Here is a 113,767-nt window from a genome sequence, read left to right as displayed (position 1 = left end):
CGCGAAGAGCCGGCGGCCGGTCGCCTCGCCGTAGGTGCCGCGCAGCATCGGCTCGGCCTCGTGTTCCAGGTAGCGCACCAGGGCCTGCCGGGCGTGGCCGCCGCCGTAGGCGTGGTCCAGCGCCCGGAACAGCTCGCCGACAGAGCGCAGCGCGGCGATGTCGCCGGAGGTGACCCGGGCGCCCGGGGTGCGGTCGACGCGGTCGGTGCGCCGCTGGCGGGGCACGGCCGCGCGGCCGCCCTGGAGCGGGACGCGGCCGCTGCCGTCGGCGCCGGGCTCGCCGCGGGCGACCCGTTCGTCGGCGCGGCCGATCAGCCAGTCCCGGCTGGGCACCACGAGCCCGGCCGGGGTGAAGGCGATCTTGCGGAGTTCGGCGTGGCTGCCGGAGTCCTTGCGCCACAGGCCGCTGACGATGTCCACCGCCTCGCTGGGGCTGGCGGCGAATTCGAGCCCGGCGTACACCGGCGCACAGGCGTCCAGGCCGAGGTCCTGCGCCGAGAGCCGGCGCCCCAGCCGGCGGGTGAACACCTCCGCGATCAGCGCGGGGGTGGTGCCTCTGGGCTGCTGGCCGCGCAGCCAGCGCGTCACCGAGGTCTTGTCGTAGCGCAGGTCGAGGCCGTGCTCGATGCCGAGCTGATCGACCCTTCTGGCCAGCCCTGCGTTGGAGAATCCCGCCTCGGCGATGAGCGCGGCGAGCTGGCGGTTGGGCGTGTGTTGCGGGGGTCGTTCCGTCATCGGCTTTACCGGTCTCCTGCCTTCCGAGCCTGGCCGCCGGGCTCGGCTCACCCTGTCCGGCAACGCTCCTTCGCCCTTGTGGGACGGCGTGAATGTAACGGCCTTCGGCGCCTTTCTGACGGCCTGTGCCCCGCGTTCATCCGATCGTGTGAGCAGGAGACGTCCGGTCCGGCGGGACGGGCGCCGGCGGCCCGGAAACCGGCCGCCTGCAGCCTGTGGGAGCGGCGGTCGTACAGTGGCATGGGCGCGATATGGCTCTCCTGGTGCAGCACCGTGCAACGGGAGACGGAAGTGCGAAGAGGAGCTGCCGTGACTGCGATCTCTCGGGGGGAGACCCCCGTACCCGAGGGGCTGCGCTTTGTGCATATGGGCTTCGGTGCCGATGCCGTGGACTACGAGACCGCGTGGCAGGAGCAGCGCCGGGTGCACGCCGCCCGGTTCGCCGACGAAGTTCCGGACACCTGCCTGCTGCTGGAGCACCCGCCCGTATACACCGCCGGACGGCGCACGTCCGACGACGAGCGGCCCCTGGACGGCACCCCGGTCATCGACGTGGACCGCGGCGGCAAGATCACCTGGCACGGCCCCGGCCAGCTGGTCGGCTACCCCATCCAGAAGCTGCCGCGCCCGGTCGATGTCGTCGCCCATGTCCGCCGCCTCGAGGACGCCCTGATCCGGGTCTGCGCCGAGTTCGGCGTGGAGAGCAGCCGGGTCGAGGGGCGCAGCGGCGTGTGGGTGCTGGGTGACCCGGTGCAGCAGCGGGCGGCGCTGGGCGGGCTGAACCTGGACTTCGACCCGCGGGTGGCGGACGAGCTGTTCGACCCGCGGCTCAACGGCCCCGAGTACGCCCCCTCCAACGCCGGCCAGCGCCGCGAGGACCGCAAGCTCGCCGCGATCGGCATCCGCGTCGCCAAGGGCGTCACGATGCACGGCTTTTCGCTGAACGTGAATCCGGACAACACCTCGTTCGACAAGATCGTCCCGTGCGGTATCCGTGACGCCGGCGTCGCTTCGCTCGCCAACGAGCTGGGCCGCGACATCACGATCGCCGAGGTGCTGCCCGTGGCCGAGAAGCATCTGCGCGACGTGCTGGAAGGCGCCGAGCTCCTGCCTCGCGCGGTCTGACGCGAAGTCGCCGGGAATGCGACCCCGCCGTACGGGGTTGCCCTGCACGTAACGCCATGACGTCCAGCGGTAACGCAAGGGCATGACGTAAAAACGTGCGAATTTACGGGCGTACCCTGGTGGACGCCGAAGAATCGAAGTCGTAGGGAGCCGGACGTGTCCGCAGTCGCACCCGACGGACGCAAGATGCTGCGCCTGGAGGTCCGGAACAGCCAGACCCCCATCGAGCGCAAGCCCGAGTGGATCAAGACCCGGGCGAAAATGGGTCCCGAGTACAACCACCTGCAGGGCCTGGTCAAGAGCGAGGGCCTGCACACGGTCTGCCAGGAGGCGGGCTGTCCCAACATCTATGAATGCTGGGAGGACCGCGAGGCGACGTTCCTCATCGGTGGCGACCAGTGCACCCGTCGCTGTGACTTCTGCCAGATCGACACCGGCAAGCCGCAGGAGCTGGACCGCGACGAGCCCCGCCGGGTGGCCGAATCCGTCCAGACGATGGGCCTGAAGTACGCCACGATCACCGGCGTCGCACGCGATGACCTGGAGGACGGCGGCGCCTGGCTCTACGCGGAGACGGTCCGCCAGATCCACGCCGCGATGCCGGACACCGGCGTCGAGCTGCTGATCCCCGACTTCAACGCGGTCCCCGAGCAGCTGGCCGAGGTCTTCTCCTCACGCCCCGAGGTCCTGGCCCACAACGTCGAGACCGTCCCGCGGATCTTCAAGCGCATCCGCCCCGGCTTCCGCTACGAGCGGTCGCTGGAGGTCATCACCAAGGCCCGCGAAGCCGGCCTGGTCACCAAGTCCAACCTGATCCTGGGCATGGGCGAGGAGCGCGAGGAGATCAGCCAGGCGCTCCAGGACCTGTACGACGCGGGCTGCGAGCTGATCACGATCACCCAGTACCTGCGCCCCTCCGTGCGCCACCACCCGATCGAGCGCTGGGTCAAGCCCGCCGAGTTCGTGGAGCTCAAGGAGGAGGCCGAGGAGATCGGCTACGCGGGTGTCATGTCCGGCCCGCTGGTCCGCTCCTCCTACCGTGCCGGCCGCCTTTACCAGCAGGCGATCGAGCGGCGCGAGGTCGAGGCGTCCAGTCAGGCGGTCTGAGCCGCCCGGCGTGCCGTCTTGTGAATCGTGGCACATGCTGTGAGGACGCGGCCCGCACTCCCCCAGGCGGGGGAGGTGCGGGCCGCGTCAACGTTTCATTGGTGTTTGACCAGCAGGTCATCCGTTGGTAACACCGTTCCGTGACGATGGATGCACGCACCGCTCCCGCAGCCATCGCTCCTCCGACCTCCCCGAGGGAGTCCACACCATGCAGGCCGCGCCGCTCCGCGCCACCCCCCGTCCCCTCCCCTCCGTCACCGGCGCCCTGCGTGCCGTCGAGGCGGTCCTGATGCGCGGCGGCCAGCGCACCGCTCGCCGCAACGCGTGGACATCGGTCCTGGAGGACCGCCGCCGCGCCAAGGACCGGCACGAGGCCGAGTACGTACTGGAGGCCGCGGCGACCCGCCGTCCCCAGGCCACGTAAACTTCGCTATATGGCGAAGGCAAACTCAGACGGCGCTGCCGGCGCTGAGAACACCGGGCGGCTGAAGCAGATCGCCCTGACCTACAAGATGACCCGTCGGGTCGACTCCAAGGTCGGTCTAGTCGTCGCTGGTGTAGGCATCGTCGTATTCGGCGTTCTCCTTGCCATCGGCTTCGCGATCGGCCACCCCATCTACGCGGGCATTCTGGGCTTCGTACTGGCCTTCCTCGCGATGGCGATCGTCTTCGGACGGCGCGCCGAGCGGGCTGCCTTCGGGCAGATGGAAGGCCAGCCGGGAGCGGCTGCCGCGGTGCTGGACAACGTCGGGCGCGGCTGGACGACCACCCCCGCGGTGGCGATGAACCGCAGCCAGGACGTGGTCCACCGTGCCGTCGGCAAGGCCGGCATCGTACTGGTGGGCGAGGGCAACCCGAACCGGCTGCGCGGCCTGCTGGCCGCGGAGAAGAAGCGGATGGCGCGCACGGTCGCCGACGCCCCCGTCCACGACATCATCGTGGGCGACGGCGAGGGCCAGGTGCCGCTGAAGAAGCTCCGTACGACCCTCCTGAAGCTGCCGCGCGTCCTGCCCGGAGCCCAGGTGACGGCCGTCAACGACCGGCTGCGCGCCCTCGGCGACCTGATGAGCAACATGCCGGTCCCGAAGGGCCCGATGCCCAAGGGCATGCGCATGCCGAAGGGCGGCGGCAAGGGCCGCTGACCCGACCAGGACCTATCACGACGCCCCGGAGCTCTGGCTCCGGGGCGTTTTGTGTGGCGCGATAGGCGGGTCGTGCGGGCGGTATGCGGGGCGGCCTGTATACGAGTGCGGGCGGGGCCGCTCGGGGCCCGGGCGCGAGCCGTCGACCCAGTGGCGCGGGCCCCGCCCGCGGACCCGACGGGCCGCAGCGGGCCGTGCCGTCAGATCCGCGCCCCTCAGATCCGCACCTCGACCGACCGGGCGAGCCGGTCGTGCAGCCCGCGGCCGTCCCGGTCCCAGATCACCGCCGGGATGACCACCACCAGCAGTACGGTCCGCAGCACCACCCGCGGCAGCGAAAGGGGACCGCCGCCCTCGGCGACCACCCGCAGGCCCAGCATCCGCTTGCCCGGCGTGAAGCCGACCGTGCCGACCGTCAGCAGGCTGAGCACGGCGAAGACCAGCAGCGCCCAGTTGCTCGCCGACTGTGCCTTGCCGCCGCTGAGCAGCCCGTAGGCGATGAGCATGCACAGCGCCCAGTCGATGCACAGGGCGCCCAGCCGGCGCCCGAACCGCGCGATCGAGCCGGGCCCCTGCTCCGGAAGTCCGAGCCGTTCGCCGCGGTATCCGAAGTCGACGCCCATGTCCTCGGCGGTCGAGCGGGGCCCGGAGATCCACGAACCGATTGCTTGCCTGTTGTCCACCCGACCACGGTACTGCGACGGCATTCGTTCCTTTCGCGGAGGTCCGGTACGGGACCGGGCCGGGGGCCGGGTGCCGCCCGGAATGCGGCTCTTTGGCGCACACTGGGGGACAAAGGCGACCGCGCGGCGGTTAACCTCGGCGAAACAAATGGGTCATGCTTGGGAAATCCCGCCTGCCTAAGGTCGGGCGAGCGCGCCACCGCACTTGGACGCGCTCCGAGTAGCAACCCCGGCAACCCCGCGTCCGCCGACCGGTGACCGGGCTAGGAGGAGTGGGATGTTCCAGAACGCCGACGAGGCCAAGAAGTTCATCGCGGACGAGGACGTCAAATTCGTCGACGTCCGATTCTGCGACCTGCCCGGTGTGATGCAGCACTTCACGATCCCGGCGAAGGCGTTCGACCCGACCGAGGAGCTCGCCTTCGACGGCTCCTCGATCCGCGGCTTCCAGGCCATCCACGAGTCCGACATGGCGCTGCGCGCCGACCTGTCGACGGCCCGCGTGGACCCCTTCCGCCGCGACAAGACGGTCAACATCAACTTCTTCATCCACGACCCGATCACCGGCGAGCAGTACAGCCGTGACCCGCGCAACATCGCCAAGAAGGCCGAGGCCTACCTCGCCTCCACCGGCATCGCGGACACCGCGTACTTCGGTCCCGAGGCCGAGTTCTACGTCTTCGACAGCGTGCGTTTCGAGACCAAGTCGAACGAGTCCTTCTACCACATCGACTCCGAGGCCGGCGCCTGGAACACCGGTGCGGTCGAGGACAACCGCGGCTACAAGGTCCGTTACAAGGGCGGCTACTTCCCGGCCCCGCCGGTCGACCACTTCGCCGACCTGCGCGCGGAGATCTCCCTCGAGCTCGAGGCCTCCGGCCTCCAGGTCGAGCGCCAGCACCACGAGGTCGGCACGGCCGGCCAGGCGGAGATCAACTACAAGTTCAACACCCTCCTCGCCGCCGCCGACGACCTGATGCTGTTCAAGTACATCGTCAAGAACGTCGCCTGGCGCAACGGCAAGACCGCGACCTTCATGCCCAAGCCGATCTTCGGTGACAACGGCTCCGGCATGCACGTCCACCAGTCCCTGTGGCAGGGCGGCGCGCCCCTCTTCTACGACGAGCAGGGCTACGCGGGCCTCTCGGACACCGCCCGCTACTACATCGGCGGCATCCTCAAGCACGCCCCCTCGCTGCTGGCCTTCACCAACCCGACGGTGAACTCCTACCACCGCCTGGTCCCCGGCTTCGAGGCCCCGGTCAACCTGGTCTACTCCCAGCGCAACCGCTCCGCGGCCATGCGCATCCCGATCACGGGTTCCAACCCGAAGGCCAAGCGCGTCGAGTTCCGCGCCCCGGACCCGTCCTCGAACCCCTACCTCGCCTTCTCCGCCCTCCTCCTCGCGGGCCTCGACGGCGTCAAGAACAAGATCGAGCCCGCCGAGCCGATCGACAAGGACCTCTACGAGCTCGCCCCCGAGGAGCACGCGGGCGTCCCCCAGGTCCCGACCTCCCTCCCGGCCGTCCTCGACGCCCTCGAGGCCGACAACGAGTACCTCCAGCAGGGCGGCGTCTTCACCTCCGACCTGATCGAGACCTGGATCGACTACAAGCGCACCAACGAAATCGCGCCGATCCAGCTGCGGCCGCACCCGCACGAGTTCGAGCTGTACTTCGACATCTAAGATCGCCGCAGGTCAGCGCGGCTTTCCGCGCACCTGGGCCGTCTGTGGGCCGTCGGCCGTGTTCTTCCCTCAGCGGGAGGCGCGGCCGGCGGCCTTTTGTGTGGGCGCCGTTCGTGCCGCGGCCGGCGCTGGTCCATCGTCGGCGTGCGCTTCCGGGTCCGTGGCTGACGCGGCGTCGATGGCCCGACGCGCAAGGTCCTGGCCGTTCGGCATCGGGTGCGGGTACGTCCGCAGGGTGGGAGCGGGGACCGGGTGCCGGCGGTGGTCTGCAGGCGGCGTGATGTTCTCCCCCGCGTCGCTGCGCCACCCGGCGGGCCGCGGTCCCGGGCCCGGTGAGTGGCGCAGCGACGGAGGGTCAGCGGGTGTCCCCCGCGCCCTGGGCCGGGAGGGTCGGCCCGGTGGGCTGAGGGGGCGTCGGGGTGGTGGACCTGACCAGCAGGGTCGCGGTCAGGCCTGCGAGGAGCGTGATGCCGACGGACCACCACAGGGCGGTGGCGTAGCCGCTCAGGGTTGCCTTGGTCATCGCTTGCGCCACTAGCGGGGGAAGCCCGCGCGGGTTGATGGCCTGGGCGTTCCCGGCAGCGTTGGCGGAGGTGGAGCCGAGCCCGCGTACCGCCCGCATCCCGGTGAGGATGGCCGAGGAGAGGATGCTGCTGAACAGCGCCGCGCCGAGCGTTCCGCCCAACTGCTGGGCCGCGCCGGTCGCTGCCGCGCCGCCGCCGCAGTCCGGTGCGGCGATGCCGGCCGTGGCGAGGGAGAACAGGGGCATCAGGGCCATGCCGAGGCCGAGGCCGGCGAGGAGCATGCCGGGCAGGACCAGGGTCGCGTACTGGCTGTCGGGGGTGAGGAGGGCCAGCAGCGCCAGGCCGAGCGCGGTGAGCAGCAGGCCCGGCAGGATGAGGTTGCGTGGCGCTACGCGGTGCAGCAGGCGGGCGGAGACCTGGGTGGAGCCGATGACGACCGCGACGGCCGTGGGCAGGATCGCCATGGCCGCGTCGAGCGGCGAGTAGCCCTGGACGATCTGCAGGTACGCGGTCAGGGTCGGGAAGAGGGCGAAGGTGCCGGCGCCGGCCAGGGACAGTGTGAGGAAGGCGCCGAGGCGGTTGCGGTCCCTGGTGAGGTAGGGCGGCAGGAGCGGGTCGGCTGCCTTGCGCTGCCACGCCGCGAAGGCCACGAGCAGGGCGATGCCGGCCGCGAACAGGGCCAGCACCAGGAGGTCGTTCCAGCCGCCCGAGGCCGTCTCGTGGAGGCCGTGGACGAGGGCGAGGATGCCGCCGGAGCCGAGCAGCAGGCCCGGCGCGTCGAGGCGGCGGCCGGTGCGGACCGGACGGTCGTGCACCAGGGTGGCGGCACCGATCACGGCGATCACGGCGAGGGGGACCATGCCGTACAGGCACATGCGCCAGCTCGCGGTCTCGAGCAGCCATCCGCCGGCGAGCAGGCCAACCGTCGAGCCGCCGACGGCGACCGCGGCGTAGATCCCGAAGGCCTTGCCGCGTTCCTTCGGGTCGGTGAAGTTGGCCGCCACCAGCCCCAGTGCGGCCGGCGACAGCAGTGCGGCGCAGACGCCCTGCAGGGCGCGGGCGGCGACCAGTACGCCGGAAGTGGGGGCGAGGCCGCCGATCGCCCCGGCCAGCGCGAAGCCGGCCAGCCCGATGATCAGCATCCGTTTGCGGCCCACCAGGTCCGCGAGATGCCCGCCGAGCAGCAGCAGCCCGCCGAAGGCCAGTTCGTACGCGGTGAACAGCGGGCTCAGGGCGTCGCTGGGCAGGTTCAGGTCGGCCATGACGGCCGGCATCGCCAGGTGCAGGGACGCCGCGTCGAGCAGCACGAACAGCTGCACCAGGGCGACCACCGCCAGGCCCCACCAGCGCCTGGGGTGCGGGAGCGAAGGGTCCTGGAGGTGCGGCGGGACGGGGGCGGCGGGCCAGGCGTGCGGAACCGCACCCGGGGGTGGTCCGAACCCCGGCGGGGGGACGAAGCGTTCCGGGGTCGTGGGCGAGTACCCGGGCATCGCGGGTGACGGCGGCTGCGGCGAACCGGACGGGACGCGCGGGTCCGCAGGGGACAGCACCGCATCGGCGGGGGCGGCACCGGGCGCACCTACGGCCGTTTCGGGGGCGTAGTCCAGCAACTGGGCGGCATGGCGGCCGAGTTGGGCCAGTACCGCGCCCGGCAGCCACTCCCCCTCCGCGTCCGCTTCCGTGCGGGCCGCGACCTGCTGGAGGGTGGGCCGCTTGGCCGGGTCCTTGTCGAGACACTCGCGTACGAGATCGAGCAGCGGCTCCGGTACGCCGGCCAGATCCGCCTCCTCCTCGGCGATCCGGAAGAGGTGGGCGTTCAGCCCGGTCTCCGTGGCGCCGAAGAGCAGCCGTCCGGTGGCGGCGAAGACGAGGACGGCGCCCAGGCAGAACACATCGCTGGCGGGGGTGAGTTCGAGGCCGCGTACCTGCTCGGGCGACATGAAGCCGGGGGAACCGATCAGCATGCCGGTGCGGGTGTGCAGGCTGTCCCCGGCGAGGCTGTCCATGGCGCGGGCGATGCCGAAGTCGATGACGCGCGGGCCGTCCACCGTCACCAGGACGTTGGACGGCTTGAGGTCCCGGTGGATCAGGCCCGCCTCGTGCACCGCCTGGAGCGCGAGGGCGAGGCGGTTGGCCAGCACCCGCACGGAGTTCTCGGGCAGCGGCCCGAAGTCGTTGGCCACCACGGTGGTCAGGTCGGGCCCCGGGATGTACTGCGTCGCCACCCAGGGCACCGCGGCCTCGGTGTCGGCGTCGAGCACGTCCGCCGTCCAGGTGCCGCCCACCCGCCGGGCGGCCGCCACCTCCCGGGCGAAGCGCCTGCGGAACTCCGGGTGCTGGGCGTGCTCGTCCTGGACGACCTTGACCGCAACGGTCCGCCCGGCCTCGGAACGGCCCAGATAGACCAGGCCCATACCGCCGGCGCCCAGGCGGGCGATCAGGCGGTACGGACCTATGTGCGTCGGGTCTGAGGGGATCAACTGGTCCACGGGGGCAAGGTAATCCACGGTGCGGGCCCCGGTAGGGGATTCCGCACTTCCCCCTCACTTCCTTTCCTCGGCGGCCGCCCGTTGTACGTCCCTTTGCGTGGGTCGCGCCCGGGGAGGCGGCTGCCCGGGCACGCCGTGTCCGCGCGTACGGCGCCGCGGAGCTGACCCCCGTACAGCTGCCGCGGCGCCGCGTCTTTCGCTACTGCGTTGCCGGGATGTGCTGTGTCACGCAGTGCACGCCGCCACCGCCCCAGGCCAGGGTGCGGGCGAGCTTGCCGACGACCTGCTTGTTCGGGAACAGCGTCTGGAACTGGGCGAGGGCGAGGGCGTCCGTCGACTCACCGGCCGTGGGGACGACCACGTTGCCGCTGGTCTCGTAGTAATTGGTGTAGCTGAACGTCTTCACCTGCAGCCCGTGGTGGGTGAACTGCGGCTGGTGGTGCATCTCCACGATCTGGAAGCTGCGGCCTGCGGCGTCGGTGCTGTTCTGGAGAACGGTGCGGTTGGCTTCCATCCGGTCGTGGTTCGGGTTGGCGGTGTCGGGCTGGGTGTGGAGCAGGAGCTTGGCGGGGCCGAGGTAGGCGGCGACCAGATCGACGTGCCCGTTGGTGATGTCGTCGAAGGCGAGGCCGTAGGGCAGCCAGATGACCTTGGTGGCGCCGTAGGCCGCGAGCAGGGTGCTCTCGATCTGGGCCTTGGTCATGTTGGGGTTGCGGTTGGGGTTGAGCAGGCATTCCTCGGTGGTGATGAGCGTGCCCTGCCCGTCGGTGATGACGGATCCGCCCTCGAGGATCATCGAGACGTCCTGGCGGGGGACGTTCAGGTACTGGCAGACGCCGACCGGCAGGAAGTCGTCCTTGTCGAAGGGGTACTTGTTGCCCCATCCGTTGAAGCCGAAGTCGAGGCCGAGCTTGGCGTTCTTCGGCTGGTTGAGGGCGAAGATCGGTCCGGTGTCGCGGGCCCAGCAGTCGTTGACCGGGTACTCGACGACGGTGACGGTGCTGCCGCACTGCGTGCGTGCCGCGGCGGCCTGGTCCGGTTCGGCGAACATGATGACCGGCTCGAACTGCGCGATGGCCTGGGCGATGCCGGCGATCTCGGCCTGGACGTCGTTCAGCAGCGCTCCCCAGCCGTCGGTGCGGTCCCAGGGCCAGGCCATGACGCAGCCGGAGTGCGCCTCCCACTCGGCGGGCGCGGTGTAGTTCTCGCCGTTGTAGGTGGCGGCGAAGGCGCGGCCGCTGAACACGGTGGCCGCGGCAGCCGTCATGGCTGCGGCGCCGAGAAAACCGCGGCGGGACATTCGTGGCACGTTCATGACATCACTCCTGGACAAAGGGCAGACCGTCTCGTCTGCACGGATGAGGGGAGGACTCGAGAGCCGCCCGGCAGGACCGGCTGACGGAGCGGCTCTCGAGGTTCGGGGGCGCGCTACCGGGCGCGCGGGATGTGCTGGGTGACGCAGTGGACGCCGCCACCGCCCCAGGCCAGCGTGGCCGCGGGCACACCGATCACTTCCCGGCCGGGGAAGACCGGGCGGAGGCGGGCCAGGGCGAGCTCGTCCTCGGCGGTGCCGGAGGTGGGAACGATCACGGCGGCTTCGGTGAGGTAGTAGTTCGTGTAGCTGAACGTGACCACGTCGTCGCCGTCGAGGGTGTAGTGGGGCTGCTGGTGCAGCTCGACCAGTTCGAAGGACCGGCCGCGGGCGTCCGTGGCGCCTTGGAGGACGGCCTTGTTGGCCTCCATACGGGCGTGGTTGCGCCGGCTGGTGTCGGGCTGGGTGTGCAGCAGGACCTCGGCCGGGGCGAGGTAGGCGGCGACGAGGTCGACATGCCCGTTGGTGGTGTCGTCGCCGTCGAGGCCGTACGGGAGCCAGATGAGCTTCTCGGCGCCGTACGCGGCGAGCAGGGTGCTCTCGATCTCGGCGCGGGTCATGTGGGGGTTGCGGTTGGGGTGGAGCAGGCACTCCTCGGTGGTGATGAGCGTGCCCTCGCCGTCGGTGAGGACGGCGCCGCCTTCCAGCACCATGTCGACGGGCTTGCGGGGAACTTCGAGGTACTCGCAGGCACGCGCGGGCAGGAGGTTGTCCTTGTCGTGCGGGAACTGGCCGCCCCAGCCGTTGAAGGTGAAGTCCAGCCCGGTCACCTTGGTGCCCGTCGGGTCGAGGGCGAAGACCGGCGCGGTGTCGCGGGTCCAGCAGTCGTCGACCGGGTGCTCGATGACCGTCACCGCGTCTCCGCAGGCGCGGCGGGCGTCGTCGGCGGTGCCCGGCTCGGCCACCATGATGACCGGCTCGAAACGGGCGATGGTCCGCGCGATGGTGGCGATCTCGGCCTGCGCCGCGGGCAGTTTGCCGCCCCAGCCGCCGTCCTCGTTGTGCGGCCAGGCCATCAGAGCGCCGGCGTGCGGCTCCCACTCGGCGGGCGCACGGAGCTCCGCCCGGCTGGTCGTGGGCATGTTCATGAATTACTCCTTGGGGCGAGCGGGCTCGCCCGCTGTACTTTTCGGGTGGTGCGTGGGGGTGAGGGGCCTCGAGGGCCTCCCGTACGGGCCGGTTCGCGAACCCGGGGGTGGACGGCCTTCGAGGAGTCAGGGCGCCTCGGTGGCGAGTGCGCCGGTGTCCTCGGCGCCGGGCTCACCGGCGGTGGGCACGGGGGTGGCGCCGGCGTCGCGGATCTTGTCCTGCGGCCGCTTGACGACCAGGTAGAGCAGGCCGATGACGATGATCACGGCGGTGCCGAGGAGACCGGCCCAGACCTGGTACCAGGGGGCGCCGGGCGGGGCGAGGATCTCCCGCGGCCAGCAGACGTTCACGACCTCGAAGCCGGTCCACAGGACCGCCAGCACGTTGAGGAAGGTGCCCTTCGCGCCCTGCCGGATATGACCGGCCGGGACCCAGGTACCGCGCACCCGGGCGATCAGCGCGGCCAGCGCGGTGAGGAAGAAGGGCAGGAAGGTGGCCGCGGTGCCGAAGGCGATCAGGCTGCCGATGGCGGTGGCGTTCAGGCCCAGCAGCAGGGCGGCGCCGCTCACCAGGGTGGAGGCGATGAGACCGCCGATCGGGGCCTGGCGCTTGTTGACCTTCTTGACCTGCGCGGAGCACGGGAAGACGCCGTCCCGGGCGAGGGAGTACAGACCGCGGGCGGCGCCGCCCTGGGACGCCATCGCGCAGGCCAGGAAGCCGACGAGGACGACGGCGACGAAGGGCTTGTCCGACCACGAGCCGAATGCGGTGGTCACGGCGGTGGTCACCGGGTCGAGGTCCTGGCCCGCCACGACCTTCTCGGGGTGGGGGTGGGCGAGGGCGACGGCCATCGCGTTGAGGATCACCACCGCGCCGACGCTGAGCAGCGACCACCACATGGCACGCGGCACCTGACGGCCGGCGTCCTTGGTCTCCTCGGAGGTGGAGACGCAGGCGTCGAAGCCGATGAAGGCCCAGCCGGCGACGGCGACGGCGGCCAGGAAGGCCATGACGGTGGAGCCGCCGGACAGCGCCTCGGCCCCCATGGTCTCGGTGAACAGGGCGAAGCCGTGCTCGCGGAAGAACAGCAGCAGCGTCAGGCCGACCAGCACCGAGGCGATCGCCTCGGCGGCGATGCCCAGGGAGACGACCAGGCTGAGGATCTTGATGCCGTAGGCGTTGACCAGCATGCAGCCGATGAGGATGGCCATCGACACGGCCACCATCTGCCCCGGTGAGGGGGTGACGCCGATCAGGGCGAAGACCCAGGGTGCGGCCAGGTAGGCCACGGTGGTGTTGCCGAACATCACGGCGAACTGCCACACCCAGCCGCCCATCCAGCCGAAGGACGGCCCCAGGAGACGACGGCCCCACTGGTACGGGCCGCCGGCGACGGGCCACTGGGAGGTGAGCTCGGAGTAGACGTTGACCACCAGACACTGGCCGAGCAGGACGAGCGGCAGCGCCCAGATCCAGGCGGGTCCGGCGACCGTCGTGCCGACCATGGCCACCGCGTACAGCGCCACGACCGGGGAGACGACGGCGAAGCCCATGGAGATGTTGCCCAGTACGCCGAGGCTGCGGCGCAGCTCCTGCTTGTAGCCCAGGTCCTGGAGGCGGGCGGCGTCGCTGTCCGGCGGGGATCCGTCGGCGGGAGCTACGGGAGTGGGTTCAGTCATGAGCACCTTCGGGGGAAGGGGGGACGGTCGCTGCGCGCCCCGGAGCCTAAATCTAACGTTGTTAGATATTGGGTTGCGGGGACCATAGCCCGGCCCCGCCCGCCTGTGAAGCCCCTACCGCCGGATAACCTGGCGGCAGGCGGCAGGAAGTAGGGGGAGCACCACATGGGCCGACCGAGCCGGGCACTGCTGAGCCGCGAGATCATCGCTCGCGCCGCCCTCGACCTCCTCGACCAGGAGGGTCCCCAGGCGCTCAAGATGCGGACGCTCGCGGAGCGCCTCGGGGTGCGCGGAGCGTCGCTCTACCATCACGTCGCGTCCAAGGAGGACGCGCTGGACGCGGCCTCGCAGCTGATCAACGAAGAGATCGATCTGACGCCGCTCGACGACCCGGACTGGCGGCGGGGCATCGCCACCTACGCCCGTGGCTACCGCCGGGTGTATCTGCGCCACCCGAACATGATCGCCCTGGTCGCGCGGCGCAGGGTGGAGGCCGACAAGGCGTTGCGCGGATACGACACCCTGCTCGCCGCCCTGGGCCGCGCCGGCTGCACTCCGGAGCGGGCCGCCGAGGCCGCCGCGGCCCTCGACTATCTGGTGCTCGGTTCCGCCCTGGAGACGTTCACCGCGGGCTTCGCGCGCTCGCCGGACGGCTACCGGCCGGCGTATCCGGCCCTCGCCGACTCCCTGGAGGCCGCGGCCGGTGCCGACGCGGGACTGGCGGCGCTGGACGACCGAGGGTTCGAGCTGGGGCTGGGGCTGGTGCTCGACGGGCTTGCGGCGCAGCAGGGGCGGCAGGGGACCGAGGGGCCGTAGCGGATCCGGCGCCGCGGGGCGCCGGCGTCGCGCGCGTCACTCTTTATGCAACTTGTTGCACAACGACGTCCGGGTGGACTAGAACGTCCCTGACGACCGCTGTCCAAGGAGGCGCCCGATGAGCCCGTACCCCCACCTGATGAGCCCCCTCGACCTCGGCTTCACCACGCTCCCCAACCGGGTGCTGATGGGGTCGATGCACATCGGACTGGAGGAGGCGGAGAACGGGTTCGAGCGGATGGCCGCCTTCTACGCCGCCCGGGCACGGGGCGGCGTCGGCCTGATGGTGACCGGCGGCATCGCGCCGAACGAGGCCGGCCGGCCGTACGACGGCGGGGCCAAGCTCACCACCGAGGCGGAGGCGGCGCAGCACCGGACCGTGACCGACGCGGTGCATGCGGCGGGCGGGCGGATCGCGATGCAGATACTGCACTTCGGGCGGTACGCGTACCACGACCAGCTGGTGGCCCCCAGCGCGATCCAGGCGCCGATCAGCCCCTTCACCCCGCATGCGCTGACCGACGACGAGGTCGAGGAGACCATCGAGGACTATGTGCGGGCGGCCGGGCTGGCCAGGTCCGCCGGGTACGACGGCGTGGAGATCATGGGCTCCGAGGGATACCTGATCAATGAGTTCATCGCCGGGGCGACCAATCACCGTACGGACCGGTGGGGCGGCTCGTACGAGAACCGGGTGCGCTTCCCGCTGGAGATCGTGCGGCGGATCCGCGAGCGCGTCGGCGCGGACTTCATCCTGATCTACCGGCTGTCGATGCTGGATCTGGTGCCGGGCGGCTCCACGCTGGCGGAGGTGATCGCGCTCGCCAAGGAGATCGAGGCGGCGGGCGCGACGATCATCAACACCGGCATCGGGTGGCACGAGGCCCGGATTCCGACCATCGCGACGTCGGTGCCGCGCGGGGCGTACACCTGGGTGACGAAGCGGCTGATGGGGTCGGTCTCCGTGCCCCTGGTGACCAGCAACCGGATCAACACCCCCGAGGTGGCGGAGGAGTTGCTCGCCGACGGGCGGGCGGACATGGTGTCGCTGGCCCGGCCGTTCCTCGCCGATCCGGACTTCGTCGGCAAGGCGCAGCAGGGGCGGGCCGACGAGATCAACACCTGCATCGGGTGCAACCAGGCCTGCCTCGACCACACCTTCAGCGGGAAGATCACGTCGTGTCTGGTCAACCCCCGGGCCTGCCACGAGACCGAGCTGGTGCTCTCCCCGACGCGGCGCCGCAAGCGCATCGGGGTGGTCGGGGCCGGTCCCGCCGGGCTGGCGTGTGCCGTTTCGGCCGCCGAGCGGGGGCATGAGGTGACGCTGTTCGATGCGGCCGACGAGATCGGCGGGCAGCTGAACATCGCCAAGCGGGTGCCGGGCAAGGAGGAGTTCGAGGAGACCTTGCGGTATTTCCGCACGCAGCTCGCGGTGCGGAAGGTCGAGGTGCGGCTCGGTACCGCCGTCACGGCCGCCGATCTCGAGGCGTACGACGAGATCGTCGTCGCGACGGGCGTGCTGCCGCGCATACCGGAGATCGAGGGCATCGACCATCCGAGCGTGGTCAGTTATCTCGATGTGCTGCGCGACGGCGCGCAGGTGGGCGAGCGGGTCGCGATCATCGGGGCGGGCGGGATCGGCTTCGATGTCGCGGAGTTCCTGACCGATGCCGGGGACGGGGCGAGCCGGGATGCGGGGACGTACTTCCGCGCCTGGGGCGTGGACATGACGTACGGCGAGCGCGGCGGACTGCGGGCGCCCGAGCGGCCCCAGGTCCCGCGCCAGGTGCATCTGCTCCAGCGCAAGGCGTCGAAGGTCGGCGCCGGGCTGGGCAAGACGACCGGCTGGATCCACCGTACGGAACTCCGGCACCGGGGCGTGACGATGGTCGCGGGGGCGGCGTACGAGCGGATCGACGACGAGGGGCTGCACCTCACGGTCGACGGCACGGCCACCACGCTCCCCGTGGACACCGTCGTGCTGTGCACGGGGCAGGAGCCGCGGCGGGATCTGTACGAGGAGCTGCGGGCCGAGGGGCGGGCGGTGCATCTGATCGGCGGGGCGGACGTCGCGGCCGAGCTGGATGCGAAGCGGGCCATCGCGCAGGGGACGGAGCTGGCGGCGGCGCTGTGACCTGGCCGCCGGGGTGAGCGCGGTGCCTAGGATCTCCTCATGTCCCTTCCGCATGCGATTCTCACCGCGCTGCTCGAAAAGCCTTCCTCGGGGCTGGAGCTGACGCGCAGGTTCGACCGGTCGATCGGCTACTTCTGGTCGGCGACGCATCAGCAGATCTATCGCGAGCTGGGGAAGCTGGAACAGGCCGGGTTCATTCGCGCACTGCCGTCCGAGCGGACGGCCCGCGGGCAGAAGAAGGAGTTCGAGGTGCTGCCCGCGGGCCGCGCGGAGCTGACCGACTGGGCGTCCGGTGAGCAGGAGTCCAAGCCCATCCGGGATGCGCTGCTGCTGCGGCTGCGGGCGGCGGCGGTGGTCGGGCGCGCGGGGCTCGATGAGGAACTGCGTCGCCATCTGACCCTGCACCGGCGGCAGTTGGCGGAGTACGAAGAGATCGAGAGCCGCGATTTCGGGGCCGCGGGCGACCCTGAGGACCGGTTGCGACGGCTCGTGCTGCGCGCCGGGATCGGGCTGGAGACCTTCTGGGTGGCGTGGCTGGACGAGGCGCTGGCGGAGGTCGAGGACATGGCGGCGGGCGGGCGGCCCGGGGAGTAGCCCCGGACCGACCGCCCGACCGCCCGCACCGTCGGCGGGTGCCGTCGGCGGCGGTTGACGTCAGCGGTTGACGTCAGCGTTTGTCGTCGGCAGTGGCTGTCAGCAGTTGTCGTAGATGAGGGACCGGACCAGGCGGCAGGTCGCGTCGGAGGGCGCGTGCACGCCGATGGCGGCCGCGGTGGTGCGGATCCTGTGGTTGTGGGCCTGCTCGGGGCGATAGACGCCGGTGTCGAGCAGGGCTATGGCCAGACGCATGGCCTTCAGGCGGCGGTTGTGGGACTCGTACCGTTCGCGCGGCCATCCGGCCGGCAGCGGCTTCTTGGGCAGCGGGTGGCTCGGGAGAGGCTTCGTCATGAGTGCGGCAGCGGCCATCGGCGACCTCCTGGAGTGCTGGGTGAACCCTCACTGACTGGTTCCCATTCTACCGGCCACCACTGACAAAAGCCCCTGGCCAGGGGGGATTTGGACCCCCTGGCCAGTACTCCGGACGGCACTCCCGACGGCGCTCCGGACGGCGCTCCGGACGGTCACCTTTCGGTGCGCCGCGGGCGTCCTCGATCAGGGCCTCGCGGCCGTCGTGGTCGTCGCCCGGAGGAGGTTTTTGTCGGGCTTGCCGACGGGGGTGAGAGGGATCTCGTCCACCACATGGACGGCGGCGGGGGCGTAGAGGGCGCCCTTGTGCTCGGTGACGAACGCGCGGAGCGCCTCCGGGTCCACGGCGTGGTCCGGCGCGGGCACGACCGCGGCATGCACCTCCTCCGCCTCATCGGCCGTACGCACCCCGAAGACCGCGCAGTGGGCGACCGCCGGGTGGGTGTGCAGCAGGTCCTCGACCTCCGCCGGGTGGACATGGCCGCCCACGACGATGATCAGGTCCTTGACCCGGTCGACGAGATAGAGCCGGCCCTCGTCGTCCAGAACGCCGACGTCACCGGTGCGCAGCCAGCCGTCGCCGGGCAGCACCTGCGCGCTCAGCTCCGGCTGCTTCCAGTAGCCGGTCGTCACGCCGGCGGAGCGTACGTGGACCTCCCCCTGCTCCCCCGTCGGCAGGTCGCGCCCCGCCGCGTCGCGGATGGCCAGCTCCACGCCGGGCATCGCACGGCCGACGGTGATCCGGCCGCCGGGGCCGGTCACGGTGTGGTCCTCCGGGAGGGCCGTGGTGATCAGCATCGCCTCGGACATGCCGTACATCCCGTACAGCACCGGGCCGAAGACCTCGGCGGCCTCCCGCAGCCGGGAGGGGGAGGCCGGGCAGCCGCCGTAGGTGATGCTGGTGAGCGAGCCGAGGTCGGTGCCGGGGAGGGTCGGGTCGTCCAGGAGGCGGTAGAGGAGCGGGGGCAGCAGCCAGAGGTGGGTGATCCGCTCGCGGGCGATGGTGGCGAGCACGGCGGCGGGGTCGAAGACGCGGTGCAGGACGACCGTGCCGCCGGCCGCGAGGGAGGTGTCGGTGAGGATGCCCGCCAGGTGGGCGAGTGAGGTGCAGGCGAGGAAGCGGGGCGCGGCGCCGTCGCCGCTCGGCAGCCACCGGGCGATCATCCGGGCGTACGGGGCGTTCGCCATCCGGACGCCCTTGGGGATGCCGGTCGTTCCGCCGGTGTGGCGGATGCACCAGTCGTCCTCGGGGTGGGCGGCGCACGGGACGTCGGGAGTGGCCGGAAGGGCGGCGCAGGCGGCCAGGAGGTCGGGGCCCAGGTCGGCGGTGTCCGCGGGGGCGTCCGGTGCCGGGGCGGGCACCGGACCGAGGGTCATGACCTCGGCGGCCGCGGCGGGGAGGTGGCCGAGCAGCGCCCGTGCGGTGTCGTGGAGTTCGGGGTCGACGAGCAGCAGGGCGGTCTCCACGCTGTCCGCGATGCGGGCCAGGATTTCGGGGGCCATGCCGACGTAGAGGAAGACCACCCGGGCGCCGAGGAGGTTGGCGGCGTAACGGGCGGCGAGCACCTCGGGGCGGTTGCCGCTGAGGAGGGAGACGGTCCGGCCCCGGCCGATGCCGCGTTCGGCGAGTACGGCCGCCATGCGGTGCACGGTGGCATGTAACGCGCCGGCGGTGGTCACGGTGCCGTCCTCGGAGGTCACCGCGGGGCGGGCGGGGTCGCGGGCGAGGGCGGCCAGGAGGGGCTCCACGTAGCAGGCGGGGCCGGTGGTGTCGGCGGGGTTGGGCTCGGTGGCGTGCGTCATCTGGTGCCGTTCCTCGGGTCGGTGGGGCGGATGATTGCCGGTCGTCCCGTCCTCGCCCGTTGCCCATGGCCGTAGCGCCGTAGGGCGGGTGGGGAGGTGAGACCGCAGGGCAATTCGATCCTTTCCGTCATGACAAGGATCCTCATGTGGCGAGCCGGTGAGCCATCGGGGGGCGTCGAGCGGGCGCGTGTTGGCGCTCTTTCGGCCATGTGGTCGGGAGAGCCCGAGCCCCAAAGGCCCGCCACCTCTCCTCCCCGTGCCGCTCATCCCAGCGCCTCCTCCGCCGCTGCCAGGATCTCGGTCACCCGTACCCCGAAGCGGAGGTCGCAGGGATGCGGCCGACCCGTGCGGGCGGCGTCCAGCAGGGCGTCGACGGCCCGGTGGAAGGCTGGTTCCGGGCCGGCCTGGCGGCGGGGCAGCGCGGTGGTGCCTGTGGTGCCGCGCAGGGTGACCTCGACGCCGGACGCGGGCCCGGGGGCGGTCAGGCTGAGGGTCGCCGAGCTTGCCGCGCCGCCGGTGTGGCGGATCGTCAGCAGCACCGTGTCGGCCGGGCCGCGGGCGGCGGTGACGGTCTCCGCGTCGCCCAGGACGGGGAGCAGTACGGACAGGGCGTGCGGGCCGACGTCCCACAGTGCGCCTTTTTCCCGGCGCCAGGGCGAGTCGGCGTACGGACTGCTTCCCCCACGCTCGGCTTCGCTCGCGCGGGCGGGGCCCCCATCCTCGGCGAAGACGGACCCCAGCCAGTCGGCGTGTGCGGTGAACCAGCCGCCGGCCGCCGCCTGGGCGTCGATCCACGCGCCCTCACGCTCCCCGAAGCGCGCGGTGAAGAACACGACCGAGGCGGAGCCCGCCCGGTCGGCGGCGTCGGCCACGGCGCGGGCCTCGGCCACCGTGATCGCGACCGGCTTGTCCAGGAGGAGGTGGCGGCCGGCCTCGGCGGCCCGTACCGCCAACGGGGCCTGGACGGAGGGCGGAAGGGCGAGGGAGACGGCGTCGCAGTCGGCGAACATCTCGTCCGGGGTGGCGTATGCGCGGGTGCCGTGGGCCTGCGCCAGCTCGGCCGCGGCCGCGGGTCTGCGTCCCCAGATTCCCGTGAGGGCGACGCCGGGGTGGGCGGCGAGCACGGGGGCGTGCACGCGCCGCGCCCAGGGGCCGGTGCCGAGGAGTCCGATGCGCAGAGCCGGGGCCGAAGTGGTCATGGAGCCAGTCTCCCCCGCGCCACTGACAACGGCCTGCGGGCCGTTCCCCGCGGCCCCGTGCCCGTAATCCCCATGCCCGCCGCGCACCGCGGATGTTACGTTTCCCGGGCCGGCCGCGGGACTCCGGTGCGACTTCCGGACCTGCTCTGCTAAGCAACGATTCGCTGTTCGTGCCCCCATTCCCCGGCCGGCTTCCAACTCTGGGGGAGGACGGAATGGCGACGCGCGCCGAGCCGGCAACGACGCACGCGGATCTGGTGGCGGCCGAGGACGTGCTGCTGTTCGTGAATGCCGCGATCACCTCCACCGGGCAGCGCGAGTTCCATTCCGACGAGGCCGCGCAGCACATGTCGCTGGACTTTCTCCATGAGTACGTACGGGTCAACTACCGCCCCCTGTATGCCGCTTCGCTGGCGCTCGACATCAATGACCACAACGCCGCGCTGATCGTGCGGCGGCTGCTGGAGTCGGCGGGCGAGGCGAGTGCCGGAGAGCGGCGGGTGGAGGGGCGGCTGATCGCGGCCCGGCTGGCGCGGCTGCCGGCGCCCCGGGTGTACCGGCTGTTCCGCGCGCTGCGCGCCGCCAAGGTGAACAACCGCCGCACCCGCGCGATCATGCGCGACTGGCTCGCCGCGCGCCCCGACCCGGCCCTGGACGCCGTGAAGTACCGCTCCGGCCTCAAGTGCGCGGCGCGGCATGCCCATCTGCCCCTCGGTAGCACGGGCGACCACGGCGAGCTGGGCGACTTCCTCTTCGCGCCGGGCCGTCGCAGGCATTACGTCACCCCGCTGCTCAGCGCCTGGCAGCGGGCGCACTACGAGCAGGGCGCCCTGTACGACCTGCCGTTCACGGTCGCGGAGGGCTTCGCGGCGAAGCGCGGCATCGACCGCCGCACCTTCCTGGAGCGGATCGCGCCCAGGATGACGCGGCTGGAGCGGCTGCGCCTGCAGGAGTCGGCCCGTACGCACCGCGCGGACGTGGGCTCGGACCTCACCGGAATGCCGCTGACCCGGCTCGCCGGTTACGTCCTGGGGCTGTCCCTCGACGACCGGGCGGCGCGCCGCGCGGAGCTGACCGGCGCCCTGCGGGCCGCGGCGCGGCGCACGGCGGGCGCGCGGGCCGGGACGTGGGGCCGGGTGGCGGCCGTCCTGGACGACAGCTTCTCCGCCTCCGGATCGCGGCAGAAGCGGCAGCGCCCGCTGGCGGTCGCGCTGGCCTGCCATTTCCTGATGGAGGCGCTGGCCGGGAGCTATCTGCCCCTGTGGACGTCGGGGCGGCGGGATGCGCTGCTGGTCCACCCCTACGGGCCGACGCCGCTCGGCATGCGGCTGCTGGACGCGCTGGAGTCCGCACCGGAGCGGCTGGTGATCGTCTCGGACGGGTGGGACAACGCGCCGCCTGGGCTGGCCGGTGAGGTGCTGCGCGCATGGCGGACCGCTCTGGACCCCGAGGGCCGCACGACCGTCGTCCATCTGAACCCGGTGTACGACGCGGAGGACTTCGACGTACGGCGGCTGTCGGCCTCGGTGCCGACGGCGGGGGTGCGCAACGCCGAGGATCTGCCTGCGCTGGTCCAGCTCGCGCGGTTCGCGGAGGGCCGTACGGGGGTGGCGGAGCTGCGCGCCCATATGGACGAGCGGGTGCGGCGGTTCCTGGGTGAGGGCACGGGCCGGCAGGAGGACGCGGCATGAGCAGGCTGGATCTGGACGGGCTGCGCACCGGCCCGGCGCAGGTGTGGGGTGCCGTCCGGCTGGTCCCGCTGCTGCGCGCGGAGCCGATCGCCGATCTGCGGCTGCATCGCGAGATCTACGACGGGGGCGTGGCCACGGTGGCGGCCGACCGGCGCACCTCGTACACCTCGTACATTCCACATGGTTTCGTGGCGAACTGGACGGGCGACGGCACGCCCGCCGCCGCGTACGGCTCGCAGTTCGGCGACCGGCGCGACCCGGTGGAGTGCGCGCCGCTGCATCTGCCGCGCAAGCTGGTCCAGCGGCAGCCCCGGTCCCGGGCGGCGGGCGGCGATCGGGTGGGGCTGCGCTTTCTGCCGCTCCACCTGGCGCTCGACGGCTATCTGGCGCTGCATTTCGGCGGCCCGTCCGTCGTGTGGGAGGAGTGGACGCGGCGTGCGGTGCGCGACGGGCTGTCGCCGCGTGCGGAGACGGCGTACCGGGGCGGGCAGGTGCGCGGGCTCGGCGATGCGCTGCGGATCTTCGAGATCCATCCGGGGCAGTGCGGGGTGATGGTGTACGTCGCCGATGCGCTGGCGGCCGCGTTCGTGGTGCCGCATCCGGACGACTACCGGGCGCTGCATCCCTCGCTGGTGCACGACCTGTACGGCGAGCTGATGTACCAGTACGGCCGGTACGGCCCCAGGTCGGTGCCGGATTTCACGGTACGGATCGCACCGGAGTACATCGCGTCGGTGGCGGATCTGCGCGCGGCCGCGGCGCGGCGGCAGCGGGAGTGGGCGGAGCAGCATCACGATCTGATGGCGGGCGATCTGCTGGACGAGTCGTATGCCGTCCGCCAGGTGTACCGGATGGGGCGGTTCCGGCTGTCCCGTTTCCTGCCGCCGTTCGCGCTGCACCGCGCCCAGCACATCGGTGAGATGATCACGGACGGGAAGGGCCGGGTCGCCTATCTCAAGACGTTCCGGCTCTCCGACAAGCAGGTGCGGCGCGGGTACGTACTGGACCGGCTCGCCGCGCACGACTGGCACCTCGGGGAGACCGCGGCGGCGATGGGCATCGGCGTCGAGGAGCTGGCGCGGCGGATCCGTCATCTGGGATTCGAGGACCTACTCAAGGACGATGTATAGGATCTCCGGGCAATACGATCGGGCAAAGCAAGGTAATTCCGGGCAATCAGTCGCGGAATCGAAGGATGTCCGATTGAGTAACCTGTGGTTCACATACGAGCAACGGACGGGAAACGGCTGCTTGCCAGAGTGCAGGGGTACGCCCGCACGCGTACCCGCACCTACCCGTATATGAGGACCCCGTGACCATCAAGGCCGAGTACATCTGGATCGACGGCACCCAGCCGACCGCCAAGCTCCGTTCCAAGACCAGGATCCTGGCGGACGGCGCCAAGCTGCCGCGGTGGGGCTTCGACGGGTCCAGCACCAACCAGGCCGAAGGCCACTCCTCCGACCTCGTCCTGGAGCCCGTGTTCAGCTGCCCGGACCCGATCCGCGGCGGCGACCACCTCCTGGTCCTGTGTGAGGTCCTGCACACCGACCTCACGCCGCACTCCTCCAACACCCGGGCCCTGCTGCGCCCGGTCGCGGAGAAGTTCGCCGCCCAGGAGCCGATCTTCGGCATCGAGCAGGAGTACACCTTCCTCAAGGGCGACCGCCCGCTCGGCTTCCCCGAGGGCGGCGGCTTCCCGGCTCCTCAGGCCGACTACTACTGCGGTGTGGGCGCCGACGCGATCTTCGGCCGCGAGATCGTCGAGAAGCACCTCGACCTGTGCCTGGCCGCCGGGCTCGGCCTGTCCGGCATCAACGCCGAGGTCATGCCCGGCCAGTGGGAGTTCCAGGTCGGCGCGCTGGCGCCGCTGGAGGTCTCGGACCACATGTGGGTGGCGCGCTGGCTGCTGCACCGGGTGTCCGAGGAGTACGGCGTCACCGCTTCGCTCGACGCCAAGCCGGCCAAGGGCGACTGGAACGGCGCGGGCGCGCACTGCAACTTCTCCACGCGGGCGATGCGCGAGGGCTACGACGCGATCATCACCGCCTGCGAGGCACTGGGCCAGGACGGCAAGCCGCTGGAGCACGTGCGCCAGTACGGCACCGGCATCGAGGACCGTCTGACCGGCGCGCACGAGACCGCCCCGTGGGACGAGTACTCCTACGGAGCCTCGGACCGCGGTGCCTCGGTGCGCATCCCCTGGCAGGTCGAGGTCGAGAAGAAGGGCTACATCGAGGACCGGCGGCCCAACGCCAACGTCGACCCGTATGTGGTCACCCGCCTGATGGTGGACACCTGCTGCACGGAGCTGGCGCGGCGCGAGCAGGTCTGAGACCGGCGGCACACCGCCGACGAACGCGAATAGGGGCCGGGCCGCTGGGGTCCGGCCCCTTCGCGTGCCCGGAGGCGGGCCGTACGGCGGCCCGTCCGGGCCGGTTGTCAGTGGCGGGTGGCACGCTGTGGGCATGCTTGAGATCACCGTCAAGGCCGAGACCGGGCCGGACCTTTCACGCCCCACCGAGACCGAGCTCGCCGCCCTGCTACGGCGGATCGGCGGCGCGGGCGACCAGTTCGCGGTCGCCCTGCGGATCCCCGACGAGCCCGAGGAGTTCGTCCAGACCCTGCGCGAGGGCGACGGTCCGTTCGTGGTGGAGTACCGCGACGGCGGCCCGGAACAGCACTTCCGCGCCGAATGCGCCGATGCCGACCACCTCATACAGGTGTTCCTGGACTGGGCCCGGGGAGGGGAGTTCTGGCGGACGGCGCTGGAGTGGCGCCCGGCCGATCTGGTGTCCACACCTGACGTGCCGCCGGAGCTCCGGGCCGACGCCGAGGAGCAGGCACGCAAAAGCATCCGGTCCGGTTTCCGGACCTTCCGTCAGGTCGCCCAGGACCTCTGTGACGTCTTCGACGACCCCGGGGTCTCGTCGCTCTCGCTGGACGAGGCGGCACGAATCGCCAGCGGCCCGTGGCAGGAGCGGCTCGCCGAGCAGGCCGCATGGCCCGAGGTGACCGATGCGGACCGGGTGGCGGGGGCGTTCGCGGCGCTGGAGCGGCAGGGGCTGACGGCGCGGATGAACTTCACCTGCTGCAGCGGCTGCGGACTGGCCGAGATAGGCGCCGAGCGCGCCGAGGGCGACCACGGCTTCGTCTTCTTCCACTACCAGGACACCGCAATGCTCGCGGACGGCGGCGGCCTCTCGGTCCGCTACGGCGCCTACGCGGATTCCGGGCGGGAGCGGGCCGAGGTCGGGCGGACGGTGCTGGCCACACTGACCGAGGCGGGTCTGCCGGCGGAGTGGGACGGCAATCCGGACAAGGTCATCGCGGTCGCCCCGCTGGACTGGCGCAAGCGACTGCCGACGGGAGACTGAAATGGCCGGGTTCCGGAGGCGGTTGGCCCTCCCCTGGGCGGCGCCGCTGTATGTCGGTGCCGTCCAGCTCGGCGCGTACGCCACCGCGCGGCTGCCCCGGGAGCGGCGGGCCGAGGTACTGCGCGCCCAGTCCACCAATGTCGCCAATCTGCGGGCCGGGCGCCGGCAGACGCTGGTCACCAGCGCGGCGTTCGTCGAGGAGCCGCTGCCGGCGGCGTACGGTGCCGCGCTGCTGGCCACCCTCGCTACGGCCGAGGCGAGTTGGGGCACCGTACGCGCGGCCGGGGTGTTCGCGGGCGGGCACATAGGCGCGAGCCTGCTCGTGTACGCGGGCCTGCGCGGCCTGGGGCACGGCGCCGTGCGGGGCAAGGGGGACGAGCCGTCCGACGGGACCGCGCGGGCCATCGACGTCGGCGCGAGCTACGGCTTCCACGCCACGCTCGGCGCCCTCGCCGCCGCCGTCCCGCACCGCGGCGCCCGGACCGCGGCGACGGCCGGGCTGCTGGCGCTGGGGATACGGCCCGTGCTGCGCCGGCAGCGCACGTTCACCGACGCCGGGCATCTGACGGCGCTGGCGCTGGGGGTGGCGATGGGCACGGGGATACGGACCGGCGGAGTACGGACGGGCGGGATACCGAAGGCCGGGTGGCGGACGGCCGGGAAGCGGGCTGCCGGGATACGGACCGGCGGGATACCGAGGGCGTGACGCGGCCGGTGCCGCCGGTGAAGTCCGCGATGCGGACAGCGCCGTGACGTCGGTCAACTCCGTTCCCCATCCCCTCGGCCGTCTGGTTCAATAGGGCCATGGCCAGCCTTCCTCACACCGCGACGGGTCGCAGCGACCTCGAGCCTTTCTGGCCGTCCCGGCAGGCGCACGCATTCGACCGTCTGTGTTGCCGCGCGCACTGAGCGCGGGCCCGCACACGCCTCACCGACGCCGCTGACCGGCGTCCCCAGCCCTGCCCGCGCGCACGACGTCCCCGACGCCCTCCTGCGCGAAAGAGCTGATCCCGATGACGAACGTCCGTACCCTCCCTGCCACTTCCGCGACGGCCCCCCTGTCCGCCCAGTCCACCGCGCTGCACCGGCACCGCCTGCGCGCCGTGGCACCCGACGAAGCCCTCCCGTCACCCACCGCCCCGGGCGGCTACCGGCCGGGCGGCCCCCCGGCGCGCCCCGGCATCCAGTCGGTCGCCGAGCTGCTGGACGCCGGCGCGACCTGGCTTCCGGCGCCCCAGGCGAGTCTGCCCGTCCTGCCCGGACAGCCGCCGATGGTCGGCTACCTCGTCCTCGTCCCCGCCGAACACGCCCCCCAGACCCCCCAGGCCGCCCAGAACCCCCAGGTCCCCGCCCCGCATCCCGCAGCCGGGCCAACGGCTCCGGCCGGCACGACGGCCACCCCATGGGCGGGCGACGCGATCGTGCGGATCGACCCCGAGCGGCGCACCGTACGGGTCCACGACCGGCAGCTGGACCTGACCTACCTGGAGTTCGAGCTGCTGGCGCACCTGGTGGCGCATCCGCACCGGGTGCACACCCGCGACCAGCTGGTGACCACGGTGTGGGGCTACGGCCATGTCGGCGACGGCCGCACCGTCGATGTCCATGTCGCCCGGCTGCGCCGCAAGTTGGGTGTCGCGCACCGGTCGTCGATCGTGACGGTCCGCCGGGTCGGCTACAAGTACGTGCCCAGCACGTAGGGATGCCGCGACGGGACGGGGGTCAGGCCCCGTCCCGCACTCCCCGGCACGGGCCCGGCCGGACGGAAGCGGCCCCGCCACCCACATCCACCGGACCGCCGGGGCCGCCCCGACGGCGCAGATACGCCACACACCCCGCCACCACCAGCCCCGCCCCCGAGGCCAGCAGCAGGCCCTTCACCGGGGAGTCGGTGAGCGCCGCGCCGCCGAGCCCCCCTAGGGCCGTACTGAACAGCGCCCAGAGGGCGGCGCCCAGCGCGTCCAGCAGGACGAAGCGGCGCAGCGGAAAGCGGACGCTGCCCGTGGACAGCGCGGCGACCACCCGCCCGCCGGGCAGGAAGCGGCCGGCGATGACGAGCGTGGCGGCGTGGCGCTCGACCGCCGTACGGGCCCGGGTGCGGCCGTTGTGCCGCGTCCGGGCCCGGCCGGGTGCGCCGCGCAGCAGCCAGGCGGTGGCGCGGGGCCCGGCGTAGCGGCCGACGGCGTAGCCGAGGCAGTCGCCCGCCAGCGCCCCGGCCGCCGCGACGGCGGCCAGCAGCGCGAGCAGCGGCGGATGCGGACCGATCAGCACGGCGACGAGCACGACGGTGGTTTCGCTCGGCATGAACGGCAGCAGCGCGTCGAGGCCGGACACCAGCAGGACGATCAGCCACAGCCAGGGCGAGTCCAGCATGCCCCGGAGCGGCTCGGTGAGCTGGTCCAGCTGGTCAAACATGGTGGCGGGCCGCCGGCTGGGGAACCGGTGGCGCGATGGGCACCCCGGGCGCGGCCTCCGCGGGCCCGGCCGGCGCCCGCCCGCCCAGGACGGCGCGCTCCGCCAGAGCGGCCAGCTCGCGCCGGTCGCGCCCCTGCCCCTCCAGCGCCGGATGCGCCGTGACCCGTATGGCCAGCGCGCGGGCCGCGAGGACCCGCCGCAGCGAGGCGACGAAGGTGTCCTCGCCGCAGAACGCGGCCACCGTGCTGGGACGGCCGCCCTGGGCGTAGTCGACCGTCACGGGGCGGACCGGGGCGCCCGCGTCGAGGGCGGCCTGGAAGGTGGCCCGCCGGAAGGCGCCCTGGCCCGCGGTGCACCAGGTGGTGGCCTGCGGGAAGACGGCGACCGAGCGGCCGGCGGCGAGGATGTCGGCCAATTCACCGACCGTGCACGTGAGTTGACGGGGGTTGGAGCGGTCGATGAAGTACGTACCGGCTCGGCGGGCGAGGCCGCCGACGACCGGCCAGGTGCCGACCTCGCGCTTGGCGAGCAGGGTGACCGGTTCGACGGCGAGCAGTGCGGGGATGTCGAGCCAGGAGATGTGGTTGACGACGACGAGGGTGCCGGGGCCGCCGGCGGGCACCGTGAAGCCGTCCGCCGCGCCCTCCCGCCGTATCCCGAGCGCCGCGATCAGCGCGCGGGCATGGGTGCGCAGCCGTACCGGATCGGCCGTCCGTCCGCCGTCCGTCAGCGCGCGCCGCACCGCCCGCGCGAACGCCGCGCTCCGCCGGGCGGCGTGGGTCACCGGGACCCTCGGCAGGGCGTGCGTGGCGCAGTCCGGGGTGCAGTCGGACCACACGTCCCAGGGGCCGGGCGCCGCGCCCTTGGTCACGGCATCGCCGGTCACCGCTCCCCCAGGAAGAAGCGGCGGTAGCGGTCGCCGAGGCGCTCCATGTCCAGGACGACGAAGAAGTCGGCGACGTCGAACTCGGGGTCGTGGGCGGGCGCGCCGCAGATGACGGCGCCGATGCGGAGATAGCCGCGGAGCAGCGGCGGGAGCTGGGCGACGCTGGGGCGGGCGGGGGCGGGGAGGGTGGTGTGCCAGGGGTGGTGGGGGGTGACCTGGAGCTCGGGCGGGGCGGCGTAGCGGGTGCGGCCCAGTTCCCGGGCGTGGGCGGCGGCGGTGCCCCCGTCGGTGAGCGGGACGGAGGCGCAGCCGGCGAGATAGCGGTGGCCGGAGAGCAGGGTGTAGCGGGCGAGGGCCGCCCACATCTGGTTGATCACCGCGCCGCCCCGATGGTCCGGGTGGACGCAGGAGCGGCCCGCCTCGATGAGGGAGGGGCGCAGCGGGGCCAGGGCGGTGAGGTCGAACTCGCCGTCGGAGTAGAGGCGCGGGCTGCGGCCGGGCGGCAGCAGCCGGTAGGTGCCGACCACTTCGCCGGTGGCGGTGTGGGTGACGACGAGGTGGTCGGCGAGGTCGTCGACGGCGTCGATGTCGTGACCGGCCAGCGGGGAGTGCAGGGTGGCGCCCATCTCCTCGGCGAAGACCTGGTGGCGCAGGCGCTGTGCGGCGCGGATCTGCTCCTGGGTGTCGGCGATCGCGGCGGTGTAGCCGGGGGCGGCGGCCGGGTCGGTGACGGGAGCGGCGCCCGGGGTGGGGCTCGGGGCGGGGCTCGAGGCGGGAGAGACGGGGGTGGTGGGTGTGGGGATGGCGGCGGACGCGGTCGATGCCGTGCGCATGGGAGCCCTCCTTGGGTGGTGGTGTGTGCACCACCGAAAAGGTGGTGCTTACCCCAATGACCTGGCCTTCTCTACGCGGCAAACTGTCCCCGTGCCCGACGGCCGGGCGCGTGAAGCCCAGGGAGCGTACGGATGAGGGTCCGCAGAACACTGGTCGCAGCGGCCCGGGGGCTGGGGCTGGCCCTGGTCGCCGAGGTGGGCTCGATCGTGCTGTTCGTGCTGACCGTGCTGTCCATGGCGCTGATGGTGATCGGGGTGGGGGTGCTGACGACCCCGGCCGCGGTGGCGTCGGCCCGGAGTTTCGCGCAGTGGCGCCGGGTGTGGGGGCATGAGGTCGCCGGGCTGGACATACCCGCGGCGTACCGCCCGTTTCCGCCGGGGCGGGCCCGGGGCCCGGTCGGCCGGGCGCGGCGCTGCGCGGTGCTGCTGCGGGACCCGGCGACCTGGCGCGAGCTGCTGTGGCTGCCGGTGGATGCGACGGCGGGGTTCGCGCTGGCGCTGCTGCCGCCGTCGTTGGTCGCGTACGGGGTGGCTTTCGTCCTGCTGCCGCTCTTCCAGTGGGTGACGGGGCTGGGCACCCAGGCGCTCGGGTTCGGTCCGCTGACCACCGACCACCCGGTGGTGCTGCTGGCGGCGCCGCCGCTCGGCATCGCCCTCCTGGCGCTCGCCGCATGGGGAAGTCCGGTGCTGCTACGGGCCCATTTCCGGCTGGCCGAGGTGTTCCTGACGCCGCCCCGGGCCGAGCTGGCGGCGCGGGTGGCGCGGCTGGCCGAGACCCGGCAGGAGGCGGTGAACGCCTCGGCGGCCGAGCTGCGGCGGATCGAGCGCGATCTGCACGACGGGGCGCAGGCCCGGCTGGTGGCGATGGGCATGAACCTGGGCGCGATCGAGGCGCTGGTGGAGAAGGACCCGGCGCGGGCCAAGGAGATGCTGGGCCGGGCCCGTCAGTCGTCGGCCGAGGCGCTGACCGAGCTGCGGGATCTGGTGCGCGGCATCCATCCTCCGGTGCTGGCCGAGCGCGGCCTGGGCGATGCCGTACGGGCGCTGGCGCTGCGGATGGAGCTGCCGGTCGAGGTGGCGGTGGCGCTGGAGCGGCGGGTCGGGGCGCCGCTGGAGTCGGCCGCGTACTTCGCGGTCAGCGAGGTGCTGACGAATGCCGTCAAGCACTCGGGCGCGGACCGCATACGGGTGGACATCGGCCACGCCGGCGGACGGCTGCGCATCGCGGTCGCCGACAACGGCCGGGGCGGCGCGGCACCGGCCTCGGGTGACGGTGCGTCGCAAGGATCCGGGCTGCGCGGGGTCGAACGCCGGCTCGCTACCTTCGACGGCGTCCTCACCGTCAGCTCCCCGGCCGGCGGCCCGACCCTGGTGACAATGGAGATTCCGTGCGAGATGCCGGGCGCGATACCGAGCGAGACCCCGTGCGCGTAGTGCTGGCCGAAGACCTCTTCCTGCTGCGCGACGGGCTGACCCGGATGCTGGAGGCGTACGGCTTCGACATCGTCGCCGCGGTGGAGAGCGGACCCGAGCTGGCGCGGGCGCTGGCGGAGCGGGAGCCGGATGTGGCGGTCGTCGATGTCCGGCTGCCGCCCTCGTTCACGGACGAGGGGCTGCAGTGCGCGCTGGCGGCCCGGCGTGCCCGGCCCGGTCTGCCCGTGCTGGTGCTCTCGCAGCATGTGGAGCAGCTCTACGCCCGGGAGCTGCTGGCCGACGGCAGCGGCGGGGTGGGCTATCTGCTCAAGGACCGGGTCTTCGACGCCGAGCAGTTCATCGACGCGGTGCGCCGGGTGGCGGCCGGCGGTACGGCGATGGATCCGCAGGTCATCGCGCAGCTGCTGGCGCGGCGTTCGCGGGACCGGCCGATGGGGCGGCTGACGCCGCGCGAGGTGGAGGTGATGGAGCTGATGGCGCAGGGCCGGTCCAATGCGGCCATCGCGGGCCGGCTGGTCATCACGGAGCGGGCGGTGGCCAAGCACACCTCCAACATCTTCGGGAAGCTGGATCTGCCCCCTTCGGACGACGACAACCGGCGCGTGCTGGCCGTCCTGGCCTACTTGGACCGCGGCTGACCGACCGTTAGCGTGCCCCACGCACGGGTCCGTTGTTACTGCCGAGCAGTGGGGGCACACGTGAGCCAACCGTCACGACGCGCACTGTTGGGAACCGCCGGAGCGATCGGCGCTCGGGCGGCGCTCGGGGCGGCGGCGCCCGCCGCGGCCGCCGGGCCCGCCCTGCCACGGCCGGAACGGGCGGCCGCGGACGGCACCGCCGCGGCGCGGGCGGCGCTGGAGCGGCTGCTGCCCGACCACGCCGACCAGTTCCGCCTCGTACGGCTCACGGCGGACGGCGGCGGTGCGGACGGGGACGGGGGCGAGGACCGCTTCCGGGTCGACGGCACCACGGGCCGGATCACGGTCGCCGGCACCGGCCCCGCCACGCTCCTGACCGGCGTGCACTGGTACCTCAAGTACACCTGCCGCGCCCACCTCTCCTGGGCCGGCGACCAGCCGGCCCTGCCCGCCCGGCTGCCCGCCCCCACCGCACCGCTCGAGCGCGCCACCTCTCTGCCGCACCGCTTCGCCCTCAACGACACCCACGACGGCTACACCGCCCCGTACGCCGACTGGGCGCGCTGGGAGCGTCTGATCGACGTCCTCGCGCTGCACGGCGTCAACGAGGTGCTGGTCACCCCGGGCGCCGAGGCCGTCTACCACCGCGTCCTGACCGAATTCGGCTACTCCGACACCGAGGCCCGCACCTGGCTTCCGGCGCCCTCGCACCAGCCGTGGTGGCTGCTGCAGAACATGAGCGCGTACGGCGGCCCCACCAGCCCCGAACTGATCACCAAACGCGCCGAGCTGGGCCGCCGGATCACCGCCCGGCTGCGCGCCCTGGGCATGCACCCCGTCCTGCCCGGCTACTTCGGCACCGTCCCGGACGGCTTCGCCGCCCGCAACCCCGGGGCCAGGACCGTCCCCCAGGGCACCTGGTCCGGCCTCAAACGCCCCGACTGGCTCGACCCGCGCACCGACGCCTTCGCCGAGGTCGCCGCCGCCTTCTACCGCCACCAGCACCAACTCCTCGGCCCCGCAGGGCACTTCAAGATGGATCTGCTGCACGAGGGCGGCGACCCGGGCGACGTACCGGTCGCGGACGCCGCCCGCGCCGTGGAGAAGGCGCTGCGCACCGCCCGCCCCGGCGCCACCTGGGTCATCCTCGGCTGGCAGGAGAATCCGCGGCGCGATCTGCTGGACGCCGTCGACCACGACCGGATGCTGATCGTGGACGGCCTCAGCGACCTCGACAAGGTCACCGACCGGGAGCGGGACTGGGGCGGGGTGCCGTACGCCTTCGGCTCCATCCCCAACTTCGGCGGCCGGACCACGATCGGCGCCAAGACCCATATGTGGGCGAAGCGCTTCACGGCATGGCGGGACAAGGAGGGCAGCCGGCTCGCCGGTACGGCCTATATGCCGGAGGCCGCCGAACGCGACCCCGCCGCCTTCGAGCTGTTCAGCGAGCTGGCCTGGCGCAAGAGCCCGGTGGACCGCACCGCGTGGTTCGAGCGGTACGCCGATCTGCGCTACGGCGCCCCCGACGACCACGCGCGTGCCGCGTTCGCCGCCCTGCGCACCGGCGCGTACGCGATCGACAGCGCGGACGGCCGCCCGCACGACTCGGTCTTCGCCGCCCGTCCGGACCTCGCCGCCCGCTCCGGCACCCGCTACGCCACCCACACCCCGGCCTTCGACCCGGCCGGCTTCGACGTCGCGTTCGCCGCGCTGCTGAAGGTCCGCCCACAGCTGCGTGAGGGCGACGCCTACCGCCACGATCTGACCGACGTCGCCCGGCAGGCCCTGGCCAACCGTTCCTGGCAGCTGATCGGGCAGCTCCAGGACGCCTACCGGCGCAAGGACCTGCCGACGTTCCGTGCGCTGGCGCGGCTGTGGCTGGAGCTGATGCGGCACAGCGAGGAGGTCACCGGCGCGCACCGGAACTTCCTGCTCGGGCCGTGGCTGGCCGACGCCAGGGCGATGGCGTCCGACGACGCGGAACGGGCCCGGCTGGAGCACAGCGCCCGCGCCCTGATCACCACCTGGGCGGACCGGGCCACCGCGGACGGCGGCGGGCTCGCCAACTACGCCAACCGCGACTGGCACGGCCTGATCGGCGATGTCCATCTCCCCCAGTGGCAGGCGTACTTGAACGAGCTGGAGGACGCGCTGGCGGCGGACCGGCCGCCGAGGTCCTTCGACTGGTACGCCATGGAGGAGCCCTGGACCCACCGGCGCAACGACTACCCGCTGCGCCCCACGGCCGACGCCCACCGCACCGCGCGCCGCGTCCACGACACCCTCGCCGCGGCCCCCTACCAGGGCACCGTCACCGTCACCGCCGACCCGGGCGCCATGCCACCGGGCGGCCGTGCCACCGTCACCGCCGCCCTGCGCAACGTCAACGGCCTGCGCGCCACCGGCCGCGTCGACTTCGCGCTCACCGGCCTCGAGGCCACCGCCGACGGCCCCCTCTCCCTGCCGTCCGTCCCGCCCGGCGGCACCGGCGGGGCACGCTGGCGGGTGACCGCCCCGGCCGGTCCGCCGGCCGATCCGCTGCGCCCGCTGCCCTACGACCTGACGGTCGAGTACGGGCCACGGGGCGAGCCCCGGGTCCGCGCGGTCCGGCACGGCACCCTCTTCGTGGCCGGTCCGCTGGACGACAACCTCCGGACTGTCACCTCCAACGCGGCGGTTTTCGGCCAGTTGGACGACCGCTTCGCGATCGACGGCGCGGGGGCCGATCTGTGGAAGGGGACGGCGGAATTCGGCGCCGTCTACCGGGCGGGCGCGCTCCGGGAGGGCGGATCGGTGACGGCGGAGGTGACGCGCCAGGACGACACCGGCCCCTGGGCCCGCGCGGGCATCATCGTCCGCAACCACCTCGCCGGCCCCTCCTCCCCCGGCTTCCTGAACCTCTCCGTGACGCCCGCCAACGGCGTCGTCCTCTCCTACGACGCCACCGGCGACGGCACCGTGGACACCTACCGGCGGCTCACCGGAATCGCCGCCCCGGTCCGGCTCCGCCTGGCCCGCGGGCCGGACCGGGGGGCCGCCGGCACCTACACCGGCGCCTGCTCCACCGACGGCGGGGAGACCTGGCGCGAGATCGCCACCGTCACGGTCCCCGGGGCCGCCGCCGCGCAGGACACCGGCCTGCACCAGTGCGCCGCCAACTCCGCTACGGGGGAGCGCGGAACGGCCGAATTCCGCCGCTGGCAGATGTCCTGACCGGCCGCCTGCGCTCCACTGGAAGGGGCGATCGGCCACCCCGTACGCTGGCCGGATCTGATCACGAGCGAGGGGAATCGGTATGGGCACCGCAGCGGACAAGGAGTGGCTCTACGGCCTCGACATCTCGGGCGCCGTCTGGCAGCGCCCGGCCGGCAACGGCGCCGAGGAGGCGGTGGAGATCGCGTTCCTGGAGCGCGGCGCGGTGGCCATGCGCAATTCCACCGAGCCCGATGTCGTCCTCCGCTACACCGAGGCGGAGTGGCGGGCCTTTGTGCTCGGCGCGCGGGACGGCGAGTTCGACCTGCAGTAGAGCCGGCCGGGTCACCCGTGGGGGCGAGCGGGCGGCCCCCGGGTGACCATCACAGGATTCACTCGTTTCACCGAACGTGGAGCAGCAGCAAGCGACATCCCCGCGTCCGGGCCGCACTTCCGCCGATGACCTCGCCGACGCCGGCGAGGTCATCGGCGTCGAGCAGGCCGAGGCGGCGCTGGTCGAGCACTACCCCCGGCTGGTACGGCTGGCGTATCTCGTCCTGCCGCCCGGCACGGGCCGCGGCCGGCGGGTGCTGACCGCCCATGCGGTGGTGCAGCGCACCCTGCCGCGCCGGCGCACCGCCACCCGCGATCTCGCCCTGCCCGCCCCGCCCGCCCCGCGCTCCGGCGGCGACACGGCCGCCGATCCCGGTTACGCCTTCCTGCGTCAGCACGTGCTCAGGGCCGCGCTCGCCACCGGACGCGCCCGGTGGCGCCGCCCTCCCGTGCTCCCCCAGGTCTGGGGGCTGCGCCTCTTCCCGCGCTCCGGCGGCGCCGATGAACTCGCCCTGGACCAGGCGCTGTCGTCGCTGTCCGGGCCCGGCCGGGCCGCGTTCGTCCTGCGCGACCTGGAGGGGCTGACGGACCGTGCGGCGGCCTGCGTCCTGGAGGCATCGGGGGTGGCCGACGCCCGGGAGGCGCTGGACGAGGCCGAGGGCGCGGCGGTCCCGGCGGGCAGCCGGGACCGGTCGCTGCTGGAGTCGCCGGAGTTCGACCCGTGCGCCCTCCAGGCCCGCCCGACGGATCTCCTCCGTCGGCGGCAGCACGCCCGGGCGGCGCTGGCGGCGGGCGCGGCCGTGGTGGTGTGCGGGGCGCTGCTGGGGCTGCCGGGCGAGGGCTGGGGGCCGGACGGCGCCGCCGCTCCCCCGTATGCGCGCAACGCCGCGGCCGAGGCGGCCCTGGATCCCGGGAAGTTGACGGTGGCGCCCGCGCACGCCTGGGAGAGCGCGGCGCGCCAGGACTTCTCGGCGTGGCCCGCCCGCGGCGACCGGACCGACGACCGGGCGCTGCTGCGCCGGGCGCTGGCGGTGTGGGCCAGGCCCGGGGCCGAGGTGCGGCTCTCGGCCACACCGGGCACCCCGGCAGGCCCCGCGGCCGGGCCCCCGCAGCTGCTGTTCGCGGGCGTCGTCGACCACTCCGCCGTCGTGCTCTTCCATGACGGCCTGCGGGTGGTGCGGTACGCCGAGGCGGCGGACGGCGAGGGCCGGGGGGACGGCAGCGGCGCGGCGCTCGACTTCGCCCGTACGGACGGCGCGGACGCGGCGTCGGCGGGCGCCCTGGTGGTGGGCCGCACGGAGGGCAACGTCCGCTATCTGACGGCCCCTTGGGTGAAGTCCGTCCATCTGGTCGATCTGCTGGCGCCGGACGCCGCGGCGCAGCGGCTGGGTGTGGACGCGAGCGGCGTGACCGACCCCTCGCCGTCCCCCCGCCCCGACCAGAAGTGCGCCACCTGGCCCGCGCTGCGCATGGACGGCGGTCTGCTGACCGATCTGGGCGATCTGGCCCCGGCCCGGCTGACGTACGGCGCCCCGCGCAAACCGGGCGAGGTGAGCACCCCGAAGGCCCGGACGGCCTGGGCGCGCGGCGGCTGCACGCTGGCGGCGATGCGCGGGCAGGGCGTACGGAGCGTGAATTCCTGGGAGTTCGCGCGGCAGCCGCTGCCCGGGGGCGCGGGCGCCGCGGCGTGGGTGTGCACCAGGGCGGAGACCTGGCGCGGGGCGGGCAGCCGGACGCTGGCGCAGTTCCAGGCGCCCGCGCCGGGCGGTCGGCCGTATGCGCCCGGGGTGGTGGCGGCGAGCGTCGCGGGCGGTACGGCGTGCGGGCCGCGGGCGCCACGGGCGCTGGCCGGGGTCCTGTGGAAGGCGGGCGGGGGCCAGTGGTGGCTGCTGGCCGCGGGCAGCGGGAAGCTCGCGTCCATCACGGCCACCGGCGGGGTCCAGGGCCGGGCCGCCGGGCATCTGCTGACGGTGAAGGCGGGGGCCGGCGCCCAGGCACAGCTGACGGGGCGGCTGGCGGACGGCAAGCGGGTCGACGCGCTCCGCTGAGGCTGCCGGTCGCGGCGTCCGCGTTCCCGGCGTTCCCGACGTTCCCGCGCCGGAACGGGACCCCCGGCGCCGGAAAGGTGCGTCCGAGGGGTATCGGCATTCCTTACCCGCCAGTACATTGACGCCATGTCTAATACGGCCTCGCTGCGGCCCCAGCCGGTCGCGTCCGAGCACATCCCACTCAAGGCCCGCAACGTCGCCTTCGACTGGGCGGACACCCCCCTGCACTGGATACCCGGCGACCCCGCCAGCACCCACACCATCAACGTTCTGCACCTGCTTCTGCCGGCCGGCGAGCGATGGTTCGTCCACGTCTACAAGCAGGCGCTGCCGTACATCCGCGACCCTCAGCTGCGCGAGGACGTGATCGGGTTCATCGGCCAGGAGGCGATGCACTCCCAGGCGCACGACGATGTGCTGCCGCACCTCAAGGAGCAGGGCCTGGACCCGACCCCGTACACCGCGCAGGTCGACTGGCTTTTCGAGAAGCTGCTCGGGGACCGGACCCTGCCGCCGGGCCGGGCCCGTAAGTGGTGGCTGCTGGAACGGGTCGCCACCATCGCCGCGATCGAGCACTACACCGCCTTCCTGGGCGACTGGGTGCTCAACGCCGACGTGCTGGACGCCAAGGGCGCCGACCCGACCATGCTCGATCTGCTGCGCTGGCACGGCGCGGAGGAGGTCGAGCACCGGTCCGTCGCCTTCGACCTCTTCGTCCACCTGGACGGCGGCTACCGGCGGCGGGTGCGGACGTGGGCAACCGCATTCACCGCTCTGGTGTTTCTCTGGCAGAGAGGCACCCGCTTCTTCATGGAGAACGACCCCACCCTGATCAACGGAAAGGCCAGCTTCAGGGAGTTCTTCCGCGCCGGGCGGCAGGGCACGCTGCCGACCGCGGGGGCCATGGCCCGCTCCATCCCCCAGTACCTCAGCCGCACCTACCACCCGTCCCAGCACGGCAGCACCGCGCAGGCCGTCGCCTACCTCGCCGGCTCACCCGCCGCGACGGCGGCCGAGTCCCGTACCGCCGGAGGTGCCTGAGCATGCCCCACACGCCTCGTACAGCGCGTACGCCGCGTATCCGCACCGTCGTTGTGGTGGCCGCGGCGGCCCTGGTGGCCCGCCGGGCGCTGCGCCGCCGCATCAAGGCGTCGCCGCTGTGGCCGATGCCGGCGCTCGAGAACCCCGTCTCGGGAAGGGGACGCAAGGCCTCCGGGACGACGCGCCAACTGCTGGTCGCCGAGCGTACGGAGGAGGCCGAGGGAGTCGTACGGCTGCGCCTGGAGGGCGACGACCTGCCGGGCTGGGAGCCCGGGGCGCATATCGACCTGGTGCTGCCGTCGGGGACCGTGCGCCAGTACTCGCTGTGCGGGGAGCCCTCGACGCCCGGCTCGTACACCATCGCCACCCGGCTGATCGAGGACGGCCGGGGCGGCTCGCGCGAGGTGCACGAGCGGCTTCCCGAGGGCACGGCCGTCGAGGTCCGCGGCCCGCGCAACCGCTTCCGCCTGGACGAGTGCCACGCCTATGTCTTCATCGCGGGCGGCATCGGCATCACCCCGATCCTGCCGATGGTGCGGCAGGCGGAGCGGGAAGGGGTGCCGTGGCGGCTGCTGTACGGCGGACGGTCGCGGGCCTCGATGCCGTTCCTGACGGAGATCGAGAAGCTGGCGGGGGCCGGGGCGGACCGGGTGAGGGTGGTCGCCGAGGACGAGGACGGGCGGCCGGATCTGGCCGCTCTGCTCGCCGACGCGCCCCCGCACGCGGCCGTCTACTGCTGCGGCCCCGAGCCCCTGATGGACGCGGTCACCGCGCTGCTGCCCGAGGGACTCACCCTGCACACCGAGCGGTTCGCGCCCGCCTCCCCCGCCCCGTCCGGCGAGAACGCCCCGTTCGAGGTCGAATTGCGCCGTACCGGCCGTACGGTCACCGTGCCCGCAGACAGCAGCGCGCTGCGCGCCATCCGCGACCAGGCGCTGCCGGACCTGCCGTACTCCTGTGAACAGGGCTTCTGCGGCACCTGCCAACAGCGGGTGCTGTCCGGCGAGGTGGAGCACCGCGACAATCTGCTGACGGACGCCGAGCGCGACGACTCGCTGCTGATCTGCGTGTCGCGGGCCCGGGCGGGCGAGCGGCTCGTCCTGGATCTCTAGCCACTGCGGCTGATACCCGGCTTGCCAAGGCCGTGATTCCCCGGGTTGCCCCGGGTCGTTAGGGTGGTCCGCATGACGACCGGGGCGCGCCGCAGGATGGGCGTCGAGGAGCGGCGCGAGCAGCTCATCGGCGTCGCACTCGATCTTTTCAGCCACCGTTCTCCCGAGGACGTGTCGATCGACGAGATCGCCGAGGCGGCCGGGATATCGCGGCCCCTGGTCTACCACTACTTCCCGGGCAAGCAGCAGCTGTACGAGGCCGCGCTGCGGCGCGCCGCCGAGGAGCTGTCGGCCCGCTTCCTGGAACCGCACGAGGGCCCGCTGGGCGCCCGCCTCCTGCGCGTGATGGAGCGCTTCTTCGACTTCGTGGACGAGCACGGCCCCGGCTTCTCCGCGCTGATGCGGGGCGGCCCGGCGACCGGTGCGCAGAGCCGCACCGGCGCGCTGATCGACGGCGTACGGCAGGCCGCGTACGACCAGATCCTCGCCCATCTCGGCGTCCCCGACCCGCCGCCGCGGCTGGCGCTGGTGGTCCGCTCGTGGATCTCGCTCGCCGAGACCACCGCACTGCTGTGGCTGGACGGACGCCGCATTCCGCGCGCGGAGCTGGAACGTCAGCTGGTCCACGACTTCGCGGCGCTGGCGGCGGTGAGCGCCGCGCACGACGAGCGGATGGCGGCGGTCGTCCGCCGCATCCTGGCGGACGAGCCGCCGGACGGCATGTTCGCGGAGCTGGTGCGGCGGCTGGTGCGCTTGGCGCCTGGGCCCCACGTTGTCGGCTGAGCGGTCCGCCGGTTCGCTGCGCTTTGCCTGGGCCGATGTGTTCGGCTGTCCCGCCGTGGGGGTTTGCCGCCGTGGCGCCTGCGGCGGGCGTTGCCGCTTGCGCGGGGCTGTTCGGCTGCGGGACCGGACCTCCGGACTCCGTCCTGCGGCCCGCCCCCTCCCCGTTGGGAGTGGGAGAAAACCGTGGGGGCGTACGTAGACGGTCAGCCACACCTTGTGGATCCACCGTGGGAAACGGTCAACTCAACGCCCACCCCCACAAGACACCCCCCACCCACGGGAGGGGACGGACCGTAGCGGCGAAGCCGTGTAGGGCCGTCACCGCACCCGACAAACCCACGCCCGCCGCAGGCGCAACGGCGAACAACCGCAACGGCGCCGCAGACGACAACGTACGGCCCAGGCAAAGCGCAGCGAAAACGCAGCCAAAGGACACAATTGACCCATGGAAACGATCACTTACCGCCTCGCCGACGACGCGCACGACCTGCCCGTGCTGGTCGCCCTGTACGACGGTGCGGCCCGCTGGATGCAGGACAGCGGTATCGATCAGTGGAAGCCCGGCGGGAAGGACGCGGAGCATTTCCGGCGGCGGATAGCGGAGCGGGAGGGGGAGGTGTGGCTCGCGGAGGCGGGCGGGCGGGTCGTCGGCGGCTTCGAGCTGTGGTGGCAGGACGTACCGGCGTGGGGCGAACAGCCGCCGGTGGCCGGGTATGTGCACCGGCTGATGGTGGACCGGGGGCACGCGCCGGCCGGGACCGGGCGCGGGATGCTGGGGCACGCCGAGCGGCGGATCGTGGCGGCGGGGCGGGAGTGGAGCCGGCTGGACTGCATGACGAGCAACCCCCGGCTGCGCCCGTATTACGAGGGCGCGGGCTACACCGTCGTCGGGGAACAGCCGTTCAAGGAGGGGGCGGGCGGCAGCACGTACGCCGTCACCCTGCTGGAGAAGCGGCTGGTCCCCGAGGAGCGTCAGCGGCCGGCGGTGCGGGCACGCAGCGCCCTGCGGTAGTCGTCCACGGAGTCCGGGATATCTTCCAGGCGCTCGGCCAGGGCCCCGGGCTCGCGGTCTGCCACCAGGAGCCGCAGTGCGACGGAGGGAAAGACCTCCGTCTCGAAGCCGCTCGGGGTGTGGGAACGGATCGCGGGATCGTTGGCGAACAGGTCCGCCTCGTCGTCGGAGTGCTGGTACGTCCAGCGGCATGGCCACAGCCGCAGCGCGGTCTCTCCGATGTATCTGATCGCGCCCTCGGCGAACTCGTCCCCGGCCGCCGCCTTCAGCGCGTCCGGGCCGTCGAAGCGGTCCCACACCAGGCGTTCCAGCGCCGCGAGCGACTCCAGGGAGAAGTCGAAGGGGAAGCCGTCGGGCAGATGGGCCGTGCGCCAGCGGTCCAGTGCGGTGTCCATGGAGGCCAGCCACTCGTCGAGAAACCGGCGGGACTCCTCGCTCGCGTGCAGGCGGTCGTCCTCCAGGTACCACGCGGGCGTCCCGGGTTCCGCCGTGGGGAGGCCGTTGCGGACCACGTTGCCGAGCGAATCCGGCATCGGCAGGCCGAACTCCTTCAGGCCCGCGGCCTGCTCGGGCGTCAGCAGGAGCCACCAGGCATCAAGGGGATCCCCGTCCAGCTGGTGGAAGTTCCGTGGGTCGTCGCCGCCGGGTACGAGGTCGCCGATGGCGTCGGAGGCGGCCATCCAGTCCATGTAGCGCCTGAAGTCCTTGTCGTGCTCCGTGTGGTACCAGAGCGACCGGCCGTTGCGGCGGACGTGCAGGTATTCCTCGCCGTCCTCGTCCTCCACCAGCTCGATGTCATCGACCACCACCGAGCCGCCCGAGCACGCCGCCGCGTCGCGCAGCAGTGACTCGTACCCTTCGTCGACACCGCCCGACATCTTTTCGGGCATCGTGAAGCCGAGGCCGCATTCGCCGACGAGGAAGGTCAGCTGGTCGGCGTCCTCGAATTTCTCGTCCACGTCGAAGCCGAATCGGCCGGCCTCGGCCAGGCCCGCGTCGGCCTGTTCCTGGGTCGCTATGCCCAGCCGGACCAGGGTCTCCGCAAATTCACGGCAGGTGCGTCGTATTCCCTCGCTCATGAACGGCACCCTCACACATTCCGGCCGGCTCGGCTGGGCGATCGCTGATCAGCGGCCCGTGGGACCGGTGAACACGGCGACCGTGCGGGGCGGGACGGTGAAGGTTCCCGAACTCGGTTGATATGAGGCGGACTTGACCACAGGGTCGGAGCCGTGGGCCTGGCGGGGGTGGAGGGTGTACGGCGTGCCCGCGGTGGTGGGGAGCTGCTGGGTCTGGCGGTGTGGGGTGGCGTTGAAGATCACGACGAGGTGGCCGAGGTGCATGGTGATGACGCCCGGGGTCTCGTGCGTGCCGGAGAGGGGGAAGGAGAGGGCGGACTGGACGTCGGCGGTGGTGGGGAGGGCGAAGGCCGGTTCGGTGGCGTGGATCCGGAGGAGGTCGCGGTAGGCGGCGGAGGTGGCCGTCATCGTGCCGCAGTCGGGGCGGAGGGCCGGGTCGGCGAGGAGGGGCCGGGCGTAGGGCCACTTGTCCTTGTTGTCGGCGGCCGGGGGCAGGCCGCGGCCGAAGCCGTTGCCGGGTCCGGCATCGCCGGTGCAGTTCCAGTGAAGGGCGTTGAACCAGTCGCCGCTGTCGAAGGAGTTGCGGTCCAGGGACTTGGAGCGGAGCAGGTCGGTGCCCGCCTGGGAAAGGGCCGGGCCCTGGGAGAGGGCGGCGGTGGCGAGGGCGATGACCTGCATACGGCCGCGGTCGGCGGCCGGGGTGGCGGGGGGCAGTTTGTAGGCGAGGGCGTCGTAGAGGGTTTCGTTGTCGTGGGCGTCGGCGTAGGCGAGGGCGTCGCCGGGCGCGGCCGCGTATCCGGCGGGGGCACCGTTGTAGTCGACCTGGGAGCCCTTGACCCGGCGTCCGGTGGTGTCGGTGAAGGCGTAGTCGGCCAGGTTGCCGGTCAGGCCGAGCTTGATGAGGTCCTGGTAGTGGAGGAGGCGGGCGCGTTGGGCGGCGGCATCGCCATTGGACGGCGAGGAGTTGGGGTCGGTGAAGAGGCCGGAGGCGAAGCCCTGGACACGGGGGTCGGCGTCGAAGGGGCTTCCGCCGCGGACCGCGTCGCGGGCGCGGTCGCTGAAGGTGGCGATGCCGGTGCCCGCCATGTTGCGCTGCGTGGCCTGGACGAAGCGGGCGTCGCCCGCCGCCTCGCCGAAGTCCCAGCCCTCGCCGTAGAGGATGATCGCCTTGCCGTCCACGCCGTCGCGGGCCGGGGTCAGGGCGTCGAGGGCCTTGCGTACGGCCAGGATGTTGGCCTTGGGGTGGTGGCCCATGAGGTCGAAGCGGAAGCCGTCGATCTTGTACCGCTTGGCCCAGGTGACGACGGAGTCGACGACGAGCTTGCCCATCATGGTGTGCTCGGGCGCGGTGCCGGAGCAGCAGGTGGAGGTGGCGACGCTGCCGTCGTCCAGGAGGCGGTGGTAGTAGCCCGGGACGATGCGGTCGAGGACCGACTTCGGGTCCTGGCCACTGGCCGCGGTGTGGTTGTAGACGACGTCCATGACGGTGCGCAGGCCGGCCCCGTTCAGGCCCTGCACCATGCGGCGGAATTCGAGGGTGCGGCGGGGTCCGCTCTTTGCCGAGCTTCCGGAAGCGGAGCCGGGGTCGGAGGCGTAGGAGCCTTCGGGGACGGTGTAGTGGAGGGGGTCGTAGCCCCAGTTGTAGGCGTCGTGGGCGGCCGTCTTGCCGACGCATTCCTGTTGCCGGTCGGAGTCGGCGGGCAGGGTGGTGAGGTTGCAGTCGGGTTGTTGCTGGTCGGCGCGGCGCTCGGGGATGGTGGCGCCGTCGAAAGCCGGCAGCAAGTGAACGTAAGACGTTCCAGCCGCTGCAAGGGATTTCAGGTGGCGCATGCCGTCCGAGCGGGTGTCGGTGAAGGCGAGGTACTGGCCGGGGTGGTGGCTGGTGCGGTCCTCGACCGAGAAGTCGCGGATGTGCAGTTCCTGGATGCGGGCCCTGCGCAAGGGGACCGCAACGGGTTTCTTCAGCTGCGCCCAGCCCTTGGGGGCGAGTCGGGGGTCTGCAAGGTCCACCACAAGACTGCGGGCCGAGTCGGCGGTCAGCGCGGTGGAGTAGGGGTCGGTGACCTTGTTGGTGACCGTCTTGCCGACGCTCGGCGCCCAGACGCGGACGACATACCGGTACGGCTTGCCGGTCCAGGCCTGAGAGCCCTGCGCACGCCAGACGCCGGTGGCGTCGTCGCGGTGCATCGGGACGGTACGGCCGTCCAGTTCGAGCGCCACGGTACGGGCCGTGGGCGCCCAGACGGAGAGGGTGGGGCGGTGGCGGCTGTCGAACGTCGGTCCCAGGGCGGCATGTTGGGCGTGCTGGGCGTACAGGTCGTCCAGCACGCCGGGTATCTGGACGCCGGTGGTGGCGGGCGCCGCGTCCGACGCGCGTTGCTGGGTGGCGATCAGCCGGTTGCGCAAGGCGTTGCGGGCGAGGCCGCGGTCACGCGGGTCGACAGTGAAGGCCGGAAAGTCTTTCAAGTGGGGGTAGGCGGCCCGCTCGGCGGGGGTGAGGGCGCCGGGCGTCAGACGGATGCGGTGCGCCGGTGCCCCCGGTTGACCGAACTCCAGCTGTGCCGGGACGTGTTCGGCGCCCTTCCAGACAACCGTGTTGCGGTCGATCCACTGGGCCTCGGCCTTGGCCGGGCCGGGTGGGGCCGCTTGCGCCTGTTGCTGCGGGGGCGTGACGAGCAGGGCCGCCGCGCCGAGGGCGAGGGCGGCGGCCAGGCGCTTGCGAGGCCAGTACCGGCGTTCCGTGGAGGGCATGGGTCTTGGTTCTAGCCGTGTTGATTGATGACTGCAAGACCTTACGCAAGATATTGCAAGGGTGTTAAGTTCCTGCGGTAGCCGGTCCGGCCGGCCGGAGGCCCGTAACCCGGGCCCTACGCGCCCGGCCGGCCGGACCGGCGTCCAAGGAGCGGTTCAGCGGCGATCGCGGCGGCGCGCCCGGCGCTCGGTATTGGGCCCCGCAAGGGTGGCCCTAGGTCGTGTCCGCAAGCTCCCGTTGTTGCCCGTAGGGCGGGCTCGCGGCGTCTGGTGCACTGCACTCGCTTCGCTCGCTCCGTCTCGGCTCTTCGATGCGATCCCCGGATGCCGAGCTGCATCGCAAGGCGCAGGTGCGCCCGCAATGGGGGTCCCCCCGCGCCCTTAAGGCGTGGGGGAGGTTCTCTGCGGGTGCGCCGACAACGCCGCGAGGGGTGCCCCCAGCGTTAGCTGGGGGAGTGTCGTGCCTGGGGACACCTCCCAGCGTTAGCTGGGGGAGCGTCGCGAGCCAAGCGGGAGTTAGCGGACACGACCTAGCCTTCAACGAGGGGGCTCAGCCCGTCCAGGAGCGCCTTGAGGCCGAGTTCGAAGAGTGCGTCGAGGGCCAGGTCGTAGCCGTCGTCAAAGGCCCCCACGGCCTTGGCGAAGGTCGGGAAGCGGCCGGATTCCACCAACGCCTGGAGGGCGGGGGCGCGGCCGGCCATCCACTGGTCCTCCGACTGGCCTGTGGTGGCCTCGGCCTGCGCCTCCCACTCCAGATGCACGGCCAGGCCCTGGACGTGACTGTAGAGCAGCACATGGACGTCGAACAGCGTGGTGGGATCGAGGCCGTGACCGTCGAGTGCGCCCAGCATCCATTCGGCGTGGACCATCAGATTGGGGACGAGCAACGGGCGGGTGAGGGAGCCGAGTTGGGCCAGCCACGGATGCCTGCGGTACAGCGACCACAGGGTCCGGCCGCCCAGCTCGATGCGGGCGCGCCACCCTTCCGGAGCGTCCGCGGGGTAGGACTCCTCGCCGAATGCGGCGTCAGCCATGAGCAGCACGAGGTCGTCCTTGCTGGGGACGTACCGGTAGGGCGACATGGCCGCGACGCCGAGCCGGGCCGCGATGCCGCGCATGGAGAGCGCCGAGAGCCCTTCGGCATCGGCGATGTCGATGGCGGCGCGGACGATCCGGTCCAGGGTCAGCTCGCCCTCGAAGACCGGCCCGGATGACTGCCGTCTGCGGGGCGAGGGCGCCGGAGCGGTTGCGGCCACGACCGTGCCGGTGCGGGGCCGGGTCTCGACGAGTCCCTCCGAGCGCAAGGCGGTCAGGGCCTTGGCGGCGGTGGCCAGCGCGACGCCCCATTCCCTGGCGACCTGACGGGTCGAGGGGACCGCGTCCCCGGGTGCGAGCTCGCCGTCCGTGATGCGCCGGCGGATCTCGCCTGCGATGCGCAGATAGGGCGGCTCGCGATGCGCCCCTGTGGGATCCGTCACGTCTCCTGATCCTCTCCTTCTGTACTAGCACAGAGAGTAGCAGCGACGACGTCGAGAGAGGCCCAACTGTCCTAGGTCAGACGGGATATCGGACCGGTTGAAGGAGCTGTGCGTACGTCGTACGTTCGGCCCTCGTACAGCGCACGAAAAGGAGCCTTCCCATGCAGACCGTTCTCATCTCCGGCGGCGGAATCGCCGGCCCCGTGCTCGCGTACTGGCTGCGCCGTCACGGCTTCGGGGCCACCGTCGTCGAACGTGCCCCGGGCCCGCGCCCCGGCGGCCAGGCCGTGGACGTCCGTGGCGTCGCGCTCGACGTCGTCGAGCGGACGGGCCTGCTGGAGCGGGCAAGGAGCGTGCGCACCCGGATGCGCGGCATGTCGATCCTGGGCCCCGACGGCCAGGAGGTCGACCGCTCCACCGAGGCCACCTTCAGCAGTGGCCGGCTCGACAGCGACGACATCGAGCTGCTGCGTGAGGACCTGGTGCGGATGGTCCACGAACACACCCGCGCAGACGTCGAGTACCTCTTCGGCAACAGCATCACCGCGCTCGACGAGCGGGAGACCGGGGTGCGCGTCGACTTCGCCCACGGGGCGTCCCGCACCTTCGACCTCGTGGTCGGGGCCGACGGGCTGCACTCGACCGTACGGCGCCTGGCCTTCGGGCCGGAGGAGCGTTTCACCCACCATCTGGGCAGCTATCTGTCGGTGTTCAGCGCGGACAACTTCCTCGCTCTCGACGACTGGCAGATGTGGCTGCGGGACGGCGATGCGGGCTTCGGCATCATGCCCGTACGCGACAACACCGAGCTCAGGATCGCGTTCGGCTTCGAGTCCGGCCCTCTTGCCCACGATCCCGGCGCCCTACGGCAGTTCGTCGCGGACAAGCTCGCCTCCCTGCGCTGGAACGGCACGCGGCTGGCCAAGGCCGCCTTGGAGGCGCCCGACTTCTACTGTGACGCCATGGCCCAGATCCGCCTGGACAACTGGTCGCGGGGCAGGGTGACGCTGCTCGGGGACGCCGGTTACTGCCCCTCCCCGCTCTCGGGACAGGGCACCAGCCTGGCCCTCGTGGGCGCCTACGTACTGGCCGACCGCCTCGCCCGGGCGCACGGCGAGCACCGCGCCGCGTACGCCGACTACGACCGGCGGATGCGCTCCTTCGTCACCCTCAACCAAGCTCTGGCCACCGAGAATCCCGGCGGACCCGCCTCCGAGGCGTCCGTCGCGCATGCCAAGAACGCGCTCTCGCTGGACGGTTGATCCCGCACCGCCGGGCCGCCCGTGACGGCGCGGCCCCGGTGTACCGCGACACGGTCGTCATCGGCGGCGCCACGATGCGCGCGTTCGACCCGAAGACGAGGGCCGGGCGCGGATCGCTGCCCGGCGGCCACCGCAGCCCGTCGGCGGCCCGTCCCCACAGCATTCGCGCAGGTCGGGGCCACCGTCCACGGCGCGACCGCCGGCGACTACCGGCGGCATCCAGGCAGTGGGGGCCGGCCGGCGTACGACGGCGCGGCTTCGGTGGTCATGCGGGGACCGGCCCGGTCGAGCCCCGGACCACCAGCTCGGGCTGGAAGACGAACTCGGTGCGCTGCGGCGGGGTGTGCCGGCCCTGGGCGAGGTCGTGGATCTCCTCGATGAGCGCGCCGACCGCCGCCGTGGCCATCGCCTGCACCGGCTGGCGCACCGTGGTCAGCGGCGGGTCGGTGAAGGCGATGAGCTGCGAGTCGTCGAAGCCGACGACGGAGAGCCGGCCGGGGACGTCGAGGCCCCGTTGGCGGGCCGCGCGGATGACGCCGAGTGCCATCAGATCGCTGCCGCAGACGATGCCGGTGCAGCCGTCGTCCAGCAGGGCGGCGGCGGCCGCGTGGCCGCCCTCGACGCTGAACAGGGTGTGCTGGATGCGCCGTTCGGCCTGCCCCCTCGACAGGCCGAACGACTCCTTGACCGCCGCCGCGAAGCCCTCGGCCTTGCGGCGCGAGGGGACGTAGCGGGCGGGTCCTACGGCGAGCCCGATGCGCTCGTGGCCCAGTGCGGCCAGGTGGCGTACGGCCATCCGGGCCGCCGCGCCGTCGTCGGGCGAGACGAACGGCGCCTCGATCTGCGGGTTGTAGCCGTTGATGAGGACGAACGGGACGCTGCGGGAGGTCAGCCGGGCGTAGCGGGCGGTGTCGGCATGGGTGTCGGCGTGCAGGCCGGAGAGGAAGACGATGCCGGTGACGCCGCGTTCCTCGAGCTGCTCGACGAGTTCGTCCTCCGTGGCGCCGCCGGGCATCTGGGTGCACAGGACCGGGGTGTAGCCGTGGCCCGCCAGGGACTGTTCGATGATCTGGGCGAAGGCCGGGAAGATCGGGTTGGTGAGTTCCGGGATGACGAGGCCGACCAGGCCCGCGCTGCGGCGTTTGAGCCGTACGGGGCGTTCGTAGCCCAGGACGTCGAGGGCGGCGAGGACGCGTTGCCGGGTGCTCGCCGCGACGCCCGCCTTGCCGTTCAGGACGCGGCTGGCGGTGGCCTCGCTGACCTGCGCCTGAGCGGCGATATCGGCCAGGCGCGGGGTGGTGCGGGGTGCCGGCAGGGTCACTCCTCCCACCAGACGGTGGTGTCGGCTGCAACCACGCAGTCACTCGCGGTGTTCAACATGTGACGGGAAGTGGAGAGGTGAGAGGGGGAGAGGGATGAGAGGAGCAGGCGGCCGGGTCGTTCGGGCAGCTTCACCGCCGCCCCGGTGGTGTTGGCCGTGCAGATGAGGCCGCCCGGCCGGCGGAAGGCCAGTACGCCGTCGGGGGCGTCGAGCCATTCGATCGCGTCGCCCGCGCCCAGGGCGGGGTGGGTGCGGCGGAGTTCGAGGGCGGTGCGGTAGAGCTCCAGGGTGGAGTCGGGGTCGCCGCTCTGTGCCTCGACGGTCAGCGGACGCCAGTCGGCGGGCTGCGGCAGCCAGCTGCCGCCGGGCCCGAAGCCGTACGGGGGTGCGTCGCCGCTCCAGGGGAGGGGGACGCGGCAGCCGTCGCGGAGACCGTCCTGGCCGTTGGCGCGGAAGAAGGAGGGGTCCTGTCGGACGTTGTCGGGGAGGTCGGTGACTTCGGGGAGGCCGAGTTCTTCGCCTTGGTAGATGTAGGCGGAGCCGGGGAGGGCGAGCATGAGGAGGGCTGCGGCGCGGGCGCGGTCGAGGCTGCCGCCGAGGCGGGTGCGGTGGCGTACGACGTCGTGGTTGGACAGGACCCAGGTGGCCGGGGCCCCGACGGGGCGCATCGCTTCGAGGGATTCGTCGATCACGGCTCGGAGCGAGTCCGCGTCCCAACCGGTGTTGAGGTAGTGGAAGTTGAAGGCCTGGTGCAGCTCGTCGGGACGCAGGTAGAGGGCGGTGCGTTCGGTGCTGGGGGTCCAGGCCTCAGCGACGGCGATGCGCTCGCCGGCGTACTCCTCGAGGACGGCGCGCCAGGTGCGGTAGATGTCGTGCACGCCGTCCTGGTCGAAGAAGGGGAGGATCTGATTGCCGAGGAGCTTGAGCTGTTCGCCCTGACCCATGTCGGGCAGGCCGGGGGCCTTGACGAGGCCATGGGCGACGTCCACCCGGAAGCCGTCGACGCCCAGGTCCAGCCAGAAACGGAGGATGGAGCGGAACTCGTCCTGGACGGCGGGGTGGTCCCAGTTGAAGTCGGGCTGTTCGGGGGCGAAGAGATGGAGGTACCACTCGCCGTCGGAGAGGCGGGTCCAGGCGGGGCCGCCGAAGATGGACTCCCAGTCGTTGGGCGGCAGCTCGCCGTTCTCGCCGCGGCCCTTACGGAAGTGGAAGCGCTCGCGGGCGACCGAGCCCGGGCCCTCGGCGACCGCGCGACGGAACCATTCGTGCTGGTCGGAGCAGTGGTTGGGGACGATGTCGACGATGATGCGCAGGCCCAGGTCATGGGCGTCGCGGATCACGGCCTCGGCGTCGGGCAGGGTGCCGAACATCGGGTCGATGGCGCGGTAGTCGGCGACGTCATAGCCGCCGTCGGCCTGAGGGGAGGCATAGAAGGGGCTGAGCCAGACGGCGTCGACACCCAAGTCGCGGAGATAGGGCAGGCGGTCGCGGATGCCCGCCAGGTCTCCCATGCCGTCGCCGTTGCCGTCGGCGAAGCTGCGCGGATAGACCTGGTAGATCACCGCGTCGCGCCACCAGTCGGTGGCAGGAGTGACGTTGTGCTGTTCGGTCATGTCATCCCTTGGTGGTGCCGGCGGTCAGGCCGGAGACGAGGTGGCGCTGGGCGAAGGCGAAGACGAGCGCGGCCGGCACGGCGATGATCACGGCGGCGGCGGTCATCGAACCCCAGTCGTTGGTGTACTGGTTGACGAAGGTCTGCAGGCCGCCGGCGAGCGTCAGGTTCTCCTCGCCGGTCATGAAGGCGGAGGCGTAGGCGACCTCGGCCCAGGCGGTGACGAAGGTGTAGAAGCCGGTGACGGCCAGTCCCGGCCTGGCCAGCGGAAGGACCAGGCGCCAGAAGGTGCCGAAGGGGTTGAGGCCGTCGACCCGGCCCGATTCGTCGATCTCCACGGGGATGGTGTCGAAGAAGCCCTTCATCATCCACGCGCAGAACGGAACGGCGATCGTCAGGTAGGTGACGACCAGTCCGGCGGGCTGGTTGAGCAGTCCCAGGGTCGCCATCAGGTTGTAGAGCGGCACGATCAGTACGGCCACCGGGAACATCTGGGTGATCAGCAGCAGCCACATCAGCGGGCGCATGCCCGGGAAGCGGAATCGGCTGACGGCGTAGCCGGTGGTGGCCGCGATGAAGACGCCGAGGACGGTGGTCAGCCCGACGATGATGACGGAATTCCTGAACCAGGTCAGAAATTCGGTGTCGGCCAGGACATGGGTGTAGTTGGCGAGGGTGGGGTGGGTGACGAGGCTGGTGGAGAAGGCGTCGGTCTTGGGCTTGAAGGACGTCACCAGCAGCCAGAGCGGCGGGAAGACGGCCACTACCGCGGCGACGATCAGGGCCGCGTGCAGACCGGCGGATGCCGCCCGGCTTCGCTCGTTGCGCTGACGGGGTGCTTTACGGGGTGCTTCACGGGTCATGGTCACCACACCTCTCCCTGCTTGCGCAGCGCCCGGCGGTAGACGACGGCGACGATCGAGAGCAGGAGGAGGATGAGGACGCCCCAGGCCGCGGACTCGGAGAAGTTGCGGGGGCTGTCGACGAAGGAGAGCCGGTAGGCGTAGGTCACCAGGATTTCGGTGGCGTCGCCGGGGCCGCCCCGGGTGAGCAGGAAGATCACCGGGAACATGTTGAAGGTCCAGATGGTGGAGAGCAGGATGACGGTCGCGCTGACCGCGCGCAGGCCGGGGACGGTGATGTGGCGAAAGCGCTGCCAGGGCCCGGCGCCGTCCATTTCGGCGGCTTCGTACAGCTCGCCGGGGATGGACTGGAGGCCGCCGAGGAGAGTGACCAGCATGAACGGCACGCCCAGCCAGACGTTGACGGCGATGACCGATAGCTTCGCCCAGGTCGGGTCGTTGAGCCAGGGAATGGCGTCGATGCCGCCGCCGGACAGCAGCTTGTTGAGGATGCCGCTCTTCTCGTTGTAGAGCATCCGCCAGGTGAAGACGGAGATGAACGCCGGGATGGCCCAGGGCAGGATCAGCGCGAGGCGGTAGAAGGTGCGGCCGCGCAGCGTCCGGTTGAGCATGTTGGCGAGCGTGAGGCCGATCAGGAAGGTGAGGGAGACGCAGGCGACGGTCCACAGGACGGTCCAGCCGAGGCGGTCCCAGAAGACCTCGTCGGAGAGCACCGCTTTGTAGTTGTCGAGGCCGGTGAACTTGTAGGTGGCGGGGATGTGATTGACGCCGATGTCCCGCTGGACGTTGGCCTCGTTGGCGTCGGTGAGGGAGAGGAAGACGCCGCGCACCAGCGGATAGCCGATGATCACCCCGAGGACCAGTACCACGGGGGCGACCATCGTCCATGCGTACCAGTGGGTGCCGAGCGCCCGGCGCACCCGTACAGCGAAGGTCACTTGTAGTCCTTGAGCAGCTTTCGGTAGGCGGCGCCGGTCGCCTTGGCGGCCTGCTCGGGCGTGGCGGCGCCGGTGAGCACCTTGTTCATCTGGACCTTGATCGGCTCGAAGAGGGAGTTGCCCTCGGCGATCCAGGGGCGCTGTACGGCCTTGTCCACGGCGGGCTTGAAGAACTTGACCATCTCGTTCTGCTTGACGGTCGGCACCTCGTACACGGACTTACGCGTGGGCAGCAGGCTGAGCCGGTCGGTGGTTTCCTGCTGCACCTTTGCGGAGCTCATGTATTTCACGAAGGCGTAAGAGGCTTGCAGGTTCTTGCTGCCGGCGTATACGGAAAGGTCCCAGCCGCCTTGCGGGGATCCTTGCGCCGCGCTGCCCGCGGGTACGGGGGCGACGCCGAGGTTCTTCTTGTCCTTGAAGGCCTGGCCGGCGCGGGCGCCCTCGATGTCCCAGGGGCCGTCGACGGCCATCGCGACCTTGCCGTCCTTGAGGGCCCTGAGCTGGTTGTCCTGGCCGTCCGTGGCGTCGGTGATCGCCGCCTTGGAGTCGACCAGGTCCTTGATGGTGCGGAAGGCCTTCACCCCCGCGGCGTTGTCGATCTGCACGGTCTTGGAGCGGGCGTCGATCGTGTTGCCGCCCTCGCCGTAGAGGTAGGGCAGGAACCAGTAGGGGTCGTCGCCGCGCAGATAGAGGGCGGTGGCGCCGGTCTTGGCCTTGATCTTCTTGGCGGCGTCCGCCAGCTCGGCGAGCGTCTTGGGCACGCCGACCCCCGCCTGCTTGAGCAGCTTCTTGTTGTAGAAGAGGCCGAGGGTGTCGATGACCTGGGGCGCGGCGTAGGTCTTGCCCTTGAACTTCGTGGAGCCGACGGCCTGCGGGAGGTAGTCGCCGGTCTTGTCGAGGGCGGGGGTGCCGTCGAGCGGGGCGAGGTAGCCGAGGTTGGCGAAGTCCGCGACCCAGGCGACGTCGGTGCGCATCACGTCGGGGGCTCCGGAGTTGCCGCCCGCGGCGTTCTTGAACTTGGCGTTGGCGTCGCCGAACGGCACGTTCACATACTGAACGTGGACTTTGGGATGTTCCTTCTGAAAGCCTTCGGCAAGCTTGCGGTAGGTGGCCTTCTCGGCGTCGTTGGAGGTGTCCCAGAAGGTAACGGTTCCGGACAGTTCGCCACCGCTGCCGGCGTTGCCGCCGTCGTCCGCTCCGCCGCATCCGCTCGCCGTCAGCGCCAGGCCCGCTACCAGTGCGGTGGCGGTGATTCCGCGTATGCCAGGTATGCCACGCCGCATGTGAACTCCTTAGGGAATCGCCTCAGATGGCGGTCAGGAACGTAACAGCGAGGCAACCTGCACGGAAAGACCTTGCGGCAAATTTCTGCAAGATTGCTGGAAGATATTGCAGCATGATGGCCGGAACGGCACCCCAGCCGCTCCCCCGGCACCGTCACCCCGCGCCCGCCCGAGCGTTGATTCCGTGAAGGCACCAAGGCCTCTTGACCTCGACAGGGACGGCAGATGACGCAGGAGCTCACTTCCCCCAGCCCCGCCCCCCAGGCCCCCGCACCACACCGAGCTCCCGGATGGTGGCGGGACGCCGTCATCTATCAGGTCTACGTCCGCTCGTTCGCCGACAGCGACGGCGACGGCATCGGAGATCTGCGCGGCGCCTGCGGGAAGCTGCCGTACCTCAAGGCGCTGGGCGTGGACGCCGTCTGGCTCACCCCGTTCTATGCCTCACCGCAGGCCGACGGCGGCTACGACGTCGCCGACTACCGCACCGTCGATCCGCTCTTCGGCAGCCTCGACGACGCCCGGGACCTGATCAGCGCCGCCCATGACGCCGACCTGCGGGTGATCGTCGACATCGTCCCCAATCACACCTCCGACCGGCACCCCTGGTTCCAGGACCCCGAACTCGCCCGGCAGCGCTATGTCTTCCGTCCCGGCAAGGGCGAGCGCGGCGAGCTGCCGCCCAACGACTGGGAGTCGGTCTTCGGCGGCCCGGCCTGGACCCGTACGGACCGGGGCGACTGGTATCTCCACCTCTTCGCCCCCGAACAGCCCGACCTGGACTGGAACAATCCCGACGTCCACGCCGAATTCGAGGCCATCATGCGCTTCTGGCTGGACCTGGGCGTGGACGGCTTCCGCGTCGACGTCGCGCACGGCATGGTCAAGGCGCCCGGCCTGCCGGACATCGGCCGCGGCGAGCAGGCCAAGCTCATCGGCACCCAGGTCCTCCCCTTCTTCGACCAGGACGGCGTGCACGCCATCCACCGCTCCTGGCGCCGCCTGCTCGACGACTACTCCCCCATTCCCCGGCCCGGCGGGGGTTCCCCCGGCGAGCGGATCGGCGTCGCCGAGGCCTGGGCACCCAGCACCGAACGGCTGGCGCTCTATGTACGTCCCGACGAGCTGCACCAGGCCTTCAACTTCCACTACCTCAACACCGGTTGGGACGCGGACTCGCTCCGAGCCGTGATCGACGAATCCCTCGAAGCGATGCGCCCCGTCGGCGCCCCGGCCACCTGGGTCCTGTCCAACCACGACGTCGTACGCCACCGCACCCGCCTCGGCGGCAGCCTCGACCGCGCCCGCGCCGCAGCCCTCCTCATGCTCGCCCTCCCCGGCTCCGCCTACATCTACCAAGGCGAAGAACTCGGCCTCCCCGAAGTCACCGACCTCCCCGACAACGTCCGACAAGACCCCTCCTTCTTCCGCGCCAACGGCCAGGACGGATTCCGCGACGGCTGCCGCGTCCCCCTCCCCTGGTCCGGCGATCTGCCCCCGTACGGCTTCGGGCCCGGCGGCAGCTGGCTGCCCCAGCCCGCCGACTGGGCACCGCTCACCGCACAGGCACAGAGCGGCGACCCCGACTCCACCCTGCAGCTCTACCGCACCGCCCTCGAACTCCGCCGCCGCCTGCCGGGCCTGGGCGACGGCGAAATGAGCTGGCAGCCGGCCCCCGCGGGGCTGCTCGCGTTCCGGCGTCCCGGCGTGCTGTGCACGGTCAACACCCGCACCCGCGCGGTGGAACTCCCGCTGCCCGGACAGCCGCTGCTCTCCAGCGCCCCGGTGACCGTCGACGGCGGCTCGGCCGTGGTCCCCGGTGACAGCTGCACCTGGTGGGCAATCTGACATGCGCCCGGTACAGTCCCATCCCATGACCGCCCGGCTCTCCGATATCGCAGCACAGGCGGGTGTCAGCGAGGCCACCGTCAGCCGGGTTCTCAACGGAAAGCCCGGTGTCTCCGCCACCACCCGCCAGTTGGTGCTCGCCGCCCTCGACGTCCTGGGCTACGAACGCCCGGTACGGCTGCGGCAGCGCAGCGCGGGCCTGGTCGGGCTGATCACGCCCGAGCTCAACAACCCGATCTTCCCGGCATTCGCCCAGGTCATCGGGCAGGCGCTGACCCGCCAGGGCTACACACCGGTCCTCGCGACGCAGACCCCGGGCGGCTCCACGGAGGACGAGCTGACCGAAATGCTGGTGGACCGCGGCGTCGCCGGCATCATCTTCGTCTCCGGCCTGCACGCCGACACCTCCGCCGATATGCAGCGCTATGCGCAGCTGCGCGGCCAGGGAGTGCCGTTCGTCCTCATCAACGGCTTCTCCGACAAGGTGCAGGCGCCGTTCGTCTCCCCCGACGACCGGGCCGCGGTGGATCTGGCGGTCACGCATCTCAGCGCGCTCGGCCACCGCCGGATCGGGCTGGCGCTGGGGCCCGAACGGTTTGTGCCCGTACAGCGCAAGATCGAGGGGTTTGCCCGCAGCATGCGGGACCGCCTCAACCTCGGCCCGGCCGAGGTGGGACCGCTCATCCAGCACTCCCTCTTCACCCTGGAGGGCGGGCAGGCCGCGGCCAACGCGCTGATCGACCGCGGGGTGACGGCCATTGTGTGCGCCAGCGACATGATGGCGCTGGGCGCGATCCGCGCGGCGCGGCAGCGGCGGCTGGACGTACCGGGCGACATGTCCGTGGTCGGCTTCGACGACTCCCCGCTGATCGCCTTCACCGATCCCCCGCTGACCACGATCCGGCAGCCGGTCACGGCGATGGGGCAGGCGGCGGTGCGGGCGCTCCTGGAGGAGATCGGGGGCACCCCCGCCCCGCACAGCGAGTTCGTCTTCCACCCCGAGCTGGTGGTGCGCGGTTCGACCGCTTCGGCCCCCAAGACCGCGAGGGTTCCCCGGCCGGCCCGTACACCCTGAGACGGGTATCGGGGTCCCGCTGGTTTTCCGCTGGTTTTTCCCCGGGTTTTTCGACGGTCCGTATCCGTCTGGAGAGGGATACGGACCGTCGAATACCCGACCGAAGGATGATCGGCGACACGCCCGTTTCTGGCAGACTGTCTGCCTATGGGTGATGCGAATGTGAGGACTGTGGATGGTCGGACCGCCACCCCGCCGCCCCATGGGGGGAGCGCGGACCGCCCGCTGAACGGCCGTCGGTGGGGCCGGTTGCGCGCCCCTCGCGCACCGCGACTCTGGTTCGAAATCCTGCTGATCGCCGTCAGTTACTGGACGTACTCGCTCATTCGCAACGCCGTACCCGAGCAGAAGGCAAAGGCGCTCAGAAACGCCGACTGGATCTGGCAGGCCGAGCATTCTCTCGGCATCGCCGTCGAGCACACCGTCAACCACGCGGTGAATTCCGTGACGTGGCTGATCGTCTCGATGAACTATTACTACGCGACCCTGCACTTCATCGTGACGATCGGCGTGCTGGTCTGGCTCTATCACTGGCATCCGGGCCGCTATGCCGCGGCCCGGCTGGCGCTCTTCGCGACCACCGGTGTCGCCCTGCTCGGCTACTACTTCTACCCACTGGCGCCGCCCCGGCTGATGCCCGGCGGCGGCTTCGTCGACACCGTCGTTCAGCACGACACCTGGGGCTCGATGGCGTCCGGCAATCTCGCCTCGATGTCCAACCAGTACGCCGCGATGCCGTCGATGCACATCGGGTGGTCGCTGTGGTGCGGCATCACCGTCGCCCTCCTGGCCAAGCCGCTGTGGGCCCGGATCCTCGGGGTGCTCTACCCCACGGTGACGCTGCTGGTCATCGTCTCCACCGCCAACCACTTCTGGCTGGACGCGGTCGGCGGGGCCCTGTGCCTGACCTTCGGATTCACGGTGGCGCTGGGCTGGTACGGAATGCTGCCGCACCGGCTGACCCGTTATGTGGCGGCGCCGGACGTGAACCTGCTGAAGACGGGCTGAGCGCGGCCCGCCGTCCGGCTCCTCTTCCGTACGCCACCGGAGTGGGCGGGGCCGCACCGCGCGGCCCGGCCCATCACCCGAATGGCCCAACGCCGGCCGTATAGCTATGCGCCGTCAGCTGACCCCGCGATGCGTGATGTGCCCGCCCGTCATCGTCAGACGTACCGGCGCGGTGCCCAGCTCGTCGGCCGGGGCGGTGACCGGGTCCACGGCCAGGGCCGTGAGGTCGGCGCGGAAGCCGGGGGTGATCCGGCCGGCTTCGGACTCCTCGCCGACGGCGAGGGCGGCGTGGGAGGTGCAGCCCTCCAGGGCCATCAGGCCGGTCAGCGCCTGGCCGGGCGTGACGGGGGCGATGCCGGGTTCGCCCGCCGGGCGGCGCAGGCGGGCGGTGGCGAGGACCTGGCGGGGGTCGTGGTGGGCGATGGGCCAGTCGGAGCCGAGGACCAGGACCGCGCCGGCGTCCCGCAGATCGCGGCAGCGCCAGGCCCGTCCGGCGCGCTCCTCGCCGACCCGCCGGGACCAGGCGTCGGTGTGGTCGGCGCGGGTGTAGGCGGTGTGGGTGGGCTGCATGGAGGCGGCGACGCCGAGCCGGGCGAAGCGGGTCAGCTGTTCGCCGGGGACGGTCTCGATGTGCTCGATGCGGTGGCGGTAGCGGGCGCCGCGAACAGCGGTGTGGCGCGAAGCGTCTCCGGCAAGGGTGGTGGCGGGCGACGGGTGGGCATCGCCGAGGAGTTCGACGGTGTCCAGGACGTGCCGTACGGCGGCGTCGCCGATGGCGTGGGTGGCGGTGCGCACGCCCGCGCGCGCGAGGTGGTGCACGGCATGGGTGTACGCCGCCGGGTCCGGCCAGAAGGCTTCGGTGCCCTGGCCGTGGCAGTCGGCGTGCTCGAGCCAGGCCGTACCGCCCTCGACGGTGCCGTCCATGAAGAACTTCACGCCGCCGACCCGCCAGTGGCGGCCGGCCAGCCGCTGGAGGTGGATGAGGTGGTCGAGGCCGTCCTTGTCGACGCCGGGCATGCACCAGGGGGCGAGGCGGAGGCGGACGGGGAGTTCGGTGTTCGCCTCGATGCCCGTCAGCAGCTCGGGGACGTCGGCGTTCTCCATGTCCATGACGTGAGCGCCGGTGAGTCCGTTGGCCGCCATCTCGTCGAGGAGGTCGAGGAGGCGGGCGCGGCGGTCGGCGGCGGAGGGCCGGGGGATGACCGGCGTCAGGAGGTCCATCGCTGCGTGTTCGATGAGATGGCCGGTGGGGCGGCCGTCGGCGTCGCAGACGACGCTGGCGCGCTGGACGAACTCGCGCGGGCCGGTGATCCCCGCGGCCTCCAGCGCGCGGCCGCTGACCAGCGCCGAGTGGCCGTCGTAGAGGCGGATGAAGGCGGGGGCGCCGCCGAGCGCGTCCTCGATCAGGTCGCGGTGGACCGGGGCGCCGGCGAAGACGTTGTGGTCCAGGCCCCAGGCGGTGAGCCAGCCGCCGGGGGGCAGCGCGCGGGCGGCCGCGGCGAGGGCGGTGCGCAGTCCGTCGAGGTCACGGCAGTCGGAGAGGTCGACGCCGGTGGCCATCTCGACGCCATAGACGGGGTGGCTGTGGCCGTCGACCAGGCCGGGGGTCAGGGTCGCCCCGGCCAGGTCGATGACTTCGGTCGCCGCGCCGCGCCAGTCCCGTACGTCCCGCTCCTCCCCGACCGCGGCGATCCGCCCGTCCTTGATGGCGACGGCCTCGGCCGTGGGGTGCGCGGGGTCGAGGGTGCGTACCCGGGCGCCGGTGAGGATGGTGTCGGCGACGGTGAGGGGCGCGGGGGCGGCGGACATGCGGGCTCCTTTGGTGGTGCGGAGGGGGGTGGTGGCGGTGGCCGGGTGCTTCAGCGGGCTTCTTCGGCGGGTTCGGGGGACGCGCCGGAAGCGGGTGCGGGGGCCGCTTCGCCGCCGCGTTCACCGGCCTCGGCGTCTGCCCCGCCATCGGCGCCGTCCCCGGCACCGGCCCCGGCACCGGCCCCGTCCTCCGCCGGCTCCGCCGCGAAGCCCGCATAGACCCCGGGGCGGGTGCGGCGGACCCGCCGGGCGAGGGCGAGTCCGAGGAGGAAGGCGGCGGGGACGGTGAGGACCAGGACCGTGTTGGTGGCGAAGGGAGCGCCCGTCATGAGGTTGATCTTGGCGATGACGAGCCAGAGGGCGAGCACCATCAGCACGGTGGCGGCGATGGGGGTGATGACGGTGCGCATCTTCCCCTCGTCGTGACGGAAGCGGCGGAAGTAGCAGGGCACGGCGGCCGCGGTGATCGCCTGGAGGGCCAACAGGCCCAGCATTCCCGGGGTGTTCATCCACAGGAGGAGCTGCTGGTAGGGGTCCATCCCGGCGAGCGCGAAGCCGACGACGATGACGACCGCGAGGGCGCTCTGCGCGGCTCCGGCGAGGTACGGGGAGCGGTGGCGCGGGTGGACCCTGCCGAGCGGGGAGGGCAGTACGCCTTCCTGGGCCATGGCCAGGCCGTAGCGGTTGATGGCGTTGTGGAAGGCCAGTTGGGAGGCGAGGATGCTGGTGATGATGAAGAGGTGCATCAGGTCGGCGGCCCAGGTGCCGACGTACCGGGTGGTGGCGGTGAAGAACAGGCCCGCCGGGTCGCGCAGGGCGGCCGCCACGATCTTGTCGCTGCCGTAGGCCTGGATGACGATCCAGATGGTGAAGGCGTAGAAGAGCCCGAGGAAGGCGACCGCGATGTAGGTGGCGCGCGGGATGGTGCGCGCCGGGTCGCGGGCCTCGCGGCGGTAGATGGCGGTGGATTCGAAGCCGGTGAAGGCGGCGAAGGCGAAGGCGAGGACCACGCCGGTGCCGGGGACCAGGACGCTGCCGGCGGTGAAGGAGTCCGCCGAGAGGCCGTGCGCGCCGCCGTGCAGCAGCACTCCCCCGGCGAGCAGGACGAGGATGCCGGTCTCGGCGACGAGCAGGACACCCAGCACCTTGGCGCCGAAGTCGATGGAGCGGTAGCCGAGGTACCAGATGACCAGCACGCCGACGAGGGCGATCGGCGGCCAGGGGACGTCGATGCCCCAGAAGGCCCGCAGGGCGTCCTGGGTGGCGGTGGCGAGCAGTCCGTAGACGCCGATCTGCATGCCGTTGTACGCGAGGAGGGCCACGGTGGCGGCGCCGAAACCGGCCGGGCGGCCCAGTCCGCGGGTGATGAAGGCGTAGAAGCCGCCGCCGTTGCGGACATGGCGGGCCATGGTGGTGAAGCCGACGGCGAAGAGGGCGAGGGTGGCGCCGGCCAGGAGGTAGCCGACGGGGGCGCCGATGCCGCCGGTGCCGATGGCGAGCGGGGAGGTGCCCGCCATGACGGTGAGCGGGGCGGCCGCGGAGATGACGAAGAAGGCGATATCGGCGACGCCGAGGGTGCCGCGGCGCAGCTGGGGGGTTTCGCCGGGGGCGGGTGAGGCGGTCTGCTGAGGGGGCCCGTTACGGGACTCTGACTCCACGGCCATGACTCGGTGCCCTTCTGCGGGGACGGAGAGCGGAAGAGAGGCGGCGGCACGGCACGTACGGGATGGTGACGGCTGCTGGACCGCGAGGAGAAAACCTAAAGGCTTTCGGTTTTCGTGTTGTGGAAGGTACCCCTCGCCGTACGATTCGGGAAGACCTTGGAACGGGCTCGGCCGGGAGGGGACACCATGGGGCGGCCACGCAAGGCCCTGCTGGACAAGGAGCGCATCGGCGCGACGGCGCTCGAACTCGTCGATGAGAAGGGCGACTTCAGCGTCCCGGAGGTGGCCCGCAGGCTAGGGGTGCAGACCGCTTCGGTGTACCACCACGTGGACGGCCGGGCCGGGGTGATCGAGCTGCTGCGGGACCGGGTCACCGACGCGATCGACCCGGGCACCCTGGGTGACGCCCGCTGGGACATCGCGCTGGAGGCCTGGGCACGCTCCTACCGCGCCGCGTTCGCCGCCCATCCGCGCACGATCCCGATGCTGATGACCTCGCCGATCCGCGCGCCCCGGGTGCTGGCGCAGTACGACCAGGTGGTCGGGCTCCTGCTGGACGCCGGCTTCGCCCCGGACGCCGTGATGCCGGTCATCACCGGCCTGGACAACATCGTGCTGGGCTCGGCGCTGGACATGTCGGCACCCGAGCCGATGTGGGAGGTCTCCGGCGGCGTCAGCGCGCCGCGGCTGGCCGCGGCACAGGCCGCCACCGGCCCGGGCCGCGCCGATCGGGCCTTCGATCTGACGCTGGCCGGGTTCCTCGCGCACTGCCGGGGCCTGCTGGCGCAGGCGCTTCCCTAGAGGACTGATGAAGATCGCCTTCGCCCGCAGGAAGACGAGGTTCACGAGGGAGCCGGCGGCGGGTACCGGGTCAGAGCTCTTTGATCAGCCGTGTGATCACGGGCATCGGGAGATGCGGGTACAGGATCCTCAGATGCCGCACGACCGCCGCATCACCCTTCTCGTTCCGCACTCGACGTGCCTCCACGATCGCCTCGGCGCGGAAGTTCTCGTACGTGCGGAACGTCCGGTGGAACCAGTCGCGCCGGCGCCTGCGGTGGTGGTAGATCTGGGCCGTCATGAACAGGACGAAGGAGAGCAGAAAGAGGGCGCTCCCGGCCCTGGAATGGATTGACACCCCCGCGTAGAGGCAACCGATCCCCAGAAGCACCAGCAGCGCCGCCAACGGATGCACGCGACTCGGCTCGCGCATGCTCACGCCGTGCCCTTGGGCCATGTGCGACCGGGAGGGCCGGGGAATCCGCTGACCGTCAGAATCGGGAGCGTCGACTCCGGTCATCAGCGCGCCGATGGCTGGAGGCCGGAAAGCATGCCTCGGAGCTCGGTGGTATCACTCCGGAACGGCTCCGGTTCCTGGCGGAACGCATTGCCCATGCGGCTTCAGTCCCCCGTGTGTCGGCAACCTTTCCACGTCTTCGCGTGGCGAACTCAACGCGCCGACCGTAACAACGCCCAGCGCCGGTGCGCGGCGTCAACCTGGTGCACAGCCACAAGGTTTCAGCACCTCTCAGAAAAGTGCACCGAACGGTCACATGGCCGGCGGAAACCCAAACGGCCGGGTCGGAATCCAGGTTCGCGGAAGAAATGGGCGACGCCGACCATCGTCGAGCGGTCCTCCGCGGGCGCCCTCGCCCGCGAAGACGCCCTCACCCCTCGTAGAACAGCTCCTCCACCACGCCCCGCGCCCGCCGGGTGATCCGGCGGTAGTCGTCGAGCATCTCGCCGACGTGGCCCTCCTCGTAGCCGAGGTAGCGGCCGACCGCCGCCTGCTCCCGGCCGTCCACCGGGAAGGTGTCGCCGGGACGGCCACGGACCAGCATCACGGCATTGCGCACCCGCGCCGCCAGCACCCAGGCCTCGTCCAGCGTCGCGGCGTCCTCGGTGCCGATCAGCTCGGCGGCATGGGCCGCGGCCAGCGCCTCGCGGGTACGGGTCGTGCGCAGCCCGGGGATCTCCCAGCCGTGCCGCATCTGCAGCAGCTGTACGGTCCACTCGACATCGCTCAGGCCGCCGCGGCCCAGCTTGGTGTGGGTGGTCGGGTCGGCGCCGCGCGGCAGCCGCTCCGACTCCATCCGGGCCTTGAGCCGCCGGATCTCGCGGACCGCGTCCTCGCCCAGCCCCTCGGCCGGATAGCGCAGCGGGTCGATCAGCTCGACGAACCGCTGGCCCAGCTCGGCGTCGCCCGCGACCGGTTCGGCGCGCAGTAGCGCCTGCGCCTCCCACACCAGCGACCAGCGCCGGTAGTAGGCCGCGTACGAGGCGAGGGTGCGCACCAGCGGGCCCGACCGGCCCTCCGGGCGCAGATCCGCGTCGATGAGCAACGGCGGGTCGGAGGAGGGGAGTTGGAGCAGCCGGCGCATTTCGTTGGCGATGGCCTGGGCGGCCTTGGCGGCCTCGTGCTCGTCGGCGCCCTCGCGGGGTTCATGGACGAACAGCACATCGGCGTCCGAGCCGTAGCTCATCTCCCGGCCGCCGAAGCGCCCCATGCCGATGACGGCGAAGCGGGTGGGCAGGGTGTCGCCCCACTGCTCGCGGACCGCGGCGCGCAGCGCGCCGCCGAGGGTGGCGGAGTTGAGGTCGGAGACCGCCGTGCCGACGGCGTCGATGGCGTGGCCGTGGTCCTTCTCGGCGGGGTTGCCGTCCGTGCCGTACGCGCCGATCAGGTCGGCGGCGGAGGTCCGGAACAGCTCCCGCCGGCGCACCCCGCGGGCCACCGCGACCGCCGCCTCGGCGCCGTCCGCGCGGCCGACGGCGGCCAGCACCTCCTGCTCCAGGGCGGCCCGGCCGCGCGGCTTGAGCCCGTCGGCGGCACCCAGCAGCGCCACCGCCTCCGGGGCGCGCAGCAGCAGATCGGGGGCGAGCCGCCCGGCGGACAGCACCCGGGCGAGGTTCTCGGCGGCCGCGCCCTCGTCGCGCAGCAGCCGCAGGTACCACGGCGTCTTGCCGAGCGCGTCCGAAACCTTGCGGAAGTTGAGCAGTCCGGCGTCCGGATCGGCGGAGTCCGCGAACCAGCCGAGCAGTACCGGCAGCAGCGTCCGCTGGATCGCCGCCTTACGGGTCACGCCGGACGCCAGCGCCTCAAGATGACGCAGCGCGGCGACCGGATCGGCGTACCCGAGGGCTTCCAGGCGATGGCCCGCGGCCTTTGCCGACAGTCTCGTCTCGCCGGGCTCCAGATGGGCGACGGCATCGAGCAAGGGACGGTAGAAGAGCTTCTCATGCAGTCGGCGCACTTCTCTAGCGTGCCACTTCCACTCCTTGCGGAGGGTGTCAACGGGCTCTGTAAACAAGCCCAATGAGCGGGCCAGACGCCGCAGATCCGTTTCTTCCTCGGGCATCAGATGCGTACGGCGCATCCGGAAGAGCTGGATGCGGTGCTCGAGCGCGCGCAGAAAGCGGTACGCGGAGTCCAGCGCGGCGGCGTCCTGGCGCCCGACGTAGCCGCCGGCCGCCAGCGCCGCCAGCGCGTCCAGGGTGCTGGCGCTGCGCAGCGTGGGATCGCTGCGGCCGTGCACCAACTGGAGCAGCTGGACGGCGAATTCGACGTCGCGCAGCCCGCCGGGCCCGAGCTTCAGCTCGCGTTCGACGCGGTCGGCGGGGATGTTGGCGACCACCCGGCGGCGCATCTGGCGGACGTCGACGACGAAGTTCTCGCGCTCGGCGACCTGCCAGACCATCGGCTCCAGCGCATCGACGTACGCCTGCCCCAGGTCCAGGTCACCGGCCATCGGGCGGGCCTTGAGCAGCGCCTGGAACTCCCAGGTCTTGGCCCAGCGCTGGTAGTAGGCGAGGTGGCTGGTGAGGGTGCGCACCAGCGGGCCGTTGCGGCCCTCGGGGCGGAGGTTGGCGTCCACCGGCCAGATCGTGCCCTCGGCCGTGACGTCCGAGCAGAGCCGCATCATCCGCGAGGCGAGCCGGGTGGCGGCCTGCAGTGCCTTGGCCTCCTCGACCCCTTCCTTGGCCTCCGCGACGAAGATGACGTCCACGTCGGAGACGTAGTTCAGCTCCCGGGCACCGCATTTGCCCATGGCGATGACGGACAGCCGGGAGACCGCGGCGTCGCCGGGGGCCTCCTCGTAGCTGATCTGCAGGGCGGCCCGTACGGTCGCGGTGGCCAGGTCGGCCAGCTCCGCCGCGGCCTCGGCGACATCGGTCGTACCGCACACATCGCGGGCCACGATGCCCAGCAGGCACCGGCGGTAGGCGACGCGCAGCGCGTCCGCGCGGGAGCGGTCCTCGCCCCGCTCGCCCCAGATGCCCTCCGCGAGCGCCTGCTCGAACTCGGGGGTGGTGGGGTGCAGATCGACGGACTCGTAGGTGACCAGCGAGCGCCAGTCGTCCGGGTGGCGGACGAGGTGGTCGGCGAGCGCCTCGGACGCGCCCATCACCCCCAGCAGCCGGTCGCGCAGCGGCTTGGCCGCCACGAGCATGCTCAGCAGCTCCTGCTGCGCCTCCGGCTCGATCGCCTCCACCAGCCGGGCCAGGCCCAGCAGCGCGAGGTCGGGGTCCGCGGTGCCGCCGAGCGCCTCCAGGAGCACCGAGTCCTCGCGTACCGGGGAGAATTCGGGGGTGTCGAGGAGCCGCCCGGCCGCCGAGGGGTCCGTGAACCCGTGTCTCAGCAGCCGGGAGTGGGTGCTGCTCCGCCGTCCCTGTGGGGCGGGTAGTGCCATGATGCAGCCTCTCGGTGGCGCGGTGCCTCAGAGCACGGGGAGCATCTTGCGCAGCTCGAAGGCGGTGACCTCGGAGCGGTACTCCTCCCACTCCTGCTTCTTGTTGCGCAGGAAGAAGTCGAAGACGTGCTCGCCGAGGGTTTCGGCGACCAGTTCGCTACGCTCCATCAGCTCGATGGCCTCGCCGAGGTTCTGCGGCAGCGGCTCGATGCCCATCGCGCGGCGCTCGGAGTCGGACAGCGCCCAGACGTCGTCGTCGGCGCCGGCCGGGAGCTCGTAGCCCTCCTCGATGCCCTTGAGGCCCGCGGCGAGCAGCACCGCGTACGTCAGGTACGGGTTGGCGCCGGAGTCGATGGAGCGGACCTCGACCCGGGTCGAGCCCATCTTGCCGGGCTTGTACATGGGGACGCGGATCAGCGCGGAGCGGTTGTTGTGGCCCCAGCAGATGTACGAGGGGGCCTCGCCGCCGGCGCCCGCGGTGCGGTTGGCGCCGCCCCAGATGCGCTTGTAGGAGTTGACCCACTGGTTGGTGACGGCGGAGATCTCGCCCGCGTGCTTGAGCAGACCGGCGATGAAGGAGCGCCCCACCTTGGAGAGTTGGTACTCCGAACCCGACTCGTGGAAGGCGTTGCGGTCGCCCTCGAAGAGGGAGAGGTGGGTGTGCATGCCCGAGCCCGGGTACTCGGAGAACGGCTTGGGCATGAACGTGGCCTGGACGCCCTGCTCCAGCGCGACCTGCTTCATGACCAGGCGGAAGGTCATGATGTTGTCGGCGGTGGAGAGCGCGTCGGCGTAGCGCAGGTCGATCTCCTGCTGGCCGGGGGCGCCCTCGTGGTGGCTGAACTCCACCGAGATGCCCATCGACTCCAGCATCGTGATCGCCTGGCGGCGGAAGTCCATGCCGACGTTCTGCGGGGTGTGGTCGAAGTAGCCCGAGGAGTCGCCGGGGGTGGGCCGCCGGCCGTCGACGGGCTTGTCCTTGAGCAGGAAGAACTCGATCTCGGGGTGGGTGTAGAAGGTGAAGCCGAGGTCGGAGGTCTTGGCCAGGATGCGCTTGAGGACGTAGCGCGGGTCGGCGTAGGAGGGCGAGCCGTCCGGCATCAGGATGTCGCAGAACATCCGGGCCGTGCCGGGGGCCTCGGCGCGCCACGGGAGGATCTGGAAGGTGCCCGGATCCGGCTTGGCGATCATGTCGGACTCGTACACCCGGGCGAATCCTTCGATGGCCGAGCCGTCGAAGCCGATGCCCTCGTCGAAGGCCTGCTCCAGCTCCGCCGGAGCCACCGCCACCGACTTCAGGAAGCCCAGCACGTCGGTGAACCACAGCCGGACGAAGCGAATATCGCGCTCTTCCAGAGTCCGGAGCACAAACTCCTGCTGCTTGTCCATGGTTCACCAATCCTTGCAGGTCAATCGGCCTGTCCACGTGCGTGGGATCACGCGGCGTGGCACACCAGTATCACGTGAGGGGGTTACCGTCACATTACGCACCCTTGGCCTGAAGCAGAACCGCCGGGCCGTGACCCTCCCCCCGATCCTTCCCGCAGTACGTAGCGTCAGCGCGGCCAGGGGCGGCAATCGGGGGGCTTGGCGCAGTCTTGAGCCGGAGCTGGGTCGGTGTTGACCTTGCATTGGCGGGGCCATGCCACGGAATTCTTACGCTGCGGGGAATGCACCCCACTCCTGCCTCCGCCCCCGTCGTCCCTGAGCGCGCCGCCTGGCTCCGCACGCACACCGCCGGCTTCCTGCGGCCCGGCGAGGTGCTGTACGGAGCCCTGCCGGTCACGCTCGACGAGCTGGCGCCCGAACGCATCCCGAAGCGCTTCCGCAGGGCGAAGCCGGAGGCGGAGGCCGCGGCGCGGTTCACGGGGTGGCAGCGGATCTTCCTGCCGGTGGCCGCGGTGATGTATCTGGCCGCCGTACCGGCGGGGCTGGTGGAGGAGGGCGGGCACCGCACGTGGCGGGGCATCCGGCATCTCTTCCGGGGGCGGGTGTGGCAGGGCGGCTGGGAGAGCGCGGCGGGCCGGTTCGTGATCACCGCGCGCACCGGGCCGATGGACCGCGCGGGCCACGGTCACCAGCGGCTCGCGCTGGCCTTCACCGACCGGCGGCTGTTGCTGCTGAGCCGGCCGTCGGAGCCGGAGCGGGAGGCGGCGCAGCTGCTCGGGGAGCTGCCGCGCGGGCAGTACGGGCCCCGGCGCGAGACGCATCCGGCGCGGCACCGGGACCGGGTGGACCTCGCCTTTGCCGACGGATCCTGGGTGGCACTGGCGGCGGACGAGCGGGCGCAGGTGCCGCTGCTGGCCGGCCTCCTGTCGGCGGACTGAGGGCCGGGCCGGCGGGGCGGGGCCCGGCGGGTCAGGCGCGGGGCGCCGCCGTATCGCGGCCCTTTCCCGACAGGTCCAGTACGGCGCGGGCGACCGCTTCGGGGGCGTCGGCCATCACCAGGTGGCCGGCCGGGGCGGCGACCGCGAACCGGCCGCCCAGCTCGGTGGCGAGCGCCCGCTGACGCTCCAGCCAGCGCAGATCGCGGGCGTTCTCGCCGCCGTCGTAGGCCGCCAGGACCGCGACCGGGGCGGCCGGCAGCGGATGCGAGGGGCGGAGGGCGACAAGCTCGGCGGCCTGGTACGGGTAGGTCGCGTTCTCCAGGACACAGGCGCGCAGCACCCGGCTGGTGCGGTATCCGGCGCTCTCCCACGGGTGCGGCGGATGACTGCCGACGGTGCCGGCGCGGCCTATCAGCCGGCGGGCGGTGGGGAGGAGGGCACGGGGCACCCCGGCGGCGGACAGCGTGGCGGCCAGGCCGGACGCCCAGGCCGTACGGACCGCGCGGGGCAGCACCGGGTGCGGGTCCTCCTCGACGCTGGCGTCCACCAGGACCAGACCGGCGCAGCGGTGCGGATGCAGCCGGGCGAAGGCCTCGGCGTGGAAGCCGGCGAGGGAGTGGCCGACGACGGTGGCCGGGCCGCGGTGGCCGAGGGCGTCCAGGACATGGGCGATCCGGTCGGCCTCGGCGAAGAGGGTGGGCGCCGCCGGCGAGGGGGCGCTCAGGCCCAGGCCGGGGCGGTCGAAGCGGATGACCGTGCGGTGCGGGGCGAGCAGCGCGGCCACCGCGTCCCAGTCGAACCAGGCCATGCCGAGGCCGCCGCTGAGGACGCAGGGCGGGCCGCCGCCCTCGGTGAGGACGTGCAGCCGGATGCCGTCGATGGTGTGGATGCGGCCGGGGATGCGTATGGGGCGTCTGGTCATGGGCGTGCCTCCGGCTTCGGTTTCCTGACTTCTTTGTGCCCGGCCGGGCGGGCCACGCACCCTGCCAGCAGCGCGAGGTAGAGGGCGACCAGCAGGACCTGGAGGCGCTGGCCGGCGCCGAGGGCCCAGGTGCCGCGGCCCGCGGTGAAGGCCGCGGCCGAGGCCAGCGTCCAGAGCGTGGCGGCGAGTTCGGCGAGCACCAGCGGCGGGCCGAGGCGGGCGAGCCGCGGCCAGTGGCCGTAGCGGCGGGCCGCGAAGGTGAGCAGGATCAGGGCGGCCAGCGCGCCGGTCATGGCGAGGGAGCTGCTGATGGCGTGCGCGGTGTGGGTGGCCGCGACCAGGCCCGCGGTCTCCCGGGCGGCGCACGCGGGGTCGCTGGTCGGCGCGCAGCTCAGCGGGAGCCGGGAGTCGAGGGCGGTGGCCGCGCCGAAGAGGGCGAGCGCGGCCCAGCCCGCCGTCGTCCAGGGCCTGCGCTCCAGGGTGATCAGGGCCGACAGCGCGCCGGCCAGCACCAGCAGCCCGGCCACCAGGTCGGTGGCGCGGAAGAGCCCGCCCAGTGGCTGGTCGGCGGCCGCGAGCTCGCTGACGTACGCCCGCACGGGGTCGATTCCGGTGGCGAAGACCAGCTCCAGGACCCAGGCCGTGTACGCGACGGCCCCGAGCAGCAGCAGGACCGCCGCCGCCCGGCGGCGCAGGGCAACGCGGCGGGAGGGGGGCACGGCCATCCTGGTGATCGGATCGGGTGGACCCGGCCGGTCGGACGGAGCGCCGGGCACGCGGAACGCGTGGGAAGGCCAAGGATAGGCGGGTGGACTACAGCATTGCGGTGATACCGGCGCACGGCGCTACGGGTGGCCGCGCCCGCCTGCGCCCGGCGGGCCGCCCTCCGGGCTCGATACCCCGCGCGGGCAGGGCGCGAGAAGTCTGACGCCCCATCGAGAGGTCCGCAACGCGTGCACGCCGGCGGCGGAGCCGATGGGGCACCCGCCACACCATCCGGCCACGGCGGCGCACCCCGCGCCCGGTCCCGGGCTCCCCGCGCCCCGCACCGGCTCCCTGAGGCGAGCCCGCCCCGGCCGGATCCGCCACCGCCCCGCCAGGACTCCTCGCCCAACTGTCGGTGCTGCGCGTGTAGGAGCGCGCCCGGACGCCGACGCCTGCCCGCGTTCGCGCCCGCGCGCTCCTCCACCGACCTCATCACCTTCGACACCGACACGAGGTACTCACCCATGCGTACGGATTCCCCCCAGCCCCCGTCCCGCTCGCGCCGCGCCGTGCTCGGCGCCGGCGCCGCCGTCGTGGGCGGCGGCCTGCTGGCCGCCTGCGCCGGCGACCGGTCCGGCCGGCTCGACGGCGCGGACGTCCTGGTCGACGCCAAGAACGGCATGCCCCACGACGGTGCGTCGGACAGCTTTGTCAGCCCCGACGGCCCGGAGGTCATCGCGGCCGAGAAGAAGCGCCACACGGACGGCACCGTACGCAAGTTCAAGCTCACCGCCGCCGCCACCGAACTGGACCTGGGCGGCCGTACCGTCCGCACCTGGGCGTACGGAGACGAGCTGCCCGGCAAGGAAGTCCGGGTCACCGCGGGCGACACCCTCCAGCTGAAGGTCGCCAACCACCTCCCGGCGTACACGACCGTGCACTGGCACGGGCTGGTGCTGCGCAACGACATGGACGGCGTCCCCGGCATCACCCAGCGGCCCATCAAGCCCGGCGCGTCCTTCACCTACGAGTTCGCCACCCCGAGCCCCGGCACGTACTGGATGCACCCGCACGTCGGCGTGCAGATCGACCGGGGACTGTACGCACCGTTGATCGTCGACGACCCCAAGGAGCCGCTCAGTTACGACAAGGAGTGGATCGTCATGGTGGACGACTGGGTCGACGGGGTGGACGGCAGCACCCCGGACTCGGTGCTGGCCGAACTGAACCGGGGCAGAGGCGGCTCCTCCGGCCACGGCAGCATGGATCACGGCGAGACGGGCCCCGGCGGAGCCGAACCGGCGAAGCCCGCCGTCGCCGGCCCGCCCCGCATGCTCAGGGGCGCGAGAAGCAGGCTGCTGGGCGGCCACGCCGGCGATGTGGACTACCCGTACCACCTCATCAACGGCTGCACCCCCGAGGACCCGCGGATCTTCCAGGCCAAGCCCGGCGACCGCATCCGCATCCGGTTCATCAACGCGGGCGGCGAGACCGCCTACCGCGTGGCGCTGGGCGGCCACTCCATGACCGTCACGCACACCGACGGCCACCCCGTCGAACACGCCACCACCGATGCCCTGCTGATCGGCATGAGCGAGCGCTACGACGTCCTGGTCACCGCCAAGGACGGCGTCTTCCCGCTCACCGCGCTCGCCGAGGGCAAGAACCGCACCGCGCTGGCCGTGCTGCGCACCGGCGGCGGCGAGGCTCCCGGCCCCACCACCCGCCCCAAGGACCTCGACGGCAAGCTGCTGACCGCCGGCGACCTGAAGGCCGCGGAGTCCGTACGGGCGCAGTCCCGGGGCATCGACCGCACCATCGACTTCCATCTCACGGGGAACATGCGGAAGTACAACTGGGCGATCAACGGGCGGCCGTACACCCCGTCCCAGCGGTACCCGGTCGCGGCGGGTGAGCGGGTACGGCTCACCTTCCACAACCGCAGCCCGATGTTCCACCCGATGCACCTGCACGGGCACACCTTCGCGCTGCCCGACGGCGGCCCCCGCAAGGACACTCTGAACGTGCTGCCCGGCAACCGGGTGAGCGTCGACCTCGACGCCGACAATCCGGGCCTGTGGATGCTGCACTGCCACAACATCTACCACTCGGAGTCGGGGATGATGACGATCCTGGGCTACCTGAAGAAGTAGGACGGGCGGGGGCGGGGGCGGGGCCTCCCCCTCGCCCCCTCCCCTCCTCGGGGTTCTCGGGCACCCTTAACGTCACCTAGACGATTAGACTCAACTACACTGATCCCGTGGCTCAACTTCGTCTCGCCCTCAACCAGATCGACTCCTGCGTCGGCGACATCGCCGGGAACGCCGAGACGATCGTGCACTGGACGCGGCACGCCGCCGACCAGGGCGCGCACCTCGTCGCCTTCCCCGAGATGGCGCTGACCGGCTACCCCGTCGAGGACCTCGCGCTGCGCCGGTCCTTCGTGGAGGCCAGCCGCACCGCCCTGCGCTCACTGGCCGTCCGGCTGGCCGGCGAGGGGCTGGGCGAACTCCCGGTGATCGTCGGCTATCTCGACCGCTGCGAGCGGGACGAGCGACGCTACGGGAGGCCGGCCGGCGCCCCGCAGAACGCCGCCGCCGTACTGCACCGCGGCGAGGTCGCCCTGTCCTTCGCCAAGCACCACCTGCCCAACTACGGCGTCTTCGACGAGTTCCGGTACTTCGTGCCCGGGGACACGCTGCCCGTGGTCCGGGTGCACGGCGTCGATGTCGCCCTCGCCATCTGCGAGGACCTGTGGCAGGAGGGCGGCCGGGTACCGGCGACACGGAGCGCGGGCGCCGGGCTGCTGCTCTCCGTCAACGCCTCGCCCTACGAGCGGGACAAGGACGACACCCGGCTGGAGCTGGTGCGCAAGCGCGCGCAGGAGGCCGGCTGCACCACCGCCTATCTGGCGATGATCGGCGGGCAGGACGAGCTGGTCTTCGACGGGGACTCCATCGTCGTCGACAAGGACGGCGGGGTGATCGCGCGGGCGCCGCAGTTCGCGGAGGGCTGTGTCCTGGTCGACCTCGAACTCCCGGACGCGGCGCCCGAGCCGCCCTCCGGTGTCCTGGACGACGGCCTGCGCGTCGACCACGTCGTCCTGACCCCCGACCCGCTGCCCGCGTACGCCCCCGAGACGCTCGGCGGCGAGGCGGAACGGCTGGGCGACATCGAGGAGATCTACACCGCGCTGGTCGTCGGGCTGCGCGCCTACGTCGCCAAGAACGGCTTCAACAGCGTCGTCATCGGGCTCTCCGGCGGCATCGACTCCGCGCTGGTCGCCGCGCTCGCCTGCGACGCACTGGGTCCGGCGCACGTCCACGCCGTCGCGATGCCCTCCCGCTACTCGTCGGACCACTCCCTGACCGACGCCGCCGAACTGGCCCGCCGCACCGGACTCGCCTTCCGTACGGTGCCGATCGGCCCGATGTTCGACGCGTACATGGAGGCGCTGGGGCTGACCGGCCTCGCCGAGGAGAACCTCCAGTCGCGGCTGCGCGGTACGACGCTGATGGCGATCTCCAACCAGGAGGGCCACCTCGTCCTCGCGCCGGGCAACAAGTCCGAGCTGGCGTGCGGCTATTCGACGCTCTACGGGGACTCCGTGGGCGCGTACGGCCCGATCAAGGACGTCTACAAGACCGTCATCTTCCAGCTCGCCCGCTGGCGCAACCAGGCGGCGGCCGACCGCGGCCAGACCCCGCCGATCCCCGAGAACACCCTCACCAAGCCACCGAGCGCGGAACTGCGCCCCGGCCAGGTCGACACCGATTCACTGCCCGACTACGCCGTCCTCGACCGCGTGCTGGAGCTCTACGTCGACCGCGACCAGGGCCGCGAGCAGATCGTGGCGCAGGGCTTCGACGAGGAGCTGGTGACCCGGGTGCTGCGGATGGTCGACCGCGCCGAGTACAAACGCCGCCAGTACCCGCCGGGCACCAAGATCTCCGCCAAGGGGTTCGGCAAGGACCGACGGCTGCCGATCACGAACCAGTGGCGGGAGGGCTAGCCGCTAGCGCTTTGCCTGGGCCGTACGTTGTCGGCTGTCCCGCCGTGGTGGTTTGTCGCCGTTGCGCCTGCGGCGGGCGTGGTGTTGTCGGGTGCGGTGACGGCCCTACACGGCTCCGCCGCTACGGTCCGTCCCCTCCCGTGAGTGGGGGAGCGGGCGTTGAGTTGTCCGTTTCCCACGGTGGATCCACAAGGTGCGGCTGACCGAATACGTACGCCCCCACGGTTTTCTCCCACCCCCAACGGGGAGGGGCCGGGCCGCAGGACGGAGTCCGGAGGCCCGGTCCCGCAGCCGAACAGCCCCGCGCAAGCGGCACCAGCCCGCCGCAGGCGCCACGGCGGGAGAGCCGGACACGTCGGCTGTGGCAAAGCGCAGCGGACCGGCCCGCCGCAGGCGCAACGGCGGCAAACCCCCACGGCGGGAAAGCCAAAAACATCGGCCCAGGCAAAGCGCAGCGGAAGGTTAGCCGAGTTCCGCCCGCACCGTGGCCGGTTCCGTGGAGCGGGCCACGATGCGGGACGGGTCGTGGGTGCCGCGGTCGAGGAGGCCGGCCAGTACGGCGACGGCCAGGCCCACGGCGGCGAGAACGGCGCCGACCAGCGTCGGGGAGGTCCAGCCCCAGCCGGCCGACAGGGCCAGGCCGCCGACCCAGGCGCCGCCCGCGTTGGCGAGGTTGAAGGCGGACTGGTTGGAGGCGGCGGCCAGCGTGGGGGCCTGGTGGGCCTTGTTCATGACCAGCATCTGCAAGGGCGTGGTGGTCAGGAAGCCGACGGCGCCGATGAGGACGACGGTGACCAGGGCGGCCCATTTCACCTCGGCGGTGAAGTGGAAGACCGCGAGGACGAGGGCGAGGGCGCCCAGGGAGCCGTACAGGGTGGGGCGCAGGGCGCGGTCGGTGAGGGGGCCCGCGGCCAGTGCGCCGAGGGTCATGCCGATGCCGAAGAGGGCGAGGACCAGCGGGACCGAGGTCTCGGAGAAGCCGGTCACCTTGGTCATCATCGAGGCGAGGTAGCTGTAGACGGCGAAGATGCCGGCGAAGCCGAAGACGGTGGTGAGGAGGCCGAGGAGGACCTGGCGGTCGGCGAGCGCGCGCAGTTCGCGGGGCAGGCCGGTGCGTTCCTCGGCGGGCAGCGGCGGGATCAGGCGGGCCAGCGAGGCCATCGCGACGAGGCCGATGGCGGCGACGACCAGGAAGGTGGCGCGCCAGCCGAGGTGCTGGCCGAGCAGGGTCGCGGCGGGCACGCCGACGATATTGGCGATGGTCAGGCCGAGGAACATGGTGGCCACCGCGCGTGCCTGGCGGCCCTCGCGCACCAGCCGGGCCGCGACCACCGCGCCGACGCCGAAGAACGCGCCGTGCGGAAGGCCGGCCAGCAGCCGGCCGGCGATCAGCAGACCGAAGCTGGGGGCGAGGGCGGAGGCGAGGTTGCCGGCCGTGAAGAGCGCCATCAGCAGCACGAGCATCCGCTTGCGCGGGATGCGGGAGCCGAGTGCGGTCAGCAGCGGGGCGCCGATGACGACACCGAGGGCGTAGGCGGAGACGAGGTAGCCGGCGGTGGGCACCGAGGTGCCCAGATCGTCCGCGACATTGGGCAGCAGGCCCATCATCACGAATTCCGTGGTACCGATTCCGAAGGCCGAGATCGCGAGAGCGAGCAGAGCCAAGGGCATGTGGACCTGGACCTTTCCGGGGGAGACGTGCAGTCGGTTCGCGTACGGTCACGCACGGTGTCGTGCCGTGCGTTCCTGCGCACGGTTCGCTCCGTGCCCAGTTCGTTTACGTACGGAACAAAGTGTCTCAGGTCCAGTATTCCGACGCAGGAACGGGACGTGACGATCCCGCGTCGGCTGCCCGACCGGCCGCGTCAGATCTTGACGGACGCGGCGAGCGGCAGATGGTCGCTGCCGGTGGCCTTCAGCGTCCAGGCCGCGACCGGGTCGATCCCCTTCATCATGATCTGGTCGATCCGGGCCATCGGAAAGGCAGCCGGCCAGCTGAAGCCGAAGCCGTCGCCCGCTGCGCCCTGCGCGGAGCGCATCTGGGAGGTGACCGGGGCCAGCGAGCGGTCGTTCATGGTGCCGTTGAGGTCGCCGAGCAGGATCGTCTTCTTCAGCGGGTCGGCGGCGATCGCCTCGCCCAGCGCCTCGGCGCTGCCGTCGCGCTGGCCCGCGGTGAAGCCCGCCTCGACCTTGACCCGTACGGACGGCAGATGCGCGACGTAGATGCCGGCCTTCTGGCCGTCGGCGGCGGTGACGGTGGCGCGCAGCGCGCGGGTCCAGCCCATCTTGATGTCCACCGGCCGGGCGTCGCTCAGCGGCAGCTTGCTCCACAGGCCGACGGTCCCCTCGACCGTGTGGTACGGGTACGCCTTCGCCATCTCCCGCTTGTAGGTGGGCAGGGCGGTGTCGGTCAGCTCTTCCAGGGCGACGACATCGGCCTTGGAGTTGACGATGTCCTGGGCGGTGGCCGCCGGATCGGGGTTGTCGGCGTTGACGTTGTGGGTGACGACGGTGACATTGCCGCCGGTGTCCGCCTTGTCGGTGAGCTGCCCGCCGAAGAGGTTGAGCCAGACGGCGGCCGGCAGGACGAGCGCGAGCAGCGCGGTCGCGGAGCGGCGCAGCACCGCGAGGGCCAGCAGCAGCAGGACGCCCAGCCCCAGCCAGGGCAGGAACGTCTCCAGCAGACTGCCCAGGTTTCCCACGGTGTTGGGGACCCGGGCGTGCAGGAACATCAGCAGCCCGAGCAGTACGGCCAGCACCGCGAGCACGATGCCGCGGCGCCACATCCCCTCGGGGCGCCACCAGTTCCGCAGGCGTCCGGCCCGGGAACCGGCTCGCTCGGGGTTGTGCCCCTGTCCCGGCTCCGTCATGTATGCCTGCGCCATGTAGCTGTCCTCACTGCCTTGCTCTGGTGCGCCTCGCCTGTGATCCCCGACCCTAGGCGATGGCCCTTATACCCGTTCTTAGATCAGCACTGTCCCGGAAGGGCCCCGCGCATGTGTGCACTGCGCCTTCCCGGCCGGGCCTGCTCGCCTGTGAGGACGGTGTGGCGGCGGGCCGGGGTTCCAGCGGGCGGGTTCGTGACGACGGCTGTGACAGAACGGGCATGGTCCGGTCATACGGGGTGGAGCACCGGGTGACGCGGGGGTGCGCAACGGACCGGTGCGGCGGCCGGGTTCGGCGCGCCGCGGTCCGCTGCCGGGTTCAGCCCGCCGCCGGCTGCGGCCTGGGGCGTACGCCCTCGAGGACCATGTCGACGATGTCCTCCGCGAGGCCCTCGGGGAGTTCCTTCCACTCGTGGAGGATGGCGCGGGCCAGCATCGGGCCGACGAAGAGGTCGGCGACGGCCTCGGCGTCGTGGTCGGTGCGGATCTCGCCGTTGGCCATGCCGCGCCGGAGCACCTTGAGCACCGCCTCGTTACGGGCCCGCACGACCGTTTCGTGGTACTCCGCCCACAGCTCCGGATGCCCCTGGACGTGGCTGACGACGGTGCGCAGCAGCGCGGAGTTGCGCTTGGCCAGTCCGCGGCGGCGCAGGAACTCCAGCAGGGAGATCAGGTCGTCGCGTACGGATTCGCCGTTCAGCGGCGGGGGCGGCGCGTCCAGGGACCGCATGACGTCGAGCATCAGGGCGTTCTTGCCGGACCAGCGGCGGTAGACCGTCGCCTTGCCCACACCGGCCTCGCGGGCGATGCGTTCCATCGACAGTTCGCCGATGGCGGCGCCCTCCTCGATCAGGCGGAGTACGGCCTCGATGATGGCGGAGTCGGCCGCGGCGCTGCGCGGTCTGCCGCGGCGCGCGGGATCGGCCTGGCCGGGCCGTCCCGCTCGCGCACCGGCTGCCGCCGCCTCGGATTCTCCCGCCGCCCGGCTCATCCCCGTACGCCCGCCTTTCGCTGTTCGTTCGGCTCCGCGTCACGCGGGGCCGATGCCATTTTGCCGGGCAGGAAGGCGGCGACCACCACGGCACCCACCACCGCGACGCCGGCGGAGCCGAGCGCGGTGACGTGCATGGCATGCACGAAGGCGTCCTGGGCGGAGGCGACCAGGCCCCGTCCGGCCGGGCCCAGGTGCCGGGCGAGGCCGAGGGTGGCTTCGATGGATTCACCGGCCGCGTGCCGCGCCGCGGCCGGTACGCCGGGCAGCGCGGCGAGCTTGTCCTGGATGCCGTCGCGGTAGGTGGTGGACAGCAGCGAGCCGAGTACGGCGACGCCGAGGGTGCCGCCGACCTGCCGGAAGACGTTGTTGAGCGCCGAGCCGGAGCCGGCCTTCTCGCGGGGCAGCGACTGCATGATCGCGACGGTGACCGGCGGCATGATGTGCGCCATGCCCGTGCCCTGGAGGAAGAAGAGCACCTCGAGGATCCAGATCGGGGAGTCGGCGTCCAGCAGCAGCATGCCGGACATGGTCACGGCGATGGTCAGCATGCCGGCGGTGCACACCACTCGGGCGCCGAAGCGGTCCACGGCGAGCCGGGCCCGGGGCGAGAAGATCAGCTGGGCGGCGGCCAGCGGCATGATCAGCAGGCCGGCCTCCAGCGGGCTGTAGCCGCGCACGCTCTGCACGTAGAAGACGATGAAGAACGTGACGCCCATCAGCGCGAAGAAGACCAGCGCGATGGCGCCGACGGCGGCCGAGAAGGCGGGCTTGCGGAAGTATCCGATGTCGATGGACGGATGGCTGCTGCGCTTCTGGTGCAGGACGAACACGGTCAGCACGGCGAGGCCGCCGGCGATCGTGCCGAGCACCTGCGGGTCGGTGAAGTCGGCGAGCTGACCGCCCTTGATGAGCCCGAAGACCAGCAGGACCAGGCCGATGACGGACAGCAGCACGCCGAACGGGTCGAGCCTGCCGGGGCGGGGGTCCCGGGAATCGGGGACCAGGATCACCATCGAGACGAGCGCGATCAGCACGATGGGGACGTTGACCATGAACACCGAGCCCCACCAGAAGTGGTCGAGCAGCAGTCCGCCGGTGATCGGGCCGATGGCGATGGCCAGGCCCACGCCGCCGGCCCAGATGCCGATCGCCCGGGGCTGCTCGTCGCGCTCGAAGACGTTCATCAGGATGGCGAGCGTGGAGGGCATGACGAACGCGCCGCCCAGGCCCATCATGGCGCGGAAGGCGACCAGCTCGGCGGGCGAGCCGGCCATCCCGGCGAGCACCGAGCCGGTGCCGAAGACCACCAGGCCGAAGAGCAGCACCTTCTTGCGGCCGAGCCGGTCGCCGAGCAGGCCCGAGGTGAACAGCAGCCCGGCGAAGACGAGCGTGTAGGAGTTGATCGCCCACTCCAGCTCGCTCTGGGTGGCACCGAGGCCGTGGGGTGCCGGGGTCGCGATGGTCTTCATCGCGACATTGAGGATGGAGTTGTCCAGCACCACTATCAGCAGGCTGAGCATGAGGACGGACAGGATCGCCCAGCGGCGCCGGTAGATCTTGTCGGGGACCCGGCGGGCGGCCGGGCCGCCGGGCGCGTTGGAGGAGGTGGTCATGACGTCCACCATACTCGCTTTTCGATACGGACCCGTTCCGTATCGATGAAAAAATCCTTCGTGTCGACACCTCCGCAGGTCAGGGCCCTGCCACCGGACGGCCGCGGCCCTCTTCCCCTTCACGCGCCGCGCATGCCAGCATGGAGGGGAGTCCGGGGACACCGTCAGGGTGCCTCGAGATGACGAACAGGAGCCGTCACCATGACGCAGCTTTCGCCTGCCCGGAAGCAGGCCGCCAAGCCCGCCTCCGAGAGCAGCAAGACCCTGTACGGGGGAACCAGCTCGCGCCGCATCACGATCCGCGACATCGCCGCCGCCAAGGAGCGCGGCGAGAAGTGGCCGATGCTCACCGCTTACGACGCCATGACCGCCTCCGTCTTCGACGAGGCCGGCATCCCCGTTCTGCTCGTCGGCGACTCGATGGGCAACTGCCACCTCGGCTACGAGTCCACCGTGCCGGTCACCATGGACGAGATCACCCTCCTCTCCGCCGCGGTCGTCCGCGGCACCAAGCGCGCCCTCGTCGTCGCCGACCTGCCGTTCGGCTCGTACCAGGAAGGCCCGGTGCAGGCGTTGCGCAACGCCACCCGGATGGTCAAGGAAGCGGGGGTGGGCGCCGTCAAGCTGGAGGGCGGGGAGCGCTCCGCGCACCAGGTGGAGCTGCTGGTGTCGTCCGGCATCCCGGTGATGGCCCATGTCGGGCTGACCCCGCAGTCCGTCAACGCCTTCGGCGGCTACCCGGTCCAGGGCCGCGGCGAGGAGGCGGCCCAGCAGCTGCTGCGGGACGCCAAGGCGGTGCAGGACGCCGGCGCGTTCGCGGTCGTACTGGAGGCCGTCCCGGCGGAACTGGCCGCCGAGGTCACCCGCTCCCTGCACATCCCGACCGTCGGCATCGGCGCGGGCCTGGACTGCGACGCCCAGGTGCTGGTGTGGACCGACATGGCGGGAATGACGGCGGGACGGATGCCGAAGTTCGTGAAGAAGTACCTCGAGATGCGTGAGCTGCTCGGCGGCGCGGCGAAGGCGTTCGCCGAGGACGTCGTCGGGGGCTCGTTCCCGGCGGAGGAGCACACGTTCCACTAGCGGGGAACGGCCGTCAGCCGTCGGCCGTCAGGCCGGCGGCAGTCCACTGACAGGCCGCTGACAGCCCACAGGTCCGGCTGTCGGTGGCCTGTCGGTGCGTTGTCGGTGCGCCCTGTCACCGTTGACGGCATGACGCGACAGACGACAATCACCAAGGGCGGCAATGCCGTCGAGGTGCGCGGTCTGGTCAAGCACTTCGGCGATGTCAAGGCCGTCGACGGTGTGGACCTGGACGTGCGGGAAGGCACCGTGCTCGGCGTGCTCGGCCCCAACGGCGCCGGCAAGACGACCCTCGTACGCTGCCTGTCCACCCTCCTGGTGCCGGACGCCGGCCGGGCCGTGGTGGCCGGCTTCGACGTGGTGCGCCAGCCGCGCGCACTGCGCCGCACGATCGGCCTGACCGGGCAGTACGCCTCGGTCGACGAAAAGCTCTCCGGCTGGGAGAACCTCTACATGATCGGGCGGCTGCTCGATCTGTCCCGCAAGGACGCCCGCCGGCGCGCGGACGAGATGCTGGAGCGGTTCTCGCTGACCGACGCGGCCAAGCGCGCGACCGCCAAGTACTCCGGCGGTATGCGCCGCCGCCTGGACCTGGCCGCCTCCATGATCGGCCGCCCGGCCGTGCTCTATCTCGACGAGCCGACGACCGGGCTCGACCCCCGTACCCGTAACGAGGTGTGGGACGAGGTCCGGCGGATGGTGGACGACGGCGTGACGGTGCTGCTCACCACCCAGTACATGGAAGAGGCCGAGCAGCTGGCCGACGAGCTGACGGTCATCGACCGCGGCCAGGTGATCGCCGAGGGCCGGGTCGAGGAGCTCAAGGCCAAGGTCGGCGGGCGGACGCTGGGGATCCGGCCGGCCGATCCCGGCGAGCTGGACCGGATGGTCGGCGCGCTCGCACAGGCCGGTCTGGACGGCATCGCGGGCGCGACCGCCGACCATGACGGGGGCGTGGTCAACGTCCCGATCATCAGCGACGAGCAGCTGACCGCCGTGGTCGGCATGCTCGGACAGCGCGGCTTCGCGCTCGCCGGGATCAGCACCCATCTGCCCAGCCTCGACGAGGTGTTCCTGGCCATCACGGGCCAGAAGACCTCCGAGGCCGCGGCCCTCGACGACACCACGGACCAGAGCTACGCGGAGGTTTCGGCATGAGCGAGCGCAGCGAGCGAATCATCATGAGGTGCGTGCCGCGCACATGCGAGGCCGAGCGCAGCGAGGTGTCGTCATGAGTGCCGCCACACTGAGCGCACCGGCCGTCAAGCCGGGCGCCGACGAGGGCAGGATCGGGCTGCGCGCCAATCTGCGGCACATCGGTGCGCTGGCACGGCGCAACGTCCTGCAGATCAAGCAGGACCCGGAGTCGATGATGGACGTCCTGCTGATGCCCGTCATCTTCATCCTGCTGTTCACCTATGTCCTCGGCGGCGCCATCGCCGGCAAGGGCCAACAGCACGGCTACATCCAGTATCTGGTCCCCGGCATGATGGCGATGATGGGCATGAACATCGCCATGGCGGTGGGCAGCGGCGTCAACGACGACTTCCGCAAGGGGGTCATGGACCGCTTCCGGACCATGCCGATAGCCCGGTCCTCGGTCCTGATCGCCAAGATCGTCGTCGAGATCGGCCGGATGCTGATCGCCATCGCGATCCTGCTCTGCATGGGCTTCCTGATGGGCCTGGAGCTCAAGGGCGGCGTCCTCGCCCTCCTCAGCGCCGTCGCGCTCTCCGTGGCCTTCGGCATCGCCCTGATGTGGATCTTCATCCTGCTGGGGCTGAGCGTGCAGACCCCGCAGGCGGTGCAGGGCATGGCGATACTGGTGCTGATGCCGCTGCAGTTCGGCTCGTCGATCTTCGCGCCGCCGACGACGATGCCCGGCTGGCTGGAAGGCTTCACCAAGGTCAACCCGCTCTCCAACCTGGCGGACGCGGCCCGCGCCCTGGTCAACGGCCATGGCGCGGTGGCGCACCCGGCGCTGATGACGCTCGGCTGGACGGTCGCCATCACGGCCGTCACCATGCCGCTCGCGGTCCGGAAGTTCCGGAGCAAGACCTGACGCATGTCCCGCGGGGACTTCCCGCGGGACGCCCTTCGCCCGGCTCGCGTCAGATGAGGGCGGCGGCCTCCTCGACACCGAGGCCGCCGCCTTCGGCGTACCCGCGCTCATAGGCCGCATCGCCCAGCAGCGCCCGCGCGGCCTCCTCCGTCCGTACGCGGTCCTTGCGTACGACCAGGGTCGGGGCGTGCGAGACCGACCGCAGCGCGTCGTACGCCCCCACCAGGCGGGCCGCGTCCACGGCGCCGCGCTCGCCGCGTACGGCCATCAACACCCGTGCGCCGCCGAGGAGTTGGATGACGGCCAGATCCGGTGCGACCATCTGCGCCAGCTCGTCGCGGGTCAGCTCCAGCGCCGCCCGGAACCGCGCCAGCAGCTCCGCCCCGTCGTGCCCCTCGTCGACGTCCAGCGAGATCAGCGCCGACTCCAGGATCCCGAGGAACAGTTCCGGGCCGCGCGGGCCGAATGTCTCGCGCACCGCCTCCAGTTCCGCGCGGGCCTCGGCCGTACGGCCCTGAACGGCCAGGTGCGTCGCCAGCGTGATGCGCGCGAACGGCTCCGCGTCGCGGCCGCTGCTGGTCTCCTTGCTCTCCGCCACGACCGCGCGCAGCAGCCGCTCCCCCGCCTCCGCCTGGCCCTCCTCCAGCAGTACGCTGCCGAGCCGGGCGCGCAGCAGCATCGTCTGTCCGTGCGCGCCCAGGTCCTCGGCGTACGCCATCGCCGCCCGGTAGTCCTTCGCCGCGAGCTCGTACTCGCCGCGCTTCTCCCGGGATTCGCCGCGCCCGGACAGCGCCTCGGCGGCGCCCCAGGCATCGCCGATCCGGACGAAGATCCGCAAGCCCTCGTCGGCATCGGCCATCGCCTGTTCCAGGGCGCCCGCGTGGTCGTTGAGCACCTTGGAGCGCAGCGTCAGGACGTAGGCCAGGTCCCAGTCGAAACCGAGGTCGCGGCTGGCCCGGACCGCGCCGTCGACCAGTTCCGTCAGCCGGTCGATCCGGCCGGAGATCAGCACCGCGTAGTACCACAGGATGCCCGGCATCCGGCAGGTCTGCGGCATCCCGCCGCGGTAGGCGCCGGTGATCCCGGCCAGTTCCTCCCGCATCTCGGGGGTGCGCAGCGCCTGGATGTCGCTCTCCTGGCAGGAGAGCGCCACCAGGCGGGCCCCGCGGCGGGCCTCCATGAGCTGCTCGGGGTCCATGGGCGGCGGCTTGTCGATGGCCCGCTCGAAGAGGTCGGGGGCGGGGGTGTGCGGCGCCAGGAAGGGGTTGGGCCCGAGCGTCCCGGCCGCGCGCGCCCAGTGGTAGGCGTCGCGGAGGTGGTCGCGCAGCGACCAGAACCAGTGCAGGGACAGCACCAGGCACAGCGCCTCGTGTTCGTCGCGGGCGGCGACGGCGCGGCGCAGCGCGGTGCGCAGGTTGTCGTGTTCCAGCTCCAGGCGGTCCATCGCGGCGCGCTGGCCCGGCCCGCGCAGCAACGGGTCGGTGGTGCGGGCCAGTTCGCGGTAGGTGACCAGATGGCGGCGCTCGGCCGCCTCCCGTTCGCCGGCCTCGTCCAGCCGCTCGCCGGCGTACTCCCCCACCGTCTCCAGCAGCCGGTAGCGCATCGCTCCTCCGGTGCCACCGGAGTGGCTGTCGCCGCGCCCCTGGTCGGCGGGCGCGGCCACCACCAGCGACTTGTCGATCAGCGAGCCGAGCAGCGCGGCCACATCGCGCCCGTCGACGCCGTCGCCCGCGCACACCTCCTCGGCGGCGGCCAGATCGCAGCCGCCGGCGAAGACGGACAGCCGGCGCAGCACCGCCCGCTCGGATGCGTCGGTCAGCTCCCAGGACCAGTCCACTACGGCGCGCAGCGTCTGCTGGCGGGGCAGGAGCGTGCGGCTGCCGCTGGTCAGCAGCCGGAAGCGGTCGTCGAGCCGGTCGGCGATCCCCCGCGGGGAGAGCATCCGCAGCCGGGCGGCGGCGAGTTCGATGGCGAGCGGCAGTCCGTCGAGGCGGCGGCAGATCTCGGCGCAGGCCGCGGCGGTGTCCTCGTCGGCGTCGATCCGGAAGCCGGGGCGGGCGGCGGCCCCGCGGTCGGCGAGCAGCCGCAGCGCCACCGGGTCGGGCAGCGGCTCGACCGGCCGCAGCACCTCGCCCGGTACGGCCAGCGGCTCCCGGCTGGTCGCCAGGACCGTGACGCCGGGGCATTCGGCCAGCAGCCGCTCGGCGAGTTCGGCGGCGGCGCCGATCACATGCTCGCAGTTGTCGAGGACGAGCAGCATCCGCCGGCCCGCGCACTGCTCGGCGAGCCGGGCGAGCGGGTCGAGGGCGGTGGGGTCGCCGGCGGCGCGCAGCCCCTCGGCGGCGGTGCCGCGGACGACGGTCTCGCGGGCGCCGAGCGCGGTGAGCACCGCCTCGGGCACGGTCGCCGGGTCGTCGACCGGCGCCAGCTCCGCCAGCCAGACGCCGTGCGGCCAGGCGTCCGGGGCGGCGGCCGCGGCGCTTTCGGCGCCTTCCTGCGAGAGGCGGGTCTTGCCGGCGCCGCCGGGTCCGAGCAGGGTCACCAGGCGGTGGGCGGCGAGGTCGGCGCCGAGCGCCGCGATGTCGGCGTCGCGGCCCACGAAGGAGGTGAGGCGGGCGCGGAGGTTGCCGGGGCGGCGGGCCGGCGCGGGCCGTACGGGGTCCGGGGCGGGGGCCGTGCCGGGGGGCGGGGCGAGGGGCGGGGCGGGCGCTGCGGGCGGCTCCGGGCGCAGCAGTTCGGCGTGCAGGGCGCGCAGCTCGGGGCCGGGGTCGGTGCCGAGGCGGTCGGCGAGGCCGGTGCGTATCTCTTCGTAGGCGGCGAGCGCCTCGGCGCCGCGCCCGGCGGCGCGCAGGGCGCGCAGCCGCAGGGCCTGGAGGGGCTCGTCCAGGGGGTGCTCGCGGCAGAGCGCGGTCAGGGTGGGCAGCGCCCGCTCCGGGCGGCGCAGGGCGAGGTCGGCGGCGAGGCGGTCGCGCTGGGCGTCCAGGCGGCGGCTCTCGGCGCGGGCCGCCTCGACGCCCCGGTCGGGCAGATCGGCCAGCGCAGGGCCGCGCCAGAGGGCCAGCGCCTCGTCGAGGAGGGCGGCGGCGTGGGCCGGGTCCGCCTCGGCGAGCGCCCGGCCGCCGTCCGTGGCCAGCCGTTCGAAGCGGTGCAGATCGACGGCGTCGGGCTCGGCGCACAGGCGGTAGCCGCCCTCGACCGAGGCGACGGCGGCGTGGCCGAGGGCCCGGCGGAGCCGGCCGACCAGCGCCTGGAGGGCGCCGGCCGCGTCGGCGGGCGGATCCATGCCCCAGACGTCGGCGATCAGCAGATCCGGGGAGAGCGCCCGGCCGGGGCGCAGCGCCAGGGCGGCGAGCAGGGCGCGCAGCCGTGCGCCGCCGAGGGCGACGGGGGTCCCGTCGGCCCGGCCGGCCTGCGTGGTGCCGAGAATTCCGTAGCGCACCGGGCCATTGTCGTGCACGGCCGCGCCGCTCACCGTGCGCTCACGCCTCTCGCATTCCCGAACGATCCCACCGACAAGTCACCCATGCCCCGGATGCATCCCTGACGTATCCCTGATGAGCCCATGCACGAGCCCTGATCGACCCCCCGACGCGTCCCGGATACGGCGCGGCCCTCCCCCCGGTTTTTCCCCGGGGTCCACTCTGCCCGGAACCCGGCGGGTACCGCGCGTCGTTTTCCGCGCAAGGCCGCCGGGTCGTGTCCGGACCGGACCGGGCAGGAGCCGCTGCCGGGACGCTCCGAGTGGTCCACCGGACAGCTCCGCCGCCGGGGACCGTGCGGAAACCGCCGCGCGGCGGTTACGGTCGTGGCTGCCGACCACGCCACCCCGGGAGACCGCGAGACCATGACCACAGCCCTTCAGCGCGCCGACCGTCGCATCAGCCCGGTCTTTCTCGCGCTCGTCGCCGTCATGGCCGTATCGGGATGGGCGGTGTGGAGCCAGACCATAGCCGCCGACACCCGCTTCGCGGTCTTTCTCTTCGTGGTGTCCGGCTGGGTGGTGTCGCTGTGCCTGCACGAGTACGCGCACGCCCGTACCGCGCTGCACGGCGGCGACATCTCGGTGGGCGCCAAGGGCTACTTGACGCTGAACCCGCTCAAGTACACCCATGCGCTGCTGAGCATCGTGCTGCCGGTGATCTTTGTGATCATGGGCGGGATCGGGCTGCCCGGCGGCGCGGTGTTCATCGAGCACGGCCGGATCCGGGGCCGCTGGCGGCACAGCCTGATCTCGGCGGCCGGGCCGCTGACGAACGTCCTGTTCGCGGCGGTGTGCACCGCGCCGTTCTGGCTGCACGCCCTGGACGGTGTGCCGGAGCCGTTCCGCTACGCGCTGGCGTTCCTGGCGCTGCTCCAGGTCTCCGCCGCGATCTTGAATTTTGTGCCGGTGCCCGGCCTGGACGGCTACGGCGTGATCGAGCCGTGGCTGCCGCTGAAGATCCGGCGCCAGGTGGAGCCGTTCGCGCCGTTCGGGCTGCTGGCGGTTTTCGGCCTGCTGTGGGTGCCGGAGATCAACCATGTGTTCTTCGACTTCGTCGACACGGTCCTGCGCGCCCTGGGTGTGACGAACTGGGACACGTACCTGGGCCAGGAGCTCTTCCGGTTCTGGCGGGACGAGTCGCAGGCGCTGGCCGGCGGGGGCGTGTAGCGCGCCGGCGTCCTCAGCCGGCCGCCGCCTGGCGCTCCAGCTTCGCCCTGCGCACGTAGAACCACGCCATGTTGCTGGAGATACCGGCCATCAGGACCCAGACGATGCCGACGAAGCTGCCGTTCACGAAGGAGAAGACGGCCGCGGTGACGGCGAGGACGCACAACGCGATGGCCATGAGGGCGAGTCGCCGGGACGGGCCGGAGGGAAGCAGGCGGGGCATGGGGTTCGTCTCCCGGGAGAGGTCAGCAGGTTCGGGCATTCCCACCCAGTGTCCCCCATGCCCGTTCGCTGCGCTTTGCCTGGGCCGATGTGTTCGGCTTGCCCGCCGTGGGGGGCGCCGCCGTTGCTCCCCCACTGTCTGAAGGGCGTGGGAGGTGCCCCCACGCGGCGGGCGGTGCCGCTTGCGCGGGGCCGGTTCGCTGCGCTTTGCCGTGGCCGACGTGTTCAGCTCGCCCGCCGTGGGGGTATGTCGCCGTGGCGCCTGCGGCGGGCGGTGCCGCTTGCGCGGGGCTGTTCGGCTGCGGCACCGGGCCTACACGGCTCCGCCGCTACGGCCCGGCACCTCCCCGTCGGGGGTGGGAAAGAACGGTGGGGGCGTGTGTGGGCGGTCGGGTGTGCGTCGTGGACCGATCAGGGCGAACGGACACACGACGCCCGCCCCCACCGTCCCCTCCCCCCACCCACGGGAGGGGATGGCCCGCAGGACGAAGTCCGGAGGGCCGTCACCGCACACGACGAACCCACGCCCGCCGCAGGCGCCACGGCGAGAACCCACCACGGCGGGAAAGCCGACAACGTACGGCCCGGGCAAAGCGCAGCGGACCGTCAGACGTCCGTGATCCGCAGACCGGCGTGCGCCTTGTAGCGGGTGTTGGTCGAGATGAGGTTGGCGACCAGCGACTCGACCTGGTGGGCGTTGCGCAGCCGCCCGGCGAAGACGCCCCGCATCCCGGGGATGCGGGCGGCCAGCGCCTGCACCACATCGGTGTCGGCGCGGGACTCGCCCAGCACCATCACATCGGTGTCGATCCGCTCGGTCTCGGGGTCCTGGAGCAGCACCGCGGACAGGTGGTGGAAGGCGGCGGCGACCCGGGAGTCGGGCAGCAGGGCCGCGGCCTGCTCGGCCGCGCTGCCCTCTTCCGGCTTGAGGGCGTAGGCGCCCTTCTTGTCGAAGCCGAGCGGGTTGACGCAGTCGATGACGAGCTTGCCGGCCAGTTCCTCGCGCAGCGCCTCCAGCGTCTTGCCGTGGCCCTCCCACGGCACGGCGACGATCACCACATCGCTGCGCCGGGCGCAGTCGGCGTTGACGGCGCCCTCGATGCCGAGGCCGAGCTCGTCCGCGGCGGTCTGGGCGCGCTCGGCCACCCGGGAGCCGATGATCACCTTCTGGCCGGCCCGGGCGAACCGGTAGGCGAGGCCGCGCCCCTGGTCACCGGTGCCGCCGAGGACGCCGACGACGAGGCCGGAGACGTCCGGGAGGTCCCAGGGGTCGCGCTTGAGGGCGGCCTTCGCTCGGGTCGCGGCGTTCGGGGACAGGGCAGCGTCAGGAGTAGTCATGACAGCGATACTGTCACGCCGTTGCCGCGCGCGGTCCGGTCATGCCTTCACGCTGCCCTCCGTCAGCCCCGTACGCCAGTACCGCTGGAGCACCAGCATCAGCACCATCAGCGGCACCACGGACAGGAACGCGCCGCCCACCGTGTACTGGTAGAGCACCGGTTTGCGGTCGGCGAAGCCGGTCCAGGAGGTCAGGCCCAGCTGGATCGGATAGAGGTCGGAGTCGGAGAGCATCACCAGCGGCAGGAAGTAGTTGTTCCAGATGTGCACGAACTGGAACAGGAAGACGGTGACCAGCGCGGGGGTCATCAGCCGCAGCCCCAGCCGGCCGAAGATCAGCGCCTCTCCCGCGCCGTCGATCCGGGCCGCCTCCAGGAGCGAGTCGGGCACCGCTGCGGCCGCGTAGATCCGGCACAGATAGACGCCGAAGGGGCTGACCATGCTGGGGATGAGCACCGCCCAGTAGGTGTTGGCCAGGCCCAGTTCGCTGAAGAGGAAGTAGAGCGGGAGGGCGAGCGCGGTGCCCGGGACGAGGACCCCGGCGAGCACGGTGTTGAAGACCGCCTCCCGGCCGCGGAAGGGGAATTTGGCCAGCGCATAGCCGGCCGCGGCGGACAGCAGGGTCGCGCAGACGGCGCCGATCCCGGCGTAGAGCAGGGAGTTGGCGAACCAGCGGGCGTAGATGCCGTGGTCGTAGGTGAGGACGTCGGCGAGGTTGCCGAGGGGGTGCGGATGGTCGGAGAACCAGAAGCCGAAGGTGCCGAAGAGGTCGGCGCTGGACTTGGTGGACGAGACGACCAGCCAGTAGACCGGCACCAGGAAGTAGAGCGCGGCGACGGTCAGCAGCGATGCGGTGATGATCCGGTAGCGGACCGGGGGCCGCGTCAGGGGCCGGGTCCGGGTCGGCGGCCGGGTAAGCGTCCGGGTCATCCGCGCTCCTTCTTGCGCCCGCCGACCAGGCGCAGGAAGCCGAAGGACAGGACGCACGCCACCAGCGCGAGCAGCACCGCCTCGGCCGCCGCCACATGCTGGTTGTTGCCGACGAACGCCTCGCTGTAGGCGTGCAGGTTGGGGGTGAAGCCGGTGTCGATGGAGGAGGCGAGCGGGCGCAGCACCTTGGGCTCGGCGAACAGCTGGAGCGTGCCGATGATGCTGAAGACGCAGGTCAGTACGAGCGCCGGGCGGATCAGCGGGATCTTGATGTGGCGGGCGACCTGCCAGGCGTTGGCCCCGTCGATCCGCGCCGCCTCGTACAGCTCGCCGGGCACGGCCTTGAGCTGGGCGATCAGCACCAGCATGTTGTAGCCGGTGAACTGCCAGGTGACGATGTTGGCGATGGACCACAGCACGGTGCCGCGGGAGAGGAAGTCCACGTCCCAGCCCACGGACTGGGCGATCTTCACCAGCGGGCTGATACCGGGGACGTAGAGGAAGCCCCACAGGATCGAGGCGATCACGCCGGGGACGCCGTAGGGCAGGAAGAAGGCGCTGCGGAAGAAGGGGATGCCGCGGGCGGAGGCGCTCTCCAGGAGCAGCGCGAGGGTGGTGGCGAGCACGATCATCAGGGGGACCTGGACGGCGCCGAAGAGCAGCACCCGGCCGAATCCGGCCAGGAACTGGTCGTCGGAGAGGGCGTGCGCGTAGTTGGCGAGGCCGGCGAACGCCTCGTGTTCCTGGCCGCCGAGGCCGAGCGGGCCGGTGCGTTCGGTCTTGTGCAGGCTCTGGTAGACGGCGTAGACGATCGGCGCGATGAAGCAGAGGGCGAAGAGCGCGAGGAAGGGCAGGACGAAGCCGGCCGCGGCGCGGGCGTTACGGGCCTCGGCGCGCGAGGCCCGGCGCGCGGGACGCCGGACGTTCCTCCGTTGCGGGGTGACCGGCTCCGGACGGCTGAGGGTGTCCCGGCTCACCCTCCGCTCTCCACCTTCAGGCCCTTGCCCTTGAGGTCGGCGATGGTCTGGCCCTGGACCTTCTTCAGGACGGAACGGAAGGAGGCGCCGGTGCCGAGCGCGTCGGTGAAGGCGTCGCCGAGGCGCTGGTAGAGGGTGTCGACGCCGGGGCCCCACTGCCAGCTGGTGTCGACGTGCGCCCCGGCGTCGGCGAAGATCTTGCTGTACTCCTGGCCGCCGAAGAACGCCTTGTCGACGTCGAGGTCGGTGGTGGCGTAGCCCTTCTTGGCGCTGGGGAAGCCGTAGCCGCCGTCGATCAGCAGGGCGATGGACTCGGGGTCGGTGTTGAGCCAGACGGCGAAGTCCAGGGCGTCCTTGGGATAGTGCGCCTTGGCGAAGACGGCGGTGGTCGAGCCGCCCCAGTTGGCGAAGGTCTGCCCGCCCTTCTCCCACTGCGGCATCGGCGCGGCCCGCCATTTGCCCTTGGTGCCGGGTGCGTTGCCGACCAGCAGCGCATCGCCCCAGCTGGCGCCCACCCAGGCGGCGATGGCGCCGGTCTGCAGGTCCTTGTACCAGGCGTTCTGCCGGTCGGGGATGGTCTTGATGAGCTTCTGTTTGACCAGGGCTTCCCAGTAGTCGGCGACCTTGCGGGTGGGTTCGTCGTCGACGTTGATGAGCCAGGTGTCGCCCTTGGTGGCGTACCACTTGGCGCCCGCCTGCCAGGCGAGGCCGGCCAGGCGGTTGCCGTTGGTGGCGGAGAAGGTCTCGATCCAGGCGCCCTTCTTACGGATCGCCTTGGCGGCCGCCTCGTACTCGTCCCAGGTCGTGGGGGTGGGAACGTCCCATTTCTCGAAGAGGTCCTGACGGATGAACAGGCCCATCGGGCCGGACGCCTGGGGGATGGCGTAGATGCCCTTGCCGAACACCGACTGCTGCCACTGCCAGCCGAAGAACTTGTCCTTGTGGCGGGCGGCGCCGAGCGTGGCGAGATCGAGGAGGCCGTTGTCGAGGAGGAAGCTGGGGATCACCGGGAACTCGATCTGGCCGAGGTCGGGCGGGTTGCCCGCCTTGATGGCGGCGTGCATCTTCGCGTACTGCTCGCCGTCGACGGCCGACACCTTCTCGACCTTGACCTGGACCTCGGGGTTCTTGCGGTTCCACAGGTCGACGGGCTTGTCGATGCCGGGTACCCAGGACCAGAAGGTCAGCTCGACCTTCTGGCCCTTCTTGCGTTCCCTGGGTGCGGTGTCGTCGTCGCCGCTGTCGCCGCAGCCGGCGAGCGCGAAGCCGGCGGCGACGGCGGCCGCCCCGCCGAGGACCGATCTGCGGTGCAGGTCTTTGCTGGTCATGCGGGTTCCTCCACGGGGATGCGGCGGAAGGTGATCGTCGAGTAGGCGCTGTAGTCGCCGGTTTCGTAGAGCAGTCCGACGCTCGCCGGGTCCAGCCGTACGAGGTCGGAGTAGGCGGCGGGCAGCCCGGAGACGGTACGCAGGCTCCGCCAGGTCACGCCGCGGTCGCGGCTGGTGCGCAGGGTGAGCAGGGCGCGGGCGGCGGGGAGGGCGGGTCCGGAGAACAGCAGCTCGTCGCGGTCGGTGAGGGAGAGCAGGCTGCCCTGGCAGACCGGTCCGGCCAGGCCCGCCTGCGGGCGGAAGGGGGCGACGAGGCTCTCGCCGCCGTCGGTGGAGCGGGCGTCGGCGCGGTGCCAGGCCGCGGCGGTCTCGGTCCGGGTATTCAGGTAGAGGGTGCCGTCGGGGAGTTCGGCTGCGGTGGTCTCGTTGGGCGCCACCGAGGGGTGGGTGTCGCCGTCGGTGTAGCCGATCTGCCAGGTGGCGCCGTCGTCGTCGCTGAGCAGCGCGTGCCCGCCGTTGTAGCGGGCCTCGGTGCCGGTGTCCTTCGGGTCGGCGGGCGGGGTGGAGTGGTTGGCGGGGATGACCAGGCGTCCGGTGTACGGGCCGTGACGCAGCCTCAGGGCGTGGCCGGGGCCGGTGGCGTACCACCGCCATTCGGGGCGCTTGGCCTGGTCGGTGATCTCGCGGGGCGGGCTCCAGTGCGTCCCGTCGTCGTCGCTGTGCTGTATCCAGATGCGGCGGCCGTCGGCGGGCGGGACCTGGCCGCGGCGGATGCGGTCCTCGGTGGCGTCGGCGGCGTTGTGGACCGTCAGGAGCAGCACCCGCCCGTCGGCGAGGACGACGGGGGCGGGGTTGCCGGCGGTTCCGGTGCCGTTGCGGGCGATGACCTGGAGCGGGCCCCAGGTGCGGCCGTCGTCGGTGGAGCGTTTGAGGACGACATCGATGTCGCCGGTGTCGGAGGCCGAGGTGACGCGCCCCTCGGCGAAGGCCAGCACGGCTCCGGAGCGCGCCCGCACCACGGCCGGAATCCGGAAGCTCGTATACCCCTCGGTCCCGGCGCGGTACGGCACCGAGCTCTCGTCCACCACGGGTCACCCCCAACGGCCGGACGTAGGATGTCCGCTGTCCTGCGGTGACCATAAAGAGGGCCCAACTGACCGTCAAGGCACCCGACATAGCCCGTTTTCGTGTCGGCAAAGGGTCACTCGACAGCAGGTGAAATCGCGGTGAACGATCGACCGGCGGGGCGCCCCGCCGGGAGCCGGGGCCCGGCGAGCGTCACGCCATGGCGGTGACCAGCAGAACGAATGCCGCGACGATGACGCCGACGCGCACATAGTGGAAGCGGTCCCAGCGGCCGACCTGCTGCTTCCAGTCCGCCGGAACGCCGTCCTGGGTCCACCGGGCGACGCGGGAGTTGATCGGGACGAGCAGCGCGATCGACATCAGCACGCTCAGGACGAGCAGGCCGGTGGCCGTGGCGACGAGACCCGCGCCCGCGTCGCCCCACGTCTGGACCGCCCGGACCGCACCGAGCACGACCGAGCCGATGTACCAGAACGGCATCACCCTGCCGAGCACCCGGGCCCCGTCGCTGCGGGCCGCGACGCCGCCGTTGTCGGGCAGCCGGTCCAGGATCGGATTGACGAAGACCGCCACCGCGAACTCCACGCCCACCAGCATGCCGACAACCACGACCGTGACGATGGCCAGTGCGTGCTGCATGTCCCCTCCCGAGGGTCTCCGGCACTTTTCCTAGCGCCGCTAGATTGTGGTGCGATGCTAGCGAATGCAGTGCTCGAATGTCTAGCGCTGCTAGAATCGAGGAATGTCAGTACAGGAACGCAAGGAGCGGGAGCGGGCCCACCGCCACCGGCTGATCATCGCGACGGCCCGTGAACTCGCCGAGTCGCACGGCTGGGACGCCGTCACCACGCGCCGGCTGGCCGAGCGCATCGAGTACAGCCAGCCCGTGCTCTACAGCCACTTCCGCGGCAAGCGGGAGATCGTCGGGGCCGTGGCCCTGGAAGGTTTCACCGAGCTGACGACGACGATCCGGCGCGCGGTGGCGGACGGGCCCGCCGGGCGCGCCGCGGTGGCCGCGCTCGCCGGGGCGTATGTCGACTTCGCCGAGCGCAACCCCGCGCTCTACGACGCGATGTTCCTCCTCGACACCGGCCTCCCGTTCGCCGACGCGGCGACGCCGGCGCCGCTGCGCGAGGCGTTCGAGGCGCTGCTCGACACGCTCGGCGACGTCGCGGGGGATGCCGAACCGGCCCTGTTCGTCGAGGTTTTCTGGTCGGCCCTGCACGGCCTGGTCGCACTCACCCGCTCGGGCCGGCTTCCCCCGACGGAGGCGCCGCGGCGGCTCGATCTGCTGGTGGAGCGGCTCGCGGGGCGCTGACCCGGCCCGGCGTCACTCGGCGAGACGCCGGCGGATTCCGTCGAAGTGCCGGTGCATCGCCGCGACCGCGCGGTCGCCGTCGCCGGCCTCCAACGCCTCGACGATGGCCTGATGCTGACGGGCCGTCTCCTGCGGATCCTGACTGCCGTCCGCGCAGTGCTCGCGCACCTGCCGCAGCGCCACCCAGAACGCGTCCAGCACCTCGACGAGCAGGACGTTGCCCAGCGAGCGGTACAGGGCCTGGTGGAAGGCCCGGTCGGTACTGCTCTGCACCTGGCCGCCCTGCGCCTCCCTCGCCATCTGCCGCACCAGGTCCTTGAGGGCGGCGAGGTCCTGGGCGGGCAGGCTGCGCGCGACGGCGGGAATCAGCCCGGCCTCCAGCGCCTCGCGGACCTCCATCAGCTCGTACAGGCCCGGTTGGCCGTGCCGGTGGGCGACCGCGGCACGGAAGGCGACGCCCTCCACGAACGGTTCGAGGGTGAGCGGGCCGACGTAGGTGCCGTAACCGTGCCGGACCTCGACGATGCTGACGGCCTGCAGCGCCTTGAGCGCCTCGCGCACCGAGTTGCGGCTGACGTCGAGGAGGCGGACCAGTTCGGACTCGGGAGGCAGCGGATCGCCCGGCGCCAGCCCGTCCCGCAGGATGAGCTGCTTGATCCGTGCCTGGGTGCCCTCCGCCATCGTGCCCCGTGCCATGTGGTCCCTCTCCCTCTCCCGCGGCCGCCGCGCCCCGCCCCGTTCGGCCGCAGGACCGCGCGTCCCTTGGCCGAGCGCCGGAGCACGCGCCTATTTTGAAACCTCCCCTCCCTGAAGGGGGGATTTCTGGCTCACTTTGCCTGCCACCTAGCAGGGGGCAGGGCTTACAAGATCAGCACTAGCCGGGTTGCGACCAGCCCGGACGTGGGGGCACCTCCCAGCGGTAGCTGGGGGACATCACGCGGGCGGAGTTCTTGTCTCTGGGCGAGACGGCTCCGCACGCGACGCACGTATACGTTCTCTCGGAGAGGGGGATGCGGTGCTTGGCTCTCGCCCCGCAGTGTGCGCAGTCCATGGTGGTGTGCGCGGGGTTGACCAGGTGCACGGTCCGTCCGTGCTTGCCGCACATCTCGACCAGCGCGGTCTTCGTCGCGCCGATCGCCGCATCGGCTGCCTTGCGGGCCATGGTGGTCTTCGAGAGGAACTTCTGCCGGAAGTCCTCCACAGCGATCTGATCGAAGTCCCGGACGATGGCCTTGGCCCTTCCCCAAGCTCTCGGCTCCGCTCGAGCAGGGAGAGACCCCATTCGGCCGGTGTCCTGCCGCTGCCGGGCGATCTTCTTCGACACCTTCGCCGCAGCCCTGCGGGCCTTGCGGTACCCGGCGGTGTCGGGACGGTTCTTGGGGGTGCGCCTGCGGGCCATCATGCGCTGGTAGCGGGCCAGCTTCTGCGCGGCGGTCTTTCCGTGCTCCGGGTGGGGCAGGTCGTGGGCGTCCGACGTAGTGGTCGCGGTCTCCTTCACACCCCAGTCGATACCTACCACCTGGCCGGTCTCCGGCAGCGGCTCAGCATCCGCCTGGACGACGAAGCTCGCATGCCAGTGGCCAAGACCGTCCCGGTATACCCGCACGCTCGTGGGAGCGGACGGAAGATCCCGCGACCACACCACCGTCAGCGCGATCCCGCCCGCCAGATGCAGGCGGCCATCCGTAAGGAAAAACCACGCCGGGTGCAGTTCAGCGACGGCGCGGCGCCCCGCTTGCGCTTGATGCGAGGCATCCCGGACCGCTGTCGCATCGGCAGCTTCCCCTTGATGTCCTTCAGCGCCTTCGACCTGGACTTCGCGAAGTCCCGGATGATCTGTCCCCCAGCTACCGCTGGGAGGTGCCCCCAGCTGCGGCACCGAAGAACCCTCACGAAGCCACGACATCGCCTGCCTGGCCTCGGTCAGCATCTTGTCGAGCTGCGCCGGACCGCACGTGATCTTCTCGCTGACGGTCCTGTTCCGGCCGTGGACCTTGCGGGGCATCGCCACGCACCCATTCCACACCCAGCGACACCGAGCCCATTCAGCATCCAGACGGGTAAGCGCGGCGGAAGACACACGCAGCCGGTACGTGTACCGGAGCTGCGCCGCCTCACCCACCACAACTCCCGCCACTCAGAGCCAAATTGGGCTAATTGTATCAAGAAAGCGCAGTCCAGAGCCTATGCGTAGAGAATTCCGCCGCTGCGCATCTCCGCCCCAAGGACCCATTCCTCCCCAGCTGCTGGAGCCCTCATGGCACTGCCCGCACCGCTGCGCGGCGTCATCCCACCCGTGTGCACCCCGCTCGACCGGCACGGCGAGGTCGACACCGTCTCCCTCACCCGCCTGGTGACCCACCTCGTGAACGCCGGCGTCCACGGGCTGTTCGCGCTCGGCTCCACCAGCGAGGTCGCCTACCTCACCGACGCCCAGCGCGCCACCGCCCTGGAGACCGTCGTCAAGGCCGCCGACGGGCGGATCCCGGTACTCGCCGGAGTCATCGACACGACCACGCCCCGCGTCCTCGACCATGCGCGAACCGCCGCCGTACTGGGCGCCGACGCCCTGGTCGCCACCGCGCCGTTCTACACCCGCACCCACCCGCGCGAGATCGCCGCGCACTTCCGCCGCCTGCGCGCCGACGCCGGTCTGCCCCTCTTCGCGTACGACATCCCCATGGCCGTGCACCGCAGGCTGCCGCTCGCCCTGATCCGCGAACTGGCCGAGGACGGCACGCTCGCCGGGCTCAAGGACAGCAGCGGCGACGAGGCCGCGCTGCGCCGCCTGCTCGTCGCGCTCGGCGGCCGCAGCGGCCGCAGCACCGGCCCCGCGCCCGCCTTCTCCGTCCTCACCGGCTCCGAACTCACCGTGGACGCCGCCCTGCTGGCGGGCGCCGACGGCGTCGTACCGGGCATCGGCAACGTCGACCCGGCGGGCTATGTGCGGCTCTACGAGGCCGCGCGGACCGGTGACTGGGAGCGGGCGGCCGCCGAACAGGAGCGCCTGGTCGCGCTGTTCTCGCTCACCGACATCGGCCCGGAGGAGGAGATGGGCCGCAGCTCCGCCGCACTGGGTTCCTTCAAGACGGCCCTGTGGCTCCGCGGCGTGATCGACCACGGCGCCACCGCCTTCCCGCAGATCCCGCTGCGCGAGGAGTCGGTGGCCGAGGTCGGACGTCTGCTCACCGCCGCAGGGCTGGCTCCGGAGAAAAGCCCGTACGGGTGACCCCTGGCGGAAACGGCGGCCGGGCCGCGGCGGCCCGCGGCAGGATGCGGGCCATGGATGCCGTACGGGTCGCGCTGTTGCGCGAGGTGCTCGCCGGAACGGAGTGGATCCAGTCCACCCGCCGCTTCGCCGCATCGCTGCGCGCCTCGGTCGCCGCGCACGACGGCGGCCTGCTGCTGGTCGGCAGCGCCTCGTACGAGCCCTGGCATCTGGCCGCCCACCTGGACGACGAGGCCGCCTGGTCGGGCCTGCCGGAGCTGTCGCCCACCCTGGTCCGGCACCGCGTGCCCGGCGGTGCGCCGGCTCATCTGTCCGTGGGGCTCGGCAGGCTGGAGGCCGCCGGGCGCGGCGCGACGCTGCTGGTCGTCACGCCGGAGAGGCCCGGCGCCGGGCTGCTGGAGCGGGTGCACGACGCCCGCCGCAACGGCGCGACGGTGCTCGCGCTGGACGGCGGCGACCGCGATCTGCACGCCCTGGCCCATGACGCGCTGACCTCGCCGGAGGGCGACGGCGACCCGGCTCAGGACCTCGACCTGGACACGCTCCAGCACCTGGTGAGCGCGGCCGCCGGGGAGAACAGCGTGCCCGCCCCCTTGGGCACCACCCCCCGCCGCCGCTTCCGCGACCGGCTGGCCCGCCTCGCCGACGGGCTGACGGCGCCACCGCCGCCGCGGTGGTGAGCGGACCCCCGCGAGCCCGGAACCGCATGGAGCTGCCGGGCGGACACGCGAGCGCCTACGAGGTCTGCTCCCCCTGACCGTCTCCCCGGCCCTCCCCCTGGCCGTCCTTGTCGTGCCACTTGGGGTCGGTCTCCCACTCGAGGTTGCGCTCGCGTGCCGTGTCCATGGCGTGCGTCGCCTCCTCGCGGGTGGGGTAGGGGCCGAAGCGGTCGGCGGCCCGGCATTCGGGGCCCTCCTCGACCTTCTGGTGCCGCAGGCAGTAGTACCACTCGCCCGGCTTGCCGACCGTACGCCTCTTGAACAGCGCCATTGCCGCCTCCTGTGGGTCACTCCCGTGCCGCCATCCTGCCCGACGGCCCGCGGATACACTCGCTGGCATGTCTGGCCAGTCACTTCTTGCCCCGGGGAACATCTCCCCCGTCCGCCCCGTCCCCGCCTCGATCCCGCGTCCCGAGTACGTCGGGAAGGACGCGCCCGCCCCGTACACCGGGCCCGAGGTGCAGGACGCCGAAACGATCGAGAAGATGCGGATCGCCGGCCGGATCGCGGCGCAGGCGATGGCCGAGGCCGCCAAGTACATCGCGCCCGGCGTGACGACCGACGAGCTGGACCGGGTCGCCCATGAGTTCATGTGCGACCACGGCGCGTACCCGTCCACGCTCGGCTACCGCGGCTTCCCCAAGTCCCTGTGCTCCTCGCTCAACGAGGTCATCTGCCACGGCATCCCGGACTCGACCGTCCTCAAGGACGGCGACATCGTGAACCTGGACGTCACCGCGTACATCAACGGTGTGCACGGCGACAACAACGCCACCTATCTGTGCGGCGACGTGGACGAGGAGTCGAAGCTCCTGGTGGAGCGCACCCGCGAAGCACTCAACCGCGCGATCAAGGCCGTCAAGCCGGGCCGGCAGATCAACATCATCGGCCGCGTCATCGAGTCGTACGCCAAGCGCTTCGGCTATGGAGTCGTCCGCGACTTCACCGGTCACGGCATCAGCTCCGCCTTCCACTCCGGCCTGATCGTTCCGCACTACGACAGCCCGCACCACACCACCGACATCACGCCCGGCATGACCTTCACCATCGAGCCGATGCTGACGCTGGGCACGCACGAGTACGACATGTGGGAGGACGGCTGGACCGTGGTCACCAAGGACCGCAAGCAGACCGCGCAGTTCGAGCACACACTGGTGGTGACGGAGACCGGGGCCGAGATCCTCACGCTTCCCTGACGCGAGCGAGGGCCGAATTTTACCGACAGGGCGTCGGGAACAGGGGTAGGCTGGTTACCGACAGGTTGTCGGGAACGGGTGGACCGCCTGTTCCCTCCGCTCCTCTCGGCCCCGGAGGCCCGCTTTGGAAGCGTCCAGCCCGACCCCGTCGTCCTCCCCCGAGCTCCCCGATGCGCCGCCGCCCTTCTCGACGGTCATCCGCACCGCGTCGCACGAGCAGCACACCGAGGCCGAGAACTCCTCGTTCATGAGCGATCTGCTCGGCGGCAGGCTGGGGGTCGCGGCCTACCGGCGCTATACCGAGCAGCTGTGGTTCGTCTACCGCGCCCTGGAGGAGACCTCCCCGACGCTCGCCGACGACCCGGTGGCGGGGCCCTTCATCCGCCCCGAGCTCGCCCGCACCGCCGAGCTGGAGCGCGACCTGAGCCACCTGAGCGGTCCCTCCTGGGGCACCGGCCTGGAGCCGCTGCCCGCCACCGCCGCCTACGCCGACCGCGTGCGCGCCTGCGCCCGCGAGTGGCCGGCCGGCTATGTCGCCCACCACTACACCCGCTATCTCGGCGACCTCTCCGGCGGCCAGATCATCCGCGGTACGGCCGAGAAGACCTGGGGCTTCGCGCGCAAGGGCGACGGCGTGCGGTTCTACGTCTTCGAGGACATAGGCAACCCCGCCGCCTTCAAGCGCGAGTACCGCGAACTGCTCGACGTACTGCCGGTCGACGACCTGGAGAAGCAGCGGGTCGTCGACGAGTGCAAGCGCGCGTTCGCGCTGAACAGTGCGGTCTTCCGGGAGCTGGGTGAGGAGTTCCCGCTGAGCGCGTGAGGGGTACGGGGGCGGGCGCCTACGTCGCCACTTCCCTGATCTCGGCGAGCGCGACGCGGCCACCGATGTCGATGGCGCCGCCCGGCCGCGGCCGGGTCAGGATCTGTGAGCCCGCACCCTGGCGGATGTCGAGGGCGCGGCCCAGCTCATGGGTGAGGGTGAGCGCGGCGGCGCCGGTGGCCTCGTCCTCGGCGAGGTTGTCGTCGCGCCGGGGAAAGCCGCGGGCGCGCACGCTGCCCCCGTCCCTGTCCCGCCAGGCCCAGGCGTAGAGCCAGCCCTCGCCCGGCGGCGGCGCGGGCAGCGCGTCGACCTCGTCGGGGGACCCGTACCGCTCGGTCCGGCGCCCGGTCGCCCACTCCGGCCGGCCGCGCACCCAGGTGAACTCCCCGTCGTACGCGACCGCCACCTCACCGGCCGGCGGCCGCAGCGTCGCGACCGGACGCCCGAGGTGGCGCAGCAGCCAGGCGGCCCCGACGAGCGGATGCCCGGCGAACGGCAGCCGCAGGCCCGGGGTGTAGATGTCGGCCACGGCCCGGGCCCCATCGTCGAGGAACACCGTCTCGCTGAAGCCGAGCCGGGCGGCGAGGGCCTGCCGGTCCGGCCCGGCCGGGAAGGCGGCGCCGTCGGCCACGACGCCCAGGAGGTTGCCGCCCCGCCCCTCGCCGCCGCAGAAGACCCGGAGTACGTGCAACGCCGTCGGTGCCCCGCCGGTCATGCCGGTACCGCCCATGCCGCCCATGCCCGTGCCGCCCCTTCCCCGATCATTCATCGCCCCATCCAACAGCACCCGTTCCACACGCTTGCGATCATGTACGCGAGGGGCACCGCGGACTCCGCTCGGCGCGATTCCCGCCAGGCCGCTCGGTCTCTCGCCGGCCGAATATCACCGGTCATGACCTGCCACCGGCGACGCCCCTTACCTTGACCGATCCATGACGGATCCGTGACCGGGGTCGACCCAATCCGTAACCGGGTCGTTGTCCGTGAGAGCGGGATCACTGGCCCGGGTGGGCATAAGCAGGTAAGCCTCAGATAACTTAGGCCTGCCTTAGTGACGTCTCCACCGTCCGTCCCCCGTTTGTGCACCGCCCGAGCCCGCCTGGAGTCCCGTATGCGAGCCCACCGCTCCCCCGTCGTCGCCGCCATCGCCGTGGCCGCGACCCTGACCGCCGTGGCCGGCTGCGCCGAGAAGAGCGACGGCAAGAGCACGGGCGGCAAGGGCACGGTGGAGGTGACCGCGACGGACAGCGAGTGCAAGGTTTCGGCCAAGGAGTTCCCCGCCGGGCATGTGCAGTTCGCCGTCCAGAACGCGGGCTCCAAGGTCACCGAGGTGTACGTCTATGCGCCCGGCGACCGGATCGTGACCGAGCGGGAGAACATCGGGCCCGGCACCAAGGCGGAGATCACCAGCGAGATCAAGGCCGGTACGTACGAGATCGCGTGCAAGCCCGGCATGAAGGGCGACGGCATCCGCCAGAAGGTGACCGCGACCGGAAAGGGCGCGACGGCCAAGCGGAACCCGAAGCTGGACGAGGCGGTCAGCGCGTACCGCAAGTACGCCCAGGAGCAGGCCGACCTGACCATTCCCGCGGCGCAGAAGTTCGCCGACGCGGTGAAGGCCGGGGACGTCGAGGCCGCGAAGAAGACCTATGCGGTGTCGCGGGTCGGCTGGGAGCGGACCGAGCCGGTGGCCGAGTCGTTCGGTGACATCGACCCCAAGGTCGACACGCGCGCGGACGGTCTGGCGGACGGCCAGGAGTGGACCGGCTGGCACAAGCTGGAGCAGTCCCTGTGGGAGAAGAAGAAGATCTCCGGGGACGACAAGAAGCTCGCCGACAAGCTGATGGCCGATCTCAAGGACTGGCAGAAGCGGGTCGGCAAGGCCGTCATCAACCCGACCACCATGGCCAACGGCGCCAAGGAGCTGCTCGACGAGGTCGCCACCGGCAAGGTCACCGGTGAGGAAGAGCGCTACAGCCACACCGACCTGATCGACTTCCACGCCAATGTCGAGGGCGCCCAGAAGGCCTACGAGCTGCTGAAGCCGGTCGCCGCCAAGAACGACCCGGCGCTGACCAAGGAGCTGGACAAGCAGTTCAAGGCGATCCTCGGGCAGCTCGACAAGCACCACGACAGCAAGTCCGCCGACGGCTTCGCCTCGTACGACACGGTCGGCAAGGGCGAGCGCAAGACCCTGTCCGACAGCGTCAACGCGCTGGCCGAGCCGCTGTCGAAGCTGGCCGCCGCGGTGGCCGGGAACAAGTAGTCCGGTACGGGAAAGGGAGGGACGTCGGATGTCCAACGACGAGACGAACGACGGCTCGGCCGGGCGGGCGCCCTCGCGGCGGTCGCTGCTGGGCTGGGGCGGCGCGGGGCTGGCGCTCGGCGCGGTCGCGGCGGGCGGTACGGCGGCGGCGCTGCGCGCCGGCGGCGACGCCCAGCCGGCCGGGGCGGATGCGACGGCGGGCGCCGCGGTCGCCTTCCACGGCACGCACCAGGCCGGGATCGCCTCCGCGGTCCAGGACCGGCTGCACTTCGCCGCGTTCGACGTCACGACGGATGACCGCGACGAGCTGATCGCGCTGCTGAAGGAGTGGACGAAGGCGGCGGCGCGGATGACCGCGGGCGACGCGGTCGGCGACGGCGCGGTCGGCGGGCTGGCGGAGGCGCCGCCGGACGACACCGGCGAGGCGCTGGGTCTGCCGCCGTCCCGGCTCACCCTCACCTTCGGCATCGGCCCGTCGCTGTTCGAGAAGGACGGCAAGGACCGGTTCGGGATCAAGGGCCGCCGGCCCGAGGCGCTGGTCGATCTGCCGCAGTTCCCCGGCGACAACCTGGACAAGGCGCGCAGCGGCGGCGATCTGTGTGTGCAGGCCTGCGCGGACGACCCGCAGGTCGCGGTGCATGCGATCCGTAATCTGGCCCGGATCGGCATGGGCAAGATAGCCATCCGCTGGTCGCAGCTGGGCTTCGGCAAGACGTCCTCGACGACGCCGGATGCCCAGACGCCGCGCAACATGATGGGCTTCAAGGACGGCACCCACAACATCGCGGGCACCGACTCCGCGGCCCTGAACAAGCATGTGTGGGTCGGCGAGAAGGACGCCAAGGGCGACGCGGGCTGGATGGCCGGCGGCTCGTACCTCGTCGCGCGCCGGATCCGGATGCACATCGAGACCTGGGACCGCACCTCGCTCAAGGAGCAGGAGGACGTCTTCGGCCGGGACAAGGCCGAGGGCGCGCCGGTCGGCAAGAAGCACGAGCGGGACAACCCGCACCTGAAGTCGATGCTGCCGACCGCGCATGTCCGCCTCGCGCACCCGGACTCCAACGGCGGGGTGCGGATCCTGCGCCGCGGTTACTCCTTCACCGACGGGACGGACGGCCTGGGCCGGCTGGACGCGGGGCTGTTCTTCCTCGCCTACCAGCGCGACGTCCGCCACGGTTTCGTCCCGCTCCAGCAGCGGCTGTCGGCCACCGACGCCCTCAACGAGTACATCCAGCACGTGGGTTCGGCGATTTTCGCGGTGCCGCCGGGCGTCCGGAACGCGGACGACTGGTGGGGCCGCGAGCTGTTCGCCTGACCCGTACGACGCCGTCGGCGCCACCGTCACCGTCGTCAATTTCATGAAGGAAGGGAAGGAACCGACGTGTTCGGCAACTACCTGATCGGTCTGCGCGAGGGCCTGGAAGCCAGCCTCGTGGTCTGCATCCTCATCGCCTATCTGGTCAAGACGGGCCGGCGGGAGGCGCTGCGGCCGGTCTGGGCCGGCATCGCGATCGCCGTGGTGCTGTCGTTCGCGTTCGGCGCGGCGCTCCAGTTCGGCTCGCAGACGCTGACGTTCCAGGCGCAGGAGGCGCTCGGCGGCTCGCTGTCGGTCATCGCGGTGTGCCTGGTGACGTGGATGGTCTTCTGGATGCGGCGCACCGCACGGCATCTGAAGAAGGAGCTGCACGGCAAGCTGGACGCCGCGCTCCAGATGGGCACCGTGGCGCTGGTGGTCACCGCCTTCCTGTCGGTGGGCCGGGAAGGCCTGGAGACCGCGCTGTTCATCTGGACGGCCGCCCAGTCCGCCGATGACGGCGTCCGGCCGCTGGTCGGGGCGCTGCTGGGGCTGCTGACGTCCGTGGTGCTGGGCTGGCTGTTCTACCGCGGGGCGGTACGGATCAACCTGGCGAAGTTCTTCACGTGGACCGGCGGGATGCTGGTGGTGGTCGCGGCGGGTGTGCTGGCGTACGGCTTCCACGATCTGCAGGAGGCGGACATCCTGCCGGGTCTGAGCGCCCAGGCGTTCGACATCAGCGCGCAGATCCCGGTCGACAGCTGGTACGGCACGCTGCTGAAGGGCGTCTTCAACTTCCAGCCGGACCCGACGGTCCTTCAGGTCACGGTGTGGGCTCTGTATCTGATCCCCACGCTCGGGTTCTTCCTCGCCCCCGGTAGGGTGGCGCCGAATCGTGCCACCCCGGCGGGCTCCCAGTCCGCCCCGGTCGCCCCGAAGGAGCCCGAGCCCCATGACACGCAGGTCGCCGTTCCGGGTGCCCGCAACACTGACGTCGGCAGCGACGGCGATGGTGATACTGAGCGGGTGCATGACGGTGCACGGCGAGCGGGAGATGGTGCCGGCGGTGACGAAGGCTGAGGGCAACAAGGCCCTCACGCGCTTCATCGACGGCTTCAACAAGATCCGCCGCACGCTCGACCCCGACCTGAACCCCACCTACGAGGCCGGCGCGATGCTCGCCCTCGACCAGGCGGAGGTCAAGGCGGCACACGGCATGAACCCGAAGGGCTCGCCGAACTCCGCGGCGGTGACGGTCAAGGACGCGCACTTCACCGTGCCCAAGCAGGCGGGCTGGCCGAGGTCGTTCATCGCGGACGCGCTGACCAACCTCAAGTCGCGCCGCACCGGCGAATACATCCGCTGGTACCTGGTGTTCAGCCGGGACAGCATCGACGCACCGTGGCGCGTCGTCTACCAGGCGACGTTCGTGGGCAGCAAGGCGCCCGAGTTCAAGATGGACGGCGGCTTCGCCGAGGCGGTGCCGGTGGGCGGCGGTTCGGGCCTGGCGGTGGACCCGGGCAAGCTGAGCAAGACGTACGCGGACTATCTCAACACCGGTAAGCCCGATGTCTTCGCGTCCGGCCCGAACACCGACCGGTGGCGGACGAGGCGGGCCAAGGACGCCAACGGGGTGGGCTCGCGGATCCTGTACGAGGACTCCGCCGCGAACTTCCCGCCGGTCGCGCTGCGCACGGCGGACGGCGGGGCGCTGGTGTTCTTCGCGACGTATTACCACCAGCAGAAGACGGTGTCCCCGGGGATGATCATCACGGTGGGACCGGAGCTGCGGGGGATACTGAAGGGCCCGATGAAGAAGAAGACCACCCAGATGGCGATCTCCAACGTCTCGGGACAGGCGGTCAAGGTGCCGGCGAAGAGCGCGGGCGGCAAGGTGGAGTTCCTCTACCGGCTGGATGCGAAGACCTCGCTGACGGCGCAGTAGCGCGCCGACCGCGGGCAGTGCCTCACGTGCCAGCGGCAGTACCTCGCGTGCCATGGGGCCGTCGGTTCTCCGGCGGCCCCTCGCCGTGCCCGACGGCCGTACGGGGCCGGGCCCGGCCCCGTGCGCTCAGCGGCCGATCGGCCAGGCCGTCGTCTCGTGGTCGGGCGCGCCCTCGAGGAACTGGGCGCAGGCGTCGGTGAGGGACTCCAGCAGCGTCAGCGGGTCGGGCAGCGGCAGCTCGGGGCCGCGCAGCCAGGTCACCGCGGGCTGTTCGCCGGGCAGCGTCGAGGGGGGCAGCAGGACATAGCTGCCGCGGCAGTGCCAGCGCAGCCCGGGGTGCTCGTCGAGGGTCTCGGGGTGGCAGTCCAGCTCGCAGGGCCACCACTCGTCCTCGTCGTCCGGGGTGCCGCGGGTGGCGGTGAAGAACAGCATCCGGCCGTCGCCGAAGCCGGCGCCGCTGAGGGTGACGGGGCCGACGTCGATGCCCGCCGCGTCCAGCCGGCCCAGGGCGCTGCGGCCCGCCTCCACGGGGACGTCGAGCACGTCGTGGGCGATGCCGGTGGCGGTGATGAAGTTGGCCTGCGGGAGGGTGCGTACCCAGGCGGCGACCTTGTCGCGGTCGGTGGTGGCGACGGTCTGCCAGCCGAAGGAGACGGGGTGCCGGCCGGGGGTGGGACACCCGATGCGTTCACAGGAGCAGCCGTAGCCGGAGGGGTGCGCCGCCGGGGCCACCGGGAAGCCCGCGTCGACCGCCGCCAGCAGCAGGTCCTCGCGGCCGCGCGCAGCCGCCGATCCCATGTCCGTATCGCCGCCGTCCGATCCGCTCTTCGGGCGGCGCAGCCACTGGGAGAACCTGCTCTTGCGGTCCATCTATCCCCTCACTTCGAGCGGTGGTCTGGGATCAATGCTGCCACCATCCTGCGCCTCGGGTGACCGGTGTACGGATCCGGGGTGAACGAATGGGGGGTGAATCCCGGCAATTACCACTATCGCGGCAATCGGCCGGGCCGGTCAGCCGCGCGGCCGTAGACCGCTCAACGCCAGGTCGACCAGGGTGTCGACGTAGTCGTAGGTCAGTTCGCCGGTGCGCATCAGCCATCGTTGTGAGAACGGACTCAGTACCATCTCGGCGGCCATCCGGGGGTCGACGCCGGCGGCCACCTCACCGGATTCCTGGGCGGCGCGGATCCGGTCGGTGTAGACGCGGATGCCGGGCTCCAGCAGCCGGGCGACGAAGGTGCGGGCGAGCTCCTCGTCGTTGGCGCCGGCCACGGCGAGGGCGCGATACGGGGCCTGGAAGGCGGGGTCGTTGAACTCGTCGGCGGTGGCCCGCAGCACGAATTTCAGGTCCGCGGCCAGGTCTCCGGTGTCCGGCAGGCCCGTCTCGTGGTCCGCCTCGGCTCCGGCGGTGAACGCGTCCAGGAGGACCGCGGCCTTGGAGGGCCACCAGCGGTAGATCGTCTGCTTGCCGACCCCGGCCCGGGAGGCGATGCCCTCGATCGTGAGCTTGTCATAGCCGACCTCGCCGACCAGCGCGAGGGCGGCGTCGAAGATCGCGCGGCGGGAGCGCTCGCTACGACGGGTGGAGTCGGGGGCTGTCTTGTTGGCCATGTGGCCGAGTTTATCCGCGCCATAAGGCGAGACGTATCGTCTTGCAAAAGCTTGACGAGACGCGCCGTCTTGCGTCATGCTCGACCACGAACGAGACGCCCCGTCTCGTTAACGGTCGAGGGAAGGACGGACCCATGAGCAAGGGAAACGCAGGCGGCATGCTCGGCATCGGAGGAACCCGCAACAAGCTCTCCCGCGGCGCCCTGCGCGGCGGCGGGCAGGGCGGCCACGGAGCCGGAGGACACCCCGATCCACAGGCACAGCGGCGCGAGCTGCTGCGCAAACTGCGGGAGGAGCGAGGGGAACGGTAGGGGCGGCCCGCCGGGGCAGCCCCTAAGGCCGCCTCAGGACCAGTCGTCACCGGCACCCCGCGGCGGAGAGGCCCGAGGCAGGAGCCGTTGCCGGTTGCGGTCCATGGCGCGCCCACCGGGCCGTGGCGACACCTCAGGAGCGGTCGTCGCCGGCACCCCGCGACGGGGAGGCCCGAGGCGGGAGCCGTTGCCGGTTGCGGTCCATGGCGCGCCCACCGGGCCGTGGCGACACCTCAGGAGCAGTCATCACCGCCTCAGGACCAGTCGTCGCCCCAGGCGGCGTCGCGGGCGGCGCGGTAGTCGGCGCCGTGCCGCTTGGTGACGGTGGCGCGCCGCAGTCCCTCCTCCGCCGTGCACAGGTCCAACAGGACCTGGCCCTTGCGGAGTTGGGGCTTACGGATGATCCGCGAGGGGGCGGCGGGGGCGTCGAGGGTGGTGGCCGCGACGTAGCTGAACTTCTCGTCCTCGTACGGCAGGGAGCCGCCCTTGACCTGGCGGTGCAGCGAGGAGCGGCTGACCCGGGCCGAGAAGTGGCACCAGTCCTCACCGGGGACGATGGGGCAGGTGTCGCCGTGCGGGCACGGCGCGAGCACCCGCAGGCCCGCGGCGATGAGCTGGTCGCGGGCCTCGCGGATGCGGAGATAGCCGTCGGGGGTGCCCGGTTCGATCACGACGACGGATGTGGCGCCGGCGGCGGCCTCGACCACGGCGCGGCGGGCGTCGGGGCGCAGCTCGCCCAGGACGTAGGAGACGGTCACCAGGTCCGTGCCCGCCGGGACGGTCAGCCCCTCGCCGATGACCTGCCGCTGCCACTGGGTGTCGGGCAGGATCCCGGCGGCCAGTTCGCGGCCCAGGTCGAGGGCGGGCTGCGCCCAGTCCAGGACGGTGCTGCGGTGGCCCGCCCAGATGGCGGCGGCGGCCCAGGTGGCGGCGCCGGTGCCGCCGCCGATGTCGACGTGGGTTGCCGGGGACCAGTCCGGGACGCGGGCGGCGAAGGCGGTCAGCGCGGCCCGTACGGCCTCGAAGGTCGCGGGCATCCGGTAGGCGGCGTACGCGGCGACATCGGCGCGGTCCCGCAGGACCGGGGCGTCGGTGGGGGTCGTCCCCCGGTAGTTGGCGATCAGCCGGTCGACGGCCTGCGCGGCCTGCTTGGGCGGCAGGCCGTCGAGCAGGCCGGCCAGGGCGGCGCGCAGTTCCTCGTGCATTGGGCCAAGTTTACGGGGCCGCCGGCCGCCCCCGGGCCGGTCAGCGGACGACGGCGCGGGCCAGGCAGGTCGCGGCGGCCGCGCGCGGAGCGCTGCCGCCGTTCGCGCGCCGGGGGTGGACGGTGTTGGCCAACAGCACCAGGAACGTGTCGGTGGCCCGGTCCAGGACCAGGCTGGTGCCGGTGAACCCGGTGTGCCCGGCCGCGCCCTGCCCCGCCAACTCCCCCATGAAATACGGCTGATCGACTCCGAAGCCGAGGCCGGGCGGATCGAGCAGGGCGGCCACCGACTCCGGCCCGAGGATGCGGGCACCACCGTATGCGCCGGCGTCCAGCAGCGCCCGGCACAGTACGGCCAGGTCCTGCGCGGTGGAGAAGAGGCCGGCGTGCCCCGCGACGCCGCCCAGCGCCCAGGCGTTCTCGTCGTGCACCACGCCGCGCAGCAGTCCCCGGTCCGCCTTGGCCCACGGCCGCCGCTGGTCCTCCGTCGCCGCCACGCCCGGCGCCGCCAGCGGCCCGTAGGAGGTGGAGGCCAGGCCCAGCGGACGGCAGATGCCCTCCCGTACGAGGGCGTCCAGGCGGCGTCCGGTCAGCGATTCCACGATGAGCTGCAGCGCGATCATGTTGAGGTCGGAGTAGCGGTAGGCGCCGCCGGGCGGGCCCGCCGGGGCGGCCGACTCCGCCCACAGCAGCGCCAGCTGGGCGGCGCGCCCCGTGCGCTCGTGGAACGGCAGCTCGGGGCGCAGGCCCGAGGTGTGGGTGAGCAGCCGGCGGACCGTGGCGCCCGGGGCGAAGGCGGGGAGGTGGGCGTGCACCTCGTCGTCGAGGCCCAGGCGGCCGCACTCCACCTGCTGGAGGGTGACGATCGCGGTGAAGAGCTTGCTGAGCGAGGCGAGGTCGAAGACCGTACCGACCCGCATCGGCTCCCACAGGTCGCGGGGCAGCTCCAGGCCCCGGTCCCGCTCGGGGTCGTACGCGCGGTAGCGGACCGCCCAGCCGGCGGCGTCCTCGGCGGCGACGTACGGGCCGCGGCCGGCCAGCACCACCGCGCCCGCGCACCAGGCGGGCCGCCCCTCGGGCAGCGCCCGCACGCCTTGGACCAGCCGCTCCATCCATGCGGGGTCGAGCCCCGCCTGGGCCGGTGTGCCGTGTCTGAGTACCGGTGCGTTCAGAGTGTCTTCCTCTCGCCCGCAGTGCCGCCGACGCTCTCCCCCCTACGCTGCCACGGGCGGCACATCCCCAGGAAGCACACGAGCGCCGAAACGGCACACGAAAGCTGCACGACGGCCATCGGCAGGGCCGTCCGCTCGCCCGCGATGCCCACCAGCGGAGAGGCGACCGCGCCGAGGAGGAACGTCGAGGTGCCCAGGAGGGCGGAGGCCGATCCGGCCGCGTGGGGGGTGCGCAGCAGGGCCAGGGTGTTGGTGCTCGGCAGGACCAGGCCCATCGCGGACATCAGGACGAAGAGCCCGGCGGCCATCGGCAGCAGGCCGACCTCGCCGAAGATCCCGCAGGACATCAGCAGCAGCCCCGTCGCGGCGACCGCCATCGCCGTCAGGCCGATGCCCAGCACCTTTTCGAAGCTGATCCGGCCGACCAGCAGCTTGCCGTTGATCTGGCCGACCAGGACCAGGCCGACGGAGTTGATGCCGAACAGCAGGCTGAAGGTCTGCGGCGAGGCGCCGTAGATCTCCTGGACGACGAACGGCGAGGCGGAGATGTAGGCGAAGAGGGCGGCGAAGGCGAAGGCGCCGACGAGGAGGTAGCCGGAGAAGGGACGGTCGGCGAGCAGGTCGCGCATGGTGCGCAGGGCCTGGCCCAGGCCACCGGAGTGGCGCCGGGCGGGCGGCAGCGTCTCGTGCAGCTTGCGCCACACCAGGAGCGTGAGGAGCACGCCGACGGCGGTCAGGACGACGAAGACGCCGCGCCAGTCGGTGATCCGCAGGATCTGGCCGCCGATCAGGGGTGCCACCACCGGGGCGACGCCCGAGATCAGCATCAGCGTGGAGAAGAACCGGGCCATCTCCACACCGTCGTAGAGATCCCTCACCACCGCCCGCGCGATGACGATGCCGGCCGCACCCGCCAGGCCCTGCAACAGGCGGAGGGTGATGAGGACTTCGGCGTTCGTGGCGAACGTGCACAGGGCGGTCGCCAGGATGTAGATCACCATGCCGGCCAGCAGCGGGCGCCGGCGGCCCCACTTGTCGCTCATCGGGCCGACGACCATCTGCCCCAGGGCCATGCCCGCCAGGCATGCGGTGAGGGTCAGCTGCACCGTGGCGGCCGGGCTGCGCAGCGCGGCGGTGACCTGCGGCAGGGCCGGCAGGTACATGTCCATGGAGAGCGGTGGGACCGCCGTGAGGCCGCCGAGGACGAGGGTGACCAGAAGACCGGTGCGGCGGGACGCAGCGGGTGCAGCCGGTGCCGGCGCCGTGTCCCGCCCGGATATGGCGGGCTGGTCCTGGGGGTCGGCCGGGGCATCGGCCTGGGTGTGGGCCTGAGGTTCGGCCTGCGGGTCGGCCGGGGAGGTGGCCGCGCTGGGGCCGGGCTCCGTCATGAGCGTCTCCATGGGTGAGGGATGGCCGCACCATGGTGGCACGCACACGGCGGCGCCCGGCCGGGATTCCGGCCCGTCCATTGGTCCTACGTCCGGTCCTACGCCGGAGGTCCGACGGGAGGGTCCGACGGGAGGTCCGACCGGAGGTACGGAGAGACCGGGGCAGGGGCCGCAGGTCCGGCATCCCCCGTCGGACGGGCGCCGCGCTCAGGCCGGCTTCAGCCCCGGATCACCCGCCTCGGAGACGAACGACGCGGCGGTCCGCACCGGCGCCCCGGGCGTGGTGACGGCGGACACCGTCCGGTAGTCGCCGCGCGCCGCGTCCTGCCCGAGGGTGACGGTCACATAGCCGCGCCGCCCGTTGTAGAACTTCAGATGCGGGTTGGCGGCCATGTACGTGGCCCAGTTGGCGGGCTTGTCCGCGCCGTCCTTGCCGCTGGCGATGGAGCTGGTCACGAACTCCACGCCCGCGGTGCGCGAGCCGGGATCCCCGAAGTCCTTCTTGATGTCGAAGGCGTAGTGGACGTGCACATCGCCGGTGAGGACGACGAGGTTGTCCACCCCGGCCGACTCCGCGCCCGCCAGCACCCGCTCCCGCGAGGCCGTATAGCCGTCCCAGCCGTCCATGCTGACCTGGTAGTTCTCGCCCGTGGCAGTGCGCCGCTCGGAGAACGTGACCTGCTGCGGCAGCACATTCCACCGCGCGGTGGAGGCCCGCCAGCCGTCGATCAGCCACCGCTCCTGCGCCGCGCCGGTCAGGGTCCGCTTCGGGTCCCGCGACTCCGGGCCCGGCGCGTGCCAGCCGTCCCCGTACGCCTGGTCGGAGCGGTACTGACGGGTGTCGAGGATGTCGAACTGGGCGAGCCGCCCGTACTGGACGCGGCGGTAGAGCTGGGCGTCGGAGCCCTTGGGCCGCTGCGGGCGGCGCAGCGGCTGGTTCTCCCAGTACGCCCGGTACGCGGCGGCCCGGCGGACGAGGAACTCGGCAGGCGGGAGGTTGTCCTCGCTGATGTCGGAGGCGTAGTTGTTCTCCACCTCGTGGTCGTCCCAGGTGACGATGAAGGGATGCGCGGCGTGGGCGGCCTGGAGGTCCGGGTCGGACTTGTAGAGGGCGTAGCGCAGCCGGTAGTCGTCGAGGGTGACCGTCTCGCGGTTGAACAGCGCGGGCAGCGTCCGGTCGGTGTAGTTGCGGGCGCCGCCCACGGCGCTGACCGGGTACTCGTAGAGATAGTCACCGAGGTGGAAGACGACGTCGAGGTCCTCCTGCGCCAGGTGCCGGTAGGCCGTGAAGTAGCCGTCGTGGTACGCCTGGCAGGACACCGCGGCGAGCTTGAGGTCGGAGATCCCCGCGCCGCGGGCGGGGGCGGTGCGGGTGCGGCCGACGGGGCTGATCCAGTTGCCGGCGCGGAAGCGGTAGTAGTAGACGCGGTCGGGGGCGAGGCCGGTGGGCTCGATGTGCACGGAGTGGTTGAACTCCGGGTGCGCGTCGGCGCTGCCCTTGCCCGCGAGCCGCTGGAACCGCTCGTCGTAGGCGACCTCCCAGCGGACCGTGATTCTGGCGTTCGGCATGCCGTTGCCCACCTCGTACGGCCGCGGCGCGAGCCGGGTCCACAACACCACGGAACCGGGCAGCGGGTCGCCGGAGGCCACGCCCAGGGTGAAGGGGTTCTCGCTGATCTTCCGGGCGTCGGCCTCCGCGGCGTAGGCGGCGCCGGTCCCCGGCAGGTTGGTCGCGAAGGCGAGCGCGGCGGCGGCCCCGGTGACGGTGAGAAAACGGCGGCGGCCGAAGTGCGCGGCGGCGGCCCGGATTTCCTGCTCGTGCGCCGGGGTCTGCTGCTGGTGCGCGGCGTGCTGAGTCATCTGCCCCTCCCCTGACGGTGGTTGTCACCAGTCATTGGAGGGGTGGGTGCTGGCGCGACGCTGTCGTCGACCCGACGCATGCATGACAGGTCGGTGACTATCCACTGCCGGTTCGCTGCGCTTTGCCCGTCCGCTGCGCTTTGCCTGGGCCGATGCGTTCGGCTTTCCCGCCGTGGGGGTTTGCCGCCGTGGCGCCTGCGGCGGGCTGGTGCCGCTTGCGCGGGGCTGTTCGGCTGCGGGACCGGGCCTCCGGACTCCGTCCTGCG

General features: G+C 72.1%; 93 protein-coding genes and 1 pseudogene (1 of these 94 cut by a window edge). 45 read left to right on the top strand and 49 right to left on the bottom strand.

All coding sequences use genetic code 11. The features are described 5' to 3' along the window. Positions 1 to 735, bottom strand: the 5' portion of a protein-coding gene (locus tag ACIRPT_RS34860) for a regulator (protein ID WP_403509513.1). It extends 723 nt beyond the left edge of the window; only the first 735 of its 1,458 coding nucleotides appear in the window; the start codon lies at positions 733 to 735; its stop codon lies off the left edge, out of view. Between the two features lie 366 nt (positions 736 to 1,101). Between ACIRPT_RS34860 and lipB the strand changes: the two genes are divergently transcribed. From lipB to ACIRPT_RS34840, 4 genes are all read left to right on the top strand, one after another. Next, complete coding sequence (gene lipB, locus ACIRPT_RS34855) at positions 1,102 to 1,860, top strand: lipoyl(octanoyl) transferase LipB (RefSeq protein ID WP_403834755.1); 759 nt, start codon at positions 1,102 to 1,104, stop codon at positions 1,858 to 1,860. A 156-nt stretch (positions 1,861 to 2,016) separates the two neighbouring features. Beyond that, on the top strand, positions 2,017 to 2,967 hold the full coding sequence (gene lipA, locus ACIRPT_RS34850; RefSeq protein WP_403509510.1) for a lipoyl synthase: 951 nt from the start codon (positions 2,017 to 2,019) through the stop codon (positions 2,965 to 2,967). Positions 2,968 to 3,175: 208 nt separating this feature from the next. Then, positions 3,176 to 3,391, top strand: coding sequence for a hypothetical protein (locus ACIRPT_RS34845; RefSeq protein WP_403509507.1), 216 nt, complete (start codon positions 3,176 to 3,178; stop codon positions 3,389 to 3,391). A 10-nt stretch (positions 3,392 to 3,401) separates the two neighbouring features. Beyond that, the gene (locus ACIRPT_RS34840) at positions 3,402 to 4,109 is read left to right on the top strand and encodes a DUF4191 domain-containing protein (protein ID WP_403834674.1); all 708 of its coding nucleotides are present in this window, start codon (positions 3,402 to 3,404) and stop codon (positions 4,107 to 4,109) included. A gap of 215 nt (positions 4,110 to 4,324) precedes the next feature. Here ACIRPT_RS34840 and ACIRPT_RS34835 read toward each other — a convergent pair whose 3' ends face one another. After that, complete coding sequence (locus ACIRPT_RS34835; RefSeq protein ID WP_403509500.1) at positions 4,325 to 4,792, bottom strand: RDD family protein; 468 nt, start codon at positions 4,790 to 4,792, stop codon at positions 4,325 to 4,327. 277 nt (positions 4,793 to 5,069) lie between these two features. On the opposite strand from ACIRPT_RS34835, the gene glnA (ACIRPT_RS34830) reads away from it, so the two are divergent. Beyond that, positions 5,070 to 6,479 (top strand): type I glutamate--ammonia ligase, encoded by a 1,410-nt coding sequence (gene glnA / locus ACIRPT_RS34830; RefSeq protein WP_403509497.1) that lies wholly within the window; start codon positions 5,070 to 5,072, stop codon positions 6,477 to 6,479. A 355-nt stretch (positions 6,480 to 6,834) separates the two neighbouring features. On the opposite strand, the gene ACIRPT_RS34825 is transcribed toward glnA (ACIRPT_RS34830), so the two are convergent. The 4 genes from ACIRPT_RS34825 to ACIRPT_RS34810 form a co-directional block, all read right to left on the bottom strand. Beyond that, a complete protein-coding gene (locus tag ACIRPT_RS34825; RefSeq protein ID WP_403834672.1) occupies positions 6,835 to 9,492 on the bottom strand; it encodes an MDR family MFS transporter in 2,658 nt (885 codons plus the stop codon). Between the two features lie 199 nt (positions 9,493 to 9,691). Next, positions 9,692 to 10,807 (bottom strand): agmatine/peptidylarginine deiminase, encoded by a 1,116-nt coding sequence (locus tag ACIRPT_RS34820; protein WP_403834670.1) that lies wholly within the window; start codon positions 10,805 to 10,807, stop codon positions 9,692 to 9,694. A 113-nt stretch (positions 10,808 to 10,920) separates the two neighbouring features. Continuing rightward, a complete protein-coding gene (locus tag ACIRPT_RS34815) occupies positions 10,921 to 11,952 on the bottom strand; it encodes an agmatine deiminase family protein (protein ID WP_403834667.1) in 1,032 nt (343 codons plus the stop codon). A 126-nt stretch (positions 11,953 to 12,078) separates the two neighbouring features. Beyond that, positions 12,079 to 13,632, bottom strand: a complete 1,554-nt coding sequence (locus ACIRPT_RS34810; RefSeq protein ID WP_403834665.1) for an APC family permease — start codon at positions 13,630 to 13,632, stop codon at positions 12,079 to 12,081. A gap of 165 nt (positions 13,633 to 13,797) precedes the next feature. On the opposite strand from ACIRPT_RS34810, the gene ACIRPT_RS34805 reads away from it, so the two are divergent. The 3 genes from ACIRPT_RS34805 to ACIRPT_RS34795 all read left to right on the top strand — a co-directional run bounded on the left by ACIRPT_RS34805 (position 13,798) and on the right by ACIRPT_RS34795 (position 17,176). Continuing rightward, positions 13,798 to 14,448: a TetR/AcrR family transcriptional regulator gene (locus ACIRPT_RS34805; RefSeq protein ID WP_403834663.1), complete on the top strand. Its 651-nt coding sequence runs from the start codon at positions 13,798 to 13,800 to the stop codon at positions 14,446 to 14,448. A 118-nt stretch (positions 14,449 to 14,566) separates the two neighbouring features. Beyond that, positions 14,567 to 16,582: an FAD-dependent oxidoreductase gene (locus ACIRPT_RS34800; protein WP_403834661.1), complete on the top strand. Its 2,016-nt coding sequence runs from the start codon at positions 14,567 to 14,569 to the stop codon at positions 16,580 to 16,582. A 39-nt stretch (positions 16,583 to 16,621) separates the two neighbouring features. Continuing rightward, positions 16,622 to 17,176 carry a PadR family transcriptional regulator gene (locus ACIRPT_RS34795; RefSeq protein ID WP_403834659.1) on the top strand — a complete coding sequence of 185 codons (555 nt, stop codon included), beginning with the start codon at positions 16,622 to 16,624 and terminating at the stop codon, positions 17,174 to 17,176. A gap of 99 nt (positions 17,177 to 17,275) precedes the next feature. Here ACIRPT_RS34795 and ACIRPT_RS34790 read toward each other — a convergent pair whose 3' ends face one another. From ACIRPT_RS34790 to ACIRPT_RS34780, 3 genes are all read right to left on the bottom strand, one after another. Beyond that, complete coding sequence (locus tag ACIRPT_RS34790; protein WP_403509472.1) at positions 17,276 to 17,548, bottom strand: hypothetical protein; 273 nt, start codon at positions 17,546 to 17,548, stop codon at positions 17,276 to 17,278. 186 nt (positions 17,549 to 17,734) lie between these two features. Continuing rightward, entirely contained in the window at positions 17,735 to 19,351 is a 1,617-nt protein-coding gene (locus ACIRPT_RS34785) for an AMP-binding protein (protein ID WP_403834657.1), read from the bottom strand. Between the two features lie 263 nt (positions 19,352 to 19,614). After that, positions 19,615 to 20,550: a Gfo/Idh/MocA family protein gene (locus ACIRPT_RS34780; RefSeq protein ID WP_403834654.1), complete on the bottom strand. Its 936-nt coding sequence runs from the start codon at positions 20,548 to 20,550 to the stop codon at positions 19,615 to 19,617. A 215-nt stretch (positions 20,551 to 20,765) separates the two neighbouring features. Here ACIRPT_RS34780 and ACIRPT_RS34775 point away from each other — a divergent pair, with 215 nt between their 5' ends. From ACIRPT_RS34775 to ACIRPT_RS34750, 6 genes are all read left to right on the top strand, one after another. Next, positions 20,766 to 22,241, top strand: coding sequence for a hypothetical protein (locus tag ACIRPT_RS34775; protein ID WP_403834652.1), 1,476 nt, complete (start codon positions 20,766 to 20,768; stop codon positions 22,239 to 22,241). Continuing rightward, the gene (locus tag ACIRPT_RS34770) at positions 22,238 to 23,371 is read left to right on the top strand and encodes an ARPP-2 domain-containing protein (RefSeq protein ID WP_403834650.1); all 1,134 of its coding nucleotides are present in this window, start codon (positions 22,238 to 22,240) and stop codon (positions 23,369 to 23,371) included. The genes ACIRPT_RS34775 and ACIRPT_RS34770 overlap by 4 nt, the downstream gene beginning before the upstream one ends. A gap of 182 nt (positions 23,372 to 23,553) precedes the next feature. Further along, entirely contained in the window at positions 23,554 to 24,576 is a 1,023-nt protein-coding gene (glnII, locus tag ACIRPT_RS34765; RefSeq protein WP_403509461.1) for a glutamine synthetase, read from the top strand. A gap of 133 nt (positions 24,577 to 24,709) precedes the next feature. Then, a complete protein-coding gene (locus tag ACIRPT_RS34760; RefSeq protein ID WP_403834647.1) occupies positions 24,710 to 25,618 on the top strand; it encodes a DUF6891 domain-containing protein in 909 nt (302 codons plus the stop codon). Position 25,619: 1 nt separating this feature from the next. Further along, positions 25,620 to 26,324, top strand: coding sequence for a rhomboid-like protein (locus ACIRPT_RS34755; RefSeq protein ID WP_403834644.1), 705 nt, complete (start codon positions 25,620 to 25,622; stop codon positions 26,322 to 26,324). A 307-nt stretch (positions 26,325 to 26,631) separates the two neighbouring features. After that, positions 26,632 to 27,318 (top strand): winged helix-turn-helix domain-containing protein, encoded by a 687-nt coding sequence (locus ACIRPT_RS34750; RefSeq protein ID WP_403834641.1) that lies wholly within the window; start codon positions 26,632 to 26,634, stop codon positions 27,316 to 27,318. 22 nt (positions 27,319 to 27,340) lie between these two features. On the opposite strand, the gene ACIRPT_RS34745 is transcribed toward ACIRPT_RS34750, so the two are convergent. The 3 genes from ACIRPT_RS34745 to ACIRPT_RS34735 are packed head-to-tail and all read right to left on the bottom strand — an operon-like array spanning position 27,341 to position 29,752. Further along, positions 27,341 to 28,033, bottom strand: coding sequence for a DedA family protein (locus tag ACIRPT_RS34745; protein ID WP_403834639.1), 693 nt, complete (start codon positions 28,031 to 28,033; stop codon positions 27,341 to 27,343). Beyond that, positions 28,026 to 28,919, bottom strand: coding sequence for a lysophospholipid acyltransferase family protein (locus ACIRPT_RS34740; protein ID WP_403834637.1), 894 nt, complete (start codon positions 28,917 to 28,919; stop codon positions 28,026 to 28,028). Before ACIRPT_RS34740 ends, ACIRPT_RS34745 begins: the two co-directional genes overlap by 8 nt. Continuing rightward, positions 28,916 to 29,752, bottom strand: coding sequence for a GNAT family N-acetyltransferase (locus ACIRPT_RS34735; protein WP_403834635.1), 837 nt, complete (start codon positions 29,750 to 29,752; stop codon positions 28,916 to 28,918). Before ACIRPT_RS34735 ends, ACIRPT_RS34740 begins: the two co-directional genes overlap by 4 nt. Before the next feature lie 132 nt (positions 29,753 to 29,884). Here ACIRPT_RS34735 and ACIRPT_RS34730 point away from each other — a divergent pair, with 132 nt between their 5' ends. From ACIRPT_RS34730 to ACIRPT_RS34690, 9 genes are all read left to right on the top strand, one after another. Continuing rightward, entirely contained in the window at positions 29,885 to 31,186 is a 1,302-nt protein-coding gene (locus tag ACIRPT_RS34730) for a sensor histidine kinase (RefSeq protein WP_403834633.1), read from the top strand. Beyond that, positions 31,177 to 31,824, top strand: coding sequence for a LuxR C-terminal-related transcriptional regulator (locus ACIRPT_RS34725; protein WP_403834631.1), 648 nt, complete (start codon positions 31,177 to 31,179; stop codon positions 31,822 to 31,824). The genes ACIRPT_RS34730 and ACIRPT_RS34725 overlap by 10 nt, the downstream gene beginning before the upstream one ends. A gap of 87 nt (positions 31,825 to 31,911) precedes the next feature. Beyond that, positions 31,912 to 35,040, top strand: coding sequence for an alpha-N-acetylglucosaminidase (locus ACIRPT_RS34720; protein ID WP_403834629.1), 3,129 nt, complete (start codon positions 31,912 to 31,914; stop codon positions 35,038 to 35,040). Between the two features lie 82 nt (positions 35,041 to 35,122). Continuing rightward, positions 35,123 to 35,353 (top strand): DUF397 domain-containing protein, encoded by a 231-nt coding sequence (locus tag ACIRPT_RS34715; protein WP_403834627.1) that lies wholly within the window; start codon positions 35,123 to 35,125, stop codon positions 35,351 to 35,353. Positions 35,354 to 35,429: 76 nt separating this feature from the next. Next, entirely contained in the window at positions 35,430 to 37,400 is a 1,971-nt protein-coding gene (locus tag ACIRPT_RS34710; protein ID WP_403834625.1) for a hypothetical protein, read from the top strand. Between the two features lie 126 nt (positions 37,401 to 37,526). Then, positions 37,527 to 38,441 carry a metal-dependent hydrolase gene (locus ACIRPT_RS34705; RefSeq protein ID WP_403834622.1) on the top strand — a complete coding sequence of 305 codons (915 nt, stop codon included), beginning with the start codon at positions 37,527 to 37,529 and terminating at the stop codon, positions 38,439 to 38,441. 2 nt (positions 38,442 to 38,443) lie between these two features. Then, complete coding sequence (locus tag ACIRPT_RS34700; RefSeq protein ID WP_403834619.1) at positions 38,444 to 39,553, top strand: PDR/VanB family oxidoreductase; 1,110 nt, start codon at positions 38,444 to 38,446, stop codon at positions 39,551 to 39,553. A 72-nt stretch (positions 39,554 to 39,625) separates the two neighbouring features. Further along, a complete protein-coding gene (locus ACIRPT_RS34695; RefSeq protein ID WP_403834617.1) occupies positions 39,626 to 40,336 on the top strand; it encodes a TetR/AcrR family transcriptional regulator in 711 nt (236 codons plus the stop codon). Between the two features lie 445 nt (positions 40,337 to 40,781). Further along, complete coding sequence (locus ACIRPT_RS34690; protein ID WP_403834614.1) at positions 40,782 to 41,348, top strand: GNAT family N-acetyltransferase; 567 nt, start codon at positions 40,782 to 40,784, stop codon at positions 41,346 to 41,348. Here ACIRPT_RS34690 and ACIRPT_RS34685 read toward each other — a convergent pair. The 3 genes from ACIRPT_RS34685 to ACIRPT_RS34675 form a co-directional block, all read right to left on the bottom strand. Then, a complete protein-coding gene (locus ACIRPT_RS34685; RefSeq protein WP_403834612.1) occupies positions 41,309 to 42,427 on the bottom strand; it encodes a hypothetical protein in 1,119 nt (372 codons plus the stop codon). The genes ACIRPT_RS34690 and ACIRPT_RS34685 overlap by 40 nt on opposite strands. 48 nt (positions 42,428 to 42,475) lie before the next feature. Then, the gene (gene pulA, locus ACIRPT_RS34680; RefSeq protein ID WP_403834610.1) at positions 42,476 to 45,178 is read right to left on the bottom strand and encodes a pullulanase-type alpha-1,6-glucosidase; all 2,703 of its coding nucleotides are present in this window, start codon (positions 45,176 to 45,178) and stop codon (positions 42,476 to 42,478) included. 530 nt (positions 45,179 to 45,708) lie between these two features. Then, on the bottom strand, positions 45,709 to 46,656 hold the full coding sequence (locus ACIRPT_RS34675) for a TetR/AcrR family transcriptional regulator C-terminal domain-containing protein (RefSeq protein WP_403834607.1): 948 nt from the start codon (positions 46,654 to 46,656) through the stop codon (positions 45,709 to 45,711). 161 nt (positions 46,657 to 46,817) lie between these two features. On the opposite strand from ACIRPT_RS34675, the gene ACIRPT_RS34670 reads away from it, so the two are divergent. Then, on the top strand, positions 46,818 to 47,918 hold the full coding sequence (locus tag ACIRPT_RS34670) for an FAD-dependent monooxygenase (protein WP_403834604.1): 1,101 nt from the start codon (positions 46,818 to 46,820) through the stop codon (positions 47,916 to 47,918). Positions 47,919 to 48,183: 265 nt separating this feature from the next. Here ACIRPT_RS34670 and ACIRPT_RS34665 read toward each other — a convergent pair whose 3' ends face one another. The 5 genes from ACIRPT_RS34665 to ACIRPT_RS34645 are packed head-to-tail and all read right to left on the bottom strand — an operon-like array spanning position 48,184 to position 53,935. Continuing rightward, the gene (locus ACIRPT_RS34665) at positions 48,184 to 49,239 is read right to left on the bottom strand and encodes a LacI family DNA-binding transcriptional regulator (protein WP_403834602.1); all 1,056 of its coding nucleotides are present in this window, start codon (positions 49,237 to 49,239) and stop codon (positions 48,184 to 48,186) included. Continuing rightward, positions 49,236 to 50,852 carry a glycoside hydrolase family 13 protein gene (locus tag ACIRPT_RS34660; RefSeq protein WP_403834599.1) on the bottom strand — a complete coding sequence of 539 codons (1,617 nt, stop codon included), beginning with the start codon at positions 50,850 to 50,852 and terminating at the stop codon, positions 49,236 to 49,238. The genes ACIRPT_RS34665 and ACIRPT_RS34660 overlap by 4 nt, the downstream gene beginning before the upstream one ends. Position 50,853: 1 nt before the next feature. Then, on the bottom strand, positions 50,854 to 51,714 hold the full coding sequence (locus tag ACIRPT_RS34655) for a sugar ABC transporter permease (protein WP_403834596.1): 861 nt from the start codon (positions 51,712 to 51,714) through the stop codon (positions 50,854 to 50,856). A gap of 2 nt (positions 51,715 to 51,716) precedes the next feature. Next, positions 51,717 to 52,595 (bottom strand): carbohydrate ABC transporter permease, encoded by an 879-nt coding sequence (locus ACIRPT_RS34650; protein WP_403834752.1) that lies wholly within the window; start codon positions 52,593 to 52,595, stop codon positions 51,717 to 51,719. Between the two features lie 53 nt (positions 52,596 to 52,648). Beyond that, positions 52,649 to 53,935 carry an extracellular solute-binding protein gene (locus ACIRPT_RS34645; protein ID WP_403509396.1) on the bottom strand — a complete coding sequence of 429 codons (1,287 nt, stop codon included), beginning with the start codon at positions 53,933 to 53,935 and terminating at the stop codon, positions 52,649 to 52,651. Between the two features lie 225 nt (positions 53,936 to 54,160). On the opposite strand from ACIRPT_RS34645, the gene ACIRPT_RS34640 reads away from it, so the two are divergent. The 3 genes from ACIRPT_RS34640 to ACIRPT_RS34630 all read left to right on the top strand — a co-directional run bounded on the left by ACIRPT_RS34640 (position 54,161) and on the right by ACIRPT_RS34630 (position 57,866). Then, positions 54,161 to 55,783, top strand: a complete 1,623-nt coding sequence (locus tag ACIRPT_RS34640; RefSeq protein ID WP_403509393.1) for a glycoside hydrolase family 13 protein — start codon at positions 54,161 to 54,163, stop codon at positions 55,781 to 55,783. Between the two features lie 25 nt (positions 55,784 to 55,808). Next, a complete protein-coding gene (locus ACIRPT_RS34635) occupies positions 55,809 to 56,858 on the top strand; it encodes a LacI family DNA-binding transcriptional regulator (protein ID WP_403834592.1) in 1,050 nt (349 codons plus the stop codon). A gap of 147 nt (positions 56,859 to 57,005) precedes the next feature. Continuing rightward, on the top strand, positions 57,006 to 57,866 hold the full coding sequence (locus tag ACIRPT_RS34630) for a phosphatase PAP2 family protein (protein WP_403834589.1): 861 nt from the start codon (positions 57,006 to 57,008) through the stop codon (positions 57,864 to 57,866). Positions 57,867 to 57,980: 114 nt separating this feature from the next. Here ACIRPT_RS34630 and ACIRPT_RS34625 read toward each other — a convergent pair whose 3' ends face one another. Both ACIRPT_RS34625 and ACIRPT_RS34620 read right to left on the bottom strand, forming a co-directional pair. Further along, positions 57,981 to 59,675, bottom strand: a complete 1,695-nt coding sequence (locus ACIRPT_RS34625) for an amidohydrolase (RefSeq protein ID WP_403834587.1) — start codon at positions 59,673 to 59,675, stop codon at positions 57,981 to 57,983. Positions 59,676 to 59,725: 50 nt separating this feature from the next. Further along, entirely contained in the window at positions 59,726 to 61,339 is a 1,614-nt protein-coding gene (locus tag ACIRPT_RS34620; RefSeq protein ID WP_403834585.1) for an APC family permease, read from the bottom strand. 186 nt (positions 61,340 to 61,525) lie between these two features. On the opposite strand from ACIRPT_RS34620, the gene ACIRPT_RS34615 reads away from it, so the two are divergent. After that, positions 61,526 to 62,140: a TetR/AcrR family transcriptional regulator gene (locus ACIRPT_RS34615; RefSeq protein ID WP_403834583.1), complete on the top strand. Its 615-nt coding sequence runs from the start codon at positions 61,526 to 61,528 to the stop codon at positions 62,138 to 62,140. Positions 62,141 to 62,210: 70 nt separating this feature from the next. Here ACIRPT_RS34615 and ACIRPT_RS34610 read toward each other — a convergent pair whose 3' ends face one another. From ACIRPT_RS34610 to glnA (ACIRPT_RS34600), 3 genes are all read right to left on the bottom strand, one after another. Then, a complete protein-coding gene (locus tag ACIRPT_RS34610) occupies positions 62,211 to 62,552 on the bottom strand; it encodes a hypothetical protein (RefSeq protein WP_403834580.1) in 342 nt (113 codons plus the stop codon). 454 nt (positions 62,553 to 63,006) lie between these two features. Beyond that, positions 63,007 to 66,030 (bottom strand): bifunctional [glutamine synthetase] adenylyltransferase/[glutamine synthetase]-adenylyl-L-tyrosine phosphorylase, encoded by a 3,024-nt coding sequence (locus ACIRPT_RS34605; RefSeq protein WP_403834577.1) that lies wholly within the window; start codon positions 66,028 to 66,030, stop codon positions 63,007 to 63,009. A gap of 27 nt (positions 66,031 to 66,057) precedes the next feature. Further along, entirely contained in the window at positions 66,058 to 67,419 is a 1,362-nt protein-coding gene (gene glnA, locus ACIRPT_RS34600; protein ID WP_403509370.1) for a type I glutamate--ammonia ligase, read from the bottom strand. A gap of 281 nt (positions 67,420 to 67,700) precedes the next feature. Here glnA (ACIRPT_RS34600) and ACIRPT_RS34595 point away from each other — a divergent pair, with 281 nt between their 5' ends. Beyond that, the gene (locus ACIRPT_RS34595; RefSeq protein WP_403834574.1) at positions 67,701 to 68,357 is read left to right on the top strand and encodes a hypothetical protein; all 657 of its coding nucleotides are present in this window, start codon (positions 67,701 to 67,703) and stop codon (positions 68,355 to 68,357) included. A gap of 31 nt (positions 68,358 to 68,388) precedes the next feature. Here the strand turns inward: ACIRPT_RS34595 and ACIRPT_RS34590 are convergent, their stop codons facing one another. Together ACIRPT_RS34590 and ACIRPT_RS34585 are read right to left on the bottom strand one after the other, a co-directional pair. Further along, complete coding sequence (locus ACIRPT_RS34590; RefSeq protein WP_403834572.1) at positions 68,389 to 69,279, bottom strand: alpha/beta fold hydrolase; 891 nt, start codon at positions 69,277 to 69,279, stop codon at positions 68,389 to 68,391. Continuing rightward, positions 69,276 to 70,004 (bottom strand): DUF998 domain-containing protein, encoded by a 729-nt coding sequence (locus tag ACIRPT_RS34585; protein ID WP_403834570.1) that lies wholly within the window; start codon positions 70,002 to 70,004, stop codon positions 69,276 to 69,278. The genes ACIRPT_RS34590 and ACIRPT_RS34585 overlap by 4 nt, the downstream gene beginning before the upstream one ends. 504 nt (positions 70,005 to 70,508) lie before the next feature. Between ACIRPT_RS34585 and ACIRPT_RS34580 the strand changes: the two genes are divergently transcribed. Further along, the gene (locus ACIRPT_RS34580; protein WP_403834568.1) at positions 70,509 to 72,137 is read left to right on the top strand and encodes a multicopper oxidase family protein; all 1,629 of its coding nucleotides are present in this window, start codon (positions 70,509 to 70,511) and stop codon (positions 72,135 to 72,137) included. 107 nt (positions 72,138 to 72,244) lie between these two features. Then, positions 72,245 to 73,996 carry an NAD+ synthase gene (locus ACIRPT_RS34575; RefSeq protein WP_403834565.1) on the top strand — a complete coding sequence of 584 codons (1,752 nt, stop codon included), beginning with the start codon at positions 72,245 to 72,247 and terminating at the stop codon, positions 73,994 to 73,996. Positions 73,997 to 74,458: 462 nt separating this feature from the next. Here the strand turns inward: ACIRPT_RS34575 and ACIRPT_RS34570 are convergent, their stop codons facing one another. The 4 genes from ACIRPT_RS34570 to ACIRPT_RS34555 form a co-directional block, all read right to left on the bottom strand. Beyond that, positions 74,459 to 75,667, bottom strand: coding sequence for an MFS transporter (locus ACIRPT_RS34570; protein ID WP_403834563.1), 1,209 nt, complete (start codon positions 75,665 to 75,667; stop codon positions 74,459 to 74,461). A 194-nt stretch (positions 75,668 to 75,861) separates the two neighbouring features. Beyond that, positions 75,862 to 76,866, bottom strand: a complete 1,005-nt coding sequence (locus tag ACIRPT_RS34565) for an endonuclease/exonuclease/phosphatase family protein (protein WP_403509630.1) — start codon at positions 76,864 to 76,866, stop codon at positions 75,862 to 75,864. 334 nt (positions 76,867 to 77,200) lie between these two features. Further along, positions 77,201 to 77,872, bottom strand: a complete 672-nt coding sequence (locus ACIRPT_RS34560) for a TetR/AcrR family transcriptional regulator (RefSeq protein ID WP_403834560.1) — start codon at positions 77,870 to 77,872, stop codon at positions 77,201 to 77,203. Beyond that, positions 77,869 to 79,488 carry an MFS transporter gene (locus ACIRPT_RS34555; RefSeq protein ID WP_403834558.1) on the bottom strand — a complete coding sequence of 540 codons (1,620 nt, stop codon included), beginning with the start codon at positions 79,486 to 79,488 and terminating at the stop codon, positions 77,869 to 77,871. Before ACIRPT_RS34555 ends, ACIRPT_RS34560 begins: the two co-directional genes overlap by 4 nt. A gap of 201 nt (positions 79,489 to 79,689) precedes the next feature. On the opposite strand from ACIRPT_RS34555, the gene panB reads away from it, so the two are divergent. From panB to ACIRPT_RS34540, 3 genes are all read left to right on the top strand, one after another. After that, the gene (gene panB / locus ACIRPT_RS34550) at positions 79,690 to 80,571 is read left to right on the top strand and encodes a 3-methyl-2-oxobutanoate hydroxymethyltransferase (RefSeq protein WP_403509343.1); all 882 of its coding nucleotides are present in this window, start codon (positions 79,690 to 79,692) and stop codon (positions 80,569 to 80,571) included. A gap of 129 nt (positions 80,572 to 80,700) precedes the next feature. Continuing rightward, a complete protein-coding gene (locus tag ACIRPT_RS34545; RefSeq protein ID WP_403834555.1) occupies positions 80,701 to 81,729 on the top strand; it encodes an ATP-binding cassette domain-containing protein in 1,029 nt (342 codons plus the stop codon). Between the two features lie 73 nt (positions 81,730 to 81,802). After that, positions 81,803 to 82,633, top strand: a complete 831-nt coding sequence (locus tag ACIRPT_RS34540; protein WP_403834553.1) for an ABC transporter permease — start codon at positions 81,803 to 81,805, stop codon at positions 82,631 to 82,633. Positions 82,634 to 82,682: 49 nt separating this feature from the next. On the opposite strand, the gene ACIRPT_RS34535 is transcribed toward ACIRPT_RS34540, so the two are convergent. Then, positions 82,683 to 86,072 carry an AfsR/SARP family transcriptional regulator gene (locus tag ACIRPT_RS34535; protein ID WP_403834550.1) on the bottom strand — a complete coding sequence of 1,130 codons (3,390 nt, stop codon included), beginning with the start codon at positions 86,070 to 86,072 and terminating at the stop codon, positions 82,683 to 82,685. Positions 86,073 to 86,477: 405 nt separating this feature from the next. Here ACIRPT_RS34535 and ACIRPT_RS34530 point away from each other — a divergent pair, with 405 nt between their 5' ends. Beyond that, positions 86,478 to 87,281 (top strand): site-2 protease family protein, encoded by an 804-nt coding sequence (locus tag ACIRPT_RS34530; protein WP_403834547.1) that lies wholly within the window; start codon positions 86,478 to 86,480, stop codon positions 87,279 to 87,281. Positions 87,282 to 87,294: 13 nt separating this feature from the next. Here the strand turns inward: ACIRPT_RS34530 and ACIRPT_RS34525 are convergent, their stop codons facing one another. The 7 genes from ACIRPT_RS34525 to ACIRPT_RS34495 all read right to left on the bottom strand — a co-directional run bounded on the left by ACIRPT_RS34525 (position 87,295) and on the right by ACIRPT_RS34495 (position 93,801). Beyond that, entirely contained in the window at positions 87,295 to 87,504 is a 210-nt protein-coding gene (locus tag ACIRPT_RS34525; RefSeq protein WP_403509628.1) for a hypothetical protein, read from the bottom strand. Between the two features lie 605 nt (positions 87,505 to 88,109). Continuing rightward, the gene (gene npdG / locus ACIRPT_RS34520; RefSeq protein WP_403834544.1) at positions 88,110 to 88,841 is read right to left on the bottom strand and encodes an NADPH-dependent F420 reductase; all 732 of its coding nucleotides are present in this window, start codon (positions 88,839 to 88,841) and stop codon (positions 88,110 to 88,112) included. Positions 88,842 to 88,880: 39 nt separating this feature from the next. Further along, positions 88,881 to 89,771: a carbohydrate ABC transporter permease gene (locus tag ACIRPT_RS34515; RefSeq protein WP_403834542.1), complete on the bottom strand. Its 891-nt coding sequence runs from the start codon at positions 89,769 to 89,771 to the stop codon at positions 88,881 to 88,883. Beyond that, positions 89,768 to 90,748: a carbohydrate ABC transporter permease gene (locus ACIRPT_RS34510; protein ID WP_403834540.1), complete on the bottom strand. Its 981-nt coding sequence runs from the start codon at positions 90,746 to 90,748 to the stop codon at positions 89,768 to 89,770. The genes ACIRPT_RS34515 and ACIRPT_RS34510 overlap by 4 nt, the downstream gene beginning before the upstream one ends. Beyond that, entirely contained in the window at positions 90,745 to 92,076 is a 1,332-nt protein-coding gene (locus ACIRPT_RS34505) for an ABC transporter substrate-binding protein (protein ID WP_403834537.1), read from the bottom strand. Before ACIRPT_RS34505 ends, ACIRPT_RS34510 begins: the two co-directional genes overlap by 4 nt. Further along, positions 92,073 to 93,164 (bottom strand): exo-alpha-sialidase, encoded by a 1,092-nt coding sequence (locus tag ACIRPT_RS34500; protein WP_403834534.1) that lies wholly within the window; start codon positions 93,162 to 93,164, stop codon positions 92,073 to 92,075. Before ACIRPT_RS34500 ends, ACIRPT_RS34505 begins: the two co-directional genes overlap by 4 nt. A 190-nt stretch (positions 93,165 to 93,354) precedes the next feature. Then, entirely contained in the window at positions 93,355 to 93,801 is a 447-nt protein-coding gene (locus tag ACIRPT_RS34495; protein WP_403834532.1) for an anthrone oxygenase family protein, read from the bottom strand. Positions 93,802 to 93,904: 103 nt separating this feature from the next. Between ACIRPT_RS34495 and ACIRPT_RS34490 the strand changes: the two genes are divergently transcribed. Then, complete coding sequence (locus tag ACIRPT_RS34490; protein WP_403834529.1) at positions 93,905 to 94,480, top strand: TetR/AcrR family transcriptional regulator; 576 nt, start codon at positions 93,905 to 93,907, stop codon at positions 94,478 to 94,480. Between the two features lie 12 nt (positions 94,481 to 94,492). On the opposite strand, the gene ACIRPT_RS34485 is transcribed toward ACIRPT_RS34490, so the two are convergent. Then, on the bottom strand, positions 94,493 to 95,176 hold the full coding sequence (locus ACIRPT_RS34485; protein ID WP_403834527.1) for a FadR/GntR family transcriptional regulator: 684 nt from the start codon (positions 95,174 to 95,176) through the stop codon (positions 94,493 to 94,495). A gap of 147 nt (positions 95,177 to 95,323) precedes the next feature. Then, positions 95,324 to 96,485 (bottom strand): annotated as a pseudogene (locus ACIRPT_RS34480) (RNA-guided endonuclease InsQ/TnpB family protein). Between the two features lie 252 nt (positions 96,486 to 96,737). Here ACIRPT_RS34480 and ACIRPT_RS34475 point away from each other — a divergent pair. Both ACIRPT_RS34475 and ACIRPT_RS34470 read left to right on the top strand, forming a co-directional pair. Further along, complete coding sequence (locus tag ACIRPT_RS34475) at positions 96,738 to 97,709, top strand: dihydrodipicolinate synthase family protein (protein ID WP_403834524.1); 972 nt, start codon at positions 96,738 to 96,740, stop codon at positions 97,707 to 97,709. A 53-nt stretch (positions 97,710 to 97,762) separates the two neighbouring features. Continuing rightward, a complete protein-coding gene (locus ACIRPT_RS34470; protein ID WP_403834748.1) occupies positions 97,763 to 98,389 on the top strand; it encodes a hypothetical protein in 627 nt (208 codons plus the stop codon). A 55-nt stretch (positions 98,390 to 98,444) separates the two neighbouring features. Here ACIRPT_RS34470 and ACIRPT_RS34465 read toward each other — a convergent pair whose 3' ends face one another. After that, the gene (locus ACIRPT_RS34465) at positions 98,445 to 98,699 is read right to left on the bottom strand and encodes a hypothetical protein (protein ID WP_403834522.1); all 255 of its coding nucleotides are present in this window, start codon (positions 98,697 to 98,699) and stop codon (positions 98,445 to 98,447) included. Between the two features lie 67 nt (positions 98,700 to 98,766). Here ACIRPT_RS34465 and map point away from each other — a divergent pair, with 67 nt between their 5' ends. Next, on the top strand, positions 98,767 to 99,624 hold the full coding sequence (gene map, locus ACIRPT_RS34460) for a type I methionyl aminopeptidase (RefSeq protein WP_403834519.1): 858 nt from the start codon (positions 98,767 to 98,769) through the stop codon (positions 99,622 to 99,624). 124 nt (positions 99,625 to 99,748) lie between these two features. Then, positions 99,749 to 100,447, top strand: a complete 699-nt coding sequence (locus tag ACIRPT_RS34455; protein WP_403834516.1) for a heme oxygenase (biliverdin-producing) — start codon at positions 99,749 to 99,751, stop codon at positions 100,445 to 100,447. 19 nt (positions 100,448 to 100,466) lie between these two features. Here ACIRPT_RS34455 and ACIRPT_RS34450 read toward each other — a convergent pair whose 3' ends face one another. Beyond that, a complete protein-coding gene (locus ACIRPT_RS34450; protein ID WP_403834745.1) occupies positions 100,467 to 101,162 on the bottom strand; it encodes a PhzF family phenazine biosynthesis protein in 696 nt (231 codons plus the stop codon). Positions 101,163 to 101,558: 396 nt separating this feature from the next. On the opposite strand from ACIRPT_RS34450, the gene efeO reads away from it, so the two are divergent. The 4 genes from efeO (at position 101,559) to ACIRPT_RS34430 (ending at position 105,955) form a co-directional block, all read left to right on the top strand. Further along, complete coding sequence (efeO, locus tag ACIRPT_RS34445) at positions 101,559 to 102,713, top strand: iron uptake system protein EfeO (protein WP_403834514.1); 1,155 nt, start codon at positions 101,559 to 101,561, stop codon at positions 102,711 to 102,713. 28 nt (positions 102,714 to 102,741) lie between these two features. Next, complete coding sequence (gene efeB, locus ACIRPT_RS34440) at positions 102,742 to 104,031, top strand: iron uptake transporter deferrochelatase/peroxidase subunit (protein WP_403509290.1); 1,290 nt, start codon at positions 102,742 to 102,744, stop codon at positions 104,029 to 104,031. A gap of 66 nt (positions 104,032 to 104,097) precedes the next feature. Continuing rightward, positions 104,098 to 105,090 (top strand): iron uptake transporter permease EfeU, encoded by a 993-nt coding sequence (efeU, locus tag ACIRPT_RS34435; protein WP_403834512.1) that lies wholly within the window; start codon positions 104,098 to 104,100, stop codon positions 105,088 to 105,090. Then, positions 105,077 to 105,955, top strand: a complete 879-nt coding sequence (locus tag ACIRPT_RS34430) for a hypothetical protein (protein ID WP_403834509.1) — start codon at positions 105,077 to 105,079, stop codon at positions 105,953 to 105,955. Before efeU ends, ACIRPT_RS34430 begins: the two co-directional genes overlap by 14 nt. 126 nt (positions 105,956 to 106,081) lie before the next feature. On the opposite strand, the gene ACIRPT_RS34425 is transcribed toward ACIRPT_RS34430, so the two are convergent. Next, positions 106,082 to 106,825 carry a bifunctional DNA primase/polymerase gene (locus tag ACIRPT_RS34425; RefSeq protein WP_403509281.1) on the bottom strand — a complete coding sequence of 248 codons (744 nt, stop codon included), beginning with the start codon at positions 106,823 to 106,825 and terminating at the stop codon, positions 106,082 to 106,084. A 141-nt stretch (positions 106,826 to 106,966) separates the two neighbouring features. Beyond that, positions 106,967 to 107,566 (bottom strand): TetR/AcrR family transcriptional regulator, encoded by a 600-nt coding sequence (locus ACIRPT_RS34420; protein ID WP_403834506.1) that lies wholly within the window; start codon positions 107,564 to 107,566, stop codon positions 106,967 to 106,969. A 134-nt stretch (positions 107,567 to 107,700) separates the two neighbouring features. Here ACIRPT_RS34420 and ACIRPT_RS34415 point away from each other — a divergent pair, with 134 nt between their 5' ends. Continuing rightward, positions 107,701 to 107,877: a DUF6243 family protein gene (locus ACIRPT_RS34415; protein WP_403834503.1), complete on the top strand. Its 177-nt coding sequence runs from the start codon at positions 107,701 to 107,703 to the stop codon at positions 107,875 to 107,877. 254 nt (positions 107,878 to 108,131) lie between these two features. On the opposite strand, the gene ACIRPT_RS34410 is transcribed toward ACIRPT_RS34415, so the two are convergent. The 4 genes from ACIRPT_RS34410 to ACIRPT_RS34395 form a co-directional block, all read right to left on the bottom strand. Then, positions 108,132 to 109,082, bottom strand: coding sequence for a small ribosomal subunit Rsm22 family protein (locus ACIRPT_RS34410; protein WP_403834500.1), 951 nt, complete (start codon positions 109,080 to 109,082; stop codon positions 108,132 to 108,134). 40 nt (positions 109,083 to 109,122) lie between these two features. After that, entirely contained in the window at positions 109,123 to 110,193 is a 1,071-nt protein-coding gene (locus ACIRPT_RS34405; protein ID WP_403834498.1) for a serine hydrolase domain-containing protein, read from the bottom strand. Positions 110,194 to 110,249: 56 nt separating this feature from the next. Next, positions 110,250 to 111,641 (bottom strand): multidrug effflux MFS transporter, encoded by a 1,392-nt coding sequence (locus ACIRPT_RS34400; RefSeq protein ID WP_403834495.1) that lies wholly within the window; start codon positions 111,639 to 111,641, stop codon positions 110,250 to 110,252. 207 nt (positions 111,642 to 111,848) lie between these two features. Next, positions 111,849 to 113,501, bottom strand: a complete 1,653-nt coding sequence (locus ACIRPT_RS34395) for an alkaline phosphatase D family protein (RefSeq protein ID WP_403834492.1) — start codon at positions 113,499 to 113,501, stop codon at positions 111,849 to 111,851. Between the last annotated feature and the right edge of the window lie 266 nt (positions 113,502 to 113,767).

The sequence above is a fragment of the Streptomyces sp. NPDC101227 genome, from assembly GCF_044767545.1.
Classification (GTDB): Bacteria; Actinomycetota; Actinomycetes; order Streptomycetales; family Streptomycetaceae; genus Streptomyces.
This window is presented reverse-complemented; position numbering and strand designations above follow the sequence as displayed.

Excerpts from the sequence above, each read along its gene's own strand:
- lipB (WP_403834755.1), top strand. The coding sequence starts at position 1,102 with ATGGGCTTCGGTGCCGATGCCGTGGACTACGAGACCGCGTGGCAGGAG.
- ACIRPT_RS34845 (WP_403509507.1), top strand. The coding sequence starts at position 3,176 with ATGCAGGCCGCGCCGCTCCGCGCCACCCCCCGTCCCCTCCCCTCCGTC.
- ACIRPT_RS34840 (WP_403834674.1), top strand. The coding sequence starts at position 3,402 with ATGGCGAAGGCAAACTCAGACGGCGCTGCCGGCGCTGAGAACACCGGG.
- glnA (WP_403509497.1), top strand. The coding sequence starts at position 5,070 with ATGTTCCAGAACGCCGACGAGGCCAAGAAGTTCATCGCGGACGAGGAC.
- ACIRPT_RS34820 (WP_403834670.1), bottom strand. The coding sequence starts at position 10,807 with ATGAACGTGCCACGAATGTCCCGCCGCGGTTTTCTCGGCGCCGCAGCC.
- ACIRPT_RS34815 (WP_403834667.1), bottom strand. The coding sequence starts at position 11,952 with ATGAACATGCCCACGACCAGCCGGGCGGAGCTCCGTGCGCCCGCCGAG.
- ACIRPT_RS34810 (WP_403834665.1), bottom strand. The coding sequence starts at position 13,632 with ATGACTGAACCCACTCCCGTAGCTCCCGCCGACGGATCCCCGCCGGAC.
- ACIRPT_RS34805 (WP_403834663.1), top strand. The coding sequence starts at position 13,798 with ATGGGCCGACCGAGCCGGGCACTGCTGAGCCGCGAGATCATCGCTCGC.
- ACIRPT_RS34800 (WP_403834661.1), top strand. The coding sequence starts at position 14,567 with ATGAGCCCGTACCCCCACCTGATGAGCCCCCTCGACCTCGGCTTCACC.
- ACIRPT_RS34795 (WP_403834659.1), top strand. The coding sequence starts at position 16,622 with ATGTCCCTTCCGCATGCGATTCTCACCGCGCTGCTCGAAAAGCCTTCC.
- ACIRPT_RS34790 (WP_403509472.1), bottom strand. The coding sequence starts at position 17,548 with ATGGCCGCTGCCGCACTCATGACGAAGCCTCTCCCGAGCCACCCGCTG.
- ACIRPT_RS34785 (WP_403834657.1), bottom strand. The coding sequence starts at position 19,351 with ATGACGCACGCCACCGAGCCCAACCCCGCCGACACCACCGGCCCCGCC.
- ACIRPT_RS34780 (WP_403834654.1), bottom strand. The coding sequence starts at position 20,550 with ATGACCACTTCGGCCCCGGCTCTGCGCATCGGACTCCTCGGCACCGGC.
- ACIRPT_RS34775 (WP_403834652.1), top strand. The coding sequence starts at position 20,766 with ATGGCGACGCGCGCCGAGCCGGCAACGACGCACGCGGATCTGGTGGCG.
- ACIRPT_RS34770 (WP_403834650.1), top strand. The coding sequence starts at position 22,238 with ATGAGCAGGCTGGATCTGGACGGGCTGCGCACCGGCCCGGCGCAGGTG.
- ACIRPT_RS34760 (WP_403834647.1), top strand. The coding sequence starts at position 24,710 with ATGCTTGAGATCACCGTCAAGGCCGAGACCGGGCCGGACCTTTCACGC.
- ACIRPT_RS34755 (WP_403834644.1), top strand. The coding sequence starts at position 25,620 with ATGGCCGGGTTCCGGAGGCGGTTGGCCCTCCCCTGGGCGGCGCCGCTG.
- ACIRPT_RS34750 (WP_403834641.1), top strand. The coding sequence starts at position 26,632 with ATGACGAACGTCCGTACCCTCCCTGCCACTTCCGCGACGGCCCCCCTG.
- ACIRPT_RS34745 (WP_403834639.1), bottom strand. The coding sequence starts at position 28,033 with ATGTTTGACCAGCTGGACCAGCTCACCGAGCCGCTCCGGGGCATGCTG.
- ACIRPT_RS34735 (WP_403834635.1), bottom strand. The coding sequence starts at position 29,752 with ATGCGCACGGCATCGACCGCGTCCGCCGCCATCCCCACACCCACCACC.
- ACIRPT_RS34730 (WP_403834633.1), top strand. The coding sequence starts at position 29,885 with ATGAGGGTCCGCAGAACACTGGTCGCAGCGGCCCGGGGGCTGGGGCTG.
- ACIRPT_RS34715 (WP_403834627.1), top strand. The coding sequence starts at position 35,123 with ATGGGCACCGCAGCGGACAAGGAGTGGCTCTACGGCCTCGACATCTCG.
- ACIRPT_RS34705 (WP_403834622.1), top strand. The coding sequence starts at position 37,527 with ATGTCTAATACGGCCTCGCTGCGGCCCCAGCCGGTCGCGTCCGAGCAC.
- ACIRPT_RS34700 (WP_403834619.1), top strand. The coding sequence starts at position 38,444 with ATGCCCCACACGCCTCGTACAGCGCGTACGCCGCGTATCCGCACCGTC.
- ACIRPT_RS34695 (WP_403834617.1), top strand. The coding sequence starts at position 39,626 with ATGACGACCGGGGCGCGCCGCAGGATGGGCGTCGAGGAGCGGCGCGAG.
- ACIRPT_RS34690 (WP_403834614.1), top strand. The coding sequence starts at position 40,782 with ATGGAAACGATCACTTACCGCCTCGCCGACGACGCGCACGACCTGCCC.
- ACIRPT_RS34685 (WP_403834612.1), bottom strand. The coding sequence starts at position 42,427 with ATGAGCGAGGGAATACGACGCACCTGCCGTGAATTTGCGGAGACCCTG.
- pulA (WP_403834610.1), bottom strand. The coding sequence starts at position 45,178 with ATGCCCTCCACGGAACGCCGGTACTGGCCTCGCAAGCGCCTGGCCGCC.
- ACIRPT_RS34670 (WP_403834604.1), top strand. The coding sequence starts at position 46,818 with ATGCAGACCGTTCTCATCTCCGGCGGCGGAATCGCCGGCCCCGTGCTC.
- ACIRPT_RS34660 (WP_403834599.1), bottom strand. The coding sequence starts at position 50,852 with ATGACCGAACAGCACAACGTCACTCCTGCCACCGACTGGTGGCGCGAC.
- ACIRPT_RS34655 (WP_403834596.1), bottom strand. The coding sequence starts at position 51,714 with ATGACCCGTGAAGCACCCCGTAAAGCACCCCGTCAGCGCAACGAGCGA.
- ACIRPT_RS34650 (WP_403834752.1), bottom strand. The coding sequence starts at position 52,595 with ATGGTCGCCCCCGTGGTACTGGTCCTCGGGGTGATCATCGGCTATCCG.
- ACIRPT_RS34645 (WP_403509396.1), bottom strand. The coding sequence starts at position 53,935 with ATGCGGCGTGGCATACCTGGCATACGCGGAATCACCGCCACCGCACTG.
- ACIRPT_RS34640 (WP_403509393.1), top strand. The coding sequence starts at position 54,161 with ATGACGCAGGAGCTCACTTCCCCCAGCCCCGCCCCCCAGGCCCCCGCA.
- ACIRPT_RS34635 (WP_403834592.1), top strand. The coding sequence starts at position 55,809 with ATGACCGCCCGGCTCTCCGATATCGCAGCACAGGCGGGTGTCAGCGAG.
- ACIRPT_RS34630 (WP_403834589.1), top strand. The coding sequence starts at position 57,006 with ATGGGTGATGCGAATGTGAGGACTGTGGATGGTCGGACCGCCACCCCG.
- ACIRPT_RS34625 (WP_403834587.1), bottom strand. The coding sequence starts at position 59,675 with ATGTCCGCCGCCCCCGCGCCCCTCACCGTCGCCGACACCATCCTCACC.
- ACIRPT_RS34620 (WP_403834585.1), bottom strand. The coding sequence starts at position 61,339 with ATGGCCGTGGAGTCAGAGTCCCGTAACGGGCCCCCTCAGCAGACCGCC.
- ACIRPT_RS34615 (WP_403834583.1), top strand. The coding sequence starts at position 61,526 with ATGGGGCGGCCACGCAAGGCCCTGCTGGACAAGGAGCGCATCGGCGCG.
- ACIRPT_RS34610 (WP_403834580.1), bottom strand. The coding sequence starts at position 62,552 with ATGCGCGAGCCGAGTCGCGTGCATCCGTTGGCGGCGCTGCTGGTGCTT.
- ACIRPT_RS34605 (WP_403834577.1), bottom strand. The coding sequence starts at position 66,030 with ATGGCACTACCCGCCCCACAGGGACGGCGGAGCAGCACCCACTCCCGG.
- glnA (WP_403509370.1), bottom strand. The coding sequence starts at position 67,419 with ATGGACAAGCAGCAGGAGTTTGTGCTCCGGACTCTGGAAGAGCGCGAT.
- ACIRPT_RS34595 (WP_403834574.1), top strand. The coding sequence starts at position 67,701 with ATGCACCCCACTCCTGCCTCCGCCCCCGTCGTCCCTGAGCGCGCCGCC.
- ACIRPT_RS34590 (WP_403834572.1), bottom strand. The coding sequence starts at position 69,279 with ATGACCAGACGCCCCATACGCATCCCCGGCCGCATCCACACCATCGAC.
- ACIRPT_RS34585 (WP_403834570.1), bottom strand. The coding sequence starts at position 70,004 with ATGGCCGTGCCCCCCTCCCGCCGCGTTGCCCTGCGCCGCCGGGCGGCG.
- ACIRPT_RS34580 (WP_403834568.1), top strand. The coding sequence starts at position 70,509 with ATGCGTACGGATTCCCCCCAGCCCCCGTCCCGCTCGCGCCGCGCCGTG.
- ACIRPT_RS34570 (WP_403834563.1), bottom strand. The coding sequence starts at position 75,667 with ATGCCCTTGGCTCTGCTCGCTCTCGCGATCTCGGCCTTCGGAATCGGT.
- ACIRPT_RS34565 (WP_403509630.1), bottom strand. The coding sequence starts at position 76,866 with ATGACGGAGCCGGGACAGGGGCACAACCCCGAGCGAGCCGGTTCCCGG.
- ACIRPT_RS34560 (WP_403834560.1), bottom strand. The coding sequence starts at position 77,872 with ATGAGCCGGGCGGCGGGAGAATCCGAGGCGGCGGCAGCCGGTGCGCGA.
- ACIRPT_RS34555 (WP_403834558.1), bottom strand. The coding sequence starts at position 79,488 with ATGACCACCTCCTCCAACGCGCCCGGCGGCCCGGCCGCCCGCCGGGTC.
- panB (WP_403509343.1), top strand. The coding sequence starts at position 79,690 with ATGACGCAGCTTTCGCCTGCCCGGAAGCAGGCCGCCAAGCCCGCCTCC.
- ACIRPT_RS34545 (WP_403834555.1), top strand. The coding sequence starts at position 80,701 with ATGACGCGACAGACGACAATCACCAAGGGCGGCAATGCCGTCGAGGTG.
- ACIRPT_RS34540 (WP_403834553.1), top strand. The coding sequence starts at position 81,803 with ATGAGTGCCGCCACACTGAGCGCACCGGCCGTCAAGCCGGGCGCCGAC.
- ACIRPT_RS34530 (WP_403834547.1), top strand. The coding sequence starts at position 86,478 with ATGACCACAGCCCTTCAGCGCGCCGACCGTCGCATCAGCCCGGTCTTT.
- ACIRPT_RS34525 (WP_403509628.1), bottom strand. The coding sequence starts at position 87,504 with ATGCCCCGCCTGCTTCCCTCCGGCCCGTCCCGGCGACTCGCCCTCATG.
- npdG (WP_403834544.1), bottom strand. The coding sequence starts at position 88,841 with ATGACTACTCCTGACGCTGCCCTGTCCCCGAACGCCGCGACCCGAGCG.
- ACIRPT_RS34515 (WP_403834542.1), bottom strand. The coding sequence starts at position 89,771 with ATGACCCGGACGCTTACCCGGCCGCCGACCCGGACCCGGCCCCTGACG.
- ACIRPT_RS34505 (WP_403834537.1), bottom strand. The coding sequence starts at position 92,076 with ATGACCAGCAAAGACCTGCACCGCAGATCGGTCCTCGGCGGGGCGGCC.
- ACIRPT_RS34495 (WP_403834532.1), bottom strand. The coding sequence starts at position 93,801 with ATGCAGCACGCACTGGCCATCGTCACGGTCGTGGTTGTCGGCATGCTG.
- ACIRPT_RS34490 (WP_403834529.1), top strand. The coding sequence starts at position 93,905 with ATGTCAGTACAGGAACGCAAGGAGCGGGAGCGGGCCCACCGCCACCGG.
- ACIRPT_RS34485 (WP_403834527.1), bottom strand. The coding sequence starts at position 95,176 with ATGGCACGGGGCACGATGGCGGAGGGCACCCAGGCACGGATCAAGCAG.
- ACIRPT_RS34475 (WP_403834524.1), top strand. The coding sequence starts at position 96,738 with ATGGCACTGCCCGCACCGCTGCGCGGCGTCATCCCACCCGTGTGCACC.
- ACIRPT_RS34470 (WP_403834748.1), top strand. The coding sequence starts at position 97,763 with ATGGATGCCGTACGGGTCGCGCTGTTGCGCGAGGTGCTCGCCGGAACG.
- ACIRPT_RS34465 (WP_403834522.1), bottom strand. The coding sequence starts at position 98,699 with ATGGCGCTGTTCAAGAGGCGTACGGTCGGCAAGCCGGGCGAGTGGTAC.
- map (WP_403834519.1), top strand. The coding sequence starts at position 98,767 with ATGTCTGGCCAGTCACTTCTTGCCCCGGGGAACATCTCCCCCGTCCGC.
- ACIRPT_RS34450 (WP_403834745.1), bottom strand. The coding sequence starts at position 101,162 with ATGACCGGCGGGGCACCGACGGCGTTGCACGTACTCCGGGTCTTCTGC.
- efeO (WP_403834514.1), top strand. The coding sequence starts at position 101,559 with ATGCGAGCCCACCGCTCCCCCGTCGTCGCCGCCATCGCCGTGGCCGCG.
- efeB (WP_403509290.1), top strand. The coding sequence starts at position 102,742 with ATGTCCAACGACGAGACGAACGACGGCTCGGCCGGGCGGGCGCCCTCG.
- ACIRPT_RS34425 (WP_403509281.1), bottom strand. The coding sequence starts at position 106,825 with ATGGACCGCAAGAGCAGGTTCTCCCAGTGGCTGCGCCGCCCGAAGAGC.
- ACIRPT_RS34420 (WP_403834506.1), bottom strand. The coding sequence starts at position 107,566 with ATGGCCAACAAGACAGCCCCCGACTCCACCCGTCGTAGCGAGCGCTCC.
- ACIRPT_RS34415 (WP_403834503.1), top strand. The coding sequence starts at position 107,701 with ATGAGCAAGGGAAACGCAGGCGGCATGCTCGGCATCGGAGGAACCCGC.
- ACIRPT_RS34410 (WP_403834500.1), bottom strand. The coding sequence starts at position 109,082 with ATGCACGAGGAACTGCGCGCCGCCCTGGCCGGCCTGCTCGACGGCCTG.
- ACIRPT_RS34405 (WP_403834498.1), bottom strand. The coding sequence starts at position 110,193 with ATGGAGCGGCTGGTCCAAGGCGTGCGGGCGCTGCCCGAGGGGCGGCCC.
- ACIRPT_RS34400 (WP_403834495.1), bottom strand. The coding sequence starts at position 111,641 with ATGACGGAGCCCGGCCCCAGCGCGGCCACCTCCCCGGCCGACCCGCAG.
- ACIRPT_RS34395 (WP_403834492.1), bottom strand. The coding sequence starts at position 113,501 with ATGACTCAGCACGCCGCGCACCAGCAGCAGACCCCGGCGCACGAGCAG.